This window comes from Brevibacterium permense (assembly GCF_025506275.1).
Lineage (GTDB): Bacteria > Actinomycetota > Actinomycetes > Actinomycetales > Brevibacteriaceae > Brevibacterium > Brevibacterium permense_A.
On the sequence record NZ_QYCP01000093.1, the window covers coordinates 1 to 115,343 of the forward strand.

The following is a 115,343-nucleotide window of genomic DNA, read 5'->3' on the forward strand; positions in this document are numbered from 1 at the left end:
AGGTTGCTGGGCCGCCGTCGGGTAGTTCTGGGGGTGCAGTTTCAGCGTTCTGCCAGCCGGGGCCAGGATAATTGTGACCGGCCGCCCACTTGATCACTTTCGGAAGGACCATGGACGACTATCGAAGTCCCGGCTGGGACATCACACTTCGCACCTCAGAACAATTCAATAGCGCGCGAGCAGACGCTCTGCGAGCACAGAGCGCGTGGGCAGGTGGTCGCCGTTGACCTGGCTGCTCTCGTTGCTCGCAGGGCTCCTCGTCGTCCTTCTCATCACGGTGGCCACCGGCTACTTCGTGGCGCAGGAATTCGCGTACATGGCCGTCGACCGCTCCCGCCTCGCTGCCCGTTCCGCCGCTGGTGATCGCGCCGCAGACCGGGCCCTGTCCATCACCCGCCGCACCTCCTTCATGCTCTCCGGCGCACAGCTGGGCATCACCGTCACCGGCCTGCTCGTCGGCTATGTGGCCGAACCGCTCATCGGCTCGGCCGTCGGCGAAGCCTTGGGAGGCACCCCGATCCCTGCCGGTACCGGCGTGCTCATCGGCACCGTCCTCGCCCTGCTCGTCTCAACACTCATCCAAATGCTCTTCGGCGAGCTGTTCCCGAAGAACCTCGCCATCGCCCGTCCCGAGGCGCTCGCCACCTGGCTCGCCCGCTCTACCTCGATCTATCTGGCCCTGTTCGGCTGGCTCATCACGATCTTCGACAAGGCCTCGAACGCCCTGCTGCGCGTCCTCGGGATCGAACCGGTCCACGACGTCGATCACTCCGCCACCCGGCGCGACCTCAAACATATCGTCGCCGAATCCCGTGAGGGCGGCGAGATCGTCGACGACGATTCGCTCATCCTCGACCGCATCCTCGACTTCCCACAGCAGAGCGTCGCCCACGCCACGGTGCCGCGCTCACGCGTCGACGTCCTCGACATCGACACGCTCCTGGACGAGGTCCGCGACCTGATGAGCCGCGGCCACTCCCGCTATCCCGTGCTCGACGCCGACGATCAGGTGATCGGGACGATCGACCTCCTCGACGTCCTCGCCGAGGCGACCCCGCACTCCACAGGCACCGTCACCGGGGCGACCCCGGATTCCATGGACACCGCCGTCGCGACCGGGATCCGTTCCCTCCTGCGCGACCCGGTCTTCGTGCCGGAATCCCTGCCCCTGCCGGACGCGGTGGCAACGCTCTTCGAACGCCGGGAGCAGATGGCCTGCGTCGTCGACGAATACGGCGGCTTCGCCGGAATCCTGACGATGGAGGACCTCGGTGAGGAACTCGTCGGTGACATCGTCGACGAACACGACCGCATCGTCGAAGAACTCGTCGAGACCGGCGACGGCACCTGGACGGCGCCCGGGATCGTCCCCCTCGACGAGGTGGCCCGCACCCTCCAGCGCGAACTGCCGGCCACCTCGGCGCAGACCCTGTCGGGACTCGTCATCGAACACCTCCGCGGATTCCCCGAGGCCGGTGACCGGGTCTCGGTCGAGCTGCCGATCGATCCCGCCGGCCTCGGCGGAAACGGCACCCCGGAGACCGAGCATCTCGTCATCGACGTCGTCGAGATGACCACTCATGTGCCCTCGATTTTGCGGATCGGAATCGAGGTGGAACGATGAGCAATCCCTGGATCATCACAGTGATCACGATCGCCATCATCGGCCTCAGTGCGTTCTTCGTCGCCGTCGAATTCGCGCTCATCGCCGCGAAACGGCACCGCATCGAGGACGCCGCCGCGGACAGTCGGTCGGCCCGTGCCGCTCTGCGCAGCTCGACCGAACTGTCGGTGCTGCTGGCTGGATCGCAGCTGGGCATCACGGCCTGTACCTTGGCGCTCGGTGCGATCACGAAACCGGCCGTCCACCATTGGATCACTCCGGTCGCCGAGGCGCTCGGCCTGCCGCTGTGGATCGCGGACATCGTCGGCTTCGTCCTCGCGCTCATCGTCGTCACCTTCCTCCACCTCGTCGTCGGTGAGATGGCGCCGAAGTCGTGGGCGGTGGCGCATCCCGAGCGCTCGGCGATCATGCTGGCACTGCCGATGCGGGCCTTCATGGTCCTCACCCGCCCGCTGCTGCACGTGCTCAACAACGCGGCGAACGCGTGCCTGCGCCTGGTCAATGTCGAACCCGTCGACGAGGTCGATCAGGCGCACACGCCGGAGGATCTGCGGCAGCTGCTGCAGCATTCGGCGCAGGCGGGAACCCTGGAGAAGGAGTCCTCGGAGGCTCTGCTCGGAGCCCTCGACCTCACCCGGCTCACACTTGCCGAGCTCGTGGCCGGCCGTCCGGAACCGACGGCCGTCGGCCCGGCCGCGACCGCGGGTGAGGTGCGGGAGGTCTCGCGCCGCGACCGCCACCGTCGCATCCTCGTGCGCACCGAGGCTGACGGCCCGCTGAGTCATGTGGTGCATGTCAGGGATGTGCTGGGACTCGCCGAGGATGCTCCCATCGCCGAGGCGGCCCGTCCGGTCACCGTCGTGGAAGGATCGATGACCGTGGTGCGGGCGTTCGGAGCGATGCGGGATGAGGGCACCCAACTGGCGCTCGTCGAACGCGGCGACGGACGCCACTCCGTCGTCACCGTCACCGACGTTCTCACCCACCTGCTCACCACCGGCCAGGCGACCTCCCCAACCTGAATTACTACCCGACGGCGGCCTAGCAACCTCGCGCGAGGTTGCTAGGCCGCCGTCAAGTAGTTCTGAGCCAGGATCTGATGCATCTATCAATGTATGCATCTGTTATCGTGGGTCCGTGAATGATTTGCTGACACTGCCCTGGCAGCGCATCGACGACTCCGCTCCGATCGCGGTTCGGATGGCCGCGGCGACCGCCCGGGAGATCATCGAAGGCCGACACGAACCCGGCGACCTTCTCATCGAGTCCGACCTCGCCGCCGCGCACAACGCCAGTCGCACCCCCGCTCGGGAGGCGATGCTCCAGCTCGAGCGCTGGCGACTCGTCCGCCTCGTCCCGAAGAAGGGCGCGCTCGTGACCACGGTGACGGGCAAGGAGCGCCGCGACCTGCTCGCCGTGCGCTCGATGTTCGAGATCGACGCCGTCGAGACACTGGCCGACGGCGGCGACCTCACCGCTTTGGCCGCCGATCTGCGTACCCTGCTCGACCACCAGAGGGCGGCACTCGAATCCGATGACCCGCTCGGCTTCGCCAGCGCTGACTATGCCTTCCACGCCCGCCTCATCCGCAGCGGCGACAACGCCATCGTCACCGAGATGCTCACCACCATGGGCCCGCGCCTGGCCCGCCTGACCTTCCAGGTCGCCATCGACGCGCCGCACACCCTCGACACGCTCCTGACCGAGCACGAAACGCTCACTGACCGCGCCGAGGCGGGCGACGTCACCGGCTTCTCCCGCCTCGTCCACGACCACATCGAGGGCTCCCACTTCCCGCAGTCCCGCTGAGGAGGACCATGACCGCTTACCCCTCGACCTCCACGACCGACACCACCGCCGGGGCAGTCCCCACCGGGATTGGGAATACCCACACCGAGGCAGCCCCCACCACGGACATCGAAGCGCCGGTTCCGAACCCTGCCCGGTCCCACCTCGGCGAGGTGGATCCCGATCGCGGACAGGGGCGGCCACGACGTTCAAGGGCGTGGCTGATGGTGGCCCCGGCGATGTTCCTGCTCGCTTGGGGCGGCAATCATTTCACCCCGCTCGTGCACATGTATGAAGAGGACGGCGGCTACGCCATCTGGCAGGCGAACCTGCTGCTGGGCATGTACGTGGGCGGACTCATTCCGGGACTGTTGGTCGCCTCGGCGCTGTCGGATCGGCATGGACGCAAACCGGTCCTCATCGCCGGATCGCTCGCCGCGATCGCCGGCAGCCTCGGCCTCGGGCTCGGTTTCGATCTGTTCTGGCTGCTCTGCCTGGGTCGGGTGCTCGCGGGGATCGGCGTCGGGGTCGCGATGTCGGTGGGCACGAGCTGGATCAAGGAGCTCTCGGCCCCGCCGTTCGATCACTCGGCCGGAATCACCGCCGGTGCCCGGCGTCCTTCACTGACGCTGACCTTGGGGTTTGCCATGGGTGCGGCGGTCACCGGATGCCTGGCCCAATGGGGACCGGTGCCCGAAGTCGTGCCCTACGCCGTGCACGGAGTGCTCAACCTCGCCTCGCTGATCCTGGTGGTCTTCGCGCCGGAATCGATGCCGCGCGACCAGCGGGCAGTCGGGCATTGGTGGCACGGTCTGCGTGTTCCGCTCGTGGCGCACCGGACGTTCCTGCGCCTGATCGTGCCGGCCGCGCCCTGGGTGTTCGGTGCCGCCGGGGTCGCCTATGCCGTGATGCCGGCGATCGTGCAGGGCGAGCTGGGGGAGTGGGCGACGCTGTACGCCACGGTGCTCACCGTCGTCACGCTCGGAGCCGGTGCGCTGGTGCAGAACATCGTGCCATGGATCAACCGACTGACCGGCGGGCGCGCGCTCGTCGTCGGGCTCGGGCTGATGACCGTGGGGATGGGTCTCGGTGCGGTGGCCGCACCTCTGGCGGACCCGATCCTTGCGTTCATCGTGGCGATCGTGCTCGGCGTCGCCAACGGAATCTGTGTGGTCTCCGGGCTCATCATCGTCCAGGCCATCGCCTCACCGCAGGAGCTCGCCGGCATCACCGGGGTCTACTATTCGCTGGCGTACTCCGGGTTCCTGCTGCCCACCGTGCTCGCCGCCCTGCTGCCCGTACTGTCGTACACAGTGTCTTTAGCGGCGGTGGCGGTCATCTGTCTGGCCTGCCTCACAACAGTCGCCATATCCACCAAACGCCCCTAATTGCTACCCGACGGCGGCCCAGCAACCTGGCGCCAGGTATTTGGGCCGCCGTCGGGTAGTTCTAAGAAGGGGTGCGGACTGCGAACCCAGACACATACCATGAGAACAACCGTCGCCTACCGATAGGGATCGACCATATGCCCGGCAAGACAAATCACCAACCCCCAGCCGTCAACGCGTTCATCGACATCATGGGGCCACGCCACGTCCTCACCTCCGCACGCGCGACCGCACCGTACGCCAAGGGCAATCGTTTCGGCGGCGGCAATGTGTTGGCAGTGCTGCGACCGGGCAGCCTCGTCGACATGTGGCGGGCCCTGCAGGTCTGCGTCGACAACGACCTCATTGTCATTCCGCAGTCGGCCAACACCGGCCTGACCGGCGGTTCCGGCCCCGGTGCGCAGGACTACGACCGCCCGATCGTCATTATCTCGACCTTGCGGATCAACGAGATCTACCTCATCAACGACGCCCGCGAAGCGATCTGCCTGGCCGGATCCACCCTGTACGAACTCGACGAGAAACTCGCCCCGCTGCACCGCGAACCCCACTCGGTCATCGGCTCGTCCTCGATCGGTGCATCGGTCATCGGCGGCGTCGCCAACAACTCCGGCGGTTCCCAGATCCGCAAGGGTCCGGCGTTCACGAAGCACGCGATCTTCGCCCGCGTCAACGAGGAAGGGCGACTCGAACTCGTCAACCACCTTGGCGTGGAGCTCGGTGACGACCCCGCCCATATCCTCGACAAACTCCAACGCGGCGATTGGGACCCGGCAGGCGTCACTCCCGCGCCCGAGGACACGATGGAGACCGAGTACGGGGAGCAGGTCCGCAAAATCGTCGATTCCCCGGCCCGATTCAACTCGAACTCCGACTACCTGTACGAGGCCTCAGGTTCGGCCGGAAAGCTCATGGTCTTCGCCGTGCGCACCCGGACCTTCCCGAAGGAGGAGGGAGCGACCACGTTCTACGTCGGTACGAACTCCCCGACCGAGCTCGAGGATCTGCGACGGGCGATCCTCACCTCGGACATGCCCCTGCCGATCTCGGGCGAATACATGGGCCGGCCGTCATTCGACCTCGCCGAGAAGTACGGCAAGGACACGTTCGTCTCGATCAAGCATGCCGGCAGCCGCGAGCAGATCAAGCTGTTCGCGCTGAAGAACTGGGCCAACGGCGTGTTCGCGAAGCTGCCGTTCTTCGGCGAAACCGTCGCCGACACGATCGCGCAGAACGCGTTCGGCCTGCTCCCGCAGCAGCTGCCCAAGCGGATGCTCGAGTACCGCGACCGGTTCGAGCATCATCTTCTCCTCGTCGTCAGCGCCGAGGAGAAAGCGCGGATGGGGGCGTTCCTCGACGATTTCTTCGCCGAGGATGCTCACCACGGTGAGTATTTCGTGTGCAGTGCCGATGAGGCTCAGTCGGCAATGCTCCACCGTTTCGGTGCGGCGAGTGCCGCAACACGGTACTTCAACCTCAACCGCGAGGACTCCTCGGACATGATCACCTTCGACGTGGCACTGCGTCGAGATGACGAGGACTGGCTCGAGGTGCTGCCCGACGAGATCGCCGACCAGCTGCACATCAGCTCCTACTACGGCCACTTCTTCTGCCACGTCTTCCACCAGGATCATGTGGCGAAGAAGGGCGTCGATCCGGTGGCGCTGAAGAAGCAGATGACCGAGCTGCTCGAAGCCCGCGGTGCGGCTGTGCCCGCCGAACACAACTTCGGCAGGCTCTACCACGTGCCGCCGGAGATGGAGGCCCACTTCAAGGAACTCGACCCGCACAACGTCTTCAACGCCGGAGTCGGCGAAACATCGGCGAAGAAGGACTGGGCGTGAGGCGGCGGGGCTGTAGGAGTATCTCCTCGTCCCCAGGGTTCCCCGCCTCGGCGTTCAGCGCATCGTGAGGTGCCGGGCGAAGAACCGGGCGGCATCGTCGCCGGCGAATTCCGGGACTCCGGTGTGTCCGCCCATATTGGCGTAGAGCGTCTTCTCCTTAGAAGCGAAGGCGTCGAAGAGTTCGAGGGAGGCCTCCCGGTCATTGCCTTCGTCATCCCACTGCAGGAGGACGTGAAGCGGATTCGTCACCTGACGAGCTTCCTCCAGGGTGGAGCGCGGAATGAAGCTGCCGGCGAAAAGTCCTGCGGCAGAGATCCGCGAATCAATCGCAGTCAACCGCGTGGCAATGGCAATGACTCCGCCGGAGAACCCGACGCGATCGGCGATCTCAGGCAGGCGGAGAAACTCGTCGAGCGCAGACTGCCATTCCGGGACCGCCCGGTCGACGAGTGGCAGGATGAGCGCATCGATGACATCGGTGGAGGGCTTCTCACCGGCGAAGACGGCCGAGCGCAGCTGGTTTCGCGCCTGGTCCATCCCGGGAATCGGAAGGCGATCGCCCGAGCCGGGAGCCTCAAGGCAGGCCGAAGCGAATCCGTGTGCGGCTGAACAGCGGGCACGTGCCGCCAACCGCGGATACATCCGCTCCATGCCGATGCCGCCGGGCTGGCCCATGAGGATGATCGGAACCGGATCTGCCGCATCCGCAATTGCGGGAGTCCACAAGATTCCCGGTATATCGCCGAGGCGGAATCGACGTTCGACGATGTCGTCGTCGAGGTGCTGTTCAGTAGTGAAGTGCATGGCCGCGCCTTTCGGGAGTGCGATGAATGATCGGCGCTCCCGGACGACCTATCGTCCGACCGTGACTCCGCAGGGGAGCACCCTCGATACTGCGTTCACGGGTACCACCTCCTCGATATCTTTCACGGAGCCTCCAGCGTAGCAGGGGCGAGATGGCGGTATCCCCCACCGCAGACAGCAAAACACCCCGGCGGACCGGGGTGTTTCAGTGCTGACGGTGATGGGTGCCGGAGCAATGGTGCTGTATGCGCGAGCATAGGTGTCGGTTGCGCGAATTCCGGAGAGAGGCGAGTCAGTCCTCGTCCTCGATATCGTCGGCGGCGGCCGCCTCGGCGCGGGCCTGCTTGATTTTGCGCACCCGGGAGATCGTCATCAGGGTGATCGTGATGACGAAACCGAGGGCCGCACCGATCACGATGGAGTAGGTGCTGGTTGAAGCGCCGAACGTTGCGCTCGCTCCCATACCGGCATCGATGAGCGGATAGCCCTTACTTATGTGGAAGACAATTGCACCGACCCACACGATCGCGAACACCGATCCGACAATGTTGCCGACGATCAGCCGCCTCGGCGAAACACGGGCCATAGCCATTGAGAAGTCCACATTCTCGCGCTTGCAGTACGCAGAGACGACGATGCTGGTGACCATCGACCCGAGAACGACCAACACACTCCACATTCCCGCGCCGAGCACGGCGAAGATGAGCCCGAGCGCGAAGAACACGTAGGTGGAGACGACGGCGCCCAATGTATACGCCCGCAGAATGACGTCGCGTTCGCGTTCATCACCCATCGAGGGGTCATCGAAGCCGGCAATCCTCTCGGCCAATCGTTTGGGGCGGTTCTTCTCGGCTCTGACGTTGTTCACGACGATTCCTCCTGAAGTGAGAAGATCTCTTCGACTGTCGTGTCCAAGGCTCGGGCGATGCGCAGCGCCAGATAGACGCTGGGGGCGTAGTCGCCGCGCTCGGTCGCGATGATCGTCTGCCGCGACACCCCGGTGAGCTGGGCCAACTGTGCCTGCGTCAGCCCCGCAGCCTTGCGGACCTGCTTGAGGTCCGAGGTCTGAACTTCCATACCGTTCCTTGATGTCAACTTCTCTTTACGTCAATAAGTAAAGCATGTTTGACATTGTGATGTCAATGATATTTGACATTGCCGAGGCGGCCCCGCTGTTCCGTACCCCGCAGGCTCGCGTTTGAGCCACTGGTGCTGGGCTGAGCGGTCGCGCCGCCATCCCTTCCGCGCATCACATCCCGCAAACGCGAAAACACCCCGCCGCAACGGGGTGTTTTCGCGCTATGGGTGATGGATGCGCACGTGCCGGTGCGAAGCGTGACTTAAGCGCGGGTATGGCACCAATGGTGAGGGCTGCAACACAGGGCCTGGGCGCTCAGTAGATGACGTAGACCTTGCGCACCGTCTCTGTGACATCTCAGCGTCCGGTCCAGCCGACAGGCAAGACGACGAACGAACCTGTCGAGATCTCCACCTGCTGCCCGGACTCGTCATCGGTCAGAGTCGCGCGCCCGGAGAGGATGTAGCAGACCTCGGTATCGGGGCGGTCGATGACCGGCCAGCCGCCGGGCTGGCACTCCCAGATCCCGGTCTGAGCGCTGTTGCCCGGGTCGACGGGGAGAGTGCGCAGCAGGGGATTGCCGCTGTCGGCGCCTGCGCGCACGCCGGCATCCTTGAGTGAGCCGTCGATGTCGTTGGCGGGAATGTGAGTGAGAGTGGTCATGGGAATCCCTTCTGAGTGTGAGTTTGAGTTTGGAAGTGAGTATTGGTGGTTGGCAGACGTGGAACGGATTGAGGTCAGTGCGCCCCGGTGAGCTTTTCGAGCAGAGCCGAGATCTTCGAGGGCCGCTTCGTGATCCGCTCCTCGAAGTCCCCGAGCTCGGCCGCGGCCAGTCCGGCATTGACCCCGACCCAACGGAACGGTTCGATCTCCCACTTCGGTGACCGGTGGTCGACGATCGGCAGGGAGTTGAGCTCGTCGGGCTTATTGAGGATGAGGTTGCGCAGGACTCGCGCCGCCAGGTTGCTGGTGGCGACTCCATCGCCGACGTAGGGTCCGGCCCAGGCGATTCCGCGGGAGCGGTCGAGTCCGACCGAGGGGAACCAGTCGCGGGGGACTCCGAGCGGTCCGCCCCAGCGGTGGGCGATGGGCACGTCGCGCAGCTGTGGGAAGAAGTCGTGCATGGTGTCGACGATCTTGTTGTGGATGCGAGTGTCGGTGTCGAACCGCGGATCGACCCGGGACATGAAGTGATACGGGGCTCCGCGTCCGCCGAACACGATCCGTCCATCGGCTGTCGACTGGGCGTAGATGCGCAGATTCCGCAGATCGTTGAATGCCTTCCGGCCGTCGAGCCCGAGCTCGGAGCGGAGGTCGGCAGACAGCGGTTCGGTAGCCACCACCAGCGAATACAGCGGTGCGACTTCGCGTCGGTACTGCGGGAATTCGGGGGTGTAGGCCTCGGTTGCCCGCACGACCACCTCGGCGGAGACGACCCCGCCAGGGGTCCCCACTCGACCGGATTCCATCGTCAGGGCGGGGGTGTCCTCATAGATGGTTCCACCGTGCGATTCGACCCACGCCGCCAGCCCTCGCACGAGGTGATCGGGTTGGATGACCGCACAGTGCGGAGTGAACGTCGCACCAAGCACCGAGGTGGCCCTGACCTGGTCGGCCGCCTCGGCGGCGTCGAGGAATTTGAACTGACCGTGGGCACCGAAGTCCTCCGTCGCCTTGACCGATGCCCGCGCCCTGGCCAGCTGTGCCGGGTTGCGCGCCAAGGAGATGAACCCTTCCTTCGCATAGTCGCAGTCGATGCCTTCGTCAGTGCTGACCCGACCGATCTCGTCAACGGCGTCGTTCATCGCGTGCTGCAGGTCGAGTGCCGCAGTGTGCCCGTGGAAATGGGCGACCCGAGCCAGCGAGATCGGAAAGATCGCCGAGGCCCAGCCGCCGTTGCGACCGGATGCACCGAAGCCGGCGACCTCCTTCTCCACGATGGCGACCCTGAGGCTCGGGTCTTCCCTGAGCAGGTAATACGCGGTCCACGATCCTGTGTAGCCGGCCCCGACGACGGCGACGTCGACGGTGATGTCCTCATCCAAAGCCGCCCGCCGTTGCCCGGTCCGGTCGGTCTTCCACAGGGCTGTCTCCTGCGACGTGGTCGGTGTCCCCTCAGCCGGTGTCGCTGCGACAGTCGAGCCGGTGGTGTCTGCGAGCGTATTGGGGGAGTGGGAAGTGCGCACGGGGTCTCCTTCGTTGGAGGGTCAGTGGAGTGCTGTTGAGCTGTATGAGATCAGTATTCGCGGTCGTTCTGCGCCCAGGCACCCGTGATGTGCACAGCCTTCTGTCTCCCTTTCATACGTTTGGCTAGTCTCGTCCGGCTCGCGCATGTGATGATGTGGATCTGTCCGCCCGATTCGACAGGGCACTCCAATGAAGGATGATGATGATCTCGGTAGATGATCTGGCTGCCCTGCCGACGATGGGCCTCGAGTTCGTGGCCGGTCAGGCCGGCGGCCATCGGATGGTCACGTGGGCACACGTGTGCGATCTCGACGACCCATGGAACTGGGTAGGATCCGGAGACCTGGTGATGACCACCGGCCCGGGAATCCCCAAAGCCCCTGCTGACCAGGTGGAATGGTTGGATAAGATCGTCGACGCCGGAGTCAGCGCACTCGTTCTCGCGCTCGGACCGAAGAGTCCCGCGGCAAGCGAGCAGATGCTGGAAGCTGCGACCGCGCGCAAGTTCCCGGTGCTCACCGGTCGGTTCGATCTGCAGTTCGTCACTCTTGCCCGAGCCGTCATCGAAAGCTCCATCGATGCCGAACGACGTCGCATCGCAGCGATCAGACGTCTGTATGACGTCAACAGCATGGAGGTCGAAACCGGACAGAGCATCGGCAAACGGCTCAGCGCTCTGGAGAAGATCAGCGGGTGGGCGCTGTGCCTATGGGATGAACGGGAGGACACCGTTCTGTTCGCCGGTCGTCATGCCGAGCGCGCGGGTCTCAGCGACGCCCCGGACACCGCCGCCGAAGCGATTGCGCTGCCCGGTGATCCCCACCTCCGGCTGGTCGCTTCACCGCTCGTCGATGCGCTGCCGGACAAACCCCTGTTGGCTCATGTTGTCGGGCTGCTCACCATGGAGTTCCGCTACCGAGGCGCAGAGCAGGACCGACTGCGGCAATCAGGTCAGGAGCTCTTCTCCGGGCTGCTGGCAGAGACGATCACACCCTCGGCGGTGTGGCCCGAGCTCAACCGGCGCGGACTGACAGAGGCGGTGGTCATCGCCTGCTGGAGGTCGACCTCCGAGGCCGAACCGGCCGATGGCGATGTGCACCGCCGCACGTGGCTCGATGGACTTGCCCCGTTGCTGTTCCGCCAGGGCTCTCAGCTGCTGGGCGTCGTCCCCGACGACATTGATCTTCTGCACAGAATCGCCGAGGCGGTCGGCCCTGACGTCGTCACCGGTGTCAGCTCGACGCTGACCTCGAATTCCTCCTTCCCCGAGGTGGTCCGCCAAGCGAAGCTGGCAGGATCACGTGCAGTGGAGCTGCAATCACCCGTCGTCAGGTACGACGACGACCAGACCGTGTCGATGTTCCCCGCGACTCCTGCCGAGGTGAGGAGCCTGGTCCGAGGGATTCTCGGTCCGGTCATCGACTACGATCGGGCGAACTCCACCGATCTGGTCGCCTCGGTGAGGGTATTCCTCGGCAACGACGGCAACTGGAGTCGCAGCGCCGAACAGCTGACCATCCACCGGCAGACCCTCGTCTACCGAATGAACAAGGTCACCGAACTCATCGGCTTCGCGCCCGCCTCATCGCGGGGAACGGCGCTGCTGTGGTTGGCGATCGAGAGCGCTCGCCGCACCGGCATTGACCTCGCCGACATCGTCGCCGACTGAAGGAGTCTGTCGGCGACGGCGGGTGGCGAAGTGGATGATCGACAGGATCGCCCACACCGCCAGTCCCTGCAGGAGCTCGATGCGCAGGTCGGAGCGGAAGAGCATGCTGATGAGCACGGCAGCGATGACGATCGTCACTGCTGCGGGCAGGTACGGGTAGAGCCACATCCTGAAGACGAGGACCTCCGGCTTCTCCTTCTCCCACTTGCGGCGCAGCTTGAGTTCCGAGAGGCAGATCATCAGGTAGACGAAGAGGAACACGGCTCCTGAGGAGTTGATGAGGAAGTCGAAGACATCCTCGGGGAAAAGCGCCGACAGTGCGACGCATCCATACCCGATGACGGTGCACGAGAGGATGCCGATGACGGGAACGCCGCGTTTGTTCGTCGTCGTCAGGACCTTCGGTGCGTCCCCGCGGTTGCCCATGACGAAGAGCATCCGCGATGCCGTGTACATCCCCGTGTTGAGGACGGAGAGTGCGGCGATGACGATGACGAGGTTGAGCAGGTCAGCCGTTGCGGGCACTCCGATGTGGTCGAGCGCAGTCACGAACGGTGATTCGCCCGGCACGATGGTGTTCCAGGGAACGACGATGACGATGAGGATCATCGAGAGGATGAAGAACGCGAGGATGCGGAACACGACGGAATTGACCGCCCGGCGGATGGCCTTGACCGGTTCCTCTGACTCGGCTGCGGCGATGGTGGCGACTTCGACGCCGGTCATCGAGAAGACCACGGCGACGACTCCGGTGAAGAGGGTGAGCACGCCGTTGGGCAGCAGTCCGCCGTGTGCGGTGAGGTTGCTGAAGTCCGCGGACTGACCGGGCCAGAGTCCGACGACGAAGGCCGCGCAGATGGCGATGAAGACGATGATGGCCGCGACCTTGATGCTCGCAAACCAGTATTCGGCCTCTCCGAATGTGCCGACGGACATGAGGTTGACCAGCGTCATGATGACCAGGACGGTGCCGGCGGTGGCCCAGACCGGGATGTCGGGGAACCAGCGTTGGATCGTCTGTCCGCAGACCACGGCTTCGAAGCCGACGAGGATGACCCAGAAGTACCAGTACAGCCAGCCGGTGGTGAAGCCCGCCCAGCGGCCGAGCCCCATATGGGCATAGTCGGTGAATGAGCCGGTGGTCGGTTTGGCAGCCGCCATCTCGCCGAGCATGCGCATGACGAGGAAGACGATGATCCCGGTGATGCCGTAGGAGACGAAGGCCAGCGGTCCGGCATCGGCGATGATGGCGCTTGACCCGACGAACAGGCCCGCGCCGATCACTCCGCCGAGTGCAAGCATCGTGAGGTGACGCTGCTTGAGGCCCTTCTTCAGCTGATTCCCGCCGTCGGTCGCCGTGCTCGATGGTGAGCCGGTGGGTGCTTCTTTCACGTGACTACCTCCTCGTAGTTGTGTCAGATCCACCCTGCGCGCTCCCTCATCCGCCCGCTATGCGGCATTGGTACAGGCAGTCTGGGGTCGTTCATACAGGTGGACAGCAGAGTTGGTGGGGATTTCGCCGAGGAGGCCCTGCAGTAGCGGGATCGCGCAGGCTCGCGATCGGGCCACCACGGCCGCGCTGAGCCAGTGGGCCGTCGCCGCCTCCGTACATCACCTCCCGCAAACGCGAAATCACCCCGTCGCAACGGGGTGTTTTCTCGCTATGGGTGATGGATGCGCACCGGCCGGTGCGAAAAGAGACTCACGCGAGGGCGTGGCACTGACGATGACGGATGCTCGCCGAGGCGGTCGCCGGCATGCGGCACTGCCGCCCATTGCACGTGACACCAGCGCGCGAGACAGCGATCGCGCAAGCGCTTGCTTCAGCGCGCTTTACGATTCCACAACTCGCTCGCGCCGACGGTCCTTCTCCAGTCGCGCCTCGTGACTCGACCTGGAAGGGTTGAGCAGCTTGAGCAGCGACAGGGCAATCACAGCCCCCAGAACCGCGCAGCCGGCGGGCAGCAGCATTGCAGTCTTCGCATCGTAGGCGTCGATGACGTTGCCGGCGACCGCCGATCCGAAGGCGACGCCGAAGCCCAGCGATGTGCCCAACCAGGCGAACGCCTCGGTGAGGCGGCGCGGGGGAGCGAGCTGCTCGATGACGGAGTTCGCGCCGATGAGGCTCGGTGCGATCGCCGATCCGACGACGATGAGGATGATGCCGTAGGTGACCATCGAGTTCGCCAGCAGCATCAGGCACGCGCCCACGGCCAGTGCGGACACGGCCACGCCGAAGCGGTGGTGAACGGCGGCCTGCCAGTTGCGGGCTCCGTACAGCGCGCCGGAGATCAGCGACCCCAGCGCCAGGCAGGACAGCAGCACGCCGGCGGTGGACTTCACACCGAGTTCGTCGGCGAAGGCGACGGCGATGACGTCGATGGCGCCGAAGTTCACGCCGAGGAAGATATTGACGATGATGATCGCGAAGATGCCCGGGTTCGAGAACACGTGGCCCTTCGCCTCGGTCGTCCGCTCCACCGGTGGGGGCTCGGTCGACTTCTGGATGTAGAGCAGGAGCGATCCCACGCCGACGGTGATCATCGAGAGGATGATTCCGGCCGGCGGCCACACGGCGGTGGCGAGCACCGTGGCCAGCACCGGTCCGGAGACGAACATCAGCTCATCGGCGACCGATTCCCATGAGAACGCGGTCTGCAGCTTCTTCGGCGTGTCGACGATATGCGACCAGCGCGATCGCACCAGGGAGCCGACGGAGCCGACGGTGGCGCCGCCGATGCCGGCGAAGACGAAGACGAATCCCGTCCACCATTCCTCGTACACGGAGACGATGAGCAGGGCCAACGCGATGAGGTGGGTGACGACGATGGGCACCATGACCTTCGCCTGGCCGAGGCGGTCGACGAGGCGTGCGATCCCGGGGCCGGCAAGCGCTTGGATGATCATGTACACGGCAGAGACGATGCCCGCCATGCCGTAGGACCCGGTCACGCCCTGGATGAAGAGGACGATGCCCAGACCCAGCACTGCGATGGGCATTCGGGCGACGAGACCGGCCAAGGAGAACTTGAGCGCACCGGGAAGCGACAGAATTTCCCGATAGTTATTGAACACCAGGAAAGTCTATCCAGCCCTGACCCGACCGACCACGCCGAGCCCGCATTATTACTGGTGAGTCCCCTCACCTCGGCAGCGGATCCCATCAGCGAGCAGCGAACGGATGCCATTCCCGCCCACCGCGTCGAAATCGGGGATTTCGACGTCTGACAAGGCAGGACACCCCGCCGAGGCGGCCCACCCCTCCCGTCCGCCACCGCGCTTGGGCGCAGGGTGCGCCGTGCGGCTGAGAAATGGGTCACCTCGGTCGCTATACAATGAGCGGGATTGCCCAATGACCCCGGCGCCCGACGCCGACCGCCCGAATCCCGGAGTGCCGATGACGGACAACACCACTTTCGACGATCTCTTCGACCACCAGAACGAGGAACAGCAGCCCCCGCGCAAGAAGAAGCGCGTCTGGCGCAAGGTCCTTGTTGCACTGCTGATCATCGTCATCCTCGGCGTGCTCGGCATCGGGCTCTACGTCTGGAGCGTCGGCCGGTCGTTCGACAAGAACGCGAACCAGCTCAGCGATGAGCAGGTCTTCGGCAAGACCGGAGGCGGCAAGGACGGCGACGGAACGAACATCCTGCTGCTCGGCTCGGACGAGTCGATGAAAGAAGTCGACGTCAACGATTCGCGCGGACTGCGCTCGGACACGATCATGGTCATGCATCTGCCCGAGGACGGCGGCAACGTCCAGATCATGTCGATCCCGCGCGACACCTACGTCGACATCGAGGGCCACGGAAAGTCGAAGATCAACGCGGCTCTGTCCTACGGCGGTCTGCCGCTGGCTGTGTCGACGGTCTCGGACTTCATCGGAACCGAACTCGATCATGTGGCGATCATCGACTTCGAGGGATTCAAGGCACTGACCGACAGCCTCGGCGGGGTGACCGTGAACTCCGAGCAGGCGTTCGAGAAGAACGGCTACACGTTCATCAAGGGCGAGAACGTCCTCAACGGCGATCAGGCGTTGACCTTCGTGCGTGAGCGCAAGCAGTTCCAGGACGGCGACTTCCAGCGTGCGCGCAATCAGCAGGCGTTCATCCGCGGGCTGACGAACGAGATGATCTCGGCCGATACCCTGTCGAACCCGAAGAAGATCCAGGACATGGTCAAGAACTTCGCGCCGTACATGTACGTCGACTCGGGCCTGGATGCGAAGTACATCTCCTCGACCGCGTTCAACATGCGCGACGTCCGCCCCGGCGACATCGAATTCTTCACCGCCCCCGTCGCCGGCGTCGGCACCTCACCCGACGGTCAGTCGATCGTCAACGTCGATGAGGATGAGCTGAAGAAGGTCCGCGACGCGTTCAAGAACGACACCGTGGACGACTACGTGCAGAATGCCCCGGAGGCGCACCTGTAAGACCTCGCCGAGGCGGCCCTTCCTTGGGCAGCTCGCGCTGAGGCGGCCGACCGTGGCCGCAGCCGCGGACGCTCAGCTCCGCTGAGTCACACATCGAGCCCAGTTCCAGGATCATCCTGGAGCGGGGCTCGGTGTATCTGCGGTCAGAGGACTGGAACTTCAGTCCTCGAAGCTGATCCTGTGCACGGCATTGGGAGTGCCCCACTCGTTATCGGGGTTGGAGACTGCCTCGGTGGGCAGTCCGAGCGACATCTTCTCGCCAGTGACGGTGTTCTCATAGTCGACATAAGTCGTGCCGGCGGCACCTTCTCCGCCGACGCGATCCCAGTGGGTGACTTCGTCGTCGCTATGTGACTGCAGCTCTTCAGCGACCTTGGTCGAGGCGAAAGCCTCAACCCGGTCCGTATCGCCCTTTCCCCAGGCTCGGACGAGTTCGTCGGCGTATTTGACCGGATCGGTCGGGTGGTACACGGACTGCGTGTCGACGTCCGAAGCAGCTGACTGGGTCGATGTTTCGGCGGCCATGGCTGGTCCTGTCGCGAGTCCGAGGCCGGCGAGTCCGGCGACGGCGGCGATTCCGATGGCTGCTGTGCGGTTGCGAACGGTGTGCTTCATTGTGGCTGATCCTCTCGTCGTGTCAGCCGCAGCGACGTGTGTGTCGCTGTCAGGCGGCATGTCATTGACGGGGAACAGTATTTCGACCAGGACTGAAGGCACGACAACGGTCGCTGAGAACCGACTTGGAGCCGGTCACAGTCCGAGAACAGGCCTATTGCAGTCGTGCGGCAGCCACCGTTACACGGCGACAGATCGACTGTCGACAGTGAGAAAGCGTACTGATGATGCGCACATTTGCGACAATCCTGCTTGAGCAGCGATACGTGATCGTAATCTGCCTTCAGGGTCTGCCGCGACCTCGCATGGCGAGTCGCATCGAAGTGCACTGCCGAGGCGCATCAGAGCAATTCGGCGTCACCCGGCGCCTTACTCGAGCACCCCGTCGACGAGGGTCCGTGCATCGTGCTGGACCTGGCGCAGGTGGTCTTCGTCGCGCAGGGATTCCGCGTAGATCTTGTATATGTCCTCGGTGCCGGAGGGCCGCACGGCGAACCACGCATTGTCAGTGGTGACCTTGAGGCCGCCGATGGGGGCATTGTTGCCCGGCGCCGAGGTGAGCACCGCCTTCACGGGCTCACCGCCGACGGTCTTTGCGCTCACTTGAGATGCGTCAAGGGTCCCCAGCCGTTGCTTCTGTGCACGCGTCGCCGGTGCATCTTGGCGGACGTAGGCGCTGGTGCCGTGGTTCGCGGCCAGTCCTGCGTAGCGCTGCGACGGAGTCCGCCCGGTCTTCGCCGTCATCTCGGCTGCGAGGAGGGCGAGGATGATGCCGTCCTTGTCGGTCGACCACACCTTGCCGTCCCGACGCAGGAACGATGCGCCGGCCGATTCTTCACCACCGAAAGCTAAAGTCGAATCGAGCAGGCCGGGAACGAACCATTTGAAGCCGACGGGCACCTCGAAGAGGGTGCGGTTGTGAGCAGTGACAATGCGATCGACGATCGACGAGGTGACCAGAGTCTTGCCGATCGCGGCGTCCTTCGGCCAGTCGGTGCGGTTCTCGAGCAGGTAGTCGATGGCCGCCGCCAGATAGTGATTGGGGTTCATCAGGCCAGCATCGGGGGTGACGATGCCGTGACGGTCGGCATCGGCGTCGTTGCCGGTGGCGATGTCGAAGTCATTGCGCGAGGCGATGAGGCCGGCCATCGCATAGGGAGAGGAACAGTCCATGCGGATGTTCTCGTCCCAATCCAATGTCATGAACGACCATGTGGGGTCGACGTCCGGATGGACGACGTCGAGGTTGAGGTCGTAGTCCTCGGCGATCGCAGCCCAGTAGTCGACGCTGGCTCCGCCGAGCGGATCGGCGCCGATCTTCAGCCCGGAGCTGCGGATGACATCGAGGTCGATGACCGACTCGAGGTCGTCGACGTAGTTCGAGACGTAGTCGAAGTTCTCCGTGTTCTCCAGATGGAATGCCCGCTGGAAGGGGGTGCGTGGGATCTTCTCCCACCCTTCGGAAAGGTAGGTGTTGGCGCGTTCGGCGATCCAGGCCGTCGTCTCGGCGCCGGCGGGTCCGCCGTGTGGCGGGTTGTATTTGATGCCGCCGTCGGCGGGCGGATTGTGGCTGGGAGTGACGATGATGCCGTCGGCCTGTGCATCGTCGCGCGACTTCCCGGCGTTGAATCCGAGGATCGCGTGGGAGACGGCAGGGGTCGGGGTGAAGCCGTCACGCTCGTCGATGAGCGCCGGGACCTCGGCGGCGGCGAGCACCTCGAGGACCGTGAGGAACGCGGGTTCACTGAGCGCGTGCGTGTCACGGCCGAGGAAGATCGGCCCACGAATGCCTTTGTCGCGGCGGAAGTCGACGATCGCTGCGGTGATGGCCGCGATGTGTGCCTCGTTGAAGGAGCGGTTGAAGCTCGAACCGCGGTGGCCGGAGGTCCCGAAGCTCACTGCTTGCGAAGGCACCGAAGGGTCCGGAACCAAGTCGTGATAGGAATCGAGAAGGGCAGGGACGTCAACGAGATCCTTGTCCTGGGCCAACTGGCCGGCGCGTGTTGTCATTCTTCTACCTAATCAAATGACAGCGGCTGCGCACAGTTGTGTCCACGGAGTTCTTGCATCGTGGACTTCGGCGGCTCCTCGGCGCGAGATCTCGCCGCCCCGCTCAACCGGGTGCCACCTCAGTCCGGCGGCTCCACGGAGTCATCTTCCTCTTCCTTCGTGTCTCCGCCGCTGATATCTCGGTCGTTGACGGGGGAGGACCCTTCAGCTTCGGCCTGGACGTCCTCTGGATCCCGCTCGATCGGAACGTCGTGCTCGGCAGCGATCCGCTCGAGCGTCTCCTCAGGAGTCTGAGAACTGCCTTCGGCGTCGGTATCGGCACCGACTCCGACGACGGTCGTCTCGATCTCCTGTTCGTCGTCGAGCTGCTCGTCTGCTGCGTTCTCCGGGAGGTTCTTCTTCTCGTCATTCACGACTTGTCTCCTTTCGGAGTCGAACTCGCTCACGCCATTCGGCGGAGGGTCGCGGATCACGAACGGCACGTCGGTGATCCGTGGTGCCGACGGTAGACCCATCGTGGAAGCGGGGCAAGGGGGCTCGGCCTCCGCGGCTCACCCGTGGCGAGGCCTGCCGGCTCGCCTCGGCGGTCGCATGACACGGCCGCCGTCCGGGAATTTCGGTGATCATCCCTGGTCAGAGACCTATGCGGCATGATATCCCTGGGATAGAGTGAAATCACTCTGCGGACGGGCGCCGAGGGCTGCCACACACGAACGAGACGAGGATCAGAGATGGCCGGGCCTGACGAAGAGTCGGTCAGACAGCGCGCTTCCACCGGCGGACTGCCCTCCGACAGCTTCATCGATTCGACACTGGCTGACATCCACACACGATACCGGGGGCTCGACGACGGTGAGGTCGCCGACTACATCCCGGTCCTCGCCGAGGCGGACCCCGATTGGTTCGGGCTCAGTCTCATCGAATCGGCCGGGGCCGTGCACGAGGCCGGAGACGTCGATATCGAGTTCTCCATCCAGTCCATCTCCAAGGCCTTCGTCTTCGCGCTCGTCTGTCAGTCCCGCAGCTCCGAACTCGTCCATGAACGCGTCGGCGTCAACAACACCGGGCTCGCCTTCAACTCGGTGATGGCGATCGAACTCAACGACGGCAAACCGCTGAACTCGATGGTCAACGCCGGCGCCATCGCCACGACCGCACTCATGCCCGGGGCCACCTCGGCGGAAAAATGGGAGAACATTCGAACCGGGCTCTCCCGTTTCGCTGGTCGGCCGCTTCGCCTCGACGGTCGCGTGTACGAATCGGAGATGAAGACGAATCAGCGCAACAAGGCGCTGGCTCGACTGCTCGAGAGCTATGGGCGGATCATCACGGATCCGCTCGACACTGTCGACATCTATACCCGGCAGTGTTCACTGCTGGTCACCGCGCACGACCTCGCGGTGATGGGAGCGACCCTCGCCGACGGTGGGATCAATCCGCTGACCGGTCGGCAGGTCGTCTCCGCCGAGGTGGCCCGTGACACGCTCGCGCTCCTCGCCTCATGCGGAATGTACGAGAACAGCGGCGAGTGGCTCTTCGAGATCGGGCTGCCAGCCAAGTCCGGGGTGTCCGGCGGCATCGTCGCCATCGCCCCGGGTAAGGGTGCGCTGGGCACGTTCTCGCCGAGGCTGGACTCCGCGGGCAACAGCGTGCGCGGTCAGCGCGCGTGCTTTCACATCTCCCGGGTTCTGGGCATGAACCTCTTCGCATCGAACGCGGCCGTCGAACGCCCGCGGAAAGGACAATGATGAGCGCCGAAACTGCAGCGAACGACGTCGCCGAGGAGCGCAGATCCTGGGCACCGATGATCGGACTCTTCCTCGCCCAGGTCCTCATGTCGTTCAACGTCGCCGCTCTGCCGATCTCGCTCGGCGGAATGGTCGAGGACTTCGGTGTTCCGCCCACGGTCGCTTCGTCGACGATCGTCGTCTACGGCCTTGCTGTGGCCGCGCTCGTGATGACCGGTGCGAAGCTGGGACAGCGGATCGGCTGGGTGCTCATCTTCCGCGTCGTCCTCGTCGTCTTCGCGGCCTCCTCGCTGCTCATGATCTTCTCCCGCACCGTGACCTGGGTGATCACCGGTCAGCTGCTCGCCGGTGCCGCTGCCGCGATCATCGTGCCCGCCCTGGTCGCGCTCATCGCCGAGAACTATCGCGGTGCCCAACAGGCGGCGGCGGTCGGCTCGCTCGGGTCGGCACGGGCCTTCTCCGGGATGAGTGCTTTTCTCATCGGCGGCACCCTCGGCACGTTCGTCGGATGGCGGCCGATCTTCTTCATCACGCTGGGCCTGGCCGTCATCGTCTTCGCGCTGACATTCACGTTGAAGTCGGACAAGGGTGATCCCTCGATTCGAATCGACCTCGTCGCCTCGGCGCTCATCGGTGCTGCGGTCGTGCTGTTGACGATGGGGTTCAACAACCTCAACGGGTGGGGAATCGTCCGCGCCGAGGATGGGGCACCGTTCTCGATCGCGGGGCTGTCCCCGGCACCGGTATTCATCGTCGTCGGCGTCGTTCTCGGGCAGCTGTTCTTCGTCTGGACGAAGCGGCGAAAGGCGGCAGGCAAGGTGCCGCTCGTCGACATCAGCGTACTCGGCAGACCCAGCGAACGGGCCGCCGTCTACGCGATGTTCGTCATCGTCGCGATGGAGGCGGCGGTGAACTTCACGGTGCCTACCTACATCCAGGTCGTCCAGGGGCGCACCCCCTTCGACACCTCGTTGGCGATGCTGCCGTTCAACCTCACGGTCTTCGTCACCGCGACCCTCATCGTCCGCTTCTACAAGCGCTATTCTCCTCGCACCATCGCGCTGTTCTCCTTCGGTCTGACGACGGCGGCACTCGTCTGGCTGGCCTTCGTCGTGACGAACAATTGGGAGACTCTGCCGACGATCCTCGGTCTCATCGTCTTCGGCATCGGCCAGGGCGCGTTGGTGACACTGGTGTTCAATGTCCTGGTCACGGCCGCGCCGAAGCACCTGGCCGGTGACGTCGGTTCGATCCGCGGCACCGCACAGAACCTCGCATCGGCTGTCGGCACAGCGGTGATGGGAGCGCTGCTGGTCACGGTGCTCTCGGCTGGTCTGGCATCTGCTGCCGACGACCATCCCGATCTGCCGCCGGAACTCGTTGAACAGGTCGATCTCGACAATGCGAACTTCGTGAGCAACGACGAACTGCGAGAGGTCCTCGCCGGGACGACGGCGACACCGGAGCAGGTCGAGCATGCCGTCGAGCTGAATTCTCAGCAGCGACTGCGCACGCTCAAGCTCGGCTTCCTCATCCTCGCCGGCATCAGCCTGATCGCAGCGGTGCCGGCCTCCCGCTTGCCGAAGTACCGGCCCGACGAGATTCCTGATTCCGCCGAGGCGGCTGCGTCAGGAAAGACCGACCTGACCGAGTGAGATGATCCGGCCAGAGAGAACCAGATCTGTCAGGCGGAATGAGCCTTGCTGCTCACTTCACCCAGGGGTCTTCGCCGGTCTCGGAGACGATCGGCTTACCGTTGTCGATGTTCCATGAGCCCATTCCGCCGTCGACGTTGAATGCGTCGAAGCCGTTCTGGTTGAGCCAGGCCACGGCTCGGTTCGAACGCCCGCCGGTGCGGCAGATGACGTACATGTCGTCATCGAGAGGAAGGTCGTCCAAGCGTGTGGGCAGTTCGCCCAGCGGTACATGGATCGCGCCCTCGATGTGCCCGGCATCCCATTCGTCATCCTCACGGACGTCGATGATGGCGGCCCCTTCGGGGATGTCGTTGACGGTGACGGTCGTTTCTTCATCCATGACTTCAGTGTAGGCACGAGCACTTCTGCTGTGCACACGGTGCCCAGTTCGTGCACACGGTGCCCAGCTCATGAGCCCGCGTCACAGGCGGCGCTCCTACCGGTCGCGTTCGGACGAACCGGACTCTGCCGCTCTGGCCAGCTCCTCTCCGGCCCTGCTGAAGACGCCGCGCATCCATTCGTGTTCGGGATCGTTCTCATGGATCGCGTGCCACCACAGGGCGTTGGCGACCGGGGCCGCGTCGAAGGGCGGACGCAGCACCTGCAGGCCGCTCCGGTGTTCGGCCCCGCGGGCGAACCCCGCCTGAACCATACCGAGTCGGCTGGTCCCGCGGATGAAGTGCGGCAGAGCCAAGAAGCTCGCGACGATCGTATCGACCCTCGGCTCGATGCCCATCGTCTCCAGCTGCTTGTTGGCCGAGGTGAATGCGCTCGGCGACTGGTAGGTGAAGACCCACGGGTTCTCGTGGAGATCCTCGAGGGTGACGGACCCTTGGATCGTGGGGTGCGCGGCGTCGACGAGGACCAGCCAGTCGTCGGTCCACAGATCAGTGTGCCGCAGCCCCTCGACGTGTCCATGGGGGATGAGGATCCCATCCGAGGCGCGCAGCTGCGCTGAGTCCTCGACGATGGAGGGCGTATGCAGTTCGAACCGGAACTTCACCCCTGGGGCACTCTGGTGGGCGATGCGGGATGCCGCCTGTCCGACGGTGGCGAAGGCGTAATCGGAGCCGTAGATCCGAAACTCCCGTTCCGACGTCTCCGGCGCCCATTCGGATTGGCTTTCGAAGACGCGACGGAACGAATCGAGCGCCGCCGGAACATGAGCGGACAGCCGACGGGCAAGCGGCGTGAGTTCGCTCGAATTGCCGTTGCGCACAAGCAGCGGGTCATTGAAATGTCTGCGCAGTTTGGCCAAAGAGGCACTCAGCGCAGGCTGGCTGAGACCCAGACTCTCGGCGGCCCGGGTGACATTGCGTTCTGTCAGCAGTGCGTCGAGGGCGACGATGAGGTTGAGGTCGAGTCGGGAGTTGAGCGGAGGTGCGACCATGTGCCTACTCAAGCATATAAACAGTGATGATGCCAGAGATAATCTACATCTCTTGGACTTATGTGAGGTGGCTCATTAACGTGTTCGGTACGCGGCGTAAGCACCAGTCACTTCAACCAAGGATTCAACGATGATCAAACTGCTCTCACACCTGTCCTATGTCTCGATCACGACTCCGGACGTCCAGGCTTCCGTAGAGTTCTACGAACAGCAGGTCGGAATGGAAGTCGTCGACCGCATCGACGGCCGCGTCTACCTGCGCTGCTGGGGCGACTACTACCGCTACAGCCTGGTTATCGTTCCGGGCGATGAACCGGCCCTGGACACAATGGCGTGGCGCACCACCTCGGCGGAGGCCCTGGACGAAGCCGCCCGTCGCGTCGAAGCCGCCGGAGTCGAAGTCGAATGGTTCGACGGACACACTACCGGTCGCTCCTTCCGCTTCACCGGTCCCTGGGGGCATGTGATGACGCTGCACTGGGATGTCGAGCACTACCGAGTGGCCTCGGGCGAGCGTGCCTCGACGTACCCGGACCGCCCTACACGGCGCAGCCGATTCGCCGGTGCCCCTCGCCAGCTCGACCACGTCACCGTGGCGTGCAGCGACGTGGACGCCTTCGCCAAGTGGTACAACGACGTGCTCGACTTCCGCATCATGGCCCGCACCGTGCTCGACGAGGCCCCAGTCTCCGTCTTCTCCGTGCTGACGACCAACGAGAAGTCACACGACCTCGGAGTCGTCCTCGATGGGTCGACCCGTGCCGGCCGCGTCAACCACTTCGCCTTCTGGGTCGACACCCGGGAAGAGCTGCTCATCGCCGCCGACACGCTGCTCGAGAACGGCGTCGGTATCGAATACGGTCCATCAATCCACGGCATCGGAGAGCAGAACTTCCTCTACTACCGCGATCCGTCGACGATGCGCATCGAGCTCAACACCGGCGGTTACCGCAACTACGTCCCCGACTGGGAACCTCAGACCTGGACGCCCTCGCAGGGATCGAACAACTTCTACAAGAACGGTGCGATGCCGATGTCGATGACCGAGTCGTTCCCTCCTGCCGACGGCCCCACCGCCACCGAAGAAGGAGTCCCCGAAGAGATCAGGGAAGCCCTCGTCAACCCCTACGCAGTGCCGGGGCGCGGCTGAATCGCTGAGGACGCTCGCCGAGGCGGCCCCGCCGCCGAATCCATCACCACAGAAGAGAGGGACCACCCCCATGACATCTGCCCCGCCCTACGCGCTGGCGCGGTTTCGCCAGCCCGATGGCCGCATCGATCCCGCCTACGTCAGTGGTGAGGTCCTCGGCAACGCACCCGCGAGCCTGGGCCTCGTCGTCGGTGATCACATCAGGCCGCTGACCGCCGAGGAGCTGGGAGCGCCGAGTCTCAACGACTTCCTCGCCGCACCCGATTGGCAGCGGCTGGAGCACCTCGCCGAGGCGGTCCCGCCGGACCCGAGCTCCGCCGCGGCTACCGGCAGCTGGCGACCGCTCGACTCCGTCGTCCTCACCGCCCCGGTGGAGCCTCGACAGGTCCTGCAGACCGGGGCGAACTATCGCGAACATGTCATCGAGCTGGTGGCCTCGGGCCTGACGAACAATGCGGGCTTCTCGCCGGAGAACGCGAAGGAGAGGGCCGCGGAGATGATGGATGATCGGGCGGCCAATGGGGAACCCTATATCTTCATCGGACTCCCGGCGTGCGTGGCCGGACCCGAGGACTCCCTCGTCCTGCCGGACACCTCGGACACCCACGATTGGGAGTTGGAGCTGGCCGCGGTGATCGGCAGACCCGCGTACCGGGTCAGCCGGGAAGAAGCGCTCGACCATGTCGCGGGCTTCACGATCTGCAACGACGTCTCGACGCGCGAATTCACCTTCCGCAAGGACATGAAGGACATCGGTTCCGACTGGTTCAGGTCCAAGAATTCGCCGGGCTTCCTGCCCACCGGGCCCTTCCTCGTTCCTGCCCCTTTCATCGACCCGACGCGGGCCCATCTCCGGTTGGCCCTCAACGGCGAGGTCAAGCAGGACGCGAGCACCGCCGATCTCATGTTCGACCTCGCCGCGCTGCTGTCAGCGGCCAGCCAGACGGCACGGCTGCTGCCCGGCGACCTGCTGCTGACCGGAAGTCCCGCGGGCAACGGCCAGTACTGGAAGCGCTTCCTCGAGGACGGCGACGTTCTCGAAGGCACCATATCTGGGTTGGGCACCCAAGTGATCCGATGCACGAGCGAAGAGCCGACCACGAGAAGCTCGGGAGGAGCGAACCGATGAGCGCTGAAGACAAGCCGACTGAGACGAAGTCGACGGAGACGAAGCCGAACGAGGATCCGGCAATGATCGACCGAGAGAACCCGGAAGGCGAAATCGCCTCCCGCGCACAGGCCTATCGCAACTGGGGACGCTGGGGCGAGGACGATGTGTTGGGAACTCTCAACTTCATCGACGACGACAAACGCCGTGAAGCCGCACGGCTCGTGCGCTCGGGAAAGACTATCTCCCTATCACTTCCCTTCGACATGGACGGACCCCAGAAGGGCTGGCGGAGACGCACCAACCCGGTCCACACCATGCTCGACACCGGCACGGACGCACAGATGGGCCGGCAGGGGTTTCCCCACGGACTCGGCGGGGCTGACGACGTCATCGCCATGCCGCTGCAGTGTTCGACCCAATGGGACGGACTCGGGCACATCTTCGACCATGGCAGGGCGTGGAACGGCAGACGCGCCGGTGACGTCGTCACCAGCGACGGCGACCTCGTCACCGGCATCGAACACACGGCCGCATCCTTCGTCTCACGCGGAGTCCTGCTCGACGTGGGTCGGCACCTCGAACCCGAGACCGGCCGGCTTCCTGACGCCTTCGCCATCACGCCGGACGACCTGGACGACACCGCTCGGGCTCAAGGCGTCGACATCACCCGCGGAGACATCGTCGTCATCCGCACCGGTCAGCTCGCCCGAGCCAAGGCCGACGGTTGGGGCGACTACGCGGGAGGCCCTGCTCCCGGACTGTCACTGACCTGCGCCGGATGGATCCACCGCACCGAGGTGGCCGCAGTCGCCACCGACACGTGGGGTTTCGAGGTCAGACCCAATGAGTTCGACGTGCCCGCGTTCCAGCCTCTCCACCAGGTCTCGATCCCGAACATCGGTCTGACGATCGGGGAGATGTGGGATGCCGACGAACTGGCGGAGCTGTGCTCCACAGAGTCCCGCTGGGAGTTCATGCTCGTGGCACCGTCTCTGCCCATCACCGGTGCCGTGGGCACTCCGGTCAATCCGCTGGCGATCCTCTGAGGCCGGTCACAATGAACATCACTCTCGAAGACCAAGGAGGTTCAACCATGTTTCGAACCGTTGATCACGTGGCCGTGGTCGGGGCCGGAGTCGCCGGACTGGCGGCCGCGATCAGGCTCGCCGACGCAGGAGTTCGCGTCGACCTGTACGAGGCCCGGCCGGGGCTCAACCTCTCGGGATCGGGCATCACTCTGCAGGGAAATGCGCTGCGGATCTTCGATCGCCTCGGCATCTGGGAGGACCTTCGTGCTCATGGTTACCCGTTCGAGGGGCTGAAGCTGAGAGCCCCCGGTCCGGATGCCGCCATGGTCGCCGATCTGCCAGATGTGAAGACCGGAGGACCAGACTATCCCGCCTGTATGGGCATGTACCGTCCGGATCTGGCCCGAGTGATGCTCGCGCGCGCCGAAGCCGTCGGAGTCGACCTCCATTTCGGCAGCGAGGTCAGCGGCCTGGAACAGACAGGCGAGACCGTCCAGTTGCAGGTCGGCAAGGCCGGCGCCGTTGCCGACACAGGGGACGTGGCCGGACCCTTCGACCTGGTCATCGGCGCAGATGGGCTCCACTCCGCCGTCCGCTCGCTCATAGGCATCGACGTCGAGCCTGTGCGCAACGGGATGGGGATCTGGCGGGTCTCCGTGGCCCGTCCCCCGGAAGTCAGCAGCAGTGAGCTGTACTACGGCGGTCCGGTCTACATCGCGGGATACACGCCGACCAGTGAGAGCACGATCTACGCGTTTCTCGTCGAAAAGGCACAGGAGCGGGACGAACTGACCAACGACGAACGTGTCGAGGTCATGATCGCCGAGTCTGCAGCCTACGGTGGTCCGTGGAACCATATCCGCCGGTCGCTGGAGACCGGAGACGTCGAAGTCAACTACACGCGGTTCACCTCTCATCTCGTTCCTTCGGCGTGGAACCGCGGATCGACGGTGATCATCGGCGACGCAGCGCACACCTGCCCTCCGACGATCGCTCAGGGAGCTGCACAATCGCTCGAGGATGCCTCAGTCCTCACGGAACTGCTGCTGGGCAACGCCACGGACGATGCTCCTGCCGGGATCGACGACGGGCTCTGGGCCGAGTTCCACGCTCGGCGCCTACCTCGAGCGCAGGCCGTCGTTGATGCTTCAGCCCAACTGGCGCAGTGGCAGTTGGACGGTGACACCGAAGCCGACTCCGGCAGGCTCATCTTCGACGTGGCCCGAACGATGGCGGAACCCGCATGATCGACGCAGACAACACCGCCGCGACACGGGATGCCTCGGTGACAACCGGCGCACCCGTTCCGATCACAGACGTCCACGCCCACCTCCTGCTTCCGGAACTGCTCGAGTCCGTGAGACAACGAGCACCCGAACAGATGGACAGCGCCGACGAACTGGAATTCATCCGCAACGGAGCGGCCTCGATGCAGGCGTCGGGTGAGATGATCCGCGACCGCTTCCCGAGGCTCACCCGCCTCGATGTCCGACTGTCCGATATGGACGAGCAGGGCGTCGACGTGCAGTGGGTGAGCCCCTCACCCAGCCACTACTACCCCTGGGCCGATGAGGATCTGGCCGTGTGGATCGCCCGAGAAGCCAACCTGCTCGTCGCAGAGCACATCGGCGGTGCCCCCGACCGTCTTCTCGGACTCGGATTGGTTCCGCTGCAGCACCCGAGCAGAATCGTCGAATGTGCAGAAGACGCGATCCTCGGGCGGGGCCTGATCGGGATCGAGATCTCCTCGTTCGCCGGGGACGTGGAGCTCTCCGACGATCGTCTCGAACCGTTCTGGGCCCGGATGGAAGAGCTCGGCGCCATCGTCTTCATCCACCCGTTCGGCTGCAGCCTCGACGAGCGACTCGACCGCTTCTACCTGACGAACACCGTTGGCCAACCCGTGGAGAACGCGGTGGCGCTGTCACACCTGATCTTCGCCGGTGTGCTCGACCGCCATCCTCGGCTGAAGATCGTTGCAGCGCACGGAGGCGGGTATCTGCCCACCTCGATCGGCCGTTCCGACCGTGCCTGGAAGGTCCGTCCGGAAGCACGCGGCTGCGAACGGGCACCTTCGTCTTATCTCGGGCAGATCTGGTACGACACCGTCGTCCACGACGCCTCGGATCTGCGCCACCTCATCGAGGCCGTCGGAGCTGATCGCATCGTGCTCGGCAGCGACTACCCCTTCGACATGGGACTCGACGAACCGGTCGAGGATGTGTGCGGCTGGTTGGCCTCGCAGGGAATGGACGAGGACGTCGTGCGCGCCATCACCGGAACGACCGCCTCGGCGCTGGTCGACACAACCGCCTCGGTGTCAGGAAGTGGCTCATTGATGAAAGGAGACAGCCGATGAGGATCGCACGCTGGAACCGTCACGGTTCGACCGAGGTGCACGAAGGGTTTGTCATCGACGATCGGCTCCATCCGTTCCCCGACGGTCGAACGGTGGCGCAGGTGTTGACGGAGGGACTGCCGTCGGCGCACGAACTGTACGCCCGGGTGCAGAAGTCCAACGAGTCAGGCAGCGTGACCCGAGCCGACGCGCTCTCGGTCGTCACGCTTCTTCCGCCTGTCGTACCGGCATCGATTCGGGACTTCGTCGCCTTCGAAGAGCATGTCGAGGGGGTCAGCGGTTCGGTGGACGGCAAGAGTGAAGTGGTTCCGGAATGGTACGAGGCCCCCACCTTCTACTTCACCAACCCGCACACGGTGCGGGCCACAGGCGAGGCCGTGCCGATCCCGGACACACACCGGATGGACATGGAAGCCGAGCTGGCCGCGGTGATCGGGGGAGTGCCGGACTCCAGCGGAGAGAATCTGAACGCTGAGGCCGCGGCACAGCACATCTTCGGGTACACGGTGATGAATGACTGGTCGGCCCGCGACCTGCAGTCACGGGAGATGAAGGTGCGGCTCGGCCCGTGCAAGGGCAAAGACTTCGGGCTGACTCTCGGGCCGTGGATCGTCACCGCCGACGAGCTGACCGGCTTCGAAGACGACGAGGGATTCCTCGAACTGCGCGGAAAGGCTCGCATCAACGGCACCCTGGTCGGCGAGGACCTGATGTCGAATATGGGGTGGCCGATGCCTGAACTCGTCGCCTACGCATCACGGAACTCCCGCATCGTCCCCGGCGATGTCCTCGGCTCGGGCACATTCGGCAACGGCGGCTGCCTCGGCGAGCTGTGGGGTCTGGGGCGTGAGGTCCCCGCGCTCGAGCCCGGGGACGAAGTGCGCATCTCATTCGAAGGGATCGGCGAGATCGTCAATGTCGTCGGAGACCGTGTGCCGGCCCCGGAACTCCCGCGAGCTCGACCGCGGCCCCGCAGCCGCCAGCGCCGAGCCGGGAAGAGCGACGAACGGTGACCGCTCGGCCCATTTCCGAGGATCCCGATGGATCGGTGGTTCGTCGGGGGAAGACACCGCCGGGGCGGTTCGGCATTCCCACCGAGGTGGCCGGTGCCGTGGTCTTCCTGGCTCCCGCATTGGGCGGACGATCATCGGGTCACAGTTGCGACCGGTGACCTCACGGATCCGCCCGTCCTCGACGAAGTCCTGCACACGGAACCGGATGTGGTCTTCAACCTCGCGGGGATCCTCGGAAGCGCCGCCGAGGCTTCCGCGCAGCAGCTCACAGGGGGCTGTTGCCAGCCGCAGAGCCATGTGAGAATGACCGTGTAGTCGTTGACGAGCCAGCTGACCAAGGCCCGCATGAACCGGGAACGGCTCGCGTCAACGACTGCAGCGCCAAGTACCGTCTGCGAAGGGGAAATGGTCATGAACAACAGAGACAAGCGTGACGAGTCACCCGCCGAGGAAAAGGCCCGTGACGTCGCAGCAAAACTGGACGAGACCGCAGAGCCGCTGGCCGGGACTTCGGACATGGAATCTCACGCCGAAGTCGGTTACACCGAGCAGAACGTTGAGGCGCGTGCTCAAAAGGCCGCGGAGGAAGAAGGTGTGACACTGCATCGCAATCCCGACGGCTCGCATTCGGCGATCGACGAATCGAAAGCCGCCGAGGATACCCCGAACTCCGAATCTGAGGACTCCGAGGCCCCCGTCCGCACCGCCGCCACCGACGACACGGAAGCCGGCCAGGTATCCGCTGCGGGAGATGGGCAGAAGCCCGCAGGAGAAGCTGCGACGGACAAGCTCGATCAGGCCGATGTCGTCAAGATCCTGCGTGGCAGCGAATCCGTGATGTTCGCAACTGCGTTGGCCGGTGGCAAGATCCTCGCCCACCCGATGGCACCTCAGGAGGTCACCGAGGATGCCGACGTCTGGTTCTTCCTCGCCCTCGACGGCGACCAAGCGAAGGCGCTGCAGACGAACCCCGAGGTCAATATCAGCATCGCTGAGGCAGGCAACTGGCTGTCGGTGGCCGGACGCGTGAAGTTCGTCGACGACAAGGCCAAGATCGATGACCTTTGGTCGGATTCCGCCAAGGCGTGGTTCGACGACCGCCGCGACCCGAACCTCGGACTCATCAAGGTCATCACCCATTCCGCCCAGCACTGGGGGCTGCCGGGCGGAAAGGCTGGCGCACTGCTGCGCATGGTCAAATCCAAGATCACCGGAGATCGTCCCGGCGGCGGCACTCAGACTACGGAACTCTGAGCCGGTGAGGCGTTCGCACGTCGCTTGAGCGCTCTGAGGGAGTGCGCCGAGTACCCGAGACACCTGCCGTGGCAGTGTCTGCAGAGGACTACGTAACTGTGGAAAGGGCCCGCCGAAGAGACCCGCCTCTCTTCTGGGCGGGCCCGACGCGCGTCGCGCGGTGTCGCCCGGCATCTTCTTTTGCCGAAGGGACCCCGACACCGTTCCGGGCCTGCCTCGACACTATCGAAGACAAAACCGGACTCACTCTGCGCCAGTTCATCGGCCTCGTCAAGGAGGAGAGCTTCGACGACGGCCCTGTCAAAGCTGGGGCCATCCTTGACTGGGTCAAGACCGATCACGGACTGGGCTGCGGGTATGGGAGGGAGCTCGTCTACACTATCAAAAAGGGCCTGCAGATCGATGCCAAAATACGTCGGCTCCGGCGGCACGCACTCCGACATGCTCTGGCGCGACGGAAAGGCGAGTAAACCGGCATGATCCGCCTTAACGGGAATAGCCCAAAGTCGTGTACAACGAGTCGGATTCGTTGTACTCAGAAATATTCCGGAAGGTCAGAGAGGTCGGGAATTTCGACATAGGGCTGATAGAAGTTGCTTCCGGGCCTGTTGTACCTATTGACCCAAATTCGACGGACGCCGTATTTCTTGGCCGGCATGATGTCGTATTCCCATCCTTGAGCGACGTGGGTGATGAGTGCAGGATCTCGATCAATGGTCCGGAAGAGATGGTCGAAGGCACCGTCTCGGGGCTTGTACCAACCAGCGTCCTCCGCGGTGATGACGAAGTCGAACTCCACACCGATCGTCGCGACGTGATGGGGAATGAAGTCTCGGTCCGAATTGGAGATGATTGCCAGCTCGACTCCTTTCTCTTTGAGCGCGCGTAAGGCCGCGGGCACCTCGGGAAAGACGGGAAAGTTCTTCGCGTCCTCCACCAATTGGTCACCGTAGGCGGTGTCATACGGCGCTCCGTGCTGAAGCATCGTCGTCTCCAGTGTCTTCCGTATAAGATCCTGATACCGGGTATAAGGACCCTGCGCGACAGCGTAGAAACGTGCGACACGTAAGTTGTCGAGGAATTCTTCGTGGTCGACTCCAACTTTGTCCAGACTATGTTGAACGATCGGCAGCGCCGCTCGGTTCAGGTCGAAGTCGACCAACGTGCGATAGCAGTCGAAGGTGGCGATCGGCGTCTGAATGGTCAAGAGATGCTCCTATTTTCGGTTGTAGTTGAGCGGAGTGCTGATCTTCGTTTGATTCGAGCTAGGCATCTAGTCAAATGGGGGTGCTTGAAGTCAGCGGATTATGAGTCGTTGCCCCTGTGGTGACATCTTCGATGTCAAAGAGAGGTGAAGCTCGTGTGAGGAATTCCAGATCCAAATCTGTGCGGCCCGTGGTGATGAGCTGGGCACCGGCCTCTCCGATCGCAGGACTGATCTTGAAACCATGCCCGGAGAACCCGGTCAACACGGCGATATTTGAGTCGTCCGGGTGCAGTCGGACGTGTTCGTGCATTGTTCGCGTATAGCTCTCGATATACGTGTCAAGGCGCACCGGGTTCGGCTGCAGGGTGGGAAGAAGGTCCGCGACTTTGCGATTAAACCGCTCGATTTCGATTTGTGCGGCGTCTCCTTGCAGGTCACGTTCGACCGTATCCGGGTCTGCCGTCGGGAAATGATCATTGAAGCCGAGACCGAGCTTGACTGTCAGCCCGTCCGGCGTCGGAATCCCGTAACAGTAGTGCGGTGCAGCCCGCATGAAGGGTGGGAGGCCGTAGAGTGCACTGTCATCGGTCCCCGCGAACCACGCAGAGGTCAGCCTCTTCGATACGACGAAATCTCGGAGGTCGGGTACGAGCTTCGTCGTCCATCCGCCGCAGGCGACAACAGCTCGGTCGAAGTCCAAGAAGCCTCGTGAGGTGTGCAGTCGCACTCCTGTCTCTCGTGATTCAAGGTGATCGATACGTGTGTATTCACGGACGTCACCGCCTTGCGCGACGCCGCGTGCGACTGCCGCGGTGACTGTCGCTGCCGGGTCGATGACCCCAGCCTCGGTATCCCAGATTCCGATCTCCTCGGACCTTGGAGACAACTGCGGGAAGCGCTCAGTGATGTCTCGAGCGCTGAGTGTCTCATGAGGTGCATCGAGCATCGCCGCAGACTCCAGAGCGTTGGTCACCTGAGGGTTGTCGGGCTCGCCGATGAAGAGAACGCCGGTGAGTCGGCGCGGACTCCGGTCGGCCTCGGTGGCTAGTTCGTTCCAGAGATCCTGTGCACGACGGATGACGGGAACATAGTCGAGGTCACCGACCTCGAGATTGCGGTAGAGCCGGCTTTCGCCACCCGCCCCTGCAAAGGGATGCCCTACATAAGCAGATTCGAAACCGACGACGTCGATCCCGGAGGTTCTTGCGAGATTCCAAAAGATCTGGGCACCTATTGCGCCGAGTCCGATGACTGCAACCTTCATAGCGTGGCCTCGAGTTCAGATTGTCAGGGCGATGCGGTGGGCGTCGAGTATCGCGGAATGAATAGTCCTGCTGGAGACGGCATCACCGACCCTGAAGAGCCGGAAACCGGAGGGCCCCGTATCGGGTTGCGGCTTCGCGCCGATGAAGGCTTCAATGTCTATCCGCCCGTCGTTGCTCGAATACTCTCTGAGTGCGGTGTAGAGCTCCTCGTTCGGCCATGTTCCGCCCGAATAGTAGACAGCATCGCAATTGAGTGCCTCTAGGACGTCAGTCGATTCCCCAGTCAATTCGATTCGAAACGTACGATCCGGATTCCTCTTGGACGAGGTCACGTAGCGGGCAAGTTTCACATCAATGCGATGAGTATCGAAGACCGATTGATAGTCGGCGAAATTCAGCGTGCCGACGTCGATTCCAAGGGTTCGCTCCGGAGTCACATACGTTACCCGTTCGGAACTCTTGGCGAGGTGCTCTAGAGCATCCAGTGAGGAGTAGCGGCCTTCGTCATCGAACAGGACGCTGTGGCCGAGTCGCTGGCCGGATGCTTCGAACGCTTCCCACGTGTCGCGGATGAGGTGCCCGCCTTTGATGCCGACATCTGCAGCGGAGCGGGGTATGCCCCCTGTTGCGATGATGACCGTGTCCGGCGAGAGATTGAGGACATCGGTATCTTCGGCATAGACATCAAATCTGAACTCAGCACCGTGCTGTTGGGCTTGGGAAAGGCGCCAGTCGACCGCTCCACCGAATTCGCGTTTTCGCGGGAGGCGGGCGATCATCGCCATCTGCCCTCCGGGTTCGGATGCTGCCTCGAAGACAGTGACGCGGTGTCCGCGCTTGGCAGCGACATGTGCTGCTTCCAATCCTGCCGGACCCGCTCCCACGATGACGACGTTCTTGCGGTTCTCGACGTCGCGGTCGATTTCGTGCTTGAGTACATCTTCACGACCGACCGCTGGATTGTGCAGGCACACCATTCCGCCGGTGCTTCCGGCTTCCAAACAAAGGCGTGCTCCGATGCACGGCCGGATCTGGTCTGGCTTGCCTTGTTGGACCTTCGTGACAAGATATGGATCCGCGATGTTGGCTCGGGTCATGCCGACGAGATCGAGTTTGCCTTCTTGGACTGCGTATTCCGCTGTGGTGAAGTCGTCGATCTTCGCAGCATGGATGACTGGGATGTTCACCGCTCTCTTCACGCCTGCGACGATGTCGAGGAAAGGCGCCGACAGTTTTCCTGATCCCGGAATGACGTCGGTCATCTTCCCCTGAGACTCGATGGTGCCAACTATGACGTTGACGAAGTCGATTCCGTCGGCGATGTACTGATTCAGTAGTGCTAAAGCAGACTCCTGCCCGAGGCCGTCCACGCGCAGTTCGTCGACCGACATTCTTATGCCGAGAGCCATATCAGGCCCAGTCACCGTTTTGACGGCTCTGATGACTCGCCTGGGGAATTCGCGGGCGAACTTCTGTGAGTCAGGGTCAAGCTGTGACAAATGCCAGGGGGAGGCGAAGGCGTCGAGCAGATGCCCATAGTGTTCGAGTTCGATCCCATCGATGCCCGCAGCCCGAGCCCTCTGGGCGGCAGAGACGAAGTCATCGACGATGCGATCGAGATCCCAGGCTTCGGCCGCTTTGGGGTATGAGCGATGAGCCGGTTCCCTCATCGATACGGAGGACACTGTAGGCAGCCAGTCGGAGTCGTGGTCGCCGGTCCTGCGCCCTAGGTGGGTGAGCTGAATGAAGACTTTGCTTCCATGCTGCTGGCAGGCACCAGCAATCTCCTTGAGAGGTGGAATGACGTCATCGCGGTACATTGTGATATTTCCGAAGGCTGGGGCGCTGTCGCGGCTGACGACAGCGGAGCCACCGATGGTGATGAGCCCGACGCCGCCTTTTGCTTTCTCCTCTTGATAATGGCGATAGCGTGACGTCGGCAGCCCTCCGATGGTGTAGCGATTCGAGTGCGCGGTGCTGACGATTCGGTTCTTGACCTCCACACCGCCGATCGAGAACGGGGTGAAGAGGACACTGTCCCTGTTGGGTGTGCCAGCGTCAGTGGTCAATTCAGTTTCTCCTCTATTCGAGCAACGATGCGTGCAGAGACTATGCAGAGCACGGCGTAGATCAGACCCGCCAGAACGAGCACATTGAAATATTCGAATGTCATGGAGCCGATCGAGAACGCTGTGCTCGTCATCTCGGAAACGCCGATTGCGAATGCGAGCGATGTCGATTGGAACACCATGATGAGCATCGACATGAGCGGGCCTGGTATGGCGCGCATGGCTTGTGGGAGCACGACGTGGAAGAAGGCCTTCTGCCCTGTGATTCCCAGGCTCGCTGCAGCCTCACGCTGTCCGATGCCGACATGAAGGATGCCAGCACGGAACACTTCGCTGGAATAGGCACCGAGGTTGAGCGAGTGGCCGACGACTATTGTGGCGAAGGCTGTCATCGTCACGCTGGCGGCAGGCAGCCCGAAGTACAGAAGATAGATGACGGCGAGGAGTGGTATACCTCGGAATACTTCGATGAAAGCGATGAAAAGCGCCCGTACCGCGCGGTTGGGTGCGGTGCTAAGGAGACCGAGGACGAGGCCGAGCGGAAAGCCAATGACGGCGACGCATGCCGTGAGAAGAAGCGAGGTTCTCAATCCGCTGAGCAGCTGAGGCAGCCATTCGAGCCAGTGATCGAACATCAGACGGAGACCACCTTCGAGCGCACGACGCCATCGATGTAGCGTGAGAAGTAGGACAGGGGAATTCCCGCCAGGAGGTACAACACGGCCGCGACAGCGAACACGAAGACTGCCGAGCCGCCGCGCGAGACCTCGTTCTGTGCCAGGAAGATGATGTCGGCGACACCGATGATCGACGCGATGGCAGTGTCTTTGAGTAGGGCGACCGCATATGAAGCAGAAGGAGGGATCGAAATATTGAGCGCTTGCGGTGCCACGATTCGCCAGAACTGATTGCTCGGAGTGAGCCCCAGTGCCGCCGCTGCTTCTTTCTGACCTGTATGGACGTTATCGATGCCTGCTCTGAAGTTCTCCGCAAGGTAGCCGGCAGATATGATACTCAGGCCGATGAGTGCAGCGGGAAGCGGTTCGAGCGGTAGGGCCGGGCTGAGGCCGTAGTAGATGATGAGCAGCCAGACGAGCGGTGGAATCCCACGCGAGATGTCGATGACAGCCATTGCCGGAAACCGCACCCCCCATAGCTTCGACGTTCGCATGAGTGCGAGGGGGATCCCGAGCAATGTACCGGCTGCGAAGGAGACGACAGTCATGAGGATCGTGATTCCTAATCCCGCGACCAGAGTCTGGAGTACAGATACGAATGAGAAGTCGCTCATCTGTCGAGCACCGCTTGGAGAAACTCACGGGTCCGCTCGTGAGACGGGTTGTGGAAGACCTGTTCCGGGGCCCCCTCTTCGAGGATGCCTCCGCGGTCGAGGAATAGGACTCGGTCGGCAACGCGCTCCGCGAACCTCATCTCGTGGGTGACGACGATCATTGTGGTGCCGCGATCGGCCAGATCGCGCATAACGTTGAGGACATCGTTCCCGACTTCCGGATCAAGCGCAGATGTGGGCTCGTCAAACAGCATGAGCTCGGGATCGAGAGACAGCGCTCGGGCAATCGCTATTCGCTGTTGCTGACCGCCCGAGCACTCTGCGGGTTTGGCATGAGCCTTTTCGTCGAGTCCGACTTGTCCCAGCAGCTCGCGTGCGTACTCTTCGGCTTCGAGGTTGCCTCTGAGCCCATTGAGCTTCTGAGCCAGCACAATGTTCTTTAGGACGCTCAGGTGTGGAAACAGGTTGAAGCTCTGGAAGACCATTCCCACTCGGCGGCGGAGTCGGAGCAGTTCTGCCTTCGTCGGTCCAAGCGGGTCGGTGAACGCCGGTGCTCCGTCGAGGCTCAGGCTTCCGCCGGTCGGGCGCTCGAGATAGTTGAGGCATCTGAGGAACGTGCTCTTGCCGGCTCCGCTCGGTCCGATGAGAGCGATCACTTCGCCAGCGTGCACCTTCAAAGTGATCCCCTTGAGGACCTCGTTGTCCTTGAACGATTTCTCGATGGACTCTGCGTCGAGCAGCACTCGGGGCTCAGACATTCTCGGGATTCCTCTCTGTCTGCTCGGTGATCACTTGGAGTCTGAGTCGTCGTTAGGTGTCACGAGTGCCGGATCAAGGCCGTACTTCTCGAAGCTCTTGTCGATATCGCCGGAATCCTTATACTCGGCAATCGTCTGGTTCGTGGCATCCTTGAGGGCAATGTTGCCCTTTTTGACGAGGACGACCGAGAGGGGCGGTGCCTGGGTGTATGGCAGGTCAGGCGAATCCTGCATCTTGTTGATCTTGAGATCGGAGTACTGGTCCTGTGTGAGCCTCCATGTATTGGCGAGGATGCTGACCACTCCGACGTCGATCCGCTTCGCTTTGACATCGTCGAGGACTGCGTTGTCAGACTGGTACTCGCGGATGGCGCCTTTGCCGTAGAGCTTGTGCAGCTGATCGATCCACAGGTATCCCTGCGGTGTCCCCAGCGTCTTCCCATTGAGCGAGTCGACGTCGGTGAGATCCTCGCCGCGCGTGACGACTCCCATTCCTCCTTCATAGAGCCCGTCACTGACTTCGAAGATCTCTCTGCGTTGGTCGTTGACAGTCCAGTTTCCTGCTGAAAGATCAGCGCGGCCGGACTGGAGACCTTCGATGACCGCTGAAAATGATGTCGTCGACGAGTCCACTTCGAGGCAGAGATCTGAAGCGATCTCGTTGATGAGCTCGCCTTCGATGCCCGTGAGTTCTCCGTTCTCGGTGGTGACGAAAGGAGGATGTTCGGCAACGAGAACTGTGAGCTTCCCCTTGTGCAGTGTGTCGACTTCAGCGGTGGGCTTACAGTCTTCGGCGACCGTGCTATTTTCGTCACCTGCTGAGCAGCCGGAGATGACAAGAGCCAGAGATGTTGCGAGAGCGCCGATCTGAGCAGTCCGAGACACTGCCTTCGTTGCGAATGCGGATACAGCCATGGGTTACCTCGATTGTGGTCGGGATCGTCTTTGATTGGTCGATCAGTCATCAGGTGCACTCGGCGTGAGTCGTTGTCTCTAAATACAACTATGAATATATATGTCATGTCAAGTGTTCATGCGCTATATTTGCTCATTAAGTAGGTTACTGATGAAGGAATCCACCAAATGAGTCCATCACTTGAGGAACCAAGTCCGGCGGTCTTGGATGATCTCGATCAGGAGATCGTCCGCGCCCTCCACAAGAACGGGCGCGCAGCATGGTCCAACATTGCTGCAATGGCGAACAGTTCAACGAGCACCGTCCGACGGCGATTCGAATCGCTCCAAAGCGATGGGCGTCTACGCGTCACCGGCCGGGTGGACGTAGCGCGTCTCGATCTCGCTGTCCCCGTTATGATCCAATTCCGCGGCAGGGATTCATCGCGCCCGGACTTCCTGAAATCGCTGCAAGTCCGGCACGATGTGCGGTACGTCGCTGCGGTCGCAGGGTCGGCGGGATGCGTCGCCGAGATCGTCATGCCTTCACTCGTCGGAATGCAACGAGTGATCCACGAGATCACCCTGCAGTTTGATGTTGAAGCGGAATTGTTCGTGGCAACTCACACCTACACTTCCGGCCAAGACTGGTTGCCTGACACGGTGAAACGCGAAATAGACGTACGGCAGGAGAGGATGGAGTCACGGCTGTCTCGTGAAGAATCGATTGTGCTCGGACTGCTACTCGAAGACGGACGGACCTCGCTCAGTGACTTGGCAGAGCCGATCGGGAAGTCCGAGAGCACTGCACGGCGAATCCTGGAATCTCTGATCAGGCGGGACATCGTGTCCTTCCGTGTGCTTGTCGAACCTGAACGGCTGGGCTTTCAGACTTCCTTTTGGGCGTGGCTCAATGTCGAACCGTCTCGACTGTCAGCCATCGGCACGGAACTCGCTGCGATGAAAGAGACCAAGACTCTCTTTGCGACGGCTGGACGGTACAACCTCGTCGGACAATTCGTACTGAAATATCACACTGATATGCACGCGTTTATGACAGATGTTCTCGGAGCGATAGACGGGATCAAGAAGTCGGAGATCATGATGCAGACGGACACGTACAAACGTGTGTGGAACATGGTTGCCTGCAGTTCTTATGTCGGTGTCTCGGGCCCGGACTGGCTCTTCAATCCGCCTGGATCGACTTCCTCGTTATCCGAGAGTCAACTGGCGAAGACCGATGCGCGCCGATCAAACGGAGGGTAAGGGCAATGTTAGGGACTGCCAAGCTCAGAGTTGCCATCCTCGATCGACCGGGAGGAGCGGACTCGCCGCTGTTTGTGAACCTCCCGTCTTACGTGGAGCTGCAACGTCTGCTTCCAGAAGCGATCAGTACCTTGGACCCACGTACCGAGGTCATGCTCATACGTGGTGGCTTCTGGACTGACATGGAGTCCCTTCTTGATCTTGCTCCCGCCCTGAAGTGGATACACGTGAATATGGCAGGTCTCGATCAAATCGATCTTCAGTTTCTTGAGCACCGCGGTGTGATGCTTACGGATTCGAGAGGAGTGCTCGACATAGCGATCGCCGAATTCGTCTTGGGTGCTGTCCTCCAGTGGTCGAAAGGACTTCACGTATCTGTGCTTGATACCCAGCAGCATCGCTGGGTACCGCGGGAGCCGCTTGCCAACCGATCAGTGACGACCTTGGTTCTCGGCGCAGGAGGCATCGGCACCCGGTGCGCAAGAGCACTCAAGAGGGCGGGATTCGGGGCAGTCGCCGGCTTCCGGCGTCAGCCGCTGCACTTGGACCCGATCTTTGATGAGTATGTGAGTGCTGAGAAGCTTCCCGAAAGAATCGGCGATTTCGATGTCGTCGTGGCGTGTCTGCCGGCAGCGCCGTCCACTGAAGGTTTCATCAATAGGCACTTGCTGGAAAGGCTCAGACGTGCTGCAGTCTTCGTCAACGTCGGTCGTGGCAGCACCGTTGACCAGGTTGCTCTGGCCGACGTGCTTGCGGCCAGGCCTGCTTCCTTGGCGGTGCTGGATGTGACCGCACCGGAGCCACTTCCCGGCGACCATCCGCTCCTCAGTACTCGCAACGTCGTGATCAGCCCACATATGGCAGGGGAGACGGTGGAGCGTCATGACAGTTTCACCGCACTGTTCATAGACAACCTGCAGCGCTATTGTGATGGCACTCCTTTGAAGAATTGTTCTGTGCCCTCCTGACCTCGTACGAGCACACTCCATCGGGGCTAGCATGGAGACATGAGCAAGCGGATCGTCATCATCGGTGCGGGATTGGCCGGCACGACCGCGGCGCGGGAGCTGAACGCGCGCGGTCAGGCCGTCACCGTCATCGACCCCCAGGCCGGCGAAACGTGTGAGCGGCCGCCGCTGTCGAAGCACCTCTTCGATGGCTCCCGCCACCACCTGCCCTACCACCTCGAATCGACCGAGCACATAACCTTCGTCCGTGACCGGGCAGAAGAGATCACTCTCGCCGAGGCGGCCGCCGACTCCCGCTACACCGCCGAGACCCAGCGACACCCCCATCCGCTGACTGACCATCACGCCACCGCAGGCACCGTCCACCTGGCATCAGGGGAGTCCATCGACTTCACCCACTGCATCCTCGCCACCGGGATGGAAGCGAACCGCCCGGAGGTCCCCGCCTACCCGGACGCACTGCCGGTCTATGACCTCGCCGACGCCGAATGGATCCTCAAGCGTGTGAACAACGCGACCGAAACCCTCAACGTCGGGGTGCTGGGCTCCGGTTATCTCGGAATGGAAGTGGCCACCTCGGCGGTGTCTGCCGGTCACCGCGCCACGGTCTATCTGCGTGGGGACGAACCCCTGCGCAAACAGCTCTCCGCTCCCGTGAGGCAGGCGCTGTTCGAGAAGCACAAGGCCGCCGGAGTCGAGTTCGTCACCCACACCTCGAGCCCGGACGACATTCCAGCCGAAGTTCATGACCTATTCATTACCAGTGTCGGAGCCCGTCCTCGGCTGATTCCGATCGACGGCCACCGACCCGCTCATGCGTGGGATGTGAATGAGAGTTTGGCAACATCTCATCCTGGTGTCTTCGCCGCCGGTGACTGCGCCATCGTCACCGACGGACCCTATGCGCTCGACCGCCCCTGGGCCTGTGAACCAGTGGCCGAAAGCCACGGGAAATTCCTCGCCGAACTCCTCGGTGAGGGATCGGAAACGGCCTCGGGCAATGGCGCGAACGACCCCGAATCCGCTTCGGGCGCAGGTTCGGACAACGGTATGAAAGTCTGGTCGGACGTCCCCTGGCACTGGAGCTTCCAAGGCCCGGAGAAGGTATTCACGGCGGGTCTGACGGGCCCCGACGCCGACGACACGATCGTCCGATACGACCCCAGCGGAGCGAAGTTCCAGGTCTTCCACTTCGACGGACCCGACCCGGAGTCGATGCTTGTCGGTGTCGAGACATTCAACTGGCCGCCGATGCAGGCAGCGGCCCGACGGGTACTCGGCGGTAATAAGATTCCGACGAGAGCTCAGATCGCCGACCCCGACTTCGACTTCAAGGCTCACAGCCGACTGTGAGTCTGCGCTAGTCTCATCCCGTAGACTCTTTCTGTTCTATCCCCAGTCGCCGACGAGAGATTTTTCTGTTCATGGATATGGCTAGGCTTGCTGCCGAGCACGGACTCGAGAGAGTGGGTGGACGGCCGTCTCTGCCCCAGTACGTCAAACAGCTTCTCAACCGAAGCGACTTCACGTACACGCTTGCGAAGTACCGGATGCAGTCCGAGAACGAGCGCAACCGCCTCGGCATGGCCTGGGTGCTGCTGCGCCCGTCGTTCTCGGCACTTATCTACGGCACGGTCTTCGGCGTCATCATGCAGGGTGCAACAGCTCGACCGCCGGACTTCGCCCCTTTCGTCGTCATCGGCGTCTTCATCCTCGAGTTCTTCAACACCTCGATGAACGGGGGAGCGAAGTCGATCATCTCGAATGCCTCACTCGTCCAATCGCTGCCGTTCCCGCGCATCGTGCTGCCGATTGCCAAGGTGTTCCAGAACCTGCTCGACTTCATCCCCACCCTCCTCTTCATGGCGCTCATCGTCATCATCTTCGGCGCGAGACCTGATTGGGACTGGTTCCTCTTCATCCCGCTGGTCTTCCTGTTCTGGGTCTTCAACCAGGGTGTGGCGTTCATCTTCGCTCGCGCAACGGTCCACTTCCGGGACCTCTCCCAGGTCACCCCTTTCATATCCCGAATGATCTTCTACACCTCCGGTGTCTTCTTCGACCTCAAGATCATGGTCGACAAGATCAATCCCGCACTTCAGCCGTTCGCTGATTGGCAGCCGATCAACAATGTGCTGTCGATCGCTCGCGGCATCCTCATGAAGGACGGAGTCGTTCCCTACGACTACTTCTGGCACCTGGCCATCTGGGCATTCGGCATCTTCATCATCGGCTTCGTGTTCTTCTGGCAGGCCGAGGAAAGGTTCGGTCGTGATGAGTGACGAGAATTCGTTCGACACCGGCAACCTCCCCGAGGTGACCAGGAACAACCCACCCGTCGTCGTCTGCGACAACGTCCACGTCCGCTACAAGACCCTGGCCACGGGCAAGAAGCTCAAGCTGGGAAGCAAGAACGTGATGGGGCGGAAGCGGGAGCTGCGAGAGGTTCACGCCCTCAAAGGCATCAGCTTCGTCGCTCACAAGAACGAATCGATCGGCATCATCGGCAGCAACGGCTCCGGCAAGTCCACGCTCATGCGGTCGATCACCGGGCTGACCCCGACCTCCGAGGGCGCGATCTATGCAACGTCACGGCCGAACCTCCTCGGCGTCGGTGCCGCCCTGATTCCGGACCTCTCCGGTGCTCGCAACATCATCCTCGGTTCTCTGGCCCTGGGGCTCACCCGTGATGAGATCGACGCGAAGTTCGACGACATCGTCGAGTTCACCGGGCTCGAGGACTTCATCGACCTGCCCATGCGCACCTACTCCTCGGGCATGTCCCAGCGACTGAAGTTCGCGATCGCAACCTCGGTGCAGCACGAGATCCTCATCGTCGATGAGGCGCTCAACGTCGGTGACAAGAAGTTCCGTGATCGTTCCGAGGGCCGTATCCGTTCCATCCGTGAGAATGCCGGTACGGTTTTCCTCGTTTCGCACTCGATGCGTACGATCAAAGACACGTGCAACCGTGCGCTGTGGATCGAGAAGGGCGAGCTGCTCGCCGATGGTCCGGCGCTCGAAGTCATTCGGAAATACCAGGCCTTCACCAAGGCCGAGAAGGCGAAGGAGACCGAGGAAGAGCCGGGCTGAGACCTGGTCTGCCCCGCATTCGGCCCCTTGCGAATTCGGCCCCGTTCTCTGCTGAGGACGGGGCCGTTTCCTTTACCTCGCTTCGGCCAGATGCCCCTTGAGGTACTCACCAGTCACGCTGTTCGAGGTATCCGCGACCTGATGCGGGGTTCCCGTCGCGACGATCTGCCCGCCATCCTGGCCTCCACCGGGGCCGAGGTCGATGATCCAGTCGGCGTTGGCGATCATGTCGAGATCGTGTTCGATGACCAGGACCGTTCCGCCCTGGTCGAGAAGCTGTTGGAAGACGCGCACGAGCACGCGCACATCCTCGGGGTGCAGGCCCACCGTCGGTTCGTCGAAGACGAAGAGCGTGTGCTGCTGTGACTTCCCGAGCTCGGTGGCGAGCTTGAGCCGCTGTGCCTCACCGCCGGACAGTGCAGGGGTTGCCTCGTGGAGAGTGAGGTATCCGAGTCCCACATCGTCCAGCGCCCTCAGCCGGGCGTGGACCTTGCGCATCTCGGTGAGGTGGGGGAGCGCCTCGGCGACGGTCATCGCCAACAGTTCCGGCAGCGACAGCGGTTGACCATCGGCATCCGAGGCACGGCGATATTCATCCGCATCCGGACTGTACCGGCGGCCTCCGCAGTCGGGGCAGGGGATGTCGACATCGGGGAGGAACTGCACATCGAGGGTGATCTCGCCGGTGCCTTCGCATTTCGGGCACCGCAGCGAACCAGTGTTGTACGAGAAGTCCCCGGCCGTGAGCCCGGCGTCCTTGGCCGAATCGAGTCGGGCGTATGCACGTCGGAGGTCGTCGAGGACTCCGGAATAGGTGGCCACGGTCGAGCGGACGTTGATGCCGATCGGGGTGGCGTCGACGACGTTGACTCGGTCGATCCCGTCGGCGTCGATGTCACGCACATGAACGGGCCGCGAACGTTCGCCGGGGGCCTTGAGCGCGGGGACGAGGCTGTCGAGGACGAGGGTGGTCTTGCCCGATCCGGACACTCCTGTGACGACGGTCAGTCGCTGCCGCGGTATCTCCGCGTCGAGGGCGTGGACCGTGTGGATCGGTGCGGTGCGCAGCCGGATCCGTCCGTGATCGAAGGTCGCCGAGGAGGCCGCGGGGTTGCGTACGAGGGTTTCGGCACGGTCGGTGAGATAGGGGCCGATGCGGGATTCGGGATGGTTGTCGATGTCGGCGACAGTGCCGGTGGCGACGACCGTTCCGCCGTTGCGACCGGACCCGGGACCGATCTCGATGAGGTAGTCGGCATGGCGGAGGACCAGCGGGTCGTGGTCGACCATGACGACGGAGTTCCCCTCGTCGAGGAGGTCGGTGATGACGCCCTGAAGGCCCGTGATGTTCGAGGGGTGGAGACCGATCGAGGGTTCGTCGAGGACGTAGAGGACTCCGGTGGTCTCATTGCGCACGGCGCGGGCAAGTTGCACGCGTTGGCGTTCACCGGTCGACAGGGACGAACCGGCCCGGTCGAGGGCGAGGTACCCGAGTCCGAGGTCGAGCAGCCGACGGGCCATACCGAGCAGGGCGTCCACCAATGATCGGGTCATGGACTGCATCGATGAGGGAAGGCCGGCCGGAACGTCCGCAACCCATTCGACGAGTTCATCGAGGGTCATGGCGGTCGCCTCGGCGAGGCCGATTTCACCGATGCGCGGTGCACGGGCGGAGAGGGAGAGGCGGGTGCCCTCGCAGTCGGGACAGACCTGCTCGGAGAGGAACCGACTGACCCTGGCGAACCGTTTCTCGTTGTCTGCCCGTTTGAGTTCCTCGGTTACGGTCAGACGGGCATTGCGGAAGGTGAAGTCGAGGTCGTGGAGCCCCTTCTTCGAGGTGACCGTGATGTGCTTCTTCTCTTCGGGGCCTGCGAAGACGATCTCGCGTTCCCAGTCCTTGAGGTCGCGCCAGGGAACATCGGTGCGGACTCCGAATTCGCGGGCGATCTGCGGTTGGACGTTGAAGCCGAACATCTGCCAGGGGATGACGGTGCCGTCGTCGATCGACAGGTCGGGGTCGCGGATGAGGGAGGCATCGTCGACTTCTCTGATGGTGCCGATGCCCTCGCAGCGGGGGCATGCTCCACCGGAATTGAAGGCGAGCTCCTCGGCGCCGGGAGCGTGGACGGTCTCACCGCATTCGGGGCAGTCGAACGGCTCCTCGGCAGCGACGTTGAGAGTCGGTTCCTGCCGGTGTCCGTTCGGGCAGAGGTGGGAGGCCAGGCGGGAGAACATCAGGCGGATGACGTTGAGCAGCTCGGTCGAGGTGCCGAACGTCGAGCGCACACCGGGGACACCGGGTCGTTGCCGCAGAGCAAGGGCGGCGGGGATGTGGCGGACGGTGTCGACGTCGGCGCGGGCGGCTTGAGCCATGCGTCGACGGGTGTACGTCGACAGAGCTTCGATATAGCGGCGGGAGCCTTCGGCGTAGAGGACTCCCATGGCCAGCGAGGATTTGCCCGAACCGGAGACGCCGGCGATGGCGACGAGGGTATTCAGAGGGACGTCGACGTCGATGTTCTGCAGGTTGTGCACGCGGGCGCCGCGCACCTCGACCGCTGTGGCAGGGGCAGTGTTCCGGGCTTCGGTCGACATATCGTGATCGTAACAACCGGCACTGACGTGACTCGTCACCTGCTGAGACTGCCTTTGCGGCCGGATACGCCGGGACTACAATCGTCTCGCTGACGAGAACAGGGGCATACTGGTCAGATCAGAGACTCCAACCGGGTCTGTGAATAAGCAACATCCGCCCCGGATGATGAGCAACGGTGCCTGCATCCCAAAAGCCAACGATCCACCACCGGCTTCGCCAACCACGGCATCCGGGCACCTACAAGAAGAGGCACACGATGACTGAGACACCCGTCGAGTCCCGCGAAGAGAAGTCGCGGGCCCGCAAGGCCGTAGTCGCGGCCGGACTGGGCAACGCCCTCGAATGGTATGACATCATCCTGTTCGGGTTCATGGCCACCTCGATCACCGCGGTCTTCTACCCGGGCGAAGGCCTGTCCGCACAGCTGATGACCTGGGCGACCTTTGCCATCACCTTCGTCGTCCGTCCCCTGGGCGCGATCATCATCGGGCGCTACTCGGACAAGCACGGCCGCAAATCGGCGCTGTCGCTGACGATCGGTCTGATGACCCTCGGTGTGTTCATCATCGTCATCCTGCCGGGCGAAGCCACCATCGGCATCTGGGGCGCGATCGGCCTCATCATCGCCCGCATCATCCAGGGCATCTCCGCCGGCGGCGAATTCGGATCGGCCACCGCCTTCCTCACCGAGAACGCCAAGCGCGGCAAGGCCTACTATGCCTCCTTCCAGACCGCGACTCAGGGCATCTCGATGTTCCTGGCCGCCGGTATCTCCTGGATCCTCAGCTCGGCTCTCAGCGAAGACGCCCTGCACTCCTGGGGCTGGCGCGTGGCCTTCGCGCTCGGACTGCTCATCGGTCCGGTCGGCTGGTACATCCGCTCGAAGATGGACGACACCCCAGAATTCAAGGCCGCCGAGAAGACCGACAACCCGCTGCGCGTCCTCCTCAGTGAGAACTTCGGTCGCCTGTTCTCCGCGTTCCTCATCATCGCGATGGCCACGATCTCGGTCTACCTCATCACCTTCCTGCCGCAGTTCGCCGTCACCAACCTCGGCCTGGACGCCTGGGCGGCGTTCCCCGGTGCCGTCGTCGCCGGCGTCATCACCCTCATCGGCGCCCCGTTCGCCGGCCGCCTGGCCGACCGCGTGGGCCCGACGACCGTGATGATCCCGACGACCATCGTGGGCATCATCGTCGCGTGGCCGATGTTCATCCTCCTGACCGCGAACCCCTCGATCGGCGTCCTCACCCTGTGCGAGGCGATCGTCGGCCTGTTCATGGTCTTCTACTTCGGCCCGATGCCGGCGCTGCTGTCCGAACTGTTCCCTGTCAAGGTGCGCAGCTCCGGCATGACCATCGCCTACAGCTTCGGTGTCGCGATCTTCGGCGGCTTCGCCCCGCTCATCCTCACCGCACTGCTCGGCGCGACCGGTCTGCTGACCGTGCCCGGCTTCTACTACGCGGGACTGTCGCTGCTCTCCCTCATCGGCGTGATCATGGCCCGGAAGATCTACAGCCAGCGCTGACCTGACGCCGGTCGCCGTCGATCAACGCGGCACTGCGAAGAGCACGTCTCCAGGGACGTGCTCTTCGCAGTTTCGCGTGCATTGAGCGAGGTAGACGGGGCCTCGAGGCCGGTGAGCCTCTCATTCAAGGCGAAGAGCGGATGGCGGCAGATACACGGGCCGATAAGTGCGCGCGGGCTTGATCGAATCCGCGAACCGCGCTCACCCGCCGACGGTCGGCCGCCGGACCGAACCCGCCGATGCGCGCCCGCCGAGGCTCAGCGACCGACGGTCGCCTCGGACTCGGCTTCCGCTGCGGCCTCCTCGGCCTTCCGGACCTTCGCGGCCGCCCGTTCGACGCGCACGACGTGAGCGAGCAGGCCGAACCAGACGAGAGCCAAGCCGGCGACCGTCAGCCACACCGAGGAATCCGAGAGCCCGACGGCGAGCAGGATGGTGCGGACATTCGTGAGGATGATGATTCCGCCCGCGGCGACCGCCAGCACCTTGGCCGGCAACAGCTTCACCAGCCACGCGGCAAAGGGTGCTGCGATGACACCGCCGACGAGCAGCGCCGCCACGATCTTCCACTCGATGCCCTGTGACCCGAGCGCGATGAGGAACCCGAGCGAACCGCCGACGGCCACGACGAACTCGCTCGTATCGATCGACCCGACGACCTTCCGCGGCTCCAAACGTCCTGATGAGAGCAGCGTTGTCGTGCCGACGGGCCCCCAGCCGCCTCCGCCGACCGCGTCGAGCGTCCCGCCGACGAGCCCGATCGGGATGAGCATCGTCGCGCTCGGCCGTGATTTGAACGTCGGACGCGCACCGCCGAGTGCGAGGAACCGCCAGACGACATAGACGCCGAGCGCCAGCAGGATCCCTGAGATCCACGGGGTCGCCGCCTCCCCGTCCAGGCTGGCGAGGAGCGTCGACCCTGCGATCGCCCCGATGAACCCGGGACCGGCGAGAATCGCGACGGTCCGCCAGTCGACATTGCCGAACTTGTGGTGCGAGATCCCCGACACCAACGTTGTCCCCAGCTCGGAGAAGTGCACCGCCGCCGAGGCGGCCGCCGGTGCCGTACCGGCCGCCAGCAGCAGCGTGGTTGAGGTGACCCCATAGGCCATGCCCAAGGACCCGTCGATGAGCTGAGCGATGAGACCGACGATCCCGAGGACGATGAGCTGACGCATGTGCTTGCCTTTCGTAGATGACGCGAAGGAGGAGGCGCGGAAGATGGACAAGACGCCGAAACTGCGGACGGTGCCAGGAGCGCAATGACGCGTTGACAACACACACTAGCGAAACTGTTGAGCAGAATGGAAAACTGCTGGCTATCCTACGAACTCGGTCGCCGTATGTCGAAAGATGACACAAAATGGCGAAATGTCCCTGATGAACAGCATGTATGCGGTGTTGAGGCCGATGGGTTACGCTGTGCGAATGCATTCAATCGTGACGATCCCACCTCTCCGCAGCCGCATAGTCGTTGAGCAATCGCGCTGTTCGGTTCCCTCGGTGGCTCCGGCGCCCGCGGAGAGCCGGGTGCGGGCGGCCGCGCAGGGGGGCCAGAGAACCGTGCCGGAGCGAGCACGGTGACGGGGCTGCTGTCGGTGGGGCTGATCTCCCACGGAACCTCATCGCCCACCGGCCAGGTCCTCATCGAGGTGCTCGCGGCCGAGGTCGCCACAGACCTGCGCATTCGTGGGATTGCCGACGAGGTCATGCTCGGGCATGTGGACGTCCAGAAGCCCGACGTCGACGAGGTGATCGCCCGACTGCCCGCCGACCGTCCGGTGATCCTTGTGCCGCTTCTGCTCTCGCCGGGGTATCACGTCCATGTCGACCTCGCCGAGGCGGCGGACCGTGCCGAGCGGATGCCCCCGAACGGGGACGGAGAGCCGGGCTTCGGGCCACGACGTGTCCGACGGACGCCCACATTGGGGCCGGACCCGAGACTTGCGGAGATCCTCGCCGATCGGCTTCCGACCCTGAGTGACAACGATGACGTCATCCTTGCCGCTGCCGGCTCGAGCGACGAGCGGGCGAACGAGTCCTGCCGTGAGATGGGCAGGCTGTTGGCAGCGAAGCTCGAGCGCCCCGTCGAGGTTGGATTCCTCGCCGGCGGCGGTGCGCCGTTGAAGGACTGTGTCGAGGAGGCGCGGAGCCGCGGAGCCCGCCCCGTGCTCGCGAACTACCTGCTGGCCCCGGGATTCTTCGACGACCTTGCCCGCAAACTCGTCGACGGCGGCAGCGCGAGCATCGGCAAAACGAAGAGCGGTGATGCAGGCGGCAGCAGACCGGCAGGCGTCCTCGCTCCGCCGCTGCTGACCGGCGGCGGAAGTGCTTCCGCCGTGCCACCCCAGCTCGTCGACATCGTCCGCGACCGAGTCTGCGAAGGCATCCGCGCCCACGAGCAACCCAGCACCCGATCCGACGAGGCCGCACCGGAAATGCTCAGCGCCTGACCGCACCCACGGCAGACCGTGACGCCATATGTCATTCCATGACACAATCCCTCCGATGAGTTGTTGAGCAATTCGGCATTCATGTAGCGTGACTCATCACTGGTTCCCCTCAGCGTTTGGAGACAGCTATGTCCACTCAGGTGGAAGAGAACAAGGAAACGGCAGCTAAACGAGCCGCGAAGCGGCCCGCCCGCCCGAAGAAGTCCAATGGGCAGTGGAAGGTCGACGGCCACGAACCGTTGAACAAAAACGAGATCGACAAGGCCGAAGACAACGGCCTCAACGTTCGCGCCCGGATTGAGACCATCTACGCCAAGCGCGGATTCTCTTCGATCGACTCCGACGACCTGCACGGCCGCTTCCGCTGGTGGGGCCTGTACACCCAGCGCAAACCCGGAATCGACGGCGGACGCACCGCGAAGCTCGAGCCGCATGAGCTCGAGGACGAGTACTTCATGCTCCGCGTCCGCATCGACGGCGGAAAGCTCACCACCGAGCAGCTGCGCACCATCGCCGACATCTCCACCGAATTCGCCCGCGACAGCGCCGACCTCACCGACCGCCAGAACATCCAGCTGCACTGGATCGAGATCGAGAACGTCCCCGAGATCTGGCGCCGCCTCGAAGCCGTCGGCCTGCAGACGACCGAAGCCTGCGGCGACGTCCCCCGCGTCATCCTCGGCTCACCCGTCGCCGGCATCGCCGCCGATGAACTCATCGACCCGACCCCGGCGATCGAAGAGATCTCCCGCCGCTACATCGGCGACCAGAGCCTGTCGAACCTGCCCCGCAAATACAAGACCGCGATCACCGGCCACCCCAGCCAGGACGTCGTCCACGAGATCAACGACTGCTCCTTCGTTGCTGTCGAACACCCCGAACACGGCATCGGCTACGACCTGTGGGTCGGCGGCGCCCTGTCCGTCGTCCCCCGCTTCGCCGAACGCCTCGGCGCCTGGGTCGCCCCCGACCAGGTCGTCGAGACCTGGCTGGGCGTGACCTCGATCTTCCGTGACTACGGCTTCCGCCGCCTGCGCAACAAGGCCCGCCTGAAGTTCCTGCTCGCCGATTGGGGCCCGGAGAAGTTCCGCGAGATCCTCGAGACCGAATACCTCGGCTACAAGCTCGCCGACGGTCCGGCACCGACCAAACCGATCACCGCCGGCGACCACGTCGGAGTGCACAAGCAGACCGACGGCCGCTACTACATCGGGGTCAGCCCCGTCGTCGGTCGCGTCTCGGGCTCCCTGCTCGGCCAGGTCGCCGACCTCGCCGACAAGTACGGCTCCACCCGCCTGCGCACCACCCCGCACCAGAAGTTCCTGCTGCTCGACATCGAGGAGAAGGACGTCGAAGCCGTCGTCGCCGAGCTCGACGCCTTGGGCCTCTCCAGCCGCAAGGACCTCTTCCGCCGCTCGACGATCGCGTGCACCGGCATCGAATACTGCAAGCTCGCCATCGTCGAGACCAAGCAGACCGCGGCCGACACCATCACCAAGCTCGAGGAGCGCCTCGCCGACATCGAGGAGCTGCCCCACCCGATCAGCTTCCACCTCAACGGCTGCCCGAACTCCTGCGCCCGCATCCAGACCGCCGACATCGGACTCAAAGGCCAGATCGTCACCACCGACGAAGGCGAACAGGTCCCCGGATTCCAAGTCCACGTCGGCGGAGGCCTGGCTTCGAAGGACCGCGACGAGGCCGGACTCGGCCGCACCGTCCGCGGGCTCAAGGTCACCGCCGAAAACCTCAGCGACTACGTCGAGAAGCTCGTTCGCCGCTTCCTCGCCGGTCGTGGGGAGACCGAGACATTCTCCGAATGGGCCCACCGCGTAGACGAGGAGGAACTGGTATGACCCGTACGAACACAACCACCACCGAGGCGACGCCCACCTCCGAGACTCGGGCAACGTCGCGAGCAGCGACGCAGCCCCGCCCCGTCGAGGAACTCAAGGCCCTCGCCGAGGCGGGTGCCCGTGAGCTCGCCGGTGACCCGGAGAACGGTGTCCCCGAGGCCAACCCCGCCGACGTCATCCGCTGGGTGTCCCGGCACTTCGACACCGAGGCCTGCGCCGTGGCCTGCTCGATGGCCGACGCCGCCCTGCCGCACTACGTCGCCCAGTACCAGCCCGGCGTCGACGTCCTCTTCCTCGACACCGGCTACCACTTCCGGGAGACCTATGACACCCGCAACGAGGTGGCCCGCCGGGTCGACGTCCACATCGTCGACGTCCTCCCGGAGCAGACCGTGGAAGAGCAGGACGCCGAATTCGGCAAGGACCTCTTCGCCCGCGACCCTGGCCTGTGCTGCGCCCGCCGCAAGGTCGCACCGTTGAAGAAATCGCTGAACGGCTACGAACTCTGGTTCACCGGAGTCCGCCGTGACGAAGCTCCCACCAGGACGAACACGCCGCTGATCACCTTCGATGAGAAGAACGGACTCGTCAAAGTCAACCCCCTGGCTGCGTGGTCGTTCGATGACCTCCTCGACTACTCGCGCGCCTTCGACGTCCCGGTCAACCCGCTGCTGTCGCAGGGGTACCCGTCGATCGGCTGCCAGCCCTGCACTCGCCCCGTCGCCGAAGGGGAAGACCCCCGCGCCGGCCGGTGGGCCGGATCGACCAAAACAGAATGCGGACTCCACACATGAGCATCGACACCCAGTTCAACCACAACACCCACACCACCGCCGAGGCGGCACCCGCCCACAACCCGGGTGCGAGCCTGTCCACCCTCGACGTCCTCGAATCCGAAGCGATCCACATCATCCGTGAGGTCGCCGCCGAGTTCGAACGCCCCGTGCTGCTGTTCTCCGGAGGCAAGGACTCCGTGACGGTCCTCCACCTTGCGGCGAAGGCGTTCTGGCCGGCGAAGATTCCGTTCGGACTCCTCCACGTCGACACCGGCCACAACTTCGACGAGATCATCCGCTTCCGCGACGAGACGGCCGAGAAGTATGGCCTCGACCTCACGGTGGCGAAGGTCCAGGACTACATCGACGACGGTCGTCTGCGCGAACGCCCCGACGGAACCCGCAACACCCTGCAGACCCAGCCGCTGCTCGACGCCATCACCGGCGGGAAGTTCGACGCCGTCTTCGGCGGGGCCCGCCGCGACGAGGACAAAGCCCGGGCGAAGGAGCGGATCCTGTCCCTGCGCGACGAGTTCGGTGGCTGGAACCCCAGCAGCCAGCGTCCCGAACTGTGGAACCTCTTCAACGGCCGCCACCTGCCCGGCGAACACGTGCGCGTGTTCCCGATCTCGAACTTCACCGAACTCGACGTGTGGAGCTACATCGCCCGCGAAGGCATCGAACTGCCCGAGCTCTACTTCGCCCACGACCGCGAAGTCTTCCAGCGCGACGGCATGTGGTGGGCCACCGGCGAATTCTCCACCCCACGCAACGGCGAGACCGTCACGACCAAAAAGGTCCGCTACCGCACCGTCGGGGATATGAGCTGCACCGGGGCCGTCGAATCGAGCGCCGATGACCTCGAGTCCATCCTCGCCGAGGTGGCCGCCACCACTGTGACCGAGCGCGGTGCCACTCGCGCCGACGACCGGATCTCGGCCGCGGCGATGGAAGACCGCAAGAAGGACGGGTACTTCTGATGACCACCACAACCACCACCGAAACAACCACCACCGAGGCGACCGCGACCTTGGACACGACGACGAAGACGCTGCTGCGCTTCGCCACCGCCGGATCCGTCGACGACGGGAAATCCACGCTCGTCGGTCGGCTCCTCCACGATGCGAAGGCGATCCTCGCCGATCAGCTCGCCGCCGTGACCGCGACCAGCCGGGAGCGCGGATTCCTCGGCGGAGAGTTCGACTTCGCTCTGCTCACCGACGGTCTGCGAGCCGAACGCGAACAGGGCATCACCATCGACGTCGCCTACCGGTACTTCGCCACCGACCGTCGTTCGTTCATCCTCGCAGACTGCCCCGGACATGTGCAGTACACCCGGAACATGGTCACGGGAGCCTCGACCGCCGATGCCGTCGTCGTCCTCATCGACGCCCGCACCGGCGCGACCGAACAGACCCGCCGACACCTCACCGTCGTCTCCCGACTGGGCATCCGCCACGTCATCATCGCCGTCAACAAGATCGACCTCATCGACTACGACCAGACGCGGATCGAGACGGTCGAGAACGACATCAAGGACCTCGCCGACGAGATCGGCCTTGAGACCCCGCACCTCATTCCGATCTCCGCGCTGGCCGGGGACAACGTCGCCACCACCTCGGACAACACTCCCTGGTACTCCGGTCCGGCACTGCTCGAACTCCTCGAGACCCTGCCGAGCGCGGATGAGGACACTGCCGACCTCGAGGCCTTCCGCCTTGACGTGCAGACCGTGCTGCGTCCGCAAGGGGGACTGGCACCGGGACTCGACCCCGAGGAATTCCGGGACTACCGGGCGGTGGCCGGACAGATCACGGCCGGGCGGGTCAGCCTCGGCGATGAGATCGAGATCCACCCTGCTGGACTGAAAACGACGGTGACCGGCATCGATACCGCCAGCGGTCCCCTTGAGACCGCGAGTGCGCCGCTGTCGGTGGCGCTGCGGCTGGCCGATGACGTCGATACCGCCCGGGGCAGCGTCATCGCCGCGGCCGGCACCCTGCCCACCCCGCGCCGGGAACTGCGCGCCGAGGTGTTCCCCTTCACCGCGGAGGGCCTGCGCACGGGGGATCGGGTGCTCATCAAGACGGGAACGACGACCGTGAAGGGGATCGTCACCATCGAGGCCAAACGCAACCTCGAGACCTCCAAGACCGAACCCGCCGAGGTGCTCGCCGGCAACGACATCGGCCTGGCCCGGGTGAAGCTGTCAGCCGAGCTGCCGGTCCCGGACTTCCGCGACCACGGCACGGCCGGAGCCTTCGTCGTCATCGACCCGCAGACAGGCAACACCCTCGCCGCCGGAATCCACACCCCCGAGGCGGCCCACTCCGCCGAATCCACCGAGGACCAGTCATGACGCTCTTCCTCCCACAGCAGCCGGGCACGGTGCTGCTCGTCGGTGCCGGACCGGGCGATCTCGGACTGCTCACCGTCACCGGTCTGCGCGCATTGGAACGCGCCGATGTCATTGTGGCCGACCGCCTCGGCGCCAGATCGGTCATCGATCAGCTCGAAACCGAACGCGGCGCACCCCTCGATGCGGAGATCATCGACGTCGGCAAGCTGCCGGGGCATCACCCGGTACCGCAGAGCGGGATCAACGACATCCTCATCACACAGGCGAAGCTCGGCCGTCGGGTCGTCCGTCTCAAGGGCGGGGACCCGTTCGTCCTCGGACGTGGGGGAGAGGAGGTCATCGCCTGCCGGGCCGCCGGAGTCGATGTCCGCGTCGTTCCCGGGGTGACCAGCGCGAACTCCGTTCCCGCGGTCGCCGGAATCCCGCTCACCCACCGAGGCGTCGCCACCTCGTATACGGTCGTGACCGGTCACGACCAGCTGGGTCAGATCGGCGGAGGACGCGACCACACCGTCGTCGTGCTCATGGGAGTGGGCACCCTCATCAACTCGGCGATGGTGCTCGCCCGATCCGGGCGCGGGGACGACTGCCCGGTCGCGATCGTCGAAGACGGATTCGGTGACAACCAGCGAGTGACCATCGGGACCCTCAGCGACATCGCCTTCCGCGCGGCTCGCCGAGGCGTCCGGTCACCGGCCGTGATCGTCGCCGGTGATGTCGTGACCCTGAGCCCCTACGCCGATGGTGCTTTCACCCAGTCGACCGAGCCTGCCGCAGCGCACGCATCCGAACTCGTGAGGAACCCATGACCTACATCATCGCCCAGCCTTGCGTGGACCTGAAGGACCGAGCCTGCATCGAGGAATGCCCGGTCGACTGCATCTACGAAGGCACCCGCTCCCTCTACATCCATCCCGACGAATGCGTCGACTGCGGTGCATGCGAACCCGTGTGCCCTGTCGAGGCGATCTTCTACGAAGACGATGTGCCCGATGAGTGGGAGGCCTACTACAAGGCGAACGTCGAATTCTTCGACGACATCGGCTCCCCGGGCGGAGCAGCCTCCCACGGGGTCGTCGACAAAGACCACCCCTTCATCGCAGCTCTGCCGCCGCAGAACACCGACGACTGACCAGCAGCGAGTCCTCGCTCAACCACACCGAGCGACTCCACTCTCCACGACGACTGATCAAGGAACCCCATGCCCACCATCCCATTCCGAGTGGCCATCATCGGTGCCGGTCCCGCCGGCATCTACGCCGCCGACCTGCTGACCAAGGCCGAACATGACCTGGAACTGAGCATCGACCTGTTCGAGCGCCTGCCCTCACCCTTCGGGCTTGTCCGCTACGGTGTCGCCCCCGACCATCCGCGGATCAAGGGCATCATCAATGCGCTCATCAAGGTCCTCGACCGCGGTGACATCCGCCTGTTCGGCAACGTCGAATACGGAGTCGACATCAACCTCGGCGAGCTCACCGACCGCTACGATGCAGTGATCTTCTCCACCGGCTGCTTCGTCGACGCACCGCTGTCGCTGCCCGGCATCGACCTGCCGGGTTCCTATGGGGCCGCCGACTTCGTCAACTGGTACGACGCCCACCCCGATGTGCCGCAGACCTGGCCGCTGGACGCGGAGAAGGTCGCGGTGCTCGGCAACGGAAATGTCGCGCTCGACGTGGCTCGGGTGCTCGCGAAGCAGGCCGATGAGCTGCACGCCACGGAGATCCCCGACCACGTCTATGAGGGGCTGAAGTCCTCGAAGGTCACCGATGTCCATGTATTCGGACGGCGTGGACCCGCGCAGGCGAAGTTCACTCCGCTCGAGCTGCGTGAGCTCGGTCAGGTCGAAGACGTCGACATCATCGTCTATCCCGAGGACTACGAATTCGATCAGGGGTCGCTCGAGGCCATCGAGTCGAGCAACCAGGTCAAGCAGGTGACGAAGACGCTCACGGACTTTGCGATGCGGGAGGAGACCGGGGCGAAGCGGCGTCTGCACCTGCACTTCCTCCACGCGCCGGTGGCCATCCTCGGCGAGGATCGGGTGACCGGTCTGCGCACGGAACGTCAGGAACTCGACGGGACGGGCGGCGTCAACGGCACCGGGGACTTCCACGACTGGGACATCGATGCTGTGTATCGGGCCGTCGGCTATGCGGGGACGCAGCTGCCGCAGCTGCCGTTCGATGAGGCCAAGAAGGTCATCACGAATCACGAAGGACGCGTCGTCGACGCCGAAGATCAGGGCCAGGCCGCCGAGGCGGACGTCATCCCCGGCGTGTACACGACCGGGTGGATCAAGCGCGGACCCGTCGGGCTCATCGGTCATACGAAGGGTGATGCGCTCGAGACGATCGGACACATCCTCGACGATCAGGCCGCCGGAGTGCTCACCGAACCCCTGTACCCGGAGGAGTCCTCGATCGTCGAGCTGCTCGAGTCGAAGGGCGTCGACTTCACCGATTGGGAAGGTTATCACCGGCTCGAGGCCGCGGAGAAGGCCCTCGGTGAGGCCGAGGGCCGGGAACGCGTGAAGATCGCGACCCGAGAGGCCATGCTCGCCGAGGCGCGTGCCCACCTGACAGCGGATGCCAGCGCGGGGAGCTGAGACCGCCCGCCGCGTCGCTGCCCACCTCGAGGCACAAACCTCACATAGTGACCCGAAAAGGTCCACCATTCGACCCCGGACACGGACAGGCCGTGTTCGGGGTCGTCTGCGTCTGTGACCTCGCCAAATAACCTGGCTATGTAATTGACATCACTCAATGACAGGAGAAAACTAGCCGCGGAAATATAGCCGTCTACCCTGGGAGGCAAAGGTGCCCTCACACAGTCCCCTGTCATCCGCCGCGCCGACGAGCGTGGCCGTCGTCCACGACAAAGGGCTCAAACGCGATATCGGCAAGACCGGTCTGCTTTTCACCGGAGTCGGGTCGATCATCGGCTCCGGTTGGCTCTTCGGCGCCTTCGATGCCGCGAGCATGGCCGGCCCGGCCGCAATTCTGTCGTGGGCCCTGGGTGCGGTCCTCATCATCTTCGTGGCCCTGAACTACTCCGAACTCGGTGTCATGTTCCCCGTCGCCGGCGGTGTCGTGCGCTACCCGCACTATGCCTTCGGTTCGTTCGCCAGCTACACCAGCGGGTGGATCACGTGGCTGTCGGCGGCGGGAACCGTCGGCATCGAGGTGCTCGCGGCCGTGCAGTATGCCTCGAGCTATATGCCGTGGCTGATGGAGACGAAAGAGGGGGTGCTCGTCCTCACGGTGCCGGGCATCTTCGTGTCCATCGCGATGGTCGCGGTATTCTGCGTCATCAACATGTTCGGCGTGAAGTTCTTCGCCCAGTTCAACAACGTGCTCGTGTGGTGGAAGCTGCTGGTCATCGTCCTCGTATTCGCCGGACTGGCCCTGCTGGCGTTCAACCCCGGTCACTTCCACATGCCCGAGTTCGGCGGTTTCGCCCCCAACGGCATCGCCCCGATCTTCGCTGCCTTGCCCGCGGCGGGCATCGTGTTCTCCTACCTCGGGTTCCGTCAGGGTGTGGAGTTCGCCGGTGAGACGAAGAACCCGCAGAGGAACGTGCCGTTCGCCGTCATCGGTTCGATCGTGCTCACCGGCATCATCTACATCCTCCTGCAGGTCGCGTTCATCGGCGCCATCCCCACCGACCTGCTCAAGGACGGATGGGGCGGATTGTCGTTCTCGAACTCGGCGGGGCCATGGGCGGAGATCGCGATCATGCTCGGTGCGATGTGGCTAGCGATCATCCTCTACATCGACGCTGTGGTCTCCCCGGCTGACACCGGCCTGATCTTCACCGCGCTCACCCCGCGGCTGTCGTACTCGCAGGCTCGGGTGGGCAATGCGCCGAGTGCCATGACGAAGCTGAACAAGAAGGGCATCCCGTGGTTCGGGCTGCTCATCACGTTCATCGTTGCCTGCTTCCTGTTCTTCCCGTTCCCGTCGTGGGCGAAGATGGTCGGGTTCATCACCTCCGGCACCGTCATCTCCTTCGGCTCCGGCCCGATCACGGTGGCGGCTCTGCGTCGTCAGCTGCCCGATCAGGAGCGTCCGTTCCGCCTGCCCGGCGGAGACGTCCTGCCGTTCCTCGGATTCCTCGCTGCGAACCTCATCGTGTTCTGGACGGGGTGGGATACGAACTGGAAGCTGTTCCTGGCGATGGCGCTCGGCTACGTTGTCCTCGGTCTGCACTATGCGTTCAGTGACCGCAGCAAGATCCCGCCGCTGCAGTTCAAATCCGGTTGGTGGATGATCCTGTGGCTCGGCGGACTGGCCGTGCTCAGCCTGCTGAGCAACTACGGCGAAGGCGCCCTGAACGTGCTCACGTTCGGTTGGGGCGAGCTGGTCTGCACAATTTTCACCGCCATCGTCTTCTACGTCGGCATCAAGACCCGTCTGAAGTCGGAGGAAGTTGTCACCAACGTCGAGAACACCAAGGAGACCGCAGCCGAACACATCGACGGGGAGTGATCCCTGACACGACGTCGAATCCTTCGACGTCAGAAAGAGACACCCTCGCCGAGGCGGCCCGGACCCCGTACATCCACGACAGTGGAGTACGGGGTCGGTCTTTTGGCGGGTTGTCGAGAACAGTCAGGTACGGTTCTAGACTAGCTAGACTAGGGGCTCAAAGCTCGGGGCTGAGATTTTCGTCAACAAAGCGCATTCGCCGAAGTAGGCAATCTTATGAGGGCCCTAGGGAGCAAACGCTAACCAAAAGGCGCCCTCTCCAAAGCTTGGATCGTCAAGTCGCAAACCAAACCGGCTCACTTCAGACTAGGACAGCTGAAACAGTCGCGGCGCGGCGTGAGGATCAATATCCCACTCCAGCGACATTAGGCGCGCTAAGACCAGAGAGGTGGTAAATTCTGTCTGCTCACCAGCTGTAACAAGCCGCGCCATCTGGCTAGCGATATCCCCTCTAGTGGCATTACCGGACTCTTCATTCGTTAGCTGCTCTTCGAGTGCGTCCAAAAAAAACACGATCTGCTCAGTGACCGCGTCTATCGGAGTTTGCTCAACGACTCCCTTGGACTGACCGAATCCTTGCTTTGCGTCCTCTAGAACTTGCACGACAGCTCCGTGCGTTCGCTGTTGCTCAGTGAGTACTAAGATTCCTGACACGACTTGAATAGACGCGACTGCCGCATCGAATGCTTCGCTCAATGGAACGTCCTGCGGTTGGAGAAGTTCAGCTGCCCAATGTCCGAGCGTCCCAGTGGGCAATAGTGAATCGATCAGTGACATCGCTAGAGTTTCGACGGGCCTCCCGTTACGTATCGGTACGAGCACGAACTTCTCTCCGGGCATTCCTGCTGTCCGGAGAGCAACGGCGATCTCTTCTAACGCGTTACTCCAGGTGACTAACGACGGCACGTCGAGAGCGATGAGTCGTTCAGGAGCAAGCTGATATCGGTCGTCTGTGGACATATACACGCGAAATCGCCAACCGATGTCTAACCCGACTCGTTCCAGTTCAGCTTTCCGATCTTGCTGTCTCCGCTTCGTAACGTCTCGAGCGACCTCGGCAGCTCTGTCGAGTGCGCCCTCGTGCGGTCCTGAGCGCGCGGCATGCACGATGGCCGCCTTTGCAGATGAGACCTCAGCAAGCGCTGCCACTACGGCAAGGAGGCGATGCAAATCAGTCTCCAACGTTTTCAGGCTGTCTGGGAATGTGTCGTACCCGAGCAGATGCCACGGCTCTTCCATCGCCTGGTGAAGTGACCTCCCGATTACATGGTCGCTAAGGTGCGCCGCGATCGCCGTGAGGTTGGCCAGCTTCGCGAGCCGCGGGAATATATTGCTGGTGAGGTCCGTAAGAAGGCCCACAAGTGGGTCTGCGGACAGGGACGATGCCTCTTGATCTCCGGAGACATCAAGTGCTCGTAGACTTCTGTTGAGACGTGGACCGATTTGGTTGGCGTCTTCATTGAGCCGGTCTATCTGCTCCGTAAGCTCTTCAGTGCCGATACCTCGCATATCTGCAGCAACAAATGCATTTCCGACAATGCGGGTAAGTCGAGCGGCGGCTTCGAAGAGAGGAAGCGTAGCCGAGAGGCGTTCTGTGTCGGTGGCTCCGAGCACTACGTTGGTAACTCGTATGCGTTCTTGGTTCCAAGCTGTCGACAATTCAGAGTGGTCGTACTCTCGGCGGAGTTCAGTAGAACCGACCTGGTGGTCGCCGACTTGGTAATCGTGGCCACCGGGCAGCTGCAGCTTGACGTCAACATGCGTGGTTCTAGGAAAACAACGTAGGAGGAGTCGTCCGAGCTGGATCACTCGGTCGTGAGGGTCGCCATGAGTGGTATCGGAGACATGAAGGACACGAGCATAGGCGACCGCTTCTCCACTCGATTCATCGATCCGGAGGTCAATAATCCACGGGTCGGCGTTCCTGATTTTGACTTCAATCTCGGCCTCTCCGCCGAGTGATTGAATGAGCGTCTGAGCGAGTGCGGGACTGAGGGAGTTCGCTGTCGCCATGAAGTTTGCAAACTGTGTGATCGACGCACGTTGCATGGCCGTGCCCAGAGGATTGGAATTTAGAAGTGCGGATTGAGTTTCAACTGCGATGTCGAATGCGCTTCCCTGGAACTCGAACAGTAACTCGTTCGCGAGGACAACGTCGTCTATTGCGACAAGTTCTTCGGCGAGTTGCCCAGGCCCGATCGCTGCAATCAGCGCTGCTCCTCGTGCAGATTCGGGCGATGCTGCCATGTCCGAGACGGCGCTGGTGAACTCCTCTGGAACGAGGTCACTAAGATCAGAGCCCGCAATGGCACAGAACTGGGCGACAGGCTGATTTGCTGGCGGGATTCCATGTCGGTCGGCTATGTCAGTCCATTTGACCGCCCGTTCGTAGAAGTCATAGAGGCGCAACCCTCGCAGATAGGCGGCAAGCTTCTTGACGTCACGGGATTCGAGTAACGCGGATTCGTGAATCAGCTGGTCTAATTCTGGTTTGTCCCGAAGTAAATTAGGAACGAACTTCCTGACTTCTTCGGGCGCCAGAACCAGGAGGAGACGACTGATCGTATGGTTGAGAGCTGGAGGCGGTTGGTCGTGGATTGCATTGGAAATGGCGGTCGATCGCAGCTGGTGCACGCCTAAAATCGTTCCGTTGCGCTCGACTAACAGATGCTCCTCCGCTAAGCGCGCGAGCGGCTCTCGAAGTTCGAGCTGGGTCACGCCACAGGCTTCCGCTGCCTTGCCGACGGGCAGGGTAGCCGACCAGCGATCCGCGGTCGTGGAAAGGCTCAATAGGTCAAGTTCGATATTCCTGTGTTCAGTGATGCGACGGCGCACCTGGTCGCCGATCACAGCATCTATTCGTTCGCCACGAGTGAGCAAATGGGTGAACTCAAGCGTGAGTCCCTCGGATTGCTCGAATGCTTCTCTCCAGTGAGGTGACTCTGTTGCCTTCCGTTCACACAGACTATCGAAGATCACCTCAGCTGCTTCTTCGTTCAGCTCCACGGTGATAGTGGCGGAGCCTGATAGGTCTCCAAGTGATATGAGGTCTTCGTGCCGGGCAGTCGAGACCATGAACAGGCCCGGTGCCGCAGCGGTCGCTTCGCGTAGCTGAGACCATCCGCTGAACTGGCCTGTACCAGCTGCGTCGATGAGGAGACCGATAGGGTTCGCTTCAGAAACCCGGTACGAACGACATAGCCTAAGCACCTTGGGGACGTCATGGGAAGACAACCGATTTACACGAAACCACAGGATGCCCGGGAGAGCGTGCGGGATTGACCAAAGCAGAGCGCTCTTCCCGACGCCAGATGGACCGGTCAAGATAACGGATGAAGTCTCCTGGATTCCGGCTACAGCTTCATCAATGAGCTCGGTCCGCGGTACCACTAGACCCGCCGCAACATGTCCCGGCTGTGTCGAAACGCCCTCGTAAAAGCGAGCATCGTGGAGTTCTTCGGTGAGCGACAGAGGCGAACAGAGTCCTTGAGTGATTGCCGCATCTAGCGCATCGAGGTCGACTTGCTCAACGAAGTCGTGACTCTGACGTATCAGCTCGTTCCGATCGAGAGAGTGCCTATCATCGTAGACAACTGGCGCGTTCAGTCTGGCAGTCTCACCCGTGAGGGTTCGGAGCTCACGTGCCAGATAGTCAATGATCGATGGCCGTAACTGTGGGAAAACCGTTCCCAGCAACGTTCGACTGTTCTCTTCCAGATAAGACCAGGAGACGCCAAATACGACTGTGCGATCAAACAGCTCGAGAACGTCACTCTCGCCAAGCCCGCGCTTCTTCGCCGCAGTAGCGATGCTGGCCCGCAGCTTCGAATCGTGTCCAAGCGATTCGCCAAGTGGTCTATTGAACTCTCCGAGTGCGGTTTCACCTTCAACGCCTCGCTCGAACACAACTGTGAGACCGCCCGAGTCACCGCTACGTTGACGGTGTCGGATCCAGGCATCAATGATGTCGCCACTTGCCTTCCCCACGGGGAACGCTCCCAAGTGCTCACCTCTCGACTTCACCTGAACATGTTGCCGCGAGGCCCCGCACTCAATCATGATGTCTTCGAGGCCCTCAGGAACGAGCGCTTCAGCCTGGAGATCGCTAGCAATCAGTCGAGCAGCAAGCCAAGCTGCGACCGTGTGCTGAAAATCGAACCCTCTGCTTGCCCAAGCGCCGCTTCTTGTACGGCTCCACTCATCAATGAGCTGAGCTGACTCGTCTGCTTCAGCGCGCACTTCGGCAACCGGTTGAGGGGCGGCTGTTCGCGAACGATGCCGCGGATGCCCTCGATTCCCGCCTTTCGAATGCTTCTTGGCCACCATCCAATATTCGCAGACACCGCTGACATGAGATAACCGCCGAACCGGACAGTCTCGTTACGCTACACGCTCTCCAGCGTCGCCAGTTCTACTTGGATGCGTCGCGCGGCATCGTGCTGGAGGCGAATCAGCGGAACTGCTCGCTTAGGCAAGAGTGCCCTGACAGGGTCCCTGCTGGAAAATTGCTACGGGTTAATGTGATGTGATCCACCGCAGACATCCGGGCATTCGGGCGGGGTACCTGGACTCGAACTAAGAATGACTGAAGCTCCTGAACTGAAGTTGTCAAAGTGTTCGCCTACCTTTTGCGTTCGACTACGGCGGTATTACTCCATCATTTCGCCCATGAACGCGTTGAATGCCGACCCACTCCTACACCGATACCGTGACCCACCCTCAGCTCGCCTCGGCTGTGTTCGTTGCTCTGGTCTAAGTTTCCGCCCAACCCGCAAACCGTGCGAAGTACTCCAGCGCCTCAAGCGAATCCACAGCATTCGGATTCGCCACACGATCCAAATCATGCCCTTGAATGAGCCGCTTCACCGGAACCTCGAGCTTCTTTCCAGTCTTGGTGTGCGGAATGGCCGGAACCGCGATGATGTCATCGGGCACATGCCGCGGCGACGCCTTCGACCGCAGCTCCGAAGCAATCCGAGACCGTAGCCCGGAATCCAACGAAACCCCCGACGCCAACACAACGAACAGCGGCATCCAGTACCCGCCGTCGGGCTGCTCGGTACCGATGACCAGGGATTCGGCTACCTCGGGGATGCCGTCGACGACGTCGTAGATGTCGGCGCTGCCCAGGCGCACTCCCTGCCGGTTGAGGGTGGCATCCGAGCGGCCGGAGATGATGACGCTGCCATGGTCGGTGATGGTGATCCAGTCGCCGTGGCGCCAGACTCCGGGGAACATCGAGAAGTACGTGTCGCGGTAGCGCTCACCGTCCGGATCATTCCAGAATTTCACCGGCATCGACGGCATCGGTGCGGTGATGACCATCTCCCCGACCTCATCGACCAATGGCTGACCGGAGTCGTCCCACGACTCCAACGCCACGCCGAGCACCGGCCGTGAAAGTTCCCCGGCCCAGATCGGAGCGTTCGGCGCAGATCCGGCGAAGCCGCTGACAACGTCCGTGCCGCCACTCGTCGACGCCAGCTGCACACGCTCGCCCACGGCATCGCGCACCCACGGGAAGCACTGGGCGGGCACCGGGGCACCGGTGGCACCGATCGTCCGCAGCGCGGAGAGGTCGAACTCCTTGCCGGGTTCGATCCCGGCCTTCATCCCGGCCAGGAAGATCCCGGGACTGACCCCGAGCACATTGGCCTGCGTGTCCGCGGCGATCTCCCACAGCCGGCCCGGCCCCGGATAAAGGGGACTGCCGTCGAAGCACACCGTGGTCGCACCGCCCACCAGCGCCGAGGCGACGAGGTTCCACATCATCCAGTTCGTGTTCGTGTACCAGAAGAACCGGTCACCCGGCCGGATGTCGAGGTGGAGACCCAGCAGTCGCAGGTGATCGATGACGACCCCGCCGTGACTGTGCACGATGCCCTTGGGAATCCCCGTCGTGCCCGAGGAATACAGCACCCACAGCGGGGTATCGAAATCGACGCGCGCGAACTTAGGTTCCACATCGCCGGAAGCAATATCGTCCCAGGCGGTGAGGTTCGTGATCTGATCGTGTTCATCGATGAAATCCTCGCCGAGGTTGCCCACCCCGACCACGGCCCGCAGGCTCGGCATCCGGTTGGCTAAGTCCGCGACCTGGTCGCGGCGGTCGTAGGCTGAGCCGTTCCACAGGTAGCCGTCGGCGGCGAAGAGCACCGTCGGTTCGAGTTGACCGAGTTTTGTTGCGGCACCCTCGGCGGCGTAGTCCTGGGCACAGGCGGACCAGATGGCACCGACCGAAGCGGTCGCGAGGAAGGCGATGAGGGTGTGGTGGGTATTCGGCAGGTATCCGACGACGCGGTCGCCTTCTCCGACTCCTTGGCTGCGCAGCCAAGCGGCGACGGAACCGACCTGGCGGCGCAGTTCACGCCAGGTGGATTCGGTGCGCTCGCCGGATTCTTTGATCGTGATGATGGCCGGTTCGTCGGCGAGCTTGTCGTCGAGTCCGGCGCGCAGGGCGTGTTCGGCGTAGTTGAGGCGGGTGCCTGGGAACCAGTCGGCCCCTGGCATGGACCGATTGGCGAGAACCTCAGTGTAGGGTTCGTCGGCGATGACATTGAAGAAGTCCCAGACCGCGCCCCAGAATCCATCGAGGTCGCTGACCGACCATTTCCACAGATCGTCATAGGTGGCCAGGTTTTGGCCGGTGCGCTGAGTGGCGAAGTCGATGAAGTAGGCAATCTGCGCACGAGGGGTCTGATCGGGGTCGGGAAGCCAGATCGGTTCAGCGGACAATTCTTCTCCTCAGCACATCGGCGGGCGGCAGTGGACGAGTCCTCAGCAGCAGGAACGACGTGGTTTCGTCCCATGAGTGAGGCATTGACTCCACCTTACGCCGCTGCCACTGCAGTCAGGATGGGCGCGATCTTCTGTCAGATCTCGTGCAATGGAAATGGACTGCACCATACGATCTGTACTCCAAAGGAAGGACTGCCATGCTGCTGAAAACTCTCTCAGTTCTGTACAGCTTGTCAGAGTGTCCACTTCAGTGAGTGCTGGTCATCATGCCCTTAACAGTTCTTTTGCGATCCCGTTCTTCTGGATCTCGTCGGAGCCGGTGAGCATCCGGAACATCCGCAGACGACGCCAGATCCCCTCGATCTCGGATCCGTGGACCATGCCGGCCTTGCCCTGCAGCTGCATCGCGGAATCGGCGATGGAGAAAGCCTTCTGAGCAACGAAGAGTTTGCACATGAACGCTTCGGGCATGATCGCCTCACCCCGATCGAGGGCGGCCAAGGCGTCGAAGGTCATCGACCGAGCCGCGTAGTAGTCGGTGGCCATCTCGGCCAGAGTGTGCTGGACGGACTGCAGCTGGGCCATCGACCCCGCCGCGACCTGACGATTATGGACGAAATCCACGGTCAGCGTCAGTGCCCTGCGCACCTGTCCCAGAACAGTCGGGCAGTGCAGCAGCCGATTCGTGGTCACCCGGCCGAGTCCGATCTTCAGCCCCTGTCCGACCTCGCCGAGGAGCTGATCCGGTTCGACACGCACATCGTCGAGGATGATGTCGGACTCGATGTGCTGGCCGGACAACGGGACCTCACCCTCGACGACCCGGACGCCGGGAGAGTCGAGATCGACGAGGAAGGCCGAGTACGCCTCCTCTTCGCCCGCCATACGGGCGATGAGGATCGAGAAGTCGGCGAAAGGGCCCGCCGAGGAGAACACCTTGTGCCCCGAGATCCTCCAGCCGTCTCCTTCAGGAGTGGCCACGGTGTGCATGGCACGCACATTCGATCCGGCATCGGTCTCAGTCAGGGAGAAGCAGCAGGCGCGCTCCCCGCGGACGACGGGCAGCAGATACCGTTCGACCTGGGCCGGGGTGGCGAAGCGGAAGATAGAGCCCACACGCAGAGGCCCTCCCATATCCCCGAGCACGCTCTGGGACAGCACCCGCCCCGAGGCGGAGACCTCCTCCTTGAGGATGGCCAGATCCGTGTGGCTCAGTCCCCTGCCGCCGAGTTCCGGCGGCAGGTGGATGCCGTAGAAGCCGAGCTCATACGAGCGCTTCCACACCTTCTGCAGGGTCTCGCGGTCGAAGCGGGACTCCGGATGCAGCTCGCGCTCCTGTTCGTATTCGGCGAGCTCTCCGTCGAGATAGGTGCGCAGACTCGCGATGGTCTCGGCGAGCGGATGGTCGGAGTAGTCGGGGTTGAGGGTGAATGACATGTCTGTCTCCAATCGGCAGGGGGGGTGGTTGCGGCGGACCGAGTGTGGAGGTCCGGTCGCTCAGTTGACGCTGCGTTCGGCACCGGCCCAGTAGCCGGAGCGGACTTGTCGGCGGTCGATCTTGCCGTTGCGGTTGACGGGCAGTTCGGTGACGAAGTCGATGTGCCGTGGCTTCTTGAAGCGGTCGAGGCGCTCGCCGCAGAAGTCGATGATCGACTCCGCGCTCGGCTGCGAGCCGCTGCGCGCGACGACCACGGCGGTCACTGACTCGCCCCAGCGATCGTCGGGGGCGCCGACGACGCAGACCTCACTGACATCGGGGTGTTCATAGACTGCGGCCTCGACCTCGGTGGAATAGATGTTGAATCCGCCGGAGATGATCATGTCCTTCTTCCGGTCGACGATGAAGACGTAGCCATCGGGTCGGATGTAGGCGATGTCGCCGGTGAGCACCCATCCGTCGCGGAATGTCTCCGCGCTCAGCTCCGGAGCGCCCCAGTATTCGCTCACGCAGTCGGGGCCGCGAACCGCCAACTCGCCGAGCTCTCCGGCAGGCACGCGCCTGCCGTCTTCGTCGAGGACTGCGACCTCCGAGTCGAAGACGGCGCGGCCGCAGGAGAGCAGGAGCTGTGGATCGGAGTCGATGCCGCGGACGATGTCCTCCTTGGTCAGCGCCGTGACCCCGCTGGTCGTCTCTGCCTGTCCGTACCCCTGTTCGATGATCGGTCCGAATGCTTCCACGGCTTCTCTCAGCCTCTTCGGGCTCACCGGGGCACCGCCGACGGTCAGCGATTGCAGCGTCGCGACATCGTCCGGATCGATGCCGTGGTCGAGGAGCATGTGGAGCATGGTCGGGACGACGAAGGACGAAGTCACCCGCTCGTCGCGGACCAAGCGCAGGAACTCGCCGGCGTCCCAGGCAGGCAGGACGACGATCGTCGACCCGCGGCTGAGGGCGGCCAGGACTCCCATCCCCGAGGCGTGGGTGATCGGCCCGGCGACGAGGTATCTGGTCTCCTGGCCCGTCGACTTCGAGGGGTCCATGAGGCGTTTGCGCATATTCGCCAGTCGGTTGCCGACCGTCTGCACTGCGGCCTTGAGTTTGCCGGTCGAGCCCGAGGTGAAGTTGAGTACGCAGGGATCGGACTCCTCAGCGTCGAACATCACCGCGGAGGGCTCGGTGTCTGCACCCTCGGAGAGGAAGGCCGAATAGCTTCGCTCGCCGTCGTCTCCGAGGACAACGAGGCGCACGTTCGTCCCCGCTGCCGCTACGGCTGCTTCGGCCGAGGCGAGGTGGGGGCGGTCGACGAAGAGGACCGCCACTCCGGCATCGCCGAGGATATGGGCGGTCTCGGCCACCCCAAGGCGGGAATTGATGGGCACTCGCAGGGCCGAGAGCTTGTAGAGGGCGGCCTCGATGACGACGAGCTCGCCGGCGTTTCCCGCGAAGGTTGCCACCGGCGTGCCCCGTTCGATGCCATGGGCGGCGAGCGCGCCGGCAAGCGCCGTCGACTGGGCGTCGAGCTCTGCGAAGCTCAGGCGCAGGCTGCCGGCGACCACCGCCTCGGTGTCGGGCCAGTGCTGGGCGGCGCGGGTGATGTAGTAGCCAAGGTTGAGCATCGAGATCTCCTCACGACAATGTGACTAGAATTAGACACAGTGTACAACTTTGGGCATCGAAGTCCAGAAACGACAATGTGTCGGTACCGTTGTGGCTGAGGTGCCGTCGGACGGCGGCGCGAATGCAGGAAGGGTGGAGATGGTTGAGAATCGCCGGACACGCAGGACTCAGCGCGCGCTGAAGTCGTCGCTGATCGAGCTGGTCCTCGAGCGCGGCTACGATGCCGTGACCATCGAAGACATTGCTGCCGAGGCCGATATCTCGCGTGCGACCTTCTACGCCTACTATCGCGACAAACCTGCGCTGCTCACTCAGATCGTCCTCGACCTCCAGGGCGAACTGGCCGCCCGGCTCGAGCGGCTGCGGCTGCGCGAGAACTCTTACTTCTCCGGCGAGGCGCTGCGAATCCTCTTCGAGCACGCTGAGGAGGAGCGAGACGCCTACCGTGTGATCCTGCGCGGCGAGGGTGACGGCACGGCGCTGCGGATCTTCGTCGACACCCGCACCGAGGCGGCCAAGGAGATCTTCCTCAAGCGTGCCGAGGTGACCGGGACGCAGTTCCGGATCGATCCGGAGATCCTCACCCGCGCCTGGGTGGGCGAGCAGGTCACGGTGCTGCTGTGGTGGCTCGAACCCGAGGAGCGGCCGATCCCCGCAGCCGAGGTTGCACAGGTGCTCACCGACCTCTCTGTGCACGGTCGTATGTGGGCCAGCGGCTTCGACGAGGTCCCCGAAGGGACTTTCTGAACGCAGCCGCTCACTTGTTGGAGTCTGTCGCGCGTCGTGACCGCCCGACGTGAGGGCCCGGCGCTGGAGTGCTGTCGCGTTATGTTCGCCCGATGGCTTTGCGCTCCGAATAAATTTTGACAGTGTGTCTAAAAGCGGACAATATGTAATTCAGGCCACGTCCTCGACCGCACTGCCCGGTGCCGAGACGAACCAGGCTGTCGCACACGACACGAGGAGGTGTTGTCTTCATGGCCCTGTCCATCACGTCGACTCGGGGCGCGAGTCCCAATGCCCGACGCCGGAGACCGACCGAGCACCCATGGACCCGATTCCTCATCCGCCGCGGCGGGGGAGTGCTGCTGTCCTTCGGCCTGCTCATCGTCATCACGTTCTTCATCGTGCCGCTGCTGCCGGGCGATCCTGCGGTAGTCGCGGCAGGGGAGGGCGCGACTGCCGAACAGATCGAGGCCACCCGGGCCGCGCTCGGGCTCGAGGCGCCGTTGGGCGTGCAGTTCGTCCATTACGTCGGCGGCATCTTCACCGGTGATATGGGAGCGTCGTTCGCCACCGGTCTGCCGGTGTGGTCGGTCGTGCTCGCTAGACTGCCCTTCACCGCCGAGATCGCGCTCATGGCGATCGTGCTCACCCTGATGCTCGGGGTGCCCACCGGGACCGCGGCGGCGCTGCTCACCCGAGGTGGCCGCCGTCCTGGTCTCGACCATGCGTTCAACGCCGCGACGAGCTTCGTCTTCGCGGTTCCGAACTACGTTCTAGCTACGCTCATCGTCTACATCTTCGCGGTGCTTCTCGGATGGTTTCCCGCTTCGGGTGCGGCGACCCTGTCATCGCTCGTACTTCCGACGGCCGCGATCATGATCGGCCCCGCCTGCGCGCTCGCTCGCATCGTGCGCCGCGAAGCGGCGACGATCCTCGAACAGGACTATGTGCGCACCGCCCGCGGCTGGCGTCTGAGCACCTGGAAGATCACCACGCGTTATGTGCTGCCCAATCTGCTCACCACCACCCTGACTCTCTCAGGGCTGATCCTGGCAGGAATGCTCGGCGGAGCCGTCGTTATCGAGACAGTATTCGGCTGGCCCGGACTCGGCACCGGAATCGTCACGGCAATCACTGAACGCGACTATCCCGTCATTCGCGGAACCATCCTGCTGCTCGGGATCATCGCCACCCTCCTCATCCTCGTCGTCGACATCGTGCTGGCCCTCGTCGACCCTCGAACCCTGGAAGCGGGTGAATGATCCATGTCCACTGCCTCACGCCCGACTGTCTGGCGGCCGGCCTTCACGCTCGGTGTCGTCCTCATGGTCGCACTGGTCCTCATCGCCGTCGTCGCCCCGATCTTCGTCACTGGTTCGGCAACAGCCATCACCGATGACACAGCTCTGCCGCCGGGCAGAGGCCACCCGCTGGGGACGAACGACTTCGGGCAGGACAATCTCGCTCGAGTCCTCGTCGCCACCCGCCTGACGCTCATCATGACCGTCTGTGCCGCAGCGATCTCCGTCTTCGGTGGTCTCGTCGTGGGAGTGGCGATCTGGCTGGCGCCTCGTGTCGTGCGCGAATGGTGCCTGCGACTGCTCGAGACCGCCGTCGCGTACCCGACGCTGATCACCGCCCTCATCATCGCTGCGATCCTCCTGCCCGGTGCGACCACGGCGGTCCTCGCCCTGGGCATCGCGGGGATCCCCGGATTCGCCCGCGTAACGGCCAACCTCGCCGGACGCACGGCCCGCAGCGAATACTTCCTCACCTCGCGCTTCCTCGGCGTCGGCTCCTACCAACTGGCTGTTCGGCACATGATCCCGGCGATGGCCGAACCGCTGCTGGTGCTGGCGACGACGATCTTCTCTGCCACACTGGTCGAGATCTCCGCTCTGTCCTTCGTCGGCCTCGGCGTCCAGCAGCCCGAATATGATCTGGGTTCGCTGCTCAACGACAGCCTCGAGTCCCTCTACACGCAGCCGATTGAGGCGCTGGGGCCCGCTGTGATGATAGTGCTCGCCTCTGTGGCGGCCATGCTCATCGGCGACGGCCTGGCCGCTCACGCCGACCCGCGCACCGCCCGGACCTGGTCCCCGCGCACCCCCGAGGCGAACGCCACAGCCTCGCCCGCGGCAGACGACGAGGCCCTGGTGCGGGTGTGCAAACTCGCCATCCGCGGCGGTCAGCAACGTCGCGCCCTCGTCAAGGGGATCGACCTGCATGTGGCCCCCGGCGAGATCGTCGGCCTCGTGGGCGAATCCGGATCAGGGAAATCGCTGACCGCGATGTCCGTGGCCGGGCTCCTCGCCGATGACCTCGATCTCGAGGCCGAAGAGCTGCGGGTAGGAGATATGAACATGAAGGGCACACCGACAGCGGCGCAGCTCGCCCAGGAGATCGCATTGATCTACCAGGACCCCGGCACCACCTTCAACCCCTCACGCACGATGGGTCCGCAACTGACCGAGGTTCTGCGCACCCATTCGGGATACTCCCGCAAGGAAGCGCAGCAGGCCATCATCGAGGCCCTCGCAACCGTCGGTATTGATCAGCCCGAACTGCGGATGAAGCAGTACCCGCATCAGCTGTCCGGCGGAATGCGGCAGCGAGCGATGATCGCCGCCGCAGTGGTCAACCGGCCACAGCTGCTCATCGCCGATGAGCCGACGACGGCCCTCGACGTCACGGTGCAGGTCGAGGTGCTGCGCATCTTCCACCAGCTGCGTCGGCGACTCGGCACAGCCGTGCTCTTCATCTCCCACGACCTCGGCGTCGTCGGAGAACTCTGCGACCGCGTGGTGGTCATGCGTGATGGCGCGGTCGTCGAGGAGCTCACCGCCGCCCAGCTCGCCGCCGGTGAGGTCTCCGACCCCTACACCGCAGCTCTGCTCGATGCGGTACCCCAGATCGATACGAGCCGAGGACTGCCGGAAGGGAGCAGACCATGAGCGTGACTGTGAAAGACGAGGCCCGGCCGGTGCCGGCCGAGGACGATGCGATCGTGCGTGCGAGGGAGCTCAACCTCTCCTTCGGCTATCACCATGTGCTCAAGGACATCGACCTCGACATCCCGCGCGGTCGCGTCGTCGGCCTGGTCGGAGAGTCGGGTTCGGGAAAGTCGACGCTGGCCAAAGCGATCGTGGGGATCAACCGGATCTCCTCCGGCAGCCTCACCGTCGCCGGCGCCGAGCTGGCCCGGGCGAAGCGGCGCGCCCGGCATGCGCTCTACCGCAGGATCCAGTACATCCCACAGGACCCGTATTCCTCGCTGGATCCGCGTCGGACCATCGCCCAGACCCTGGCTGAGGCCTTCGACCCGAAGTCTGCCAATCCCCGGTCCCACGCAGAGGAGATCGCCGCGGTCCTCGAAAGCGTCCAGCTGCCGGCATCGGTCGCCGAACGCTACCCGCACGAGTTCTCTGGCGGGCAGCGACAGCGCATCGCCATCGCCCGGGCGCTGGCCGTCGGAGCCGAACTCTTCGTCGCCGACGAGATCACCTCGGCCCTCGACGTGTCCGTGCAGGCCGAGATCATCCGGCTCCTGGCCCGATTGCGCGAAGGAGACGCCGAGCACTCGATGATCTTCATCACCCACAACCTCGCGGTGGCACAGGCAGTCTGCGACGACATCGTCGTCATGAGAGCCGGTCGCATCGTCGAAGTCGGTGAGCTCGACCGCGTGTTCGCCGCCCCTCAAGCCGATTACACGCGAACGTTGCTCGACTCCGTTCCAGGCGGAAAGGGGTTCAAGCTCTCATGAATGAGACCCAGCCAGACCGACGCGCAGCGGCGGAGACAGCCGCGCAGGCAGGGTTCTCCGACCCTGTCGCCATCCGCGCCCATATGACCAACGACGAGGATCGCATGCCGGTGCGCAGAGTGCGCGCCCACTGTCGACAGGCAGCGGATACGGCACGGCAGACCCGGCAACCGGCTGCGACCGAGTCGGCCCTCAGCCGGGCGGGTGACCTCGAGACACCGACGAGCCTGGCGGACGGCCTCGGCGAGGTCATGGTGCCGAGCCGCGACGGGACCGAGGTGAGCCTGCGCCGGTTCTGTGACAGTGCGGACACGACTGGTCTGCTCGTGTTCCATCGCGGCCGACTCGTCCACAGCGACCAGCGCCACGGATTCGGACCTGAGGACAGGCATGTCACTGCCTCGATCTCGAAATCGGTGTTCGCGCTGGTCCTGTCGTCGCTGATACGCAGCGGGGAGATCGATCCCAGCCGAACCATCGGCGGCTACGTGCCGGAGCTGGAGGGCACCGGGTTCGGCCTCGCCGGCATCGACGACGCCTTCCATATGCTCACCGCCGTTCGCTACGGTCAGCGGCCCTTCGACAAGGAGACCGAGGCGCGGGCCTTCTTCGCTGCCGTCGGGATGGTGCCGGCGCCGGCAGGCTACACCGGACCCCGGACACTGCTTGAGAGGTTGGCGACATCGCGAGAGGACGGCTCCAGCGGGCAGTCCTTCCGATACGAGAACGGGAACACGGAAGCACTCGGCGAAGTCGTCCGCCGGACGACCGGAGCCACCGTGTCTGCTCTGCTCGAAGAACTGGTCTACTCGCGCATCGGGGCGGGCAGCGACGCTCATTTCGGACTTGACCCCACTGGCCGGGAACTCGTCTCCGGCCGCTTCGCCTGCACTCTGGCCGATCTCGTCCGCTTCGGGCAGCTCATGGCCGACGGAGGTGCGGTCGGCGAGGACCAGGTGCTGCCGGCGGACCTGGTCGCAGACTTCTGGACGGTGCCCGAAGGCCCCGCATCCGACGTCGTGGGCACAGGCGACGAACGGATCGACCGGCCTGTGCTGGCCTATCGGCGCGGTTGGTGGCAGCCCCTGGACGGCGAAGGGGCACTAGTCGCCCGCGGCCGTTCCGGGCAGAGGCTCTACATCAACCCCGCCCGGCAGACGGTGATCGCGCACTTCGGCGCTCACCCAGTCGACGAGTCCGTCGGCGTCCCCCGGTTCGAGCCCGTCTTCGCCCGCCTCAGCCGCGAACTCACAGCACGTGAGACTGCGCTGACACCGCACTGACTCCGCACTGACCCCTTCAGCCCACCACCACGAGGAGACAGAATGTCCATCACAAGACACCGGTTGATGACGACCGGACTCGTTCCCGCCGTCGCCGGTCTCGCCGCCCTGACGCTGGGGCTCAGCGCCTGCACGACCGGAGCCACCGGGAGTGGCGGCGAGAGGACCACCGACACCATCCGATCGACGATGATTGCCGACCCCAACAGTTTCTACCCGTACACGGCTTCGGGGGTGCCTGGAACCCAGTCCAGCAGCCTGCTCTATGCCTCGCTCGTGGCACTCGACTCCGATGCGGAAGACGGCGTCAGCGGGGATCTTGCGACGGACTGGGACGTTACGCCGACGAAGGGGACGTTCACCCTGCGTGAAGACGCTACCTGTGCCGACGGAACGACGATCACCCCGAACATCGTCAAGGACTCCCTCGAGGAATTCGCGAAGACCTCGAAGCAGAAGAGTCAGGTCTTCGGGCCCAATACTCCGAAGATCACCGCCGACGACGGTGCGGGGACCGTGAGCATCGAACTCGACAAACCCTGGGCGGACATGCTGCGCGGACTGTCGCAGCCCGAAGCCGGAATCGTCTGCCCTGCGGGACTCGAGGACCCGGAGAAGACCGCTACCGGAGAGGTCGAAGCGGCATTTTCGGGCCCCTACACCTTGGAAGACTTCAAACCGGGCGCCAGCGTGGAGTTCACGCTGCGCGACTCGGGATACACGTTCCCCGAATTCGCCGAACCGCTCAAGGGCGATCCTGCGAAGACCGTGCACTTCACGATGTCGACCGACTACAACAGCGTCGCCAACAGCATGATCACTGGGGACCTCGACGTCGCCACCATCACCGGTGAGCCGATGGTTCGGTTCAAGGACGAGGAGGACTTCGGCTCTGAGCGCTTCTCGGTGGGCACGATGTTCCTCGTCTTCAACGAACGCGACGGCCGCGTATTCGCTGACGCGGACAAGCGCCGGGCAGTGGCTCAGGCCATCGACCGCTCGGCCTACGCGAAGGCGGCGACGAACGGACTCGGTGAGCCGTCGACGAGCTTCGTGTCCGAGACGGTTCCTTGCGCGAACACAGACGAGTCCCGCCTCATCGCCAATGATCCGGCTGCAGCGGCAGAGAGCCTCGATGGCGCGGAGTCGGTGCAGCTGGGCACTCCGGCCGTCGCCAAGGGCGCCGGCAATAAGTATGTCGACCAGGTCGTCAGCGAAGCCGGAGCGAAAAACACGCTGCGGTCGGTCGACCCAGCGGGACTGGCCACCGAGCTCGCCTCCAAACCGGAGTCGTGGGATATGGCAATCCTCAACTTCATCAACACCTCGGGCACCCTCTACGACGGCATCTCCCGGTTCACTGGAATGGTGACTGAGGACGGAGGACGCAACTCGACCGGAGACGAGCACAAGGATGTGCAGAAGCTGCTCGCCCAGGCCATGGCGGAAGAGGATGAGAGCAAACGCTGCGAGATCTATGCGAAGCTGCAGGATCGGGTCTTCGACCAGGCGTACGCTGTGCCGTTGAGCGGAATCCCGGCTCAGCTGACGACCGCCCCGGGCTTCGAGCAGCGGATCTATGACGGTCTGCCGGCGACGAAGACGATGCGCATCACGAAATGACGTTGAGGCGGCGCCGGGCCTGAGACGGTGATGCATGAGCGGCCGGCGGAGAGAGCTCCGTCGGCCGCTCAGTGCTGGTGACTGCGCAGGCCCGGCGACACGGCAGTCCGACGATGCTCACCGAGGTTCGATGATGGGGAAGCCGCGTCGGGCGGTGGTGAGCAGGGCGCGCAGGCGGTCCCACGCAGCGGTGTTACCCGAGGTGGCGAAGCCTGCGGGGCCGCGCGCGACCAGTTGCGAAGCAGACCCGAGTGGGACCTCGATCCTCAGGTCTGCCTCGGCGCCGGAAGACGACAGGCTAGACGACTCCGATCCTGCTCCTGCCTCGATAGGTTCACGGCGGTGATGGAGGACTCCGTTGTGGAGTTCGACGTGGTGGATGGCCCGCGCCGAGGACTCGGCGTCGAGTTCGACGAGGTCGATGCTCAGCCGGGTCGAGGCCGCTGCGTGACCGTCGAGGCGTACGGACATTGCGTCGAGCACATCGGCGACGCCGAGATCTGCGGCGATCCGGTTGCGGGGCCGACCCTGCGGCGGTCGGCCCTCCGCCTCGGCGCGGACGCCGCTGCCCGGCTGCGCTCCGGGTTGAGAACGCCCGTGCGGTGTCGATCCGTGCGCCGCTGCCGGTGCGCTGCGGAGTTCGGCGGCGGCGCTGAGGTACTCGTTGCGCCACACGGCGTTTTCGCACCCGTGGGCCAAACGCTGGAGCACTTCGGCGAGGAGTTCGCGGGCGCTGCTGTGGCCGGGGTCGGCGAAGACGCAGGCGTCGAGGACCTCGGCGGCGAACCGTAGATCCTCGGTGCTCGCACTGGGCAGTTTGGCCGCCACCCGCGACACAGCGGAGTCGACCCCGCCGAGCATGGAGATCCAGCGTCCTGCGCTCTCCGACTTCGGCAGCGGCCACAGATGTGAGGGATTGCCGTCGAACCATCCGAGGTAGAACTGGACGATGCCTTTGACGTTGTGGCTGACCGAGCCGTAGAAGCCACGGACGACGGGGGAGGCGGCCAGGGCCTCGGGCAGCTCCAGCCGTTCGGCGATCTCATCGGCCGTGAAGCCGTCGTTCATCAGCCGCACCGTCTGATCGTGCAGGAATCCGTAGACGTCGCGCTGGACGGCGAGGAAGTCGGCGACCCTCTCGCGTCCCCAGGTGGGCCAGTGATGAGTGGCGAAGGCGACGGAGGTCCGTGGCCCGAAGAGCCTCAGCGTCTCATCGAGATAGCTGGACCAGAGCTTGGCATCGCGGACCTGGGCACCGCGCAGAGTGATGACGTTGTGCAGAGTGTGCACTGCGTTCTCCGCGAGGCACAGGGCGCCGAGGTGGGGGAGGAGGAAGTTCATCTCCGCGGGAGCCTCGGTGCCGGGGGTGAGCTGGAAGACGAACTCCAGACCGTCGATCGTCCTGGTCTCACCGGTGGCCGTGATCGTATTGGTGGGCGCAGTAAGCGTCGTGGTCCCCGTCGCCACTCGCTGGCCGAGGCCGCACCCGATGTGGCCGGTCGGACCCGGTTCGAGTTCGGTGCCGTACATGTAGACCGAGCGTCGGCGCATCGCCGGGCCGGCGAGCAGGTTCTCCCGCAGCGCATGGTGGTGAAACCCTTCCGGGGCCAGCACCGGCGCTCCGGGAACCGCGTGGGCGATCACGGCCTCGACTCCGCCGAAGTGATCGACATGCGGATGAGTGAGGATGATTCCGGTGATCGGCTTCCTGCCGCGGTGCGCGAAGTAGAGTTCAAGGGCCGCCTCGGCGGTCTCCGTGCTCGTGAGCGCATCGACGGCGATCACACCGTTGGCGCCCTCGATGAGTGTGAGGTTGGCGAGATCGAAACCCCGCACCTGGTAGACGCCTTCGGTGACGAGGAAGAGTCCGTGACGGGCGACACGGCTCGAATGCTCCCACAGGACAGGGTCGGCTTCGGGCGGAGCTTGGCCGGTGAGGAAATCGTAGGCGCTGAGATCGCAGACGACGCTGCCGTCGTCTGCAGTGATGAGGACCTGTTCGCGGGTGCCGAGAAAGCCCCGCTCGCTGTCCTGTCTGATCTGCTCCAGTGCTGTGGGATCGGGGTCGATGAACGCCATGGGAACTCCTTCGTACCGGGTTTTCTCCCAGCTTACAAGGAGTATGAAAGTTTACATAGTGTATAGATTTGGAACCGAGTCCCTGGACGCCGATAAGTCAGGCCTTGTGTGATTCATCCGATGTGAATGGAATCGGAACGGATTCGGCCCGCTTCCGGAGAAGTCTCCGAAGCGGGCCGAGCAAGAAGTGTCAGAAGTCTGTCCTTACCCCCACACCCCACGCGTATCGTGAACGATCTTCTGCGTGAGGAGCGTCCGGTCGATGCGGGTGAACTCATTGTGGTCGACGAGCAGCAGCACGATATCAGCGGCGCGGATGGCTTCGTTCACCTCGGTGAGTGTGACGTTGTCGCGCTCATCGAGCTCCGACGGCAGGCTGTCGATGTTCGGCTCGACCGCCATGATGTTCGCGTTGGGGAGCGCATCGGCGAGCTGTCCGACGATCTGCCGTGCGGGACTCTCGCGCAGGTCATCGATGTTCGGCTTGAACGCCAGGCCAAGCGCCGCGATCTGCACATCCTGGATGCGACGGGCCTGTGGGAGGAGCTTGTCGAGCACATACCCGGGCTTCGAGTCGTTGACCTCGCGTGCGGTGCGGATCAGCGACGACTGCTCGGGAGCGGTGGAGACGATGAACCACGGATCGACGGCGATGCAGTGGCCGCCGACGCCGGGACCGGGCTGCAGGATGTTGACTCGAGGGTGGTGGTTCGCGAGCTTGATGAGCTCCCAGACGTTGATATCGAGCCCGTCAGAGATCACCGACAGCTCGTTGGCGAAGGCGATGTTGACGTCGCGGTAGGCGTTCTCGGTCAGCTTCGCCATCTCTGCAGTGCGAGCGTCGGTCATGAGGAACTCGCCCTCACAGAACAGCTCATAGAGGTCACGGGCCCGTTCGCCGGCATTGCCGTTGAGGGTGCCGACGATGCGATCGTTCGTCCGCAGCTCGATCATGATCCGGCCGGGCAGCACGCGCTCGGGGCAGTGTGCGAAGTAGACGGTCTGTGCGCTGCCGGGCTTGAGCGTGAGATCCGGGCGTTCATTGATGATGGTCTCGGCCAGGAACTCCGTTGCTCCGGGAGGTGAAGTCGATTCGAGGATGATGAGCTCATTGCCCTCGAGCAGAGGCGCGATCTGCTTGCCCGCGGTCTCGATGTAGGACAGGTCCGGTTCGTGCCCGTCCTTGAACGGCGTCGGCACAGCGACGATGTAATTGTCCGCATGCGGAGTCTCGGTCGTCGCCCGCAGGTAACCCTGCGATACGACACCGGCCACCGTTGTCGCCATATCCGGCTCGACGAAGGGAACCTGGCCGGCGTTGATTGTGGCCACAGCATCGGCGTCGATGTCGACACCGACGACCTCTGCGCCCGAGCTGGCCAGAACAGCTGCGGTCGGAAGACCGATATAACCGAGGCCGATGACGGCGACGGAGGGGCGTTGAGAGGTGGCGGTGGGCGGCATGTGTGCGATGCTCCAAACTCGAGATGAACGACTTCTGATGTTACCCGAGGGCTGATCGAGGCAACCTGACCACGATGACTCATAAAGTGACCGTTGACATGACGTGGTCATCAAATTTGGGTGAACGGGTTGTGAAGGTCTCTGATCTCGGCCAGCGGAGGTGGGTCCGGCATGATGAGATGAACGGAGCCGGTATGTCCAAGCTCAGCAGAACTGCATACCATTACCCTTATCGGCATAGATGCGAGAACCCCGCCCCGCCGAGGCGGTCCCCGTGGTTCTCCCGACCAGGAGTTCGTGCGTGACCCCCACAGTCCTCACCGTTTTCGGCACCAGGCCGGAAGCCATCAAGGTAGCGCCTCTCATCCGTACGATCGAATCGAGTGCGACCCTGCGCTCTCGCACAGTCGTCACCGCCCAGCATCGCGAGATGCTCGACCAGGTCAATGATCTGTTCGGAATCGTCCCGGACGTGGACCTCAACATCATGTCCCAGGGACAGACCCTCAACGGGATCGCCGCTCGTGTCATCGGGGAACTCGACACCGTCCTGGAAGATGAGGCTCCCGACGCCGTGCTCGTCCAAGGCGATACGACCACCGTCATGGGTGCCTCCATCGCCGCCTTCAACCGCGGCATCCCGGTCATCCACCTCGAAGCCGGGCTGCGCTCGGGGAACCTGCTCAGCCCCTTCCCCGAGGAAGCCAACCGGAAGCTGACCAGTCAGATCTCCGCACTCCACCTTGCCCCGACCACACGGTCACGAGACAACCTGCTGGCCGAGAGCATCAATCCGGCCGACGTCGTCGTCACCGGAAACACCGTCATCGACGCCCTCCACATCGCCGTCGACATGAACGTGGCACCGGCTGACTCGGTCGTCGCCGACTATGTCGCCTCCGACCGCCCGAAACTCCTCGTGACAACTCACCGTCGGGAGAACCTCGGCTCGTCCATGGAGAACATCGGAGACGCCCTGGCCGAATTGGCCGCCGCCCGACCGGAACTGCTCATTCTGCTCCCGGCCCATCGCAACCCGCTCGTGCGCGAAGCCGTTCTTCCCCGTGTCGACAAATTCGACAATGTGTTGGTCACCGAGCCGCTGTCCTACGGCGAGTTCACCACGGTCATGGCAGCCTCAGACGTCGTCCTCACTGATTCCGGCGGCATCCAGGAAGAGGCTCCCAGCCTCGGCAAGCCCGTCCTCGTCATGCGTGAGAACACCGAACGCCCCGAGGCTGTCACCGCAGGGTCGGTCAAACTCGTCGGCACCGACACCACCGTGATCGTCACCGAAGTCTCCCGACTCTTCGACGATGCGCTCGCCTACGAAGATATGGCCAAGGCCGTCAACCCCTACGGTGACGGACGAGCGTCTGCCCGGTCGGTCGCAGCCATCGAATCGCTGCTCGGCGTCGGCGATCGCATCGCGGAGTTCGCTCCGGATGTGGCCTTCGCCGACTGAGCGAGACGCGGCCCACCTGAGTCAGGTTCGGACGACGTCCTTGAGGATCTGGGTCAGCACGGGGCGTTTCGGTGGCACATGCCCCTCACCCGCATCGATGAGGACAGGCTCGACCCGTTGGCCCTCCGGCAGAGCGTCCATGAACGGCGAAAAGTGATGATCCATATGATCGCCGTCCCCTGAATTCTGTACGTAGATCACCGAATTTTCGACAGGGCGACAGTAGACGTCGATGACATCGGTGCATACAGGCAGATCAGTGATCGGAGATCCACCCCACGCATAGTTGAGATACCGGTTGACGATGACCGGCACGTACGCGCCTATTGCGGTCTGAGGATTGACCGGAATCGCAGTGGACCCGGGAAACCGGGAGGAGAAGTACAACGATGCGAAACCGCCGCCGGAGGCTCCGAAGAAGATGAGCCGTCGGTTCGGTCCGTCGAACTTCGCAATGATCTCGGTCAGAGCGTCCTGCAGGTTCGGCTGCCTGACATTGCCGGCATACCAGCCGAGTCTGATCCGGGAATCGACGTAGAGCGAGGGATCGCTGATGAACAGTCGGTTCGCATCGATGCCTTCGGAGAAAGTCGATCCGGAGAACACAGGATAGCGGCGAACCGCTTTGGTGATGGCGGCGTGGAAGAAGACGATCGTGGTGTCAGAGCCGCGGTCGTCGTAGCGCAGGTCGACCGGAATGTCGCCGAGCATCACCGTGTACGTCGTCGAAGGTCCTGGCAGCGGACCACCGAACGCCGTCGGGGACTCGATGTGGTGGTGGCCTTCTTCGGGGACGGTTCGTGCGATCACTTCTTCAGTTCCTTCTCGATGGTCTGCAGCACGTGAGCCAGAGAGTCCTTCTCCGTCCGGCGCAGGCCTTCCCGGTAGAGCAGTGCCAAGGCTTCGATCGTCAGCGCCGTCGGATCAAACGACGAGGTGCCGTCGGATTCGAGGGCCTCGGACAACCAGCGGCGAGCCACGCTGCGGTTCGCCCTGATGCGGTTGTAGATCTCCTCGATCGAATCCCGAGCTGCACCCAGAGCGATGTCGACATCCTCGCGGACGGCGGTGATTGCGCGGTCGTCCAAACGCACGGCGCAGGTCGGGATCTTCAGCAGGTCGAAGAGACCGGGCATCTTGTGCCCGTGAGTCTCCGAGTAGACACCAACACTCGGAACCGCCTGAGACGATGCGAGGATCACGGAATGGAATCGTGAAGTGACCAGTTCGCCGACGTGCCCGAGCTCGTCGATGAAGGCCCTGAACCCCTGGGGGTCGCTGAGTTCGACCCGGTCGGCCCCGGCAATGTCGCCGAGGTGGCTGGCCAGTGTCGCTGAGATCTCACGATCGGCACGTGTCTGCACGATGATTTTCACTCGACCGCCGTCGCCCAGATGCGCCTCGGCGATCGACGAGAAGAGCTGAAACGCCTGCGAGTTGCGGAACTGCGACTCCCGGAACTTGCTCTGCACGAATGCAGATCGCCGTGATCCCGGACGGATCCCCATGTCTTCGGGTCTCAGCACTATGCCCAGTACAGATCCGTCTCGGTCTGCTGCCTCTCGTTCGCGGAGACCAGGGACGAAGAATCCGGGATCGAGCAGGACTGGAAGCTGCGAGGAGTCGTGCGACGACCCGAGCCGCTTCGATTCGAGGTCGCGGTAGGCAGCAGCGTTGAGTCCCTTGCGGATGAAGTCTTCGAGCAGAGCCCCGAACTCTGTGCGGAACGGTCCGATCGTCGACGGAAGCAATACCACGGGTGTGCCGATGGTCTGAGCAGCGAGGGCCGGGAGAATCCGCCATACGAGGTCGACGAGGTTCTCGCCGGTCGGCGATTCGAAGAGATGCTCGCCCGCGTTGAGGACGACGAGATCGACGTCACCCATTCCTGTATCTTCCGCGAAACGCTCCGGATGGGCGATGTAGTCGATGAGGAGCTCGATCTCCTCTCTGCCGCCTCGCACAGTTCCGTCTGCCGGAACAGTCGTCAGGTCCATGCCCCTGAGCGTGAAGCTCGACTGTCGCCGGTACTGGTCCGCGGGAGCGAGCAGAACGGCCGTCGAATTCTCGACGTCGACCCCGGTGCGGCGCATCAGCTCGAGCGCGCCTGCATTGATGGCCAGGTCACCCCAGTTCGAGGCGACGTGCCCGTAGAACAGCATCGTTCGAGTCATGATGTCAGCCTAACCAGCACCGAACCCATGACCGCGCCGACGGCTGACCAGCTGCGTTGGGTCTCCGTCCAACTGGCAGCCGCCTCGACTCTGTGCTCAGTCGCCATCGGTTCGGTGATGACGGAGGTGATCGCCTCGGCGAGGGCTTCGGGATGTCCGCTGGGGACGACGAGTCCGCGCCGTCCCTGACCTGCGATCTCAGCAAGTGCCGGGACGTCGGAGACAATGATGGGCTTCTTCGCAGCCATTGCTTCGAAGGGCTTGAGCGGAGAAACCGCCCGGGTGGCCGGGGTGAGCAGCCGAGGATAGGCACACACGTCAATGACCGAGTAGAGGTCTTTGACCTGGTCATGCGGGACACGTCCGGTGAATGCAATGGTCGATTCGTCTAGACCGAGTTCGGACGCGAGTGTCTGTACCTGAGCGGATTCGGCTCCATCACCGACGAGAAGGGCGCCTATTCGGATCCCGCTGCGTCGGACGAGGTCGATGGCGCGGACCAGGACGTCGAGCCCTTCGTAGTCGACGAAGGTGCCGATGTATCCGATGATGGGAAGATCGGCGCTCCAACCGAAGCGAGAGAGCGCTCGGGGATCCTTGTCGACTGCTGAGAAGGTCGCGGCGTCGACGGCGTTGGGCATGATTTCGATGGGGCTGCGCGGACGAATCCGGGAAGAGATGATGTCGCGCATCGCCTCGGTGATCGTGACCACGGAGTCGCAGTTCTCCAGCACCGCGTTCTCCAGCGCCACGGTGCGTGCGCGACGGCCTTCCATCCGGGCAGTGTTCTCTGCTTCGTAGACGAGTTCCCACATCCCCGAGACCTCGTAGACGACGGGGAGGCCGAAGCGTTTGGCCGCAATGAGTGCCGGCAGCGCCGACACATAGGTCGAGCGCACGTGGACCGCCGAGGGGCGCTCGCGGCGGATCACCTCGGCATAGTGGTCAACGGATTCGCGCATATAGGCGAACTCCCCGTCGGCTCGTGCCGAATTGCTGCCCAGGCGCAGGTACCGGATACCGTCATGAAACACCTCGGCAGTCGCCCCCGGTTCCAATGAATTTGCGGCTTCGGGGAAACCTGGCCGGGTCAGTGCGGTGAGCTCATAGTCGTTGGCGACGATGGTCTTGAGAACGTTGTGGGCACGAACCGCATATCCGCCGCTCTGATCGGGTGCACTCGCATGGAGAACGGTGAGTATCTTGCCCGCGACCGGGGAGAACGGAATAGTCGAATTGTCGGCTGCTTCTGCCAGCTCGTCCAACATCTCAGATGCCGAGGCCGCCTCCCGGATGAGGGGCCTGTCCGCGGCGGATGCGGCAGCAGGGTCCGCGACGAGGGCGATCTCGCCGAAGCGGCCGGTTCCGTAGAGAGCTCGGATGAGACGTGCCTTGAAGACCTTCCCGCGCTCTGATGGCAGCGCAATCGTGGCAAGGCCCAAGGCTTCGTCGTAAAAGCCTGATGCCAAGAGGTGGCCGGTGAGGACGTTCCTCACCGCAGCAGTCTCGCCCCGGGTTCCGCGAAAACGCTGCAGCTTGGTGAAAGCGCGGTACGTCGAGGACAACGGCAGCAGTCGGAACGACTCCACGCGGAAGGCATCAACGACGGCTCGCACATGCTTGCTCACTGCCGGTGAGCCGATGATGGCTTCCAGCCCGAGCGCAGCGGCCAGGGCCGTGACGTCTTCGGCTCCGGGGAGTACGAGATCAGCGGTCGGGCCTGCATCCAGCAGCTCGGAGCCGCGCACCGACACGATCACGTTCTCACCGGATCGGTTCGGAGCGAGCAGAAGTGTTCGCGACCGGTCGAGCAGTGACCTTCCGAGCCGTTCGGATATCGACAGTGCCGCATCCGTGGATTCGGTGACGACGGCAGACACGACGGGCAGGATCGCCAGGAATTCGAGCACAGAGTCCAGCGCATCCTGTGCGCGCACGGTTGACCGGGTGCGGATACGGACAACATCATGGTGGACGCCGTCTGGGCGGTCGTCGAGCCGTCGAATGAGCGTCTGGAACCATGGAGTCTCGGTGCTGCCACCGAACTCGATTGGCGAAGAGTCTCCGGTGCCGTCGAGTGAGACACCGCCTTCGGCAGTGACTGTCAGGTCGAATGTGTCTCGGACACCCGCACCGAAGTCCTTGTTGGGCAGTTCCTCCAGCAGGGGCTCCAGCCGTCGTCGCTGCCAGGGTTTCGCGCCGGTGGCAATGGCATGGTCGGTCAACAGACGTGCCAAACGGAGGTGACCGTGAGTGGAGAGACGGTCGGCGACGAACCGTGACCGCAACGACGAGCCCTCAGCAACGGCAATCTGGAAGAGAATTCGGCGGACCGTTGCCGAGGTCGTGAGGTCCTTGAGCTCGACGCAGATCCGGCGCGCGGCCATTCCGATGTCATCGGCATGGCCGGCCAGGGCCCGGGCCGCGGCCGTTACTCCCGCGACGATCGATTCAGGTTCCGGAGAATGAGCGGGGAACGTGGCGTCGGTCTTGATGGTGTCACTCATTGATGGCTTCCCTGAGGATGCTGTTGATCGCCGTGGTGGTGGCGGGCCTCGGCAGAGGGTTGTGCCCGCCCCGGACGTCGGAATAGAGCGACACATCGAAGCATGAGCGCTCGCCGGCCTGCGCCGGCAGAGCAGCGACGAGGGCGGGCAGTTGGGCAAGTGAGTCATTCTTACTGGCTGCGTTGATGAGACAACGTGTGCGCGGAATATGACCGAACGCGGCGAACGCGTGAGCGACCGAGGTTCTGTCAGGGTGATCGATGGCGATGTCCTTGGTCGGTTGGTCCTCGTAGGAGTACCCAGCGATGGTGTTGACGAAGGTCGGCATGTATTTCGTCCAGTCGATCTGCGGATTGTTCACCAGCGCGCGGCTGCCCTCGTCCCGGGCGGCGGCCTGAAGGGCTTGGAAGCCTCCTGCGCTGGTGCCGAAGTACAGCCGCGCGCCCGCGGGAATGTCGAGGCACTCTGCTGCGAAGCGGGCTGTCTGTGCCATTGCGGGGTTGGCGTAACGGCCCTGCGTTCCTTGTCCCCAACCGATGCTGATCCGATTATCGGAACGCAGGGTCGGGTCCGAGAGGAAGAGAATATCCGCTTCGATGTCGTCGACCCATGTCCGGCGTTGGAAGATCTCCTGCGGATCCTTCTCCTGTGTGCGCCGGACGGCTCCGTTGAAGGCGATGAGCAGTCGACCCGTCGGTTCCGACCGGCACCACAGCAGAGCCGGCACCGTCACCGTGCCGACGTGGAAGTCGAATCGTTGGAAGGTACCGGGCCGCCGTTCGATGCAGTCTCCGGGCAGCAGCGTGCCCAACTGGTCGAACGGAGGCTCTTCGGTCATCGAAGCCTCAGACATGCGGCACAGAATGGAGCTCGGCGAGTTCTGAGTCCTTCCACGTCGTCTTGCCGTAGAAGTGAGTGAGGCGACGGATGAGGTTCATGCACTCGTCCTTGTCCTCCTCGGCGGCGAAGGCGAGCTTTTGGACGAACCATCCCTTGACGAACTGTTCGAGCCGCTTCGCGTTGTAGTCCTCGAGCAGCCCGACCTCGCGCAGCCACGCAGACCGGTCCTCCTCCAAAGGCAGGTACTTCTCGTAGAAACGGGGACTGATCGCGTTGACAGTCGAGTTCGTCACCGCCGCGTAATAAGTGTGGATCGGTGTCGGCGTCAGCCCGATCCGGTTGGCGTGGAAGAGCATCTGCTGGAAGAAGTACGAGTCCTGTCCGACAGCGCCGATCGGCTGGTAGATGCCGAGCCCCTTCAACCACTGCGTGTCAGCCACGAGTGCCTGGATGCTCATCGGCTGGAAGTTCACACGCGAGAGCGCATTGGCTTCGAGCACGCCGTCGTCGCCGACGACCGGTCGCAGGATGCCCGCGTTCTTGATCATGATCCGGTTGTGCTTGAACCGCATCATATTGCCGATGGCGAAGTCGTATCCGTGCTCTTCGACCATCTCGAGCAGCAGCGCATAACCGTCGTTCGTCTGCTCGTTGTCCGGATCAAGGTAGGTCACGTACGGGGTGCGGGTGAGTTCGAGCCCCTTGTTGCGTGGACGTGAGGCGCTGCCCGAACCACCGGCCGGGAACCGGTGGACTCGAACGTTCGGATAGGCACGGTCGAGTTCGTCGAGGATCGCAGGCGTTTCGATGTCCGTGGACCCGTCGTCGACGAGGAGGATTTCGCAGCGGTCGAAGATCGAGGACCGGCGCAGGGACTCGAAGCATTTGAACTTCAGGTGAGGACCGTTGTTGTACACGGGCACGATGACGCTGATCTCGGGCTCGACCATGACGTCGATCGTCTCGACTCGCTCGAGGACGAGGTCCGAGGCGATCGCCAGTGTTGTCCGCTCGGGCCCGACACTGTCACCGAGGCGGCTTCCGGCCGGGCACCACGTGGCGGTGATGCGCTGGTCGGAGTCGACCGGATCGACGAATTCGTAGAGAGGTTCGGCGGTATCGATGGGCAGGATCCGAACCTCATCGACGTCGGTGAAGCGGAAGGCGTTCACCGCGTCCTGAACGAGGTGACGACCGAAATCGGAATGCCCGGTCAGGTTGATGACGACGTCGCCGTCGGCTCCGGCGACACGGTCTGAGCCGTTTGGAAGAGCTGCCATCGGACCCGCATAAGACTGTGTCCGACGGAAGACTTCGAAGTCCGATTCGGCCAGTCCGGTGACGTAGACCGTGTGATCGGGGGAACCGGAATCGAGCCCCATCTCTTCGGCGATCGTGTCGATGCGATCGAATGCGGTGTTGGCGGTGAAAGCGGCGCGGATTCCCGCGACCTGTGCCTGCCGGATACTTCGCTGGGTCAGCGCACGGTACGTCTGCTCCATGTCGAGAGAGGAGTCGGGCATACACACCTGCGGATAGAGCGAGTTCACCCCCGCGTTGTAATTCGAGACGATGAACGTGCCCATGGCCTGCAGCTCGATGATCCGGTTGGCATACATCGATTGGGAGTTCACGACCGAGTTGAGGTTGATGCCCACAGGAAGAAGACGCTGCAGGTCGAGCAGGGTCTCGTGACCGATCGGCCCGTGCAGATGCGGCAGGTACCGCTCAGGGAAGAGATAGCGTTCAGCCTTCGCGAACTTCTCCGTGTCGAGTTCGAGGTTGCGGTCGACGATCGTGAGATCGGCTCCGGCCGACAGCAGACCGTCGAAGATCCGTTGGGCAGACGACTTCCGCTCCGGGTACTTGTGCTCGAACCAGGATCCGGCGAAGACGAACTCGCGGCCGGAGTGGCGCATGCTTCCGAGGGGATGGTGATGTACGAAGTTCACTGCGAACGGCAGCACAGTCACCGGCACTTGGTGGTGGAGGTACTCGCGGTATCGGGGCACGCATTCGACGGCGCTGGTGAACACGTGGTCGGCGAACTTCGCCAGGGGAGCGAACTGTTCGTAGTTCGGAGGATCCTCCTTCGAATAGAAGGCGATCGGAATCTCGTTCTCACGGGCGAATGGGACGACCTGCGACTCGAGGACCAGGCGTGCCGGTGAACCGGACAGTGCGACGTTGAACCATTCGTCGTCGAGGCCGCGCCAGGCCGAGGTGATGAGCAGCAGGTCGATGTCCGCCATGTCCTGCTCATAGGTCTCAGGACTGATCGGCACCACATGAGCCGCGTCCTTGAGCGAGTCGAAGAGGAAACGGTCGGCGATGATTCCGATGCGCAGCTTCCGGCGAGTATCCCAATGCTGGCCCGAGGTCCTCGGCAGCTGCTGAGCCTTCTCGATGAGGGCTGAGATCTTACTTTCGACCGGAGCTGCGAAGGCACGGTGGCGTTCGAGGTACTCTTCACGCGACTCGGCCAGGTCGATGTAGGGGTGCCGTCCAAGCAGACCGTCGATGAAGTAGTCCGACTGCGTGTGCACGCCTAACGACTTCTGGCGCGTGCGGGTTGCCTTCAATTCCTTGATGCGAGTGTCGAGAGCGGCCTGCCGCTTCTTGATATCGGCGTCCTTCATCGCTGACCACCCTTCTGCTGGGAGGTGCCGCGCTGAGGACGGCGCAGGCGCCAGTAGGCGCGCTGAACCTGCATGGCTTTGGAACCCAGCAGTCGTTCGAGCCGTTCATTGACCGAGGCGAGTTTCGCATCCCGTTTCGCGACTTCGTTCTTCAGCCGCTCGATCTCCTTCTCGCGCTTGTTGATGCCTCCCAGCAGCTTCGACTCACGGTCGTAGGCGCTGATGAGTTCCTTGGCGAGTTCGGCATTGAGCGACGAAGTCTCATCAATGACGTGGGAAACGTTCTCGCGGACGGAACCGAGATCCTCGGCTCCGGTCGTGGTGGTCTTCAAATGGGCTCCAGTTGTCCAACGTCCGCAATGGAACTTCTGGCCATCGGAAGCGGTGAAGTCCCACTGCGAAATCTTCACAGCATGACCGCCACGCTACTGACCGGATCAGACCGAAACCGCCCATTTCACCAACAGTTCACCTGGGGCATACGAAGAATTCCGCGGCCCCTCGATTCGGGCAGGGAGAGCGATCAGGAGAGCGCCGACGAGTGGAACCTCAGAAGCAGTAGTGGTCCGGAGCGTATCCGAATGAGTGGACGTCCCCGTTGGCCAACAGGTGGCTGTCGTCGACGCTCCACGTATGGGCATGGTCGCCACGGACCTGGACGAAGTTGAACCTGTCCGCCGAGTAGATCCGAGCTCCGGAGGCGATGAGCCGCTGCTGGAGCTCCGTGTCCTCACCGAGGGTGCGCTCCGCAAACGGGTTGTCCAACAGCGTCGACCGATGCGTCATCAGAGTCGGCCCCATGACGAGGTCGGTGAACCGGTGCTCGCGTTCGGGGAATCGGCAGATGACGATGTCACGGCCCCGAATGTGCAGATAGTGTGCCTGCTTGCCGACGAGATCGGCATTCGAATAGCGCAGTGCCGCAAGCTGGTCGCCCAGATAGTGCGCTCCGTAGACATCGTCATCGTCCATCTTCGCGATGACGGCCCCGGAGGCCGCCTGAACTCCGCGATTGAGGCAGACCCCCAACGGCTGCGCGGAGTCGACCTCGACGATCTGCAGATGCTCGATCCCTGCTTCTGCTGCGCGGGCACGCAGATCGGCTGGTGCCGCGAACCCGTGGGTTACCAACACGAGTTCCCGATCCGTGTGCAGCTGCGCGGCATGGGTGCGCAGAACCTCGCCGAGGTGGTCGGGACGATTCGTCGACACCACAGCCGAGACTGAGGTGGGGAATGGCTGCGAATAGTCCAAGCCGAGCGAATCCATCACCGTCATCGCTCGATGAGTGTAGGTGTGCTCGGCCCAGATGCGTCGTTGGGCAAGATGGACGGTGCGGTCTCTCAGCTCAGGACTGCGCACATAGGCACGCAGAGTCCACTCCGCTTCTTCCTGAGTCTCAGGCTGAGGGACCTCGGTGGTGGGGAAGAAATCTCGAGTCGCCGTACTCGGAGTGGTGACGACGGGGGTGCCGGCGGCACTGATCTCGAAGATCCTGCGTGCGCACATGCTCGGAGAGTCGGTGACGGAGTTGACGTTGAGGAAGACCTTGAAGTGCTTATATGCCGTGAGCAGATTGCGGTACGGAAGCGACCCGACCACACGTCCGGCCAAGTTACCTGGGAATTGATACCGCTCATCGTTGCCGAGGAACCGGGAGAAGATCTCCAGCCCGTACTGCATCCTCGGTGAAACGGCGGCAGCGGCACCGAGCAGCAGGTCCATCTGCTCCCTGCGCTCTGGATACTTGTGGGCGAAGTACATGCCCGCAAAGGCAATGTCCCTGGCGGCGGCATTCCGCGCAGGACGTGAGGGATTGTGGACCGCCGGCTGTGCGGCGAAGGGCAGGGCGGCGACCCTGTCGTGACCGAGTCTGGAGCGATATTCGGGGATCAGTCTGACATCGCTGGTGAAGACGACGTCGAACTTCTGTGCCAGCGGCAGGAAGTCCTCGAAGTGCGGGGGATCCTCTTTGTTCCAGAAGACGGTCGGAATGCCTCGGCGACGGCACTCGCCGAGCAGATCGGTGATTTCTGTGCTCGGACCCGACGGGCTCGTGAGCTTGAATTTCCACTGACCGTCGTTGCCGCTCCAGGCGGACTCGACGAAGACGAAGTCGAGACCGTCGAGCTCGGTCGACCAATGTGTCGGCGACAGCGGTCGGAGCGACCACTCATAACCGAAGCTCTCGGTCGAGAACTCGTCGAGGACGACTCCGACCGACAACTGTTCGAAGACCGGAAGGCGATGCTGCACCGGCAGGGGAGGGAACAGCTCCGCGAGGACCTCCGCTGACAGGCTTCCCGTGGCGACCTCGGCGGAGGCTTCTGCGGCTCCTTGGACCAACGAGCGGCGGCGACGCCACTTCGCGACTTGGCTGATCCCGCCGTTTCGCAGATGCCACACGGCGGTCCTCAGTGTGCGAAGCGGTGTTCGGGGCACGAATCGGGTCCTCTCGGCGGTAGTTAGGGTGAGAAACGGGGAAGTGAATCGAAGCCAGTCGACGGCTATCGACGCTCAAAGTTCACATCGTCATTTATGTGTGAAACCTGTTAACGCCAATAGTACAATCGGAAAGTTGCAAGCGGCTTCGCGAAGCCGGACGGGGAAATCAGGACGAAAAGAGGACCGTGGGAAGCAAGTCTGACCCCATTCCCACACGGACCCCAATGAGGCGGCACGGCAGAGCCATGGCGCTGTCACTCATCGATGGTCTCGTCTTCGCGTTCCTCGTCGTGGCCATGACACTTGTGCGGTACGACTTCCACACTCATCTCGTCAATGCACCGGGCATGTTCGTCTGTTCGGCAATCGCTTTGGTCGTCTTCCTCATCGGAGGGCCTCTGGCGATCTACCGCGGTCGCTACCGACGGGGATCGACCGATCAGTTCGCAGCCATCGTGGGCACCGTTGCACTGGGCGTCGGCATCATGTGGGTTGCCGAGTTCGCCCTTGCCCGTCAACTGCTCATCCCGACCAGCGTCCCCATCACGGCGGGAGCGCTCATGGTCGTGGTCAAGAGCCTCGAGAACTGGCTTCGCCGCAACATGAGGCAACGCAGCCTCACCTCGTCCGGCGCATCTCGGCCCACGATCGTCGTCGGCGCGGGGGACCAGGGCATGCTCGCCCTCGATATGATCGCTCAGGACTCGCACAACGAATTCGTCGCTGTCGGCATCCTCGACGATGACCCTGCCAAGCGGCATCTGCGCTACAACGGAATTCGCGTGCTCGGACCGATCGCGGACATCGCCGCCCATGTCGATCGCACCGGTGCCGGGGCCGTCATCATTGCGATCTCTGACCTGCCTCCCGAGGAACTCTCCCTTATCGCTTCGAATCTCGAATCCCGACCGGTCGAGATCAAGATCATGCCGAAGCTCTCGGACTCCGCGTTGGCGCGTCCCGAGCCGGACGCCCACGACGTCGCCGACCTGCGTCACCGAAGCTTCCGCGATGTCAGCCTCGAAGACCTCATCGGACGCAAACCGATCTCGACGAATATCGACGACATCGCCTCGGCGATCACCGGCAAAGTCGTCCTTGTGACCGGGGCAGGCGGCTCAATCGGTTCACAGCTGTGCCGTCAGGTCGCCCGGTTCGACCCGGCACGACTCATCATGACCGACAGGGACGAATCCGGACTGCATGCCACCGAGCTCGGACTTGAGGGTTCAGCCCTTCTGACCAGTGATGACCTCGTCCTCGGGGATCTGCGGGATCCGGCGTTCATTGATGCCCTCGTCGCCGAGGCGAAGCCGGACATCATATTCCACGCCGCGGCTCTCAAACACCTGACTTTCCTCGAGCGCTTCCCTGAGCAGGCGGTACGCACGAATGTCGGTGCCAGCCTCGATCTGCTCAGCGCAGCCGTGGCTCACGAAGTCGATTCCTTCGTCCACATCTCCACCGACAAGGCCGCTGGCGCGACCTCGGTTCTGGGGCGGACGAAGTTCTCCATCGAGCGGGCGATCGCCTCGGTGGCCGCGGTAACCGGACGACGGTATATGTCGGTGCGCTTCGGCAATGTGCTCGGCTCCCGGGGTTCCGTGCTCGAAACTTTTGTGGCTCAGGTGGCGGCCGGCGACCCCGTGACCGTCACCGACCCCGAGGTCACTCGCTACTTCATGACTGCCGATGAGGCATGTGAGCTCGTTCTGCAGGCAGCGGCGATCGGCTGCCCCGGAGAGACCTTGGTCCTCGATATGGGCGAACCGATCCGCATCGCTGACCTCGCCAGGCGAGTGATCGCGCTGTCGGGCCGCAGCGATGCGCAGATCGTGTACACGGGTCTGCGCCCGGGGGAGAAGCTCACTGAAGCGCTGCTGTCGCCGGGGGAAGTCGACAGCAGACCCAATCATCCGCTGATCACTCAGGTGCCGATCGCTCCGATCGATCTGGAGAAGCTCGGCGCCCTGGTCGCTGAATCTCGTGATCCGCAGGTCTTCACTCACCGGACGGCCCTCGAGGAGCGCTTGACGAGTCTCCTCGACTCCGAGGCAGCCCCGGTCACCGATGACGCAGCGGCGGCCATCGAACCAGCAGCGACGTCATCAAGAGCCTCCGAGCCGGGCGCACATCCTCATGACACCGGAGTCGGCCTCTGATGGCTTTGCAGTCGCTGGTGATCCTGGTTGTGGCCGCGGTGGTCACGGCTCTCAGCGCCCTCATCGCCTTTCCGCTGCTGCGGAGAGCGGGGGTTGTCGATGTTCCCTCTCATCGCTCCTCGCATACTCTGTCGACCGTACGCGGTGGGGGAATCGCCATCGGCTGCGGCATCACCGTGGCCGCAGTTCTCGCCATGGTTTGGAGCGTCAGCGAAGACGGAGTATTCGGCCTCGGCGGCGTCCTCCTGCCGATCGGTTTCCTGGTGCTGACCTGGTGCTATTCGGCCATCGGGATGAGCGACGACCTCGACTCCCTGCGCCCCGCCGGGCGTTTAATCGGACAGGCCATCCTGGCTCTGCTGTTCAGCGCGATCATCGCAATGTTCTCAACACAGGGAATCGCTCACGTCATCGCTTTCGCCTTTATCGGAGTGACCACTGTCAATGCTGTGAACTTCGTCGACGGGCTCAATGGCTATGTCACCGGGTGGACCATCGTTACCGCCGGATGGTTCGCCTTCGTCAGTTCCTGGGTGGGCGAGAACGACATCGCACTGCTTGCTCTGGCATTGGCCGGTGCCGCTGTCGGGTTCCTGCCATTCAATCTCGGGCGGGCCAAAGCTTTCCTCGGAGACACGGGAAGCTACGGAATCGGCGCGGCCGTCTTCGCTCTCGCAGTGTGGCTGTTCGTCCAAGGCGTCCCGATCGTCGTCATCATCGCGCCGATGATCTTCGTCCTCTTCGACGTGGGACTCACTTTGGTCCTGAGACTCTTCCGGGGAGAGAATATTCTCCTGCCTCATCGCGAACACATCTACCAGCGGATCCAGCAAGCAGGGTGGCCACACGGTTCCGTTTCGCTCTTCCACGCCGCATTGAGCGTCCTCGCCTGCATTATGGCCGTTCCGACCCTCATCAGCGGAAATACCGCGACGACCTATCCGGCTCATGTGTTCTGGGTCGGATTACTCGCCCTCTACGCGCTTCTGCCCATGTGGTTGAATCGTCGCGCCCGTACGGAGGTGGTCACTGCATGAGAATCGTTCTGCTCAGCCATTACTACTATCCCGAGGTCGGCGCACCGCAGCGACGGTGGAGGATCCTCGTCGACCACCTGCGCGCAGTCGGACACGACGTCATCACGGTGGCACCACACCCGCACTACCCGTATTCCGACCGGAACGGATTCTTCGGCTCTCGAGTCGGTCGCGGGCGGAAGCGAGTCGACGTGCGCCTCGGCGGCACCTGGGACACCGGAATCGATGGTGAGCGGATCCTCCGCGTGCCCTATCTGCACAGTGGGTCGTCAATGGCTCGTCAGCTGCTCGACCAGACGGTATCGGCAACTGGCGCGATGTCGGCGGTCATCGATCGGCTGCGAGGCAGAATGCGCCCCGATGTCATCGTCTCCACGACTCCGGCACTGCCGTTTCTGCTGGCGGGGGACACCTTGTCGCGACTGCTGCGGGTGCCGCACATCGCTGAAGTGCGCGATGCGTGGCCGGACCTCATCTCGGAGATGAACTTGGTTACAGGAGCACTCGGGAAGTATCTTCCGGGGACGCTGACGCGGAGCCTCGAGCATCGGCTTCTGCCGGACCTGCTCACTCGTGCTCAACGGCGTGCGGCGGTCGTGGTCGTCACCACGGAGGGATTCAAACATCGCTTGGAACAGCGTGGGGTGACCGCCGAGGTGGTCCGCAGCGGAGTCTCACCGGCCGAGTTGGAGGGTGCATCCGGGCTGACTGCCACGGGGGCGATTCCTCTCATCCCTGACGCCGACGAGACCGGTGTCCCCCGGGATACGGCCAACCGCGGTACGGTTGCCGATCGCAGTGGACTCAATCTGCTGTATGTGGGCACTGTCGGTCGGTCTCAGGACCTCAGCACCTCGATTCGTGCTCTGGCTCGCACCGAGGGTGTGCGACTGCGCATCGTCGGCGGCGGCGTCGATACTGCCGAACTCAAGACCGTCGCTGCGGAATATGGGGTACCGGTGGAATTCCATCCGCAGATCGCCGGCGCCGAACTCGCGGGCCATTGGGAGTGGGCAGACGCCGGGCTCGTCAGCCTCAGCTCACTCGAATCCTATGAATGCACCGTGCCGTCGAAGCTCTATTCACTGATGGCTCGTGGAATTCCCATCCTTGGAGTAGTCGCTGGTGAGGCAGCCGATATCATCACGCAGACCGCGGCAGGAGAAGTTGCGATCCCCGGCGACACCGATTCAGTCGCAGCGGCCATGACGCGGATGCGAGCTCGAGTCGAAGCCGGTGAGAAATTCGGCACGAATCCTCAGGCAGGACAGAATCCGCGCGACTGGGTGATTCGGAATGCTTCGGCAGCTGCCATGGGGCATACATACGAACGCATCCTTCGGCAGGTGGTGTCGTGAATCTGCGCTTCCTTGCCCGACAGCTGACGAACGTCATCGTGACGACGGCAGGTCATCTCAATGACGATCGAGTGTTCTTCGGTATGCAGTTGGCACGTCGACTGCCGGGCCCCGCCTCGCGTTTCGTCGGACACGCACTCGGGCGTCTGCCGGGTGACGCCAGTCAGGCGGCTTCCGCGTGGCTGCTCGGAGAAGAGACAGCGGCGAAGTCACTGGTCTCCAGTTCTTCTGCCTCCTCACGCCTGCTCGGAGAGATCGCGCTCAACCTCGGCATGCTCGACGCCGCTGATCGCATTGCGGACTCACTCGAATCCGCCCCACAGTTGCGGTCCCGCATTCTCTGGACCCAAGGCAATATCGACGAAGCGATCAGAGTCCTCCCCGACGGTAAACGCAGGAAACGCCTCTCGGCTGAGCGAAAGTCGATGTCACCTGGCTGGTGGCCAGACACCGATGCGTACCTCATTGCCCGTCCCGCACTTCAGTCAGGTACTGGTCCTTCCTCGTCCCTGCACGTGCTGACGAACTCATTGCCTCATACCCGATCGGGCTACGCCTACCGCAGCCACCTCATCCTCTCTACTCTGAAAGACGCCGGGTACCAGGTTGCGGCCGTTACTCGTCCCTCCTATCCGGTGACGATCGGGCGGCTGAGCCAAGACGCTGTCGAATCCGTCGATGGAATCGACTACCTGCGTGACGTGCCGCTCCGTCCTGCGGCCATACCTACTTCGCGTCTCGCGGACCAGGCGGCATGGATCGCGGACCAAGCTCTGGAACGTCACGTCGACCTCCTTCACACCACCACGCACTATGTCAACGGTTTGGCTACCGGGGCTGCCGCCAGAGCCGTTGGACTGCCGTGGGTCTATGAGGTCCGCGGAGTTCTCGAGGAGACTTGGGCCGCTGCAGGCAGCACTCCCGCAGATCGGATCGCGCGTCGGGAGAGCCAGCGGTTCGCCATGATGCGGTCGAAGGAGATCGAAGTCGCAACAGCGGCCGACGCTGTCATCACTTTGGGCAAGACGATGCGTGAGCACCTGATTGCTGGGGGAGTTCCGGCAGATACCATCACACTCATCCCAAACTCGGTATCCGAAGCAGTCGTCGACACCGATGTCACCCGCACTCCGGCCGATGTGAGAAAAAGCCTTGGCCTGCCCGGCGACGGAATCTGGGTCGGCACGGCGGCGTCGATCGTCGGTTATGAGGGCCTCGACGACCTTGTCGACGCCGTCATCCTCGCCCGCAGCCAAGGGACGGACCTGCGGCTCCTCATCGCCGGCGACGGTGTCGCCCTGCCGGAACTGCGAGAACGCGGTGCGGTCCTGGGAAAGAGCGCAGTGTTCACAGGCCGAGTCTCCCAAGCCCAGGCACTTGAGTACCAACTCGCGCTCGATGCCATCGTCGTGCCGCGCAAGGATGAACCGGTCTGTCGTTTGGTCACTCCGATCAAACCGATCGAAGCGATGGGGCTTGCCAGACCCGTGGTGATCTCCGACCTGCCGGCACTGCGTGAACTGGTTCCGGACAGCGCAGGTTTGGCGACCCCGCCGGAGAACCCGCATAAGCTCGCGGAACTGCTGTCCGAACTCGCCGCCGATGACACTGCGCGGGCAAGATTCGGAGACAATGGTCGAGCACACGTTCTTGCGACTCGCAGGTGGAAGGAAATCGGACGACGATATGGGCAGGTCTATTCTCAACTCGTGGGGAGTGATGTGCGATGAGTGAGACGAAGAACCCCCTCGGGCTGAGCTCGATCCCTTCCGTGTCGAGTGAAGGTCTCGTGCCCGTCGGACGACGGACGAGTCTGAGCAGCTACCTCGCCGCGCTGTGGAACCGTCGCCACTTCATCATCGCCGAGTCCCGAGCCAAGATGTCGAGCTCGACGAGGAAGAACATACTCGGCTACGGGTGGCTGTTCCTCAATCCACTGCTTTCGGTGCTCGCGTTTTGGTTCATCTTCGGATTCATCCTGCAGACCTCTCGAGGTGTTCCGAACTTCCTCGGATTTCTCGTCGTCGGAGTGTTCTTCTTCGGGTACACCGGCAAGTGCATGACCGGCGGAACCGGAGCGATCCGTTCCGGCGCGTCGATGATCAAGGGATTCCAATTTCCCCGTGCCGCACTCCCGATCTCCACTGTTGTCCGCAATTTCCTTGACTTCATGCCGACGTTGCTCGTCATGGTCATCGTGCTGGCAGTGGTGCCCCCGCTTGAAGTCATCACCTGGCGTGTCATCCTCGTCATCCCGGTCATTGTTCTGCAGACGATCTTCAACGTCGGCCTCGCTTGCTTCCTTGCGCGGCTTGGTCACAAGGTTCCGGACCTCACGAACTTCATGTCGATTGTCAGCCGATTCTGGCTCTACGGCTCGGGAGTGTTCTTCTCCATTGAGGACCGCCTGGGCAATCATCCGGCACTCTTGGAAGCAATGCAGTACAACCCGATGCATGCTTATCTCACGCTGGTGCGCAACTCGCTGCTCTACGGAGTCGATTCGGATCCGAAGATGTGGATCGTCGGCACAGTCTGGGCTTTCGGTCTGCTCATCGTCGGATTCCTGTTCTTCTGGAGAGGGGAGGAGAACTATGGTCGACTCTGAGATCCAGGACCCCACGATCATCGCGGAGAACGTCCAAGTCCGGTACACCGTCAACACCAACGATCCGGGCAGCAAGGCAACCGGAATCCGACGACTGACGAACTCGGTCGTCGGGCGGCAAGGCCAGACCACCGTGCGAGCACTGCGTGGAGTCAACTTCGTTGCCCGCGAGGGAGAGATGGTGGGCATCGTCGGAGCGAACGGCTCTGGCAAGTCGACGTTCCTGCGCAATGTCGCAGGCGTCGAACAGCCGGATCGAGGCCGCATCCTCGTCCGTTATCAGCCGCTTCTGCTCGGTGTCAGCGCTGCTCTGCAGCCGGCGCTGTCCGGAAGTGAGAACGTTCGCCTCGGATGTCTGGCGATGGGGCTGTCACCCGAAGAGGCGGCCGAAGCGTTTGACTATGTCGTTGAGCTTTCGGCGTTGGGGTCGGCAATCCATCGGCCGATGGGAACCTATTCTTCTGGCATGGGCGCCAGGCTTCGATTTGCCATCGCCCTGGCTGCGCGACCGAAGATTCTGCTCATCGACGAAGCCCTGTCGACGGGTGATGCGACCTTCGCTGAGCGCAGTGAACGTGCGATGGATGAGCTCCTCGCTGAAGCGGGGACGGTTCTGCTGGTCAACCACGCTGCCAAGGTGATTCAGGAGCTGTGTACCCGCGCGGTCTGGATGCATCGAGGCGAGATACTCATGAACGGCCCTGCCGAGGCCGTTGCAGAGAAATACCGGTGGTGGGCGTGGAACGTCGCAAAAGGCAAGGAAGACATCGCTGACAAGCTCCTCGCCGATGTCGTGGGCAACGCGGTCAAAGAGGAGATCAACATCCTCGAACCCGAACTCATCAGGAACCCTATCCCGCGTCATGCGGCGCGCCCTTCCAAGAAGAAGGCGGCTGCGGCACGTCATGTGAAGCGACAGGACACGGTCGACGAGGTTGAAGAGACTCCGACTCCGATGTTGGCTGCCGCCGAAGAGCAGGTCTGGCCGAAGTCCTTCGACGCTGAGATGCCGAAGGCCAAGTTCCCAGCGTTGCCCAAGCCTGCATCTCAGACAGTGAGTGCACCGCGAATCACAGATGCCCCGCCGTTGCGATTGAACCCTAGTAAGAAACGGGTCGTTCTGAGGGCCGCGAACCCGAGTGACCGTGCCTCGGCGATTGCAGCTGCTGATGACTTCACCGGCCGGAGGCTCGCATCTCGCGCGCGCCAGATCGCCGACGAACGCTACGAGGAGCGGCAGCGCTTGCGGCAGGAAGATGATTCTCACGTCGTTCACCAGGATTCGAACCGATGAAGATTGCAATATTCGGCTCCTGCGTGAGCCGGGATACAGCAGAATTCATGCCCGAAGCCGAGGTCGTGTCCTATGTGGCCAGGCACTCGGTGACGAGCTTGGAGTCTCCGCACGGGACAGCTGGAATCGATCTCAGCGATCTGACCTCTGCTTTCCAGAAGCGAATGGTCACCAGCGACCTCAAGGGGAGCGGCATTGAGAGGATCGTCAAGCATGCAGACGATCTGGACGTCGTCCTCCTCGACTTGGTCGATGAAAGACGAGGATTCTGGAAGTTCCCCAACGGCACGACCATGACGAACTCGATCGAGGTGGAATCGTGCGGCGCCGCCCGCGCGGCACGTCGCAATGGGGCTCGATTGATCGAGTTCGGCACTGATGAGCACTTCACACGGTGGAGCACAGGCTTCACCACGCTCATCAAGGAACTCAGGGCCGCAGGGCTATGGGAGAAGACGATCCTCCTCGATATCGAATGGGCCGGAGCTGTCGACGGAGCCCAGCATCCACAGAACGATGGATTCGCTAAGGCAGGGCGGCAGTGGCGTCGGCTCCAGAGAGGTTCACGCGAGGCAGGCCGGGAGCTCTCACGAGGTCGTGGATTGGGCGAAGTATGGCAGAACCTGCGAAATCTCAAACCGACCGAAGCAGAAGATTATGCTGATCGGGCGCTGTCAGCCAATGCGGAATACATCCGGTACCGTAGTGAAGCGCGATCGCTGACAGCGTCGTCAGTTTTCCGAGAGAGCCGTGAGCTTCGGATCGACAGAAACCACAAGTGGGGACCGCAGCCGTTCCACTTCCGTGATGCCGACTACAGGTCGATTGGCGACGAGATTTTGCACAGGATCAACTAGCGGCGTGATCGGAGCATCGAATGGTAGGAGACGCCTCACCAGGTGTTATTCGAGTAGTATCAACTCATGAAGAAACTTGAGGAAATCGCCGATTACATCGATGAGGATGGAAATACTATTGAGAGCCCAAATAGGTATTCTAAGAGAGTCTCCGTTACCTTTAGAGGTAAAAACAATCGTATTATCGTAGATCCCGATGCGAAGTTGAAAGAATTGCAAGTTGTCTTCGATTGCAATAATGGCCTGTTGACGATCGGGCCGAACTCTAAACACGGCTTTTCCATGAGTATTAGGATTGGTGAAGATGCTCAAGTCATAGTCGGCTCCGATGTGACGTCGACGACGCGGTGCATTGTCAGCGCTGTCGAAGGGGCGACGGTGGAATTCGGAGACGATGTAATGCTGGCGAGCCAAAACCAGGTGCGCGCAGACGACGGTCATCCGATTTTTGACGTCGAAACTGGGAAGAGGATAAATCCTGCGAGAGACATATACATCGGCAATCACGTCTGGTTAGGAGCTCAAGTAGTGGTATTGGGCGGAGCCGATATCGGACCTGGCTCAGTGATCGGATTCGGAAGTATTGTCACTGGAAGGATTTCAAACAATTGCATAGCAGTCGGAAGCCCCGCCAGAATGGTTCGCCAGAATATTGCTTGGGAGCGGCCTCACCTTTCGTTCGTGGGGCCTCCTTACAAACCTGATTCGTCAACTGTTCAGGTGAACGAAGAGTACTGGGCGCTTACAGAAAGTCTTGAACCGGAAGCTGCTGTTGTCCCCGAAGCTGAAAAAGTGCGAGCTATCACTCCTGCAAGAGCGCGTGTGGGAGCTAGCAAAAGTCTCGTATCGAAAATACTAAGTCGTTTCGGTTATGAGAGGCAGGCTTGAGCCTAGGCCACAGTCATAAGGTGTACCGCTGGCCGCACACAGGCTGATGTGACTATTGCCTTTAAACAGATGTATCACCTTGGGAGAATATTGTAACCTGGGGTAACTAAACAACTGACGGGCACGTGTAAGAGTGCATTTGCGTGCGCCTGCGGCCTGCTTTTATTGCATCTGGGACAACCGTGGTCTCCACTGTAATAAAACACCTTGGGAGAATCACCGTTGTCGAGCAACTTGCAGCAGCTCCTAAGCCGGTTCTACTCGCCCTTTTGGAAGCCATCTGCAGCGAACAGACTAGCGGGTGAACTGTGTAGCGCCACCCAGCCCAAGGCGTTAACGAGAACGCGTCATGCATGATGACTACAGGACGATGATTGCCAGTCAATGTTTTGCTGACTAGGTTGGTTCATTGCTTGACCCGGGATCTCGCTGACCCACGTTTAGAACCCGCCCCTCAAGATTGTCTTCGAAGAAGTAGACGCCATGCGTAAGTAGGCCCCGAGACCGTCGGAAAAATAGAGGTACTGCTGTTGTGCGACGCGACGCTAGTTCAAGGACACAGCCAACTGGGTGAGTCCCCTCAAATTTCAGCGATGACCGAATGGTCTTCAACACCACCGAAGGCGACGCTCTCACCTGCGGGCGGGTCGACCTGGTCGTAGCGGAGAACCGAAACGGCGGAACAGTTCGACGCGACGTGCAGTCTCTGAATCATCAGCTCGAGCAGATCCTCATTCTGGGAGCATTCGACAACAGCGACAAATCGGGCATCGGTTCGATGCCTTTGCTCGCCAATGTCCGAGTAATCGAGGTCATCCACAACGTAAACGTCAATTCGGTCGGCATTGCCAATCCCGCGACGACAGTCATAATTGAATTGGGCTACAAAATCACCGCGCAAAATCGCATACGTTGTCCTGCCCGATGTTTCTAGTCTGAGCCGTTCCGTAGGAAAGTCTCGGCGTTCAGCGTGGTCGATATCGAGACTGACACTGTTAGGCAGCGAAGCGATCCACTGATCGCCGTCCTCGGAGCTGGCTACTACCCCGTCGATCCCGGATAGATCATCGATGATCGGTAGCAAATGTTGGGAATCTGCGGTGTATTTGATAAACGGGAGGCTGTGGTCAGTTAGAATTTGACGAAAGCCTGATCGCCCGATCCTACCCGACAAGTACCAGTTCACACCATTGCGCGGAATGCCGGAGTCGTCAATTCGAACTTGAACGCCCAGCGAGGACCCCGACTGATATGTGTTGACTTCTTCAACGTTTGTGGACCGGGCTCTTCCCGTGCCTAGGAATCGACGAATGATTCCTAAAGTCGTTGGCAATGAAGCACGCGCCACGTCTCCATGACGCCCGTTTATCCGATACTTGGTGAGACCAGGAATGTCGCCAATCAGCTCGATAAGTGAATAATTGCTTTGCTCGTCCGAGTTCGTGTAAAAATAGTCGATACGACGACCTTGTCGGAAATACGACCGGATGAGTTGTTCGGGCTGCACAAGCTTATGCATCTGAGATTCGCGGAATAGATTGTCCCGAAAAAATGGCTTGTCCAAGTAATATCGTATGTTCATTTGCGGCACGACCACCACAAGATGGGCCTCGGGGTGATTCTCGGCGTACTGAATCGCAATGCTGCCGCCTTTAGAGGCGCCGAAGAACATGATCTGGTCGGACGCGATTTGATGATCTTCGATGAACTGGTCAATCACTGCATTGACCCGATCCGTCAGTGGTTGACCGGAATTGTCTATAAGCATGTAGGACCCGGCAGTCAGGTAGCGGTCCTGGAAGCAGATCATCAAAGTTTCGGATAAATCTTCATCAGTGATTGCTTTTAGGTAGCTAACCGCATATGAGATGCGGGAAGTCGACGGACCGAAACCGGGAAAAGTTATCAGCAATCGTTTGGGATTAACGCTATTGCCCCGTAGGGAATAGTGTACATTGCCGTGCCGTTCGACTTGATACTTTTTGTCATAGTCGACCTGTTGCGGAGTGGTGAACGCCCCGTGTCCGATTGTCAATGAGTACGGAGAATCTATGTCTAAGTGAAACTTTGTGGTGTCGGGTGATGAAACAATAATATTCCTATATTCCAATGGGTGCCCTTTAGGGGGTGGCTCGATCTCGTTTCCGTATACCACCGAATCACCCTGATAGAGACGAAAGGCCTGACCATTGAATTTCTGCCAATCGTTGATGATTAACTTGGCAAAGAATTTCCCACGCGGTAGTGACTCAGAAGTGAAGCGTCTCAGATGCCCTTCTAATCCCTTCCGCTCCGCAAAGCGCCGAAACGGCGCAGCCGAGCCAGCCGCAGATACCGTCCGGACGGTGTCGCGCACTGGCGGGGAATATGCTAGCTGCTTTGCCTTCGAGATCGCGTTTCTCTTGATTGCTTGAAACTGTGCTTTCAAAGGCTCAGCATCCTCTCCACAATTCTGTCGTTGATGAGTTCGGGCTCAACGCCCTCGAAGAAGCGCTTCCGCCGGTCGGCGTACTTTTCGTTGGACGTTTTATACGATTGAGTGACGATGTGGTCCCGGAGGTCGGGCAATCGGGTGAACAGAGGTCCTAGTGCGTCCGTGCTGTAATCCAAGCGGCTTTCGTAAGGTTGTTCCGCGAAGAAGTCCGTGGTGTCCCATTGGTAATAGGCAATGGGTGTTTCAATAAAGGCCGCATCTATAACGGCCGAACTGTAGTCAGTAAAGACGAAGTCAGCACTGGAAATCGCCTCTCGGTAGCTAGACTTCGAATGAATCACCCTACCGTTAAAACTGAATTGGTCAGCGCGTTTATCTACATTAGGGTGTAATTTGACCTGAAGGGTAGCGCCAGCTTCATCGAGATAAGTGAGGAGATCGGGGTCCGTAATAAGTTCCTCTATAGATTGGAAATACGCGCTCTCTCGAAAGCTCTCCGGGCTGACTTGGTGGAGGTTAAAACGCCAGGTCGGCATGAACAAGAGATTGCCAGTTTCGCCATTTGTGGATTTTAATGTTTGCAGTCGCGGAATCCCAGAGTTGAGTGTTTCGAGTGGAGCTACCGTGCGTAGGTAGTCGGCCTCAGTCTTTCCGGTTGCTACAAAAATATCGAAATGCTTTGAAGCTACCCAATTCGACATGTCATTCAGCTGGACACCGTGTTGAAGGTAGACGAATCGGGAGTTTGCTAGGGTCTTACCTTTATGGCGGAGATTATATATCTGAGATGACACTACGAGATCCGAGCGAAGAAAAATGTCGTAGAAATCATTGGAGAAGAATGGAACTAATTTGAACCCTTTTGAATCCAGTCGCTCCCAGTCTGGTGAGTTTGGGTTGAGAGCGAAGTGGATGTTATGAAACCCTGGATAGTTGCGTCGAAAATGGTCATAGAGGTACTCGGCATTGTCGTCGGCCTGCATCGGGCGGTCGAAGAATAGAATGCCTGATTCTGAGGTGATCGCCCGACTGTAGAAATTGTATGTATCGGGTGACGGCGATCGGTTAGCTTTATCCGCTTTGACATACGTGCGAAGGATTTCGACTGTCTCCGAGCCGAGTTGCAGGGAATGGAGAACGACGCCTTCGGGTGCATTTGCTTCTCGCGTTCCGCCGCTAGTCGTTTCATTGATGCGCGCTTCCCTGTCGATGATGGAGAACTTGAGGTGCACATCACTCTCGGAGAGTCGTTTGAACGGCTGCGAATTATTGTCCGGGTCTGCTAGCCATCTTATGATCGAGCATTCGAATGGGTGCATATGTTCGGCGTGCTGTAGATGCTCGTCGAGCTTGAATCCTTTGACGAGGTCTCGCAGGTGGCTGAGTCCGATGCTCGAGTTGTGTGATTCACGCAAACCTCGCAGAAAGAGGACCAACTGTCGTAGAACTCTTAGCTTGAGTGCTATGGAAGGCATACCGATGATCGGAAGCAACCTACCCGACGGGCCGTCAGGTGAGTAACCAATGGCGGATTTAGTATCTGAGGCAATCGAGTAGCCTGTTTCAACTCGGTCAATTTTGTTTATAGACCAGTAGAGCCGGTAAGCGTTGTAGAGGGAAGTCCTGTCAAGGTCGTTAAGCGCGTCTAGTGCGTCGTCAAGACGTCCAGTGTTGAAGGCAACGCCGTGCAGATCAAAGTCCTGTGCATACTCGTAACTGTTGGTGAGCGTGGTCGTGGCGGGATTTTTGGGGATGGTGCCAGTGTATCGGTACGGCTCGGCAAGATATACGGTTCTGGACTGTAGGTGCGTCAGCATCGTCTGCAAATAGTTCGCAGATATCTCATGGGATTCGTCGACTATAACGATGTATTTACTAGTTCTGCGGGCGCAGATTTCCCGGAGCTGCGTCGTCGTTAGTCGTCCTTCAGTGACGTCGATCGAAAAGAGATGCTCCCAGCGCAGTCGCGCGGCCATGATGCGTCGATAAGTCGTCGACTCTTTGTCGAGCAGGGAGGACGTCTCAATCACGACGTTGAGTAGCAGGTCTGGATTTGGCATGGATACCTCGGTCGGCAGTACATCTCGCGCCCGTGAGTGGGCAACCCTGATGATACACTCGTCCTCAGGCGGATGTGATTCAGTGCGTGGTGGCCTGAAGCTTGCGATGTTGCAAACTGGACATGTATAAGTGATGAACTTGTTCGGACTCGGTTTGCGACTAGTCGCAGACTATGCCACCCCTCTGTTTGATTAGAGCGACTGGCTCACGACCGGAAGTTGGGTGATTGCGAAATTAATGAAGTCATTTCGCTTTTGAGGTCTGAAAAGTGCTGATTATTCTGACGACTATCCCACTCCAGTCGGTCGATGGAAACTGATTTAAATCGGAGTTCTTATCCTGGCGAGCTGGGGTGTTATATCTCCTTTGCTATTTACTCAAATTGGGTTGAGGCGCGCCAAGGTTGTGATCAGTCTGATCTATGGCCTGTCCGGGTCTGACTCTGCGCACCAACACCGCAAGGCACGGGGGCGGGGTAGGGTGTGCTTTGCCAACCTGAGTTGAAATTTGCGTTAATATTCAGTTTGTCGCTGCTCGTTTAACGGTTTTCGTAGGGGGCAGTTGTTCTGCTATTTACAATACTTACATGCCTTCAGTTTTCTCTTTGTACCCGCGAGAGTTTATCGCTCACCACCAGTCGCTGGAGACTTCTGGATGTGATGGCCCTCCGGAGCGCTTCGTACACTTGAGCTTTGGTGAGCTTTCCATATGGTTCGACAATGAGCGGACGCCGACCATCGTCCGGTCAGAATCAGCGTCAGTTCTGGTTGTTGGGACAGCTGCATTCGTCCCTCCTTGCGCTGATCAGGCCGAGCCAACGGCTGAACTGCAGGTAATCGCCGAGGCCTTCATGCTGAGCTCACTTCAAATCAGGAGCAGTTCCTCAACGCATTGGATTACCTTGGCGGACGATACGCAATTGTCGTCGAGGTCGACGGACTGTACCGGGTCTTCCACGATGCACACGGCACTCGCACGATCTACTACGACGTGGAACGACTAGCGTTCTCCACGCACGCACATCTGCTCGCTTCGCCTATCGGTGTCGAGTCTCGCGGTTCTGACGAACTGAAGGCAGCTCAGTCATGGGCGGCGCTGCCACTGTCGTTCGCCTGGGACGAAACACCGTATCCTACAATTCGTGCCCTGCTTCCGAACCATGTGCTCGAGCTCGAGTCGAGACGCACCTATCGATACTACCCGCGGGAGCGCAACCGCTTCACCGGGTTGACCTTCGAAGAACGCGCCTCTGAGATCAATCGACTGTGGCTGGGGCAGATGAGTGCATTCGCCCAAGCCACCGACCGCTTTTTCGTGTCATTGTCCGGAGGGCTCGACTCCAGAGTGGTTCTCGCCGCACTGCGTGAGCACAAAGACAGAGTCGACGCATTTACCTATTTCACTAACAATAGGAACGGCAATTGGGCACAGGCCATGTAGATGGATCGAGACCTCTCCCAGCAAGTAATGGCGCTTGCGCACGTCAACCACGTGCCGATCGTGCATGGAGAAGGCGCGAGGTTCACCGAAGAAGACAAAGCCATTGCTGACAAGAACTCTCTTGTCGAACACGGTCGATGGCTCGTTGCCCGCTAAGTCGAGAATTTCGGAAACAGCACGGGGCTGCACTTCAGGGGCAACACTCAAGAGACGATCCGTTCGTACTATGGATCAACCAAGCAGAGGGATCCGATCGACCTGGTCAAGGGTCTCATGTCCTCACGACTGAAGAACGACAACCTCGATGAGGAAGAGATCAAGGACTATCAGAAGAAGCTCGATGCGACACTGGAGCAGTTCGGCTACCCGGATGCGCTGCACGACTTTGTGGCTTCGGACATGTTCTATTGGGAGATCCGGATGGGGCGATGGCTGGCCGAGATCTACAACGAAACCGACCCGGCATTCGACTCGATCTCGCCGCTGAACATGCGAGCCATCGTCGAACTAGGGCTCGCTGGATCTGAGGACGAACGACGGTCCGGGATCATGTTCACTGAGCTCATCGACCGCAATTGGCCCGAGCTCAATTTTCCTGGAATCAACAATAGGAACAATCTCTACAAGCAGAACACTATTCTTCGAGAGTCGCTCACCGACGCGAAGGCACAAGCAATCGCGGCTCCACCCTGGATCGGGCGAGCCGGGGATAACAATGACCATCCGCTGTCGGCCGGGCCGCTGTCGATGGAATCCAACAGCCATACAGTCGACTGCCCGTGGGGCGAAATCAAGATTCCGGCCGAAGCGCTTGGAATCGGAGCGTTCGCCAGACGAGTAGTGACTTGGTCGGACGAGAGTTCCGGTGTCCTCACATTCAGCCTGTGGAGCAATTACGTCAACTCTCGAGGCACTGACTATATGCGTTTTGAGGTCGAGGTGAATGGGGAGACTCTTGTCGCACACAAGATCGGATTTGACTCTGACACCAGCTACTGGGCCCTCTACGGGCTCCATTCAGGCGATCGCGTCGGTTTAGGAGTCCGGTCTCTGCGTAAGGTTATTACCGAGTCATGGTCCAGGGCCTCTCGCTGCTTCATCACAATCCTGGAATCTGCAACGGAATACTGGGAGCGGCGAGGAGCCCTCGACCTGGGTTACGCGACTACCAGCGCGGCGGCTATTCCAGGGGAGTCGCTGTGCGGATAGATCGACGCGACCTTCTAATACCCCAAAGAGACGAGGTAACGGAAGAAGTCTGCGAGGTCGTTGCCTGCTAGGGCATTCTTGAGGGGAGGCATCGCCTCGGGGTCGAAGTCGATGATGACTGTGCCATCTTCCCTACGGCGGGAATTCGTGGGCACAGTGACCACCGCGATGTCGTCTGTCTGCAGGGTGCGGAGACCGTTGGCGATCTTGACGAGTTCGCTCGTGGTCAGCTTGGCGTTGTGCCGAATCCCCGAAGCGAATTGCCCGAGCACGGCCGCGCCCTTGTTCGGGTCTTTGACCAGCCCGCCTGATTTCAGTCCTTGGACGAGCGCACGCACGACCGCACGTTGATTGCGGGTCCGCGTCTGGCCGGCATCATCGACCGGATCCGCGGCAGTGAAGATCGACGATGTCGCACCGTCGAGATTGTTCGTCCCCTCGACGAAGTCGGTGCCGCCGGCGTTGAACGCAGCGCGGCTGTACACCTGCAGACCATCGAGCTCGCCGATGACTCGACCCAGCGCCTCCGATTCCAGCTGTGCAATGTGATCGATGCGGATGCCAAGGAACTCCTCGGCCATGGCCACGACGACCGGCCAGCCACCCTCGTCAGCGATTGTGCCGAACGTCTGACCCGACTCGACCTGCGTCGACGGGTTGAAAACGAGCACGGCAGCGAATTCGCCGGCGGCGGGAACGTGGATGACCGCGAACGTATCACCTTGGCTCGAAGACTGTGGAGCCGCTTCGGCGGGGTTTCCGGGATTCGTCACCCGAAGCATGAGGGTGCGGGAATCGTCCGCAGCTGGGCGGATGTCTGCGGGAGGGAAAGCCACCTCGGCGGGGATGGTCTTCGACGCGTCATCGAACTCGGCGCGGGCGGAGTTGAGGTCCTTGAGAGAACCGATGGCCGATACCATCTTCGTCAGCTTGGCCATGGCAGTCCCACTTTCTCTGTCAGGTCACACGGCAGTGAGACCAATAGTAGCTGCGGGTGGGAACCGTGCACGTACCGATCTCACTAGCGGGTCTGGACATTATTCACAGCGGCACCGGTGCCGCATCGCGGGCAATCAACGCGCTGGTCGGCGAGAATATTGTCAGCCACATCTCAGCCTTTGAGCGTATTGAACAGCGGTTCAGGAGCGTCCGTAGACTGGCATGCCATGTCATCGAATACTGAGAGCTCTGCACTTCCCGACGACACCCACACCGAATCGCTCGCCCCGGCCGATCGTTACCGCGAAGATCCTCGACCGGTTCGAATCATCAAACACACACGCATCACTTTGAGTGATGGGTTCGAACTCGCTGCTCGAGTCTGGTTGCCCGAAGATCTCGGTGATGATGCTGTTCCTGCTGTTCTCGAGTACATTCCCTACCGCAAGAATGACATGACCGCTGGTCGCGATGACACGATCCATCCTGAGTTCGCCCGCGCGGGCTATGCCAGTGTCCGTGTCGATCTTCGCGGCTGCGGCGACTCGACCGGTGTCATGACCGATGAGTACTCGGCGACGGAACTCGACGACGGATTGCAGGTACTCAAATGGATCGCCGCACAGGGCTGGTGCAACGGCAGAGTCGGCGTCATCGGCAAGTCGTGGGGCGGATTCAACGGCCTGCAGCTTGCCGCACTGCAGCCGCCGGAACTCGCCGCCGTCATCACCATCTGCTCCACCGATGACCGCTATGCCGACGACGTCCACTACAACGGCGGAGCCATCGTCGGTGACCAGATGCTCTCCTGGGCCTCGACGATGTGGGCGTACAACGCCCGACCCCAAGACCCCGCGGTGATGGTCGACGGTTGGAAAGACGACTGGAAGCGACGCATTGACGAAGCTCCAGTCAATATTGAGGACTGGCTCGGACACCAGCGACGTGACGACTACTGGAAGCACGCATCGGTCTGCGAGACGCCTGACGCTATCGAGGTTCCCATATTGGCCGTCGGTGGACTGCTCGACGAATACCGGACAACACTGTTCCGCCTCATGGACAATGCCAAGCGTCGGCGTGAGTCGGACTCCGCCGCGCCACCGGTCCACGCTCTGCTGGGACCCTGGGCCCACAACTATCCCCACCAGGCCGCTCCTGGCCCCGGCATCGACTTCATCTCCGAAGCGGTACGGTGGTGGGACAAGTGGATGAGCGGGATCGACAACGGCGTTGACGAACAGCCGCAGCTGCGCGCCTATGTTCCCGACAGCACCCCGATCCACTCCGACCGTGAGCACCGTCCGGGACGATGGATCGCCGAGTCGACCTGGCCGAGCCCGCAGATCGCGGACACAGTGATGCCCGCCTCCGAAGCGAAGATCTCCGACCACACTCCGCTCGATTCCACCTCGCTGCTGGGCTTCCAGGGAGGAAGCTGGCTGCAGTTCGGCGAACCCGCCGGGATGGCAGGAGACCAGGCCGCAGACGATGCTCGGTCCTACACCTGCGACTGGGACGTCGAGAGCGGTCTGGAGATCGTCGGCACACCGACCGTGCGAGCGACGCTCACCTCTGATCATGATCGAGGAGTCATCGCGGCTCGTCTGTGCGATGTCGCTCCCGACGGCAGCTCACGCCTGGTCACGTTAGGACTGTTCAATCTCGCCCATCATTCGAGCCACGAGACCCCCGAACCGCTCACTCCGGGAACTCCTCTCACCGTCGATTTCCCGCTCCTGGCCACAGCGCACCGGTTCGCTCCAGGGCATCATCTGCGCTTGAGCATCTCCGCGAGTTTCTGGCCCAACCTCTGGCCCTCGCCGGAAACCACATTCATCACCGTCGACTCCACTCCCGAGCTGACACTGCCCATCCGCACTGTGGCCTCCGTCGACGACGACGCCCGCACCACCGCCGAGGTGACCGCACAGTTGGGCACCCCGCCGACCCCGCCGGTGTCCGTCATCGAAGCGGGCGGTGCGCCGATGACCCGTGAGCTGAGTTGGGACCTCGTCGGCCGCAACGCCACCGTGACCACGGTGACCGAGGATTGGCAGACCGACCTCAGCGACGGTCTCTTCTACTACACCAACGAGCGGGACTCCTACTCACGCAGTGAGAACGACCCGCAGTCTCCTGTGGCGACATGTGAAAGAACGATCATCTACCGGCGCCCGGCGCTGGAGATCGGGGCGAACCACGCGCAGGCTGCAGACAACGCAGCAGTCGATTCGGGTTGGGGCGTCGAACTGCGCACTCGATCGACGATGCGCGGTGACGCGGAGAACTTCGTCGTCACCAACGAACTCGTCGCCTACCTCGATGGGGAGCCATTCCACACTCGAACCACCTCGGCGAGCATCCCTCGCCATCTGAATTGAGGCGGAATGGTCGCATTCGGACAAATTCGACATGTCGACAGACGGCAGACGCTGATTGGGCTCGGCCGAGGCCTGCTGGGTCTGGGGGCGCTCGGAGTGACCGCCGCGTCGCTGAGCGGATGCACCAGCAGTCAGCTCAGTGACCAGTCGGGGGCGAAGAAGAGCACAAGGCCGATCACCGTCGGGTCGAAGGGATTTGCTGAGAGTTGGATCACGGGCGAGCTCTACGCTCAGGGGTTGAGGAACCTCGGCTACACGGTCGATCTCAAGACGAACGTCGGCTCCAGCGACATCATCAGCACGGCTCTGCTCTCGGGCCAGATCGACCTCTACCCCGAGTACACCGGAGTCATGGTCGTCAGCTTCATGGGGGAAGAGAAGCTCATGGACTCCGCTGAGCAGACTTACGATCTCGCACAGACGTGGGCTGAAGACAACCAGGTGACGATGCTCGAGGCGACACCGTTCGAGAATAAGAACGCGATCGCTGTGCGGCGAGACTTCGCCGATCAGCACGATCTGACGACCGTGTCCGACCTCAAAGGGATCGGCGACTTCACCTACTCGACCTACCCCGACAATGTCACTGGAGGCCAGGGCTACGAAGGCATCGTGGAGACCTACGGGCTGGAGAACATGAAACTCAAAACGCTGAGCATCGGGCTCAACTACCAGGCCATCGAGCGAGGAGAGATCGACGCTGCAGACGTCTTCACGACCGACCCGCAGCTGCTGCGCAGCGATCTGGTCGTCCTCGATGACGACGAGAAGCTCTTCGGATTCCAGAACGTCGTCCCC

The 115,343-nt window shown here is 62.6% G+C and carries 88 protein-coding genes (1 of these 88 running past the window's edge); 51 read left to right on the forward strand and 37 right to left on the reverse strand.

Features of this window, described 5'->3' with window-relative positions:
* Window positions 1-223: 223 nt before the first annotated feature.
* The 5 genes from D3I60_RS14170 (at window position 224) to dld (ending at window position 6,644) form a co-directional block, all read left to right on the forward strand.
* Window positions 224-1,624 (forward strand): hemolysin family protein, encoded by a 1,401-nt coding sequence (locus tag D3I60_RS14170; RefSeq protein ID WP_262776922.1) that lies wholly within the window; start codon window positions 224-226, stop codon window positions 1,622-1,624.
* Window positions 1,621-2,646: a CNNM domain-containing protein gene (locus D3I60_RS14175; RefSeq protein ID WP_262776923.1), complete on the forward strand. Its 1,026-nt coding sequence runs from the start codon at window positions 1,621-1,623 to the stop codon at window positions 2,644-2,646. Before D3I60_RS14170 ends, D3I60_RS14175 begins: the two co-directional genes overlap by 4 nt.
* A 115-nt stretch (window positions 2,647-2,761) precedes the next feature.
* A complete protein-coding gene (locus tag D3I60_RS14180) occupies window positions 2,762-3,433 on the forward strand; it encodes a GntR family transcriptional regulator (RefSeq protein ID WP_262776924.1) in 672 nt (223 codons plus the stop codon).
* Window positions 3,434-3,441: 8 nt separating this feature from the next.
* The gene (locus tag D3I60_RS14185; protein ID WP_262776925.1) at window positions 3,442-4,800 is read left to right on the forward strand and encodes an MFS transporter; all 1,359 of its coding nucleotides are present in this window, start codon (window positions 3,442-3,444) and stop codon (window positions 4,798-4,800) included.
* Between the two features lie 137 nt (window positions 4,801-4,937).
* A complete protein-coding gene (gene dld / locus D3I60_RS14190) occupies window positions 4,938-6,644 on the forward strand; it encodes a D-lactate dehydrogenase (RefSeq protein ID WP_262776926.1) in 1,707 nt (568 codons plus the stop codon).
* 54 nt (window positions 6,645-6,698) lie between these two features.
* On the opposite strand, the gene D3I60_RS14195 is transcribed toward dld, so the two are convergent.
* The 5 genes from D3I60_RS14195 to D3I60_RS14215 all read right to left on the reverse strand — a co-directional run bounded on the left by D3I60_RS14195 (window position 6,699) and on the right by D3I60_RS14215 (window position 10,712).
* Window positions 6,699-7,448 (reverse strand): alpha/beta hydrolase, encoded by a 750-nt coding sequence (locus D3I60_RS14195; RefSeq protein WP_262776927.1) that lies wholly within the window; start codon window positions 7,446-7,448, stop codon window positions 6,699-6,701.
* A gap of 292 nt (window positions 7,449-7,740) precedes the next feature.
* A complete protein-coding gene (locus tag D3I60_RS14200; protein WP_262776928.1) occupies window positions 7,741-8,316 on the reverse strand; it encodes a hypothetical protein in 576 nt (191 codons plus the stop codon).
* Window positions 8,313-8,525 carry a helix-turn-helix transcriptional regulator gene (locus tag D3I60_RS14205; RefSeq protein WP_262776929.1) on the reverse strand — a complete coding sequence of 71 codons (213 nt, stop codon included), beginning with the start codon at window positions 8,523-8,525 and terminating at the stop codon, window positions 8,313-8,315. The genes D3I60_RS14200 and D3I60_RS14205 overlap by 4 nt, the downstream gene beginning before the upstream one ends.
* A gap of 358 nt (window positions 8,526-8,883) precedes the next feature.
* Complete coding sequence (locus D3I60_RS14210) at window positions 8,884-9,189, reverse strand: cupin domain-containing protein (RefSeq protein ID WP_262776930.1); 306 nt, start codon at window positions 9,187-9,189, stop codon at window positions 8,884-8,886.
* 74 nt (window positions 9,190-9,263) lie between these two features.
* On the reverse strand, window positions 9,264-10,712 hold the full coding sequence (locus D3I60_RS14215; protein ID WP_262776931.1) for an NAD(P)/FAD-dependent oxidoreductase: 1,449 nt from the start codon (window positions 10,710-10,712) through the stop codon (window positions 9,264-9,266).
* 203 nt (window positions 10,713-10,915) lie between these two features.
* On the opposite strand from D3I60_RS14215, the gene D3I60_RS14220 reads away from it, so the two are divergent.
* Window positions 10,916-12,382, forward strand: a complete 1,467-nt coding sequence (locus D3I60_RS14220) for a PucR family transcriptional regulator (RefSeq protein WP_262776932.1) — start codon at window positions 10,916-10,918, stop codon at window positions 12,380-12,382.
* Here D3I60_RS14220 and D3I60_RS14225 read toward each other — a convergent pair.
* Window positions 12,296-13,774 carry an amino acid permease gene (locus D3I60_RS14225; RefSeq protein WP_262776933.1) on the reverse strand — a complete coding sequence of 493 codons (1,479 nt, stop codon included), beginning with the start codon at window positions 13,772-13,774 and terminating at the stop codon, window positions 12,296-12,298. The genes D3I60_RS14220 and D3I60_RS14225 overlap by 87 nt on opposite strands.
* Before the next feature lie 441 nt (window positions 13,775-14,215).
* Window positions 14,216-15,457: an MFS transporter gene (locus D3I60_RS14230; RefSeq protein ID WP_262776934.1), complete on the reverse strand. Its 1,242-nt coding sequence runs from the start codon at window positions 15,455-15,457 to the stop codon at window positions 14,216-14,218.
* Between the two features lie 277 nt (window positions 15,458-15,734).
* Here D3I60_RS14230 and D3I60_RS14235 point away from each other — a divergent pair, with 277 nt between their 5' ends.
* Window positions 15,735-16,820, forward strand: coding sequence for an LCP family protein (locus D3I60_RS14235; protein WP_262776935.1), 1,086 nt, complete (start codon window positions 15,735-15,737; stop codon window positions 16,818-16,820).
* Window positions 16,821-16,979: 159 nt separating this feature from the next.
* On the opposite strand, the gene D3I60_RS14240 is transcribed toward D3I60_RS14235, so the two are convergent.
* From D3I60_RS14240 to D3I60_RS14250, 3 genes are all read right to left on the reverse strand, one after another.
* Complete coding sequence (locus tag D3I60_RS14240; protein ID WP_262776936.1) at window positions 16,980-17,435, reverse strand: hypothetical protein; 456 nt, start codon at window positions 17,433-17,435, stop codon at window positions 16,980-16,982.
* A gap of 369 nt (window positions 17,436-17,804) precedes the next feature.
* The gene (gene pgm, locus D3I60_RS14245) at window positions 17,805-19,445 is read right to left on the reverse strand and encodes a phosphoglucomutase (alpha-D-glucose-1,6-bisphosphate-dependent) (protein WP_262776937.1); all 1,641 of its coding nucleotides are present in this window, start codon (window positions 19,443-19,445) and stop codon (window positions 17,805-17,807) included.
* Window positions 19,446-19,564: 119 nt separating this feature from the next.
* Window positions 19,565-19,858 carry a hypothetical protein gene (locus D3I60_RS14250; RefSeq protein ID WP_262776938.1) on the reverse strand — a complete coding sequence of 98 codons (294 nt, stop codon included), beginning with the start codon at window positions 19,856-19,858 and terminating at the stop codon, window positions 19,565-19,567.
* Window positions 19,859-20,176: 318 nt separating this feature from the next.
* Here D3I60_RS14250 and glsA point away from each other — a divergent pair, with 318 nt between their 5' ends.
* Entirely contained in the window at window positions 20,177-21,193 is a 1,017-nt protein-coding gene (gene glsA, locus D3I60_RS14255; protein ID WP_262776939.1) for a glutaminase A, read from the forward strand.
* Window positions 21,193-22,848 (forward strand): MFS transporter, encoded by a 1,656-nt coding sequence (locus tag D3I60_RS14260; RefSeq protein ID WP_262776940.1) that lies wholly within the window; start codon window positions 21,193-21,195, stop codon window positions 22,846-22,848. The genes glsA and D3I60_RS14260 overlap by 1 nt, the downstream gene beginning before the upstream one ends.
* 52 nt (window positions 22,849-22,900) lie before the next feature.
* Here the strand turns inward: D3I60_RS14260 and D3I60_RS14265 are convergent, their stop codons facing one another.
* Complete coding sequence (locus tag D3I60_RS14265; RefSeq protein WP_262776941.1) at window positions 22,901-23,230, reverse strand: rhodanese-like domain-containing protein; 330 nt, start codon at window positions 23,228-23,230, stop codon at window positions 22,901-22,903.
* A gap of 96 nt (window positions 23,231-23,326) precedes the next feature.
* Window positions 23,327-24,280 carry a LysR family transcriptional regulator gene (locus D3I60_RS14270; RefSeq protein ID WP_262776942.1) on the reverse strand — a complete coding sequence of 318 codons (954 nt, stop codon included), beginning with the start codon at window positions 24,278-24,280 and terminating at the stop codon, window positions 23,327-23,329.
* A 130-nt stretch (window positions 24,281-24,410) separates the two neighbouring features.
* Here D3I60_RS14270 and D3I60_RS14275 point away from each other — a divergent pair, with 130 nt between their 5' ends.
* From D3I60_RS14275 to D3I60_RS19195, 8 genes are all read left to right on the forward strand, one after another.
* Window positions 24,411-25,430, forward strand: a complete 1,020-nt coding sequence (locus tag D3I60_RS14275; protein ID WP_262776943.1) for a VOC family protein — start codon at window positions 24,411-24,413, stop codon at window positions 25,428-25,430.
* A 70-nt stretch (window positions 25,431-25,500) separates the two neighbouring features.
* Window positions 25,501-26,559, forward strand: coding sequence for a fumarylacetoacetate hydrolase family protein (locus tag D3I60_RS14280; protein WP_262776944.1), 1,059 nt, complete (start codon window positions 25,501-25,503; stop codon window positions 26,557-26,559).
* Window positions 26,556-27,587 carry a cyclase family protein gene (locus tag D3I60_RS14285; RefSeq protein WP_262776945.1) on the forward strand — a complete coding sequence of 344 codons (1,032 nt, stop codon included), beginning with the start codon at window positions 26,556-26,558 and terminating at the stop codon, window positions 27,585-27,587. The genes D3I60_RS14280 and D3I60_RS14285 overlap by 4 nt, the downstream gene beginning before the upstream one ends.
* 47 nt (window positions 27,588-27,634) lie before the next feature.
* Window positions 27,635-28,816 carry an FAD-dependent monooxygenase gene (locus D3I60_RS14290; protein WP_262776946.1) on the forward strand — a complete coding sequence of 394 codons (1,182 nt, stop codon included), beginning with the start codon at window positions 27,635-27,637 and terminating at the stop codon, window positions 28,814-28,816.
* A complete protein-coding gene (locus tag D3I60_RS14295; protein WP_262776947.1) occupies window positions 28,813-29,928 on the forward strand; it encodes an amidohydrolase family protein in 1,116 nt (371 codons plus the stop codon). The genes D3I60_RS14290 and D3I60_RS14295 overlap by 4 nt, the downstream gene beginning before the upstream one ends.
* Complete coding sequence (locus tag D3I60_RS14300; RefSeq protein ID WP_262776948.1) at window positions 29,925-30,941, forward strand: fumarylacetoacetate hydrolase family protein; 1,017 nt, start codon at window positions 29,925-29,927, stop codon at window positions 30,939-30,941. Before D3I60_RS14295 ends, D3I60_RS14300 begins: the two co-directional genes overlap by 4 nt.
* A gap of 411 nt (window positions 30,942-31,352) precedes the next feature.
* Window positions 31,353-32,195, forward strand: coding sequence for a pyridoxamine 5'-phosphate oxidase family protein (locus D3I60_RS14305; RefSeq protein WP_262776949.1), 843 nt, complete (start codon window positions 31,353-31,355; stop codon window positions 32,193-32,195).
* Window positions 32,196-32,263: 68 nt separating this feature from the next.
* Window positions 32,264-32,665 (forward strand): DUF4287 domain-containing protein, encoded by a 402-nt coding sequence (locus tag D3I60_RS19195; protein WP_346659576.1) that lies wholly within the window; start codon window positions 32,264-32,266, stop codon window positions 32,663-32,665.
* Window positions 32,666-32,730: 65 nt separating this feature from the next.
* Here D3I60_RS19195 and D3I60_RS14315 read toward each other — a convergent pair whose 3' ends face one another.
* The 7 genes from D3I60_RS14315 to D3I60_RS14345 all read right to left on the reverse strand — a co-directional run bounded on the left by D3I60_RS14315 (window position 32,731) and on the right by D3I60_RS14345 (window position 39,700).
* Window positions 32,731-33,402 (reverse strand): HAD family hydrolase, encoded by a 672-nt coding sequence (locus tag D3I60_RS14315; RefSeq protein WP_262776950.1) that lies wholly within the window; start codon window positions 33,400-33,402, stop codon window positions 32,731-32,733.
* 70 nt (window positions 33,403-33,472) lie between these two features.
* Window positions 33,473-34,666: an FAD-dependent oxidoreductase gene (locus tag D3I60_RS14320; RefSeq protein WP_262776951.1), complete on the reverse strand. Its 1,194-nt coding sequence runs from the start codon at window positions 34,664-34,666 to the stop codon at window positions 33,473-33,475.
* A gap of 15 nt (window positions 34,667-34,681) precedes the next feature.
* A complete protein-coding gene (locus D3I60_RS14325; protein ID WP_262776952.1) occupies window positions 34,682-36,736 on the reverse strand; it encodes an oxidoreductase in 2,055 nt (684 codons plus the stop codon).
* Window positions 36,733-37,371 carry an amino acid ABC transporter permease gene (locus D3I60_RS14330; protein WP_262776953.1) on the reverse strand — a complete coding sequence of 213 codons (639 nt, stop codon included), beginning with the start codon at window positions 37,369-37,371 and terminating at the stop codon, window positions 36,733-36,735. Before D3I60_RS14330 ends, D3I60_RS14325 begins: the two co-directional genes overlap by 4 nt.
* Window positions 37,371-38,027, reverse strand: coding sequence for an amino acid ABC transporter permease (locus D3I60_RS14335; protein WP_262776954.1), 657 nt, complete (start codon window positions 38,025-38,027; stop codon window positions 37,371-37,373). The genes D3I60_RS14330 and D3I60_RS14335 overlap by 1 nt, the downstream gene beginning before the upstream one ends.
* The gene (locus D3I60_RS14340; protein WP_276584644.1) at window positions 38,024-38,785 is read right to left on the reverse strand and encodes an amino acid ABC transporter ATP-binding protein; all 762 of its coding nucleotides are present in this window, start codon (window positions 38,783-38,785) and stop codon (window positions 38,024-38,026) included. Before D3I60_RS14340 ends, D3I60_RS14335 begins: the two co-directional genes overlap by 4 nt.
* A gap of 30 nt (window positions 38,786-38,815) precedes the next feature.
* The gene (locus D3I60_RS14345; RefSeq protein WP_262776955.1) at window positions 38,816-39,700 is read right to left on the reverse strand and encodes a substrate-binding periplasmic protein; all 885 of its coding nucleotides are present in this window, start codon (window positions 39,698-39,700) and stop codon (window positions 38,816-38,818) included.
* 168 nt (window positions 39,701-39,868) lie between these two features.
* Between D3I60_RS14345 and D3I60_RS14350 the strand changes: the two genes are divergently transcribed.
* The 5 genes from D3I60_RS14350 (at window position 39,869) to D3I60_RS14370 (ending at window position 45,006) form a co-directional block, all read left to right on the forward strand.
* Entirely contained in the window at window positions 39,869-40,945 is a 1,077-nt protein-coding gene (locus D3I60_RS14350; protein ID WP_262776956.1) for an Lrp/AsnC family transcriptional regulator, read from the forward strand.
* A 5-nt stretch (window positions 40,946-40,950) separates the two neighbouring features.
* The gene (locus tag D3I60_RS14355) at window positions 40,951-41,913 is read left to right on the forward strand and encodes a D-2-hydroxyacid dehydrogenase (protein WP_262776957.1); all 963 of its coding nucleotides are present in this window, start codon (window positions 40,951-40,953) and stop codon (window positions 41,911-41,913) included.
* 39 nt (window positions 41,914-41,952) lie between these two features.
* Window positions 41,953-43,266, forward strand: a complete 1,314-nt coding sequence (locus tag D3I60_RS14360) for an FAD-dependent oxidoreductase (RefSeq protein ID WP_262776958.1) — start codon at window positions 41,953-41,955, stop codon at window positions 43,264-43,266.
* Window positions 43,267-43,343: 77 nt separating this feature from the next.
* Window positions 43,344-44,195, forward strand: a complete 852-nt coding sequence (locus tag D3I60_RS14365) for an ABC transporter permease (RefSeq protein WP_262776959.1) — start codon at window positions 43,344-43,346, stop codon at window positions 44,193-44,195.
* A complete protein-coding gene (locus D3I60_RS14370; protein ID WP_262776960.1) occupies window positions 44,188-45,006 on the forward strand; it encodes an ABC transporter ATP-binding protein in 819 nt (272 codons plus the stop codon). The genes D3I60_RS14365 and D3I60_RS14370 overlap by 8 nt, the downstream gene beginning before the upstream one ends.
* Before the next feature lie 72 nt (window positions 45,007-45,078).
* Here D3I60_RS14370 and D3I60_RS14375 read toward each other — a convergent pair whose 3' ends face one another.
* Complete coding sequence (locus D3I60_RS14375; protein WP_262776961.1) at window positions 45,079-47,601, reverse strand: excinuclease ABC subunit UvrA; 2,523 nt, start codon at window positions 47,599-47,601, stop codon at window positions 45,079-45,081.
* A 257-nt stretch (window positions 47,602-47,858) separates the two neighbouring features.
* Between D3I60_RS14375 and D3I60_RS14380 the strand changes: the two genes are divergently transcribed.
* Complete coding sequence (locus D3I60_RS14380) at window positions 47,859-49,130, forward strand: MFS transporter (protein WP_262776962.1); 1,272 nt, start codon at window positions 47,859-47,861, stop codon at window positions 49,128-49,130.
* A gap of 257 nt (window positions 49,131-49,387) precedes the next feature.
* On the opposite strand, the gene D3I60_RS14385 is transcribed toward D3I60_RS14380, so the two are convergent.
* A complete protein-coding gene (locus D3I60_RS14385) occupies window positions 49,388-50,308 on the reverse strand; it encodes a sulfite exporter TauE/SafE family protein (RefSeq protein WP_262776963.1) in 921 nt (306 codons plus the stop codon).
* A gap of 402 nt (window positions 50,309-50,710) precedes the next feature.
* Here D3I60_RS14385 and D3I60_RS14390 point away from each other — a divergent pair, with 402 nt between their 5' ends.
* The 9 genes from D3I60_RS14390 (at window position 50,711) to D3I60_RS14430 (ending at window position 61,067) form a co-directional block, all read left to right on the forward strand.
* Window positions 50,711-51,583, forward strand: a complete 873-nt coding sequence (locus D3I60_RS14390) for a sirohydrochlorin chelatase (protein WP_262776964.1) — start codon at window positions 50,711-50,713, stop codon at window positions 51,581-51,583.
* Between the two features lie 128 nt (window positions 51,584-51,711).
* Window positions 51,712-53,439 (forward strand): nitrite/sulfite reductase, encoded by a 1,728-nt coding sequence (locus D3I60_RS14395; RefSeq protein ID WP_262776965.1) that lies wholly within the window; start codon window positions 51,712-51,714, stop codon window positions 53,437-53,439.
* A complete protein-coding gene (locus tag D3I60_RS14400; RefSeq protein WP_262776966.1) occupies window positions 53,436-54,233 on the forward strand; it encodes a phosphoadenylyl-sulfate reductase in 798 nt (265 codons plus the stop codon). Before D3I60_RS14395 ends, D3I60_RS14400 begins: the two co-directional genes overlap by 4 nt.
* Window positions 54,230-55,195: a sulfate adenylyltransferase subunit CysD gene (gene cysD / locus D3I60_RS14405; RefSeq protein WP_262776967.1), complete on the forward strand. Its 966-nt coding sequence runs from the start codon at window positions 54,230-54,232 to the stop codon at window positions 55,193-55,195. Before D3I60_RS14400 ends, cysD begins: the two co-directional genes overlap by 4 nt.
* Window positions 55,195-56,574, forward strand: a complete 1,380-nt coding sequence (locus D3I60_RS14410) for a sulfate adenylyltransferase subunit 1 (protein ID WP_262776968.1) — start codon at window positions 55,195-55,197, stop codon at window positions 56,572-56,574. Before cysD ends, D3I60_RS14410 begins: the two co-directional genes overlap by 1 nt.
* Window positions 56,571-57,383, forward strand: coding sequence for a uroporphyrinogen-III C-methyltransferase (gene cobA / locus D3I60_RS14415; protein WP_262776969.1), 813 nt, complete (start codon window positions 56,571-56,573; stop codon window positions 57,381-57,383). The genes D3I60_RS14410 and cobA overlap by 4 nt, the downstream gene beginning before the upstream one ends.
* On the forward strand, window positions 57,380-57,706 hold the full coding sequence (fdxA, locus tag D3I60_RS14420; RefSeq protein WP_262776970.1) for a ferredoxin: 327 nt from the start codon (window positions 57,380-57,382) through the stop codon (window positions 57,704-57,706). Before cobA ends, fdxA begins: the two co-directional genes overlap by 4 nt.
* Window positions 57,707-57,775: 69 nt before the next feature.
* Window positions 57,776-59,185 carry an FAD-dependent oxidoreductase gene (locus D3I60_RS14425; RefSeq protein ID WP_262776971.1) on the forward strand — a complete coding sequence of 470 codons (1,410 nt, stop codon included), beginning with the start codon at window positions 57,776-57,778 and terminating at the stop codon, window positions 59,183-59,185.
* A gap of 211 nt (window positions 59,186-59,396) precedes the next feature.
* Complete coding sequence (locus D3I60_RS14430) at window positions 59,397-61,067, forward strand: APC family permease (RefSeq protein ID WP_262776972.1); 1,671 nt, start codon at window positions 59,397-59,399, stop codon at window positions 61,065-61,067.
* A gap of 306 nt (window positions 61,068-61,373) precedes the next feature.
* Here the strand turns inward: D3I60_RS14430 and D3I60_RS14435 are convergent, their stop codons facing one another.
* The 4 genes from D3I60_RS14435 to D3I60_RS14450 all read right to left on the reverse strand — a co-directional run bounded on the left by D3I60_RS14435 (window position 61,374) and on the right by D3I60_RS14450 (window position 70,862).
* Entirely contained in the window at window positions 61,374-65,069 is a 3,696-nt protein-coding gene (locus tag D3I60_RS14435; RefSeq protein WP_262776973.1) for a hypothetical protein, read from the reverse strand.
* Between the two features lie 750 nt (window positions 65,070-65,819).
* A complete protein-coding gene (locus D3I60_RS14440) occupies window positions 65,820-67,802 on the reverse strand; it encodes an acetoacetate--CoA ligase (RefSeq protein ID WP_262776974.1) in 1,983 nt (660 codons plus the stop codon).
* A 267-nt stretch (window positions 67,803-68,069) separates the two neighbouring features.
* Window positions 68,070-69,242 carry an acyl-CoA dehydrogenase family protein gene (locus D3I60_RS14445; protein WP_262776975.1) on the reverse strand — a complete coding sequence of 391 codons (1,173 nt, stop codon included), beginning with the start codon at window positions 69,240-69,242 and terminating at the stop codon, window positions 68,070-68,072.
* A 60-nt stretch (window positions 69,243-69,302) separates the two neighbouring features.
* Window positions 69,303-70,862 carry an AMP-binding protein gene (locus D3I60_RS14450; RefSeq protein WP_262776976.1) on the reverse strand — a complete coding sequence of 520 codons (1,560 nt, stop codon included), beginning with the start codon at window positions 70,860-70,862 and terminating at the stop codon, window positions 69,303-69,305.
* A 139-nt stretch (window positions 70,863-71,001) separates the two neighbouring features.
* Between D3I60_RS14450 and D3I60_RS14455 the strand changes: the two genes are divergently transcribed.
* The 6 genes from D3I60_RS14455 to D3I60_RS14480 all read left to right on the forward strand — a co-directional run bounded on the left by D3I60_RS14455 (window position 71,002) and on the right by D3I60_RS14480 (window position 78,261).
* Window positions 71,002-71,610 carry a TetR/AcrR family transcriptional regulator gene (locus tag D3I60_RS14455; protein WP_262776977.1) on the forward strand — a complete coding sequence of 203 codons (609 nt, stop codon included), beginning with the start codon at window positions 71,002-71,004 and terminating at the stop codon, window positions 71,608-71,610.
* A 230-nt stretch (window positions 71,611-71,840) separates the two neighbouring features.
* Window positions 71,841-72,851: an ABC transporter permease gene (locus D3I60_RS14460; RefSeq protein WP_262776978.1), complete on the forward strand. Its 1,011-nt coding sequence runs from the start codon at window positions 71,841-71,843 to the stop codon at window positions 72,849-72,851.
* Window positions 72,852-72,854: 3 nt separating this feature from the next.
* Window positions 72,855-74,543, forward strand: a complete 1,689-nt coding sequence (locus tag D3I60_RS14465; protein WP_262776979.1) for a dipeptide/oligopeptide/nickel ABC transporter permease/ATP-binding protein — start codon at window positions 72,855-72,857, stop codon at window positions 74,541-74,543.
* Window positions 74,540-75,355 (forward strand): ABC transporter ATP-binding protein, encoded by an 816-nt coding sequence (locus D3I60_RS14470; RefSeq protein ID WP_262776980.1) that lies wholly within the window; start codon window positions 74,540-74,542, stop codon window positions 75,353-75,355. The genes D3I60_RS14465 and D3I60_RS14470 overlap by 4 nt, the downstream gene beginning before the upstream one ends.
* Window positions 75,352-76,638, forward strand: a complete 1,287-nt coding sequence (locus tag D3I60_RS14475; RefSeq protein ID WP_262776981.1) for a serine hydrolase domain-containing protein — start codon at window positions 75,352-75,354, stop codon at window positions 76,636-76,638. Before D3I60_RS14470 ends, D3I60_RS14475 begins: the two co-directional genes overlap by 4 nt.
* 42 nt (window positions 76,639-76,680) lie before the next feature.
* Window positions 76,681-78,261: an ABC transporter substrate-binding protein gene (locus D3I60_RS14480; protein WP_262776982.1), complete on the forward strand. Its 1,581-nt coding sequence runs from the start codon at window positions 76,681-76,683 to the stop codon at window positions 78,259-78,261.
* 117 nt (window positions 78,262-78,378) lie between these two features.
* Here the strand turns inward: D3I60_RS14480 and D3I60_RS14485 are convergent, their stop codons facing one another.
* Together D3I60_RS14485 and wecC are read right to left on the reverse strand one after the other, a co-directional pair.
* On the reverse strand, window positions 78,379-80,340 hold the full coding sequence (locus D3I60_RS14485; protein ID WP_262776983.1) for an alkyl/aryl-sulfatase: 1,962 nt from the start codon (window positions 80,338-80,340) through the stop codon (window positions 78,379-78,381).
* A 204-nt stretch (window positions 80,341-80,544) separates the two neighbouring features.
* Complete coding sequence (gene wecC / locus D3I60_RS14490; RefSeq protein ID WP_262776984.1) at window positions 80,545-81,804, reverse strand: UDP-N-acetyl-D-mannosamine dehydrogenase; 1,260 nt, start codon at window positions 81,802-81,804, stop codon at window positions 80,545-80,547.
* Window positions 81,805-82,105: 301 nt separating this feature from the next.
* Here wecC and wecB point away from each other — a divergent pair, with 301 nt between their 5' ends.
* Window positions 82,106-83,269 carry a non-hydrolyzing UDP-N-acetylglucosamine 2-epimerase gene (gene wecB / locus D3I60_RS14495; RefSeq protein ID WP_262776985.1) on the forward strand — a complete coding sequence of 388 codons (1,164 nt, stop codon included), beginning with the start codon at window positions 82,106-82,108 and terminating at the stop codon, window positions 83,267-83,269.
* 21 nt (window positions 83,270-83,290) lie between these two features.
* Here wecB and D3I60_RS14500 read toward each other — a convergent pair whose 3' ends face one another.
* From D3I60_RS14500 to D3I60_RS14530, 7 genes are all read right to left on the reverse strand, one after another.
* Window positions 83,291-84,079, reverse strand: coding sequence for a hypothetical protein (locus tag D3I60_RS14500; protein WP_262776986.1), 789 nt, complete (start codon window positions 84,077-84,079; stop codon window positions 83,291-83,293).
* Complete coding sequence (locus D3I60_RS14505; protein WP_262776987.1) at window positions 84,076-85,443, reverse strand: polysaccharide pyruvyl transferase family protein; 1,368 nt, start codon at window positions 85,441-85,443, stop codon at window positions 84,076-84,078. Before D3I60_RS14505 ends, D3I60_RS14500 begins: the two co-directional genes overlap by 4 nt.
* Entirely contained in the window at window positions 85,440-87,950 is a 2,511-nt protein-coding gene (locus D3I60_RS14510; RefSeq protein WP_262776988.1) for a glycosyltransferase family 4 protein, read from the reverse strand. The genes D3I60_RS14505 and D3I60_RS14510 overlap by 4 nt, the downstream gene beginning before the upstream one ends.
* On the reverse strand, window positions 87,943-88,803 hold the full coding sequence (locus D3I60_RS14515; protein ID WP_262776989.1) for a hypothetical protein: 861 nt from the start codon (window positions 88,801-88,803) through the stop codon (window positions 87,943-87,945). Before D3I60_RS14515 ends, D3I60_RS14510 begins: the two co-directional genes overlap by 8 nt.
* Entirely contained in the window at window positions 88,796-91,429 is a 2,634-nt protein-coding gene (locus D3I60_RS14520) for a glycosyltransferase (RefSeq protein ID WP_262776990.1), read from the reverse strand. The genes D3I60_RS14515 and D3I60_RS14520 overlap by 8 nt, the downstream gene beginning before the upstream one ends.
* Window positions 91,426-91,761, reverse strand: coding sequence for a hypothetical protein (locus D3I60_RS14525; RefSeq protein ID WP_262776991.1), 336 nt, complete (start codon window positions 91,759-91,761; stop codon window positions 91,426-91,428). The genes D3I60_RS14520 and D3I60_RS14525 overlap by 4 nt, the downstream gene beginning before the upstream one ends.
* 217 nt (window positions 91,762-91,978) lie before the next feature.
* Window positions 91,979-93,835, reverse strand: a complete 1,857-nt coding sequence (locus D3I60_RS14530) for a glycosyltransferase family protein (protein ID WP_262776992.1) — start codon at window positions 93,833-93,835, stop codon at window positions 91,979-91,981.
* Between the two features lie 284 nt (window positions 93,836-94,119).
* On the opposite strand from D3I60_RS14530, the gene D3I60_RS14535 reads away from it, so the two are divergent.
* The 8 genes from D3I60_RS14535 (at window position 94,120) to D3I60_RS14570 (ending at window position 104,078) form a co-directional block, all read left to right on the forward strand.
* Window positions 94,120-96,036, forward strand: coding sequence for a polysaccharide biosynthesis protein (locus D3I60_RS14535; protein WP_262776993.1), 1,917 nt, complete (start codon window positions 94,120-94,122; stop codon window positions 96,034-96,036).
* Window positions 96,036-97,073 carry an MraY family glycosyltransferase gene (locus D3I60_RS14540; RefSeq protein WP_262776994.1) on the forward strand — a complete coding sequence of 346 codons (1,038 nt, stop codon included), beginning with the start codon at window positions 96,036-96,038 and terminating at the stop codon, window positions 97,071-97,073. Before D3I60_RS14535 ends, D3I60_RS14540 begins: the two co-directional genes overlap by 1 nt.
* A complete protein-coding gene (locus D3I60_RS14545) occupies window positions 97,070-98,431 on the forward strand; it encodes a glycosyltransferase family 4 protein (protein ID WP_262776995.1) in 1,362 nt (453 codons plus the stop codon). Before D3I60_RS14540 ends, D3I60_RS14545 begins: the two co-directional genes overlap by 4 nt.
* The gene (locus D3I60_RS14550) at window positions 98,428-100,161 is read left to right on the forward strand and encodes a glycosyltransferase family 4 protein (protein ID WP_262776996.1); all 1,734 of its coding nucleotides are present in this window, start codon (window positions 98,428-98,430) and stop codon (window positions 100,159-100,161) included. The genes D3I60_RS14545 and D3I60_RS14550 overlap by 4 nt, the downstream gene beginning before the upstream one ends.
* Window positions 100,158-101,039, forward strand: a complete 882-nt coding sequence (locus tag D3I60_RS14555; RefSeq protein ID WP_262776997.1) for an ABC transporter permease — start codon at window positions 100,158-100,160, stop codon at window positions 101,037-101,039. Before D3I60_RS14550 ends, D3I60_RS14555 begins: the two co-directional genes overlap by 4 nt.
* Window positions 101,026-102,333 carry an ABC transporter ATP-binding protein gene (locus D3I60_RS14560; RefSeq protein ID WP_262776998.1) on the forward strand — a complete coding sequence of 436 codons (1,308 nt, stop codon included), beginning with the start codon at window positions 101,026-101,028 and terminating at the stop codon, window positions 102,331-102,333. Before D3I60_RS14555 ends, D3I60_RS14560 begins: the two co-directional genes overlap by 14 nt.
* Window positions 102,330-103,190: a DUF6270 domain-containing protein gene (locus tag D3I60_RS14565; protein ID WP_262776999.1), complete on the forward strand. Its 861-nt coding sequence runs from the start codon at window positions 102,330-102,332 to the stop codon at window positions 103,188-103,190. Before D3I60_RS14560 ends, D3I60_RS14565 begins: the two co-directional genes overlap by 4 nt.
* A 66-nt stretch (window positions 103,191-103,256) precedes the next feature.
* Complete coding sequence (locus D3I60_RS14570; protein WP_262777000.1) at window positions 103,257-104,078, forward strand: acyltransferase; 822 nt, start codon at window positions 103,257-103,259, stop codon at window positions 104,076-104,078.
* 580 nt (window positions 104,079-104,658) lie between these two features.
* Here D3I60_RS14570 and D3I60_RS14575 read toward each other — a convergent pair.
* Window positions 104,659-106,506 carry a hypothetical protein gene (locus tag D3I60_RS14575; RefSeq protein WP_262777001.1) on the reverse strand — a complete coding sequence of 616 codons (1,848 nt, stop codon included), beginning with the start codon at window positions 106,504-106,506 and terminating at the stop codon, window positions 104,659-104,661.
* Window positions 106,503-108,572, reverse strand: coding sequence for a CDP-glycerol glycerophosphotransferase family protein (locus D3I60_RS14580; protein ID WP_262777002.1), 2,070 nt, complete (start codon window positions 108,570-108,572; stop codon window positions 106,503-106,505). Before D3I60_RS14580 ends, D3I60_RS14575 begins: the two co-directional genes overlap by 4 nt.
* Window positions 108,573-109,464: 892 nt before the next feature.
* Between D3I60_RS14580 and D3I60_RS14585 the strand changes: the two genes are divergently transcribed.
* Complete coding sequence (locus D3I60_RS14585) at window positions 109,465-110,013, forward strand: hypothetical protein (RefSeq protein ID WP_262777003.1); 549 nt, start codon at window positions 109,465-109,467, stop codon at window positions 110,011-110,013.
* A gap of 273 nt (window positions 110,014-110,286) precedes the next feature.
* Window positions 110,287-111,222, forward strand: coding sequence for a hypothetical protein (locus tag D3I60_RS14590; protein WP_262777004.1), 936 nt, complete (start codon window positions 110,287-110,289; stop codon window positions 111,220-111,222).
* Window positions 111,223-111,236: 14 nt separating this feature from the next.
* Here D3I60_RS14590 and D3I60_RS14595 read toward each other — a convergent pair whose 3' ends face one another.
* Window positions 111,237-112,160: an LCP family protein gene (locus D3I60_RS14595; RefSeq protein ID WP_262777006.1), complete on the reverse strand. Its 924-nt coding sequence runs from the start codon at window positions 112,158-112,160 to the stop codon at window positions 111,237-111,239.
* Between the two features lie 228 nt (window positions 112,161-112,388).
* Between D3I60_RS14595 and D3I60_RS14600 the strand changes: the two genes are divergently transcribed.
* Window positions 112,389-114,545, forward strand: a complete 2,157-nt coding sequence (locus tag D3I60_RS14600) for a CocE/NonD family hydrolase (protein ID WP_262777008.1) — start codon at window positions 112,389-112,391, stop codon at window positions 114,543-114,545.
* A gap of 6 nt (window positions 114,546-114,551) precedes the next feature.
* A protein-coding gene (locus tag D3I60_RS14605; RefSeq protein ID WP_262777010.1) for an ABC transporter substrate-binding protein crosses the window boundary here: on the forward strand, window positions 114,552-115,343 show its 5' portion. Its footprint extends 177 nt past the window's final position; only the first 792 of its 969 coding nucleotides appear in the window; it begins with the start codon at window positions 114,552-114,554; its stop codon lies beyond the right edge, outside the window.

Excerpts from the sequence above, each read along its gene's own strand:
- D3I60_RS14175 (WP_262776923.1), top strand. The coding sequence starts at position 1,621 with ATGAGCAATCCCTGGATCATCACAGTGATCACGATCGCCATCATCGGC.
- D3I60_RS14185 (WP_262776925.1), top strand. The coding sequence starts at position 3,442 with ATGACCGCTTACCCCTCGACCTCCACGACCGACACCACCGCCGGGGCA.
- dld (WP_262776926.1), top strand. The coding sequence starts at position 4,938 with ATGCCCGGCAAGACAAATCACCAACCCCCAGCCGTCAACGCGTTCATC.
- D3I60_RS14195 (WP_262776927.1), bottom strand. The coding sequence starts at position 7,448 with ATGCACTTCACTACTGAACAGCACCTCGACGACGACATCGTCGAACGT.
- D3I60_RS14205 (WP_262776929.1), bottom strand. The coding sequence starts at position 8,525 with ATGGAAGTTCAGACCTCGGACCTCAAGCAGGTCCGCAAGGCTGCGGGG.
- D3I60_RS14210 (WP_262776930.1), bottom strand. The coding sequence starts at position 9,189 with ATGACCACTCTCACTCACATTCCCGCCAACGACATCGACGGCTCACTC.
- D3I60_RS14220 (WP_262776932.1), top strand. The coding sequence starts at position 10,916 with ATGATCTCGGTAGATGATCTGGCTGCCCTGCCGACGATGGGCCTCGAG.
- D3I60_RS14235 (WP_262776935.1), top strand. The coding sequence starts at position 15,735 with ATGACCCCGGCGCCCGACGCCGACCGCCCGAATCCCGGAGTGCCGATG.
- D3I60_RS14240 (WP_262776936.1), bottom strand. The coding sequence starts at position 17,435 with ATGAAGCACACCGTTCGCAACCGCACAGCAGCCATCGGAATCGCCGCC.
- pgm (WP_262776937.1), bottom strand. The coding sequence starts at position 19,445 with ATGACAACACGCGCCGGCCAGTTGGCCCAGGACAAGGATCTCGTTGAC.
- glsA (WP_262776939.1), top strand. The coding sequence starts at position 20,177 with ATGGCCGGGCCTGACGAAGAGTCGGTCAGACAGCGCGCTTCCACCGGC.
- D3I60_RS14260 (WP_262776940.1), top strand. The coding sequence starts at position 21,193 with ATGAGCGCCGAAACTGCAGCGAACGACGTCGCCGAGGAGCGCAGATCC.
- D3I60_RS14265 (WP_262776941.1), bottom strand. The coding sequence starts at position 23,230 with ATGGATGAAGAAACGACCGTCACCGTCAACGACATCCCCGAAGGGGCC.
- D3I60_RS14270 (WP_262776942.1), bottom strand. The coding sequence starts at position 24,280 with ATGGTCGCACCTCCGCTCAACTCCCGACTCGACCTCAACCTCATCGTC.
- D3I60_RS14275 (WP_262776943.1), top strand. The coding sequence starts at position 24,411 with ATGATCAAACTGCTCTCACACCTGTCCTATGTCTCGATCACGACTCCG.
- D3I60_RS14280 (WP_262776944.1), top strand. The coding sequence starts at position 25,501 with ATGACATCTGCCCCGCCCTACGCGCTGGCGCGGTTTCGCCAGCCCGAT.
- D3I60_RS14285 (WP_262776945.1), top strand. The coding sequence starts at position 26,556 with ATGAGCGCTGAAGACAAGCCGACTGAGACGAAGTCGACGGAGACGAAG.
- D3I60_RS14290 (WP_262776946.1), top strand. The coding sequence starts at position 27,635 with ATGTTTCGAACCGTTGATCACGTGGCCGTGGTCGGGGCCGGAGTCGCC.
- D3I60_RS14295 (WP_262776947.1), top strand. The coding sequence starts at position 28,813 with ATGATCGACGCAGACAACACCGCCGCGACACGGGATGCCTCGGTGACA.
- D3I60_RS14300 (WP_262776948.1), top strand. The coding sequence starts at position 29,925 with ATGAGGATCGCACGCTGGAACCGTCACGGTTCGACCGAGGTGCACGAA.
- D3I60_RS14305 (WP_262776949.1), top strand. The coding sequence starts at position 31,353 with ATGAACAACAGAGACAAGCGTGACGAGTCACCCGCCGAGGAAAAGGCC.
- D3I60_RS14320 (WP_262776951.1), bottom strand. The coding sequence starts at position 34,666 with ATGAAGGTTGCAGTCATCGGACTCGGCGCAATAGGTGCCCAGATCTTT.
- D3I60_RS14330 (WP_262776953.1), bottom strand. The coding sequence starts at position 37,371 with ATGTTCGATCACTGGCTCGAATGGCTGCCTCAGCTGCTCAGCGGATTG.
- D3I60_RS14335 (WP_262776954.1), bottom strand. The coding sequence starts at position 38,027 with ATGAGCGACTTCTCATTCGTATCTGTACTCCAGACTCTGGTCGCGGGA.
- D3I60_RS14340 (WP_276584644.1), bottom strand. The coding sequence starts at position 38,785 with ATGTCTGAGCCCCGAGTGCTGCTCGACGCAGAGTCCATCGAGAAATCG.
- D3I60_RS14345 (WP_262776955.1), bottom strand. The coding sequence starts at position 39,700 with ATGGCTGTATCCGCATTCGCAACGAAGGCAGTGTCTCGGACTGCTCAG.
- D3I60_RS14350 (WP_262776956.1), top strand. The coding sequence starts at position 39,869 with ATGAGTCCATCACTTGAGGAACCAAGTCCGGCGGTCTTGGATGATCTC.
- D3I60_RS14355 (WP_262776957.1), top strand. The coding sequence starts at position 40,951 with ATGTTAGGGACTGCCAAGCTCAGAGTTGCCATCCTCGATCGACCGGGA.
- D3I60_RS14360 (WP_262776958.1), top strand. The coding sequence starts at position 41,953 with ATGAGCAAGCGGATCGTCATCATCGGTGCGGGATTGGCCGGCACGACC.
- D3I60_RS14365 (WP_262776959.1), top strand. The coding sequence starts at position 43,344 with ATGGCTAGGCTTGCTGCCGAGCACGGACTCGAGAGAGTGGGTGGACGG.
- D3I60_RS14370 (WP_262776960.1), top strand. The coding sequence starts at position 44,188 with ATGAGTGACGAGAATTCGTTCGACACCGGCAACCTCCCCGAGGTGACC.
- D3I60_RS14375 (WP_262776961.1), bottom strand. The coding sequence starts at position 47,601 with ATGTCGACCGAAGCCCGGAACACTGCCCCTGCCACAGCGGTCGAGGTG.
- D3I60_RS14380 (WP_262776962.1), top strand. The coding sequence starts at position 47,859 with ATGACTGAGACACCCGTCGAGTCCCGCGAAGAGAAGTCGCGGGCCCGC.
- D3I60_RS14385 (WP_262776963.1), bottom strand. The coding sequence starts at position 50,308 with ATGCGTCAGCTCATCGTCCTCGGGATCGTCGGTCTCATCGCTCAGCTC.
- D3I60_RS14395 (WP_262776965.1), top strand. The coding sequence starts at position 51,712 with ATGTCCACTCAGGTGGAAGAGAACAAGGAAACGGCAGCTAAACGAGCC.
- D3I60_RS14400 (WP_262776966.1), top strand. The coding sequence starts at position 53,436 with ATGACCCGTACGAACACAACCACCACCGAGGCGACGCCCACCTCCGAG.
- cysD (WP_262776967.1), top strand. The coding sequence starts at position 54,230 with ATGAGCATCGACACCCAGTTCAACCACAACACCCACACCACCGCCGAG.
- D3I60_RS14410 (WP_262776968.1), top strand. The coding sequence starts at position 55,195 with ATGACCACCACAACCACCACCGAAACAACCACCACCGAGGCGACCGCG.
- cobA (WP_262776969.1), top strand. The coding sequence starts at position 56,571 with ATGACGCTCTTCCTCCCACAGCAGCCGGGCACGGTGCTGCTCGTCGGT.
- fdxA (WP_262776970.1), top strand. The coding sequence starts at position 57,380 with ATGACCTACATCATCGCCCAGCCTTGCGTGGACCTGAAGGACCGAGCC.
- D3I60_RS14425 (WP_262776971.1), top strand. The coding sequence starts at position 57,776 with ATGCCCACCATCCCATTCCGAGTGGCCATCATCGGTGCCGGTCCCGCC.
- D3I60_RS14445 (WP_262776975.1), bottom strand. The coding sequence starts at position 69,242 with ATGTCATTCACCCTCAACCCCGACTACTCCGACCATCCGCTCGCCGAG.
- D3I60_RS14450 (WP_262776976.1), bottom strand. The coding sequence starts at position 70,862 with ATGCTCAACCTTGGCTACTACATCACCCGCGCCGCCCAGCACTGGCCC.
- D3I60_RS14455 (WP_262776977.1), top strand. The coding sequence starts at position 71,002 with ATGGTTGAGAATCGCCGGACACGCAGGACTCAGCGCGCGCTGAAGTCG.
- D3I60_RS14460 (WP_262776978.1), top strand. The coding sequence starts at position 71,841 with ATGGCCCTGTCCATCACGTCGACTCGGGGCGCGAGTCCCAATGCCCGA.
- D3I60_RS14465 (WP_262776979.1), top strand. The coding sequence starts at position 72,855 with ATGTCCACTGCCTCACGCCCGACTGTCTGGCGGCCGGCCTTCACGCTC.
- D3I60_RS14470 (WP_262776980.1), top strand. The coding sequence starts at position 74,540 with ATGAGCGTGACTGTGAAAGACGAGGCCCGGCCGGTGCCGGCCGAGGAC.
- D3I60_RS14475 (WP_262776981.1), top strand. The coding sequence starts at position 75,352 with ATGAATGAGACCCAGCCAGACCGACGCGCAGCGGCGGAGACAGCCGCG.
- D3I60_RS14480 (WP_262776982.1), top strand. The coding sequence starts at position 76,681 with ATGTCCATCACAAGACACCGGTTGATGACGACCGGACTCGTTCCCGCC.
- D3I60_RS14485 (WP_262776983.1), bottom strand. The coding sequence starts at position 80,340 with ATGGCGTTCATCGACCCCGATCCCACAGCACTGGAGCAGATCAGACAG.
- wecC (WP_262776984.1), bottom strand. The coding sequence starts at position 81,804 with ATGCCGCCCACCGCCACCTCTCAACGCCCCTCCGTCGCCGTCATCGGC.
- D3I60_RS14505 (WP_262776987.1), bottom strand. The coding sequence starts at position 85,443 with ATGACTCGAACGATGCTGTTCTACGGGCACGTCGCCTCGAACTGGGGT.
- D3I60_RS14510 (WP_262776988.1), bottom strand. The coding sequence starts at position 87,950 with ATGAGTGACACCATCAAGACCGACGCCACGTTCCCCGCTCATTCTCCG.
- D3I60_RS14515 (WP_262776989.1), bottom strand. The coding sequence starts at position 88,803 with ATGTCTGAGGCTTCGATGACCGAAGAGCCTCCGTTCGACCAGTTGGGC.
- D3I60_RS14520 (WP_262776990.1), bottom strand. The coding sequence starts at position 91,429 with ATGAAGGACGCCGATATCAAGAAGCGGCAGGCCGCTCTCGACACTCGC.
- D3I60_RS14535 (WP_262776993.1), top strand. The coding sequence starts at position 94,120 with ATGGCGCTGTCACTCATCGATGGTCTCGTCTTCGCGTTCCTCGTCGTG.
- D3I60_RS14540 (WP_262776994.1), top strand. The coding sequence starts at position 96,036 with ATGGCTTTGCAGTCGCTGGTGATCCTGGTTGTGGCCGCGGTGGTCACG.
- D3I60_RS14545 (WP_262776995.1), top strand. The coding sequence starts at position 97,070 with ATGAGAATCGTTCTGCTCAGCCATTACTACTATCCCGAGGTCGGCGCA.
- D3I60_RS14555 (WP_262776997.1), top strand. The coding sequence starts at position 100,158 with ATGAGTGAGACGAAGAACCCCCTCGGGCTGAGCTCGATCCCTTCCGTG.
- D3I60_RS14560 (WP_262776998.1), top strand. The coding sequence starts at position 101,026 with ATGGTCGACTCTGAGATCCAGGACCCCACGATCATCGCGGAGAACGTC.
- D3I60_RS14565 (WP_262776999.1), top strand. The coding sequence starts at position 102,330 with ATGAAGATTGCAATATTCGGCTCCTGCGTGAGCCGGGATACAGCAGAA.
- D3I60_RS14570 (WP_262777000.1), top strand. The coding sequence starts at position 103,257 with ATGAAGAAACTTGAGGAAATCGCCGATTACATCGATGAGGATGGAAAT.
- D3I60_RS14580 (WP_262777002.1), bottom strand. The coding sequence starts at position 108,572 with ATGCCAAATCCAGACCTGCTACTCAACGTCGTGATTGAGACGTCCTCC.
- D3I60_RS14590 (WP_262777004.1), top strand. The coding sequence starts at position 110,287 with ATGTCCTCACGACTGAAGAACGACAACCTCGATGAGGAAGAGATCAAG.
- D3I60_RS14595 (WP_262777006.1), bottom strand. The coding sequence starts at position 112,160 with ATGGCCAAGCTGACGAAGATGGTATCGGCCATCGGTTCTCTCAAGGAC.
- D3I60_RS14600 (WP_262777008.1), top strand. The coding sequence starts at position 112,389 with ATGTCATCGAATACTGAGAGCTCTGCACTTCCCGACGACACCCACACC.